Origin of the sequence: Burkholderia sp. BCC1638, assembly GCF_902833195.1 — a bacterium.
GTDB lineage: Bacteria > Pseudomonadota > Gammaproteobacteria > Burkholderiales > Burkholderiaceae > Burkholderia > Burkholderia diffusa.
The window spans coordinates 114,439-206,632 of sequence record NZ_CADFEC010000011.1 but is presented as its reverse complement, the minus strand read 5'-3'; the positions used below and the strand labels follow the sequence as shown (position 1 = coordinate 206,632).

General features: G+C 66.5%; 92 protein-coding genes and 1 tRNA gene (1 of these 93 cut by a window edge). 41 read left to right on the top strand and 52 right to left on the bottom strand.

The annotated features are described in order from the left end of the window. Positions 1-125: 125 nt before the first annotated feature. Complete coding sequence (locus tag HWX22_RS16035; RefSeq protein WP_244135230.1) at positions 126-1,118, bottom strand: dienelactone hydrolase family protein; 993 nt, start codon at positions 1,116-1,118, stop codon at positions 126-128. A gap of 258 nt (positions 1,119-1,376) precedes the next feature. Then, entirely contained in the window at positions 1,377-2,426 is a 1,050-nt protein-coding gene (locus HWX22_RS16030) for an acetyl-CoA C-acyltransferase (RefSeq protein WP_175915987.1), read from the bottom strand. A 532-nt stretch (positions 2,427-2,958) separates the two neighbouring features. Between HWX22_RS16030 and HWX22_RS16025 the strand changes: the two genes are divergently transcribed. The 6 genes from HWX22_RS16025 (at position 2,959) to HWX22_RS16000 (ending at position 8,319) form a co-directional block, all read left to right on the top strand. Next, positions 2,959-3,504, top strand: coding sequence for an aspartate carbamoyltransferase (locus HWX22_RS16025; protein ID WP_175915990.1), 546 nt, complete (start codon positions 2,959-2,961; stop codon positions 3,502-3,504). A gap of 18 nt (positions 3,505-3,522) precedes the next feature. Beyond that, the gene (locus tag HWX22_RS16020) at positions 3,523-4,002 is read left to right on the top strand and encodes a GNAT family N-acetyltransferase (RefSeq protein WP_175915986.1); all 480 of its coding nucleotides are present in this window, start codon (positions 3,523-3,525) and stop codon (positions 4,000-4,002) included. Continuing rightward, positions 3,999-4,367, top strand: coding sequence for an arsenite efflux transporter metallochaperone ArsD (gene arsD / locus HWX22_RS16015; protein ID WP_175908851.1), 369 nt, complete (start codon positions 3,999-4,001; stop codon positions 4,365-4,367). Before HWX22_RS16020 ends, arsD begins: the two co-directional genes overlap by 4 nt. A 9-nt stretch (positions 4,368-4,376) precedes the next feature. After that, on the top strand, positions 4,377-6,140 hold the full coding sequence (arsA, locus tag HWX22_RS16010) for an arsenical pump-driving ATPase (protein WP_175908850.1): 1,764 nt from the start codon (positions 4,377-4,379) through the stop codon (positions 6,138-6,140). A gap of 81 nt (positions 6,141-6,221) precedes the next feature. Beyond that, positions 6,222-7,304, top strand: a complete 1,083-nt coding sequence (locus tag HWX22_RS16005) for an ArsO family NAD(P)H-dependent flavin-containing monooxygenase (protein WP_175915985.1) — start codon at positions 6,222-6,224, stop codon at positions 7,302-7,304. Between the two features lie 379 nt (positions 7,305-7,683). Continuing rightward, on the top strand, positions 7,684-8,319 hold the full coding sequence (locus tag HWX22_RS16000; protein ID WP_175915984.1) for an isochorismatase family cysteine hydrolase: 636 nt from the start codon (positions 7,684-7,686) through the stop codon (positions 8,317-8,319). A 67-nt stretch (positions 8,320-8,386) separates the two neighbouring features. Here the strand turns inward: HWX22_RS16000 and HWX22_RS15995 are convergent, their stop codons facing one another. Next, a complete protein-coding gene (locus HWX22_RS15995) occupies positions 8,387-9,118 on the bottom strand; it encodes a ribonuclease T2 (RefSeq protein ID WP_175915983.1) in 732 nt (243 codons plus the stop codon). Between the two features lie 303 nt (positions 9,119-9,421). Then, positions 9,422-10,825 carry a DUF308 domain-containing protein gene (locus HWX22_RS15990; protein WP_175908847.1) on the bottom strand — a complete coding sequence of 468 codons (1,404 nt, stop codon included), beginning with the start codon at positions 10,823-10,825 and terminating at the stop codon, positions 9,422-9,424. A gap of 282 nt (positions 10,826-11,107) precedes the next feature. Here HWX22_RS15990 and HWX22_RS15985 point away from each other — a divergent pair, with 282 nt between their 5' ends. Beyond that, the gene (locus HWX22_RS15985) at positions 11,108-11,665 is read left to right on the top strand and encodes a helix-turn-helix transcriptional regulator (RefSeq protein ID WP_175908846.1); all 558 of its coding nucleotides are present in this window, start codon (positions 11,108-11,110) and stop codon (positions 11,663-11,665) included. Positions 11,666-11,750: 85 nt separating this feature from the next. Then, positions 11,751-12,332, top strand: a complete 582-nt coding sequence (locus HWX22_RS15980; protein WP_175908845.1) for an HD domain-containing protein — start codon at positions 11,751-11,753, stop codon at positions 12,330-12,332. A 35-nt stretch (positions 12,333-12,367) separates the two neighbouring features. Here HWX22_RS15980 and HWX22_RS15975 read toward each other — a convergent pair whose 3' ends face one another. Beyond that, positions 12,368-13,906 carry an MFS transporter gene (locus HWX22_RS15975; RefSeq protein WP_175908844.1) on the bottom strand — a complete coding sequence of 513 codons (1,539 nt, stop codon included), beginning with the start codon at positions 13,904-13,906 and terminating at the stop codon, positions 12,368-12,370. Positions 13,907-14,083: 177 nt separating this feature from the next. Here HWX22_RS15975 and HWX22_RS15970 point away from each other — a divergent pair, with 177 nt between their 5' ends. Further along, positions 14,084-14,989, top strand: coding sequence for a LysR family transcriptional regulator (locus tag HWX22_RS15970; RefSeq protein ID WP_059526999.1), 906 nt, complete (start codon positions 14,084-14,086; stop codon positions 14,987-14,989). A gap of 72 nt (positions 14,990-15,061) precedes the next feature. Here the strand turns inward: HWX22_RS15970 and HWX22_RS15965 are convergent, their stop codons facing one another. From HWX22_RS15965 to HWX22_RS15940, 6 genes are all read right to left on the bottom strand, one after another. Then, a complete protein-coding gene (locus tag HWX22_RS15965) occupies positions 15,062-16,201 on the bottom strand; it encodes an enoyl-CoA hydratase/isomerase family protein (RefSeq protein ID WP_175908843.1) in 1,140 nt (379 codons plus the stop codon). Next, positions 16,198-16,989, bottom strand: coding sequence for an enoyl-CoA hydratase (locus HWX22_RS15960; protein ID WP_175908842.1), 792 nt, complete (start codon positions 16,987-16,989; stop codon positions 16,198-16,200). The genes HWX22_RS15965 and HWX22_RS15960 overlap by 4 nt, the downstream gene beginning before the upstream one ends. Further along, entirely contained in the window at positions 16,986-17,888 is a 903-nt protein-coding gene (mmsB, locus tag HWX22_RS15955) for a 3-hydroxyisobutyrate dehydrogenase (RefSeq protein ID WP_059527008.1), read from the bottom strand. Before mmsB ends, HWX22_RS15960 begins: the two co-directional genes overlap by 4 nt. Before the next feature lie 18 nt (positions 17,889-17,906). Beyond that, positions 17,907-19,436, bottom strand: a complete 1,530-nt coding sequence (locus HWX22_RS15950) for a CoA-acylating methylmalonate-semialdehyde dehydrogenase (RefSeq protein ID WP_175915982.1) — start codon at positions 19,434-19,436, stop codon at positions 17,907-17,909. 109 nt (positions 19,437-19,545) lie between these two features. Next, positions 19,546-21,252 (bottom strand): AMP-binding protein, encoded by a 1,707-nt coding sequence (locus HWX22_RS15945; protein WP_175908840.1) that lies wholly within the window; start codon positions 21,250-21,252, stop codon positions 19,546-19,548. Positions 21,253-21,441: 189 nt separating this feature from the next. Continuing rightward, positions 21,442-22,575, bottom strand: coding sequence for an acyl-CoA dehydrogenase family protein (locus tag HWX22_RS15940; RefSeq protein WP_175908839.1), 1,134 nt, complete (start codon positions 22,573-22,575; stop codon positions 21,442-21,444). 137 nt (positions 22,576-22,712) lie between these two features. Between HWX22_RS15940 and HWX22_RS15935 the strand changes: the two genes are divergently transcribed. The 3 genes from HWX22_RS15935 to HWX22_RS15925 all read left to right on the top strand — a co-directional run bounded on the left by HWX22_RS15935 (position 22,713) and on the right by HWX22_RS15925 (position 26,213). Further along, the gene (locus tag HWX22_RS15935) at positions 22,713-23,747 is read left to right on the top strand and encodes an AraC family transcriptional regulator (protein WP_059692086.1); all 1,035 of its coding nucleotides are present in this window, start codon (positions 22,713-22,715) and stop codon (positions 23,745-23,747) included. Positions 23,748-23,868: 121 nt separating this feature from the next. Beyond that, positions 23,869-25,443 carry a nodulation protein NfeD gene (locus HWX22_RS15930; protein WP_175908838.1) on the top strand — a complete coding sequence of 525 codons (1,575 nt, stop codon included), beginning with the start codon at positions 23,869-23,871 and terminating at the stop codon, positions 25,441-25,443. Beyond that, on the top strand, positions 25,440-26,213 hold the full coding sequence (locus HWX22_RS15925; protein WP_175915981.1) for a slipin family protein: 774 nt from the start codon (positions 25,440-25,442) through the stop codon (positions 26,211-26,213). The genes HWX22_RS15930 and HWX22_RS15925 overlap by 4 nt, the downstream gene beginning before the upstream one ends. A gap of 81 nt (positions 26,214-26,294) precedes the next feature. On the opposite strand, the gene HWX22_RS15920 is transcribed toward HWX22_RS15925, so the two are convergent. Continuing rightward, on the bottom strand, positions 26,295-27,572 hold the full coding sequence (locus HWX22_RS15920) for a haloacid dehalogenase-like hydrolase (protein WP_059527026.1): 1,278 nt from the start codon (positions 27,570-27,572) through the stop codon (positions 26,295-26,297). Positions 27,573-28,005: 433 nt separating this feature from the next. On the opposite strand from HWX22_RS15920, the gene HWX22_RS15915 reads away from it, so the two are divergent. The 5 genes from HWX22_RS15915 (at position 28,006) to HWX22_RS15895 (ending at position 32,678) form a co-directional block, all read left to right on the top strand. Continuing rightward, positions 28,006-28,902, top strand: coding sequence for a M24 family metallopeptidase (locus tag HWX22_RS15915; RefSeq protein WP_175915980.1), 897 nt, complete (start codon positions 28,006-28,008; stop codon positions 28,900-28,902). 44 nt (positions 28,903-28,946) lie between these two features. Next, on the top strand, positions 28,947-30,734 hold the full coding sequence (locus tag HWX22_RS15910) for an SDR family oxidoreductase (protein WP_175908835.1): 1,788 nt from the start codon (positions 28,947-28,949) through the stop codon (positions 30,732-30,734). A gap of 34 nt (positions 30,735-30,768) precedes the next feature. Then, positions 30,769-31,674, top strand: a complete 906-nt coding sequence (locus HWX22_RS15905) for a metal-dependent hydrolase (protein ID WP_059692079.1) — start codon at positions 30,769-30,771, stop codon at positions 31,672-31,674. Between the two features lie 90 nt (positions 31,675-31,764). Beyond that, a complete protein-coding gene (locus HWX22_RS15900) occupies positions 31,765-32,052 on the top strand; it encodes a hypothetical protein (protein ID WP_059819486.1) in 288 nt (95 codons plus the stop codon). Positions 32,053-32,303: 251 nt separating this feature from the next. Continuing rightward, positions 32,304-32,678 (top strand): DUF2917 domain-containing protein, encoded by a 375-nt coding sequence (locus HWX22_RS15895; protein ID WP_175915979.1) that lies wholly within the window; start codon positions 32,304-32,306, stop codon positions 32,676-32,678. A 172-nt stretch (positions 32,679-32,850) separates the two neighbouring features. Here HWX22_RS15895 and HWX22_RS15890 read toward each other — a convergent pair whose 3' ends face one another. Continuing rightward, entirely contained in the window at positions 32,851-33,129 is a 279-nt protein-coding gene (locus HWX22_RS15890; protein ID WP_006480752.1) for a hypothetical protein, read from the bottom strand. A gap of 755 nt (positions 33,130-33,884) precedes the next feature. On the opposite strand from HWX22_RS15890, the gene HWX22_RS15885 reads away from it, so the two are divergent. Then, positions 33,885-35,186: an NCS2 family permease gene (locus tag HWX22_RS15885; RefSeq protein WP_059527038.1), complete on the top strand. Its 1,302-nt coding sequence runs from the start codon at positions 33,885-33,887 to the stop codon at positions 35,184-35,186. Between the two features lie 108 nt (positions 35,187-35,294). Here HWX22_RS15885 and HWX22_RS15880 read toward each other — a convergent pair whose 3' ends face one another. Then, positions 35,295-36,146: a LysR substrate-binding domain-containing protein gene (locus tag HWX22_RS15880; RefSeq protein WP_059819487.1), complete on the bottom strand. Its 852-nt coding sequence runs from the start codon at positions 36,144-36,146 to the stop codon at positions 35,295-35,297. A gap of 202 nt (positions 36,147-36,348) precedes the next feature. On the opposite strand from HWX22_RS15880, the gene HWX22_RS15875 reads away from it, so the two are divergent. The 3 genes from HWX22_RS15875 to HWX22_RS15865 are packed head-to-tail and all read left to right on the top strand — an operon-like array spanning position 36,349 to position 38,089. After that, positions 36,349-36,879: a sugar ABC transporter gene (locus HWX22_RS15875; RefSeq protein WP_175915978.1), complete on the top strand. Its 531-nt coding sequence runs from the start codon at positions 36,349-36,351 to the stop codon at positions 36,877-36,879. Positions 36,880-36,892: 13 nt separating this feature from the next. Further along, positions 36,893-37,219 carry a hypothetical protein gene (locus tag HWX22_RS15870; RefSeq protein ID WP_175915977.1) on the top strand — a complete coding sequence of 109 codons (327 nt, stop codon included), beginning with the start codon at positions 36,893-36,895 and terminating at the stop codon, positions 37,217-37,219. Between the two features lie 3 nt (positions 37,220-37,222). Then, positions 37,223-38,089, top strand: coding sequence for an MBL fold metallo-hydrolase (locus tag HWX22_RS15865; RefSeq protein WP_175915976.1), 867 nt, complete (start codon positions 37,223-37,225; stop codon positions 38,087-38,089). A gap of 160 nt (positions 38,090-38,249) precedes the next feature. Here HWX22_RS15865 and HWX22_RS15860 read toward each other — a convergent pair whose 3' ends face one another. Together HWX22_RS15860 and HWX22_RS15855 are read right to left on the bottom strand one after the other, a co-directional pair. Continuing rightward, entirely contained in the window at positions 38,250-38,537 is a 288-nt protein-coding gene (locus tag HWX22_RS15860; RefSeq protein WP_014898618.1) for a DUF1488 domain-containing protein, read from the bottom strand. Positions 38,538-38,779: 242 nt separating this feature from the next. After that, positions 38,780-38,971 carry a DUF2964 family protein gene (locus tag HWX22_RS15855; protein ID WP_059527249.1) on the bottom strand — a complete coding sequence of 64 codons (192 nt, stop codon included), beginning with the start codon at positions 38,969-38,971 and terminating at the stop codon, positions 38,780-38,782. A 379-nt stretch (positions 38,972-39,350) separates the two neighbouring features. On the opposite strand from HWX22_RS15855, the gene HWX22_RS15850 reads away from it, so the two are divergent. The 8 genes from HWX22_RS15850 to HWX22_RS15815 all read left to right on the top strand — a co-directional run bounded on the left by HWX22_RS15850 (position 39,351) and on the right by HWX22_RS15815 (position 44,697). Further along, positions 39,351-41,240, top strand: a complete 1,890-nt coding sequence (locus HWX22_RS15850) for a sigma-54-dependent Fis family transcriptional regulator (RefSeq protein WP_059819491.1) — start codon at positions 39,351-39,353, stop codon at positions 41,238-41,240. 99 nt (positions 41,241-41,339) lie between these two features. Further along, positions 41,340-41,642, top strand: coding sequence for a 2Fe-2S iron-sulfur cluster-binding protein (locus HWX22_RS15845; protein WP_059527056.1), 303 nt, complete (start codon positions 41,340-41,342; stop codon positions 41,640-41,642). Between the two features lie 56 nt (positions 41,643-41,698). Next, complete coding sequence (locus tag HWX22_RS15840; protein ID WP_175915975.1) at positions 41,699-42,193, top strand: SRPBCC family protein; 495 nt, start codon at positions 41,699-41,701, stop codon at positions 42,191-42,193. A 104-nt stretch (positions 42,194-42,297) separates the two neighbouring features. After that, on the top strand, positions 42,298-42,675 hold the full coding sequence (locus HWX22_RS15835; protein WP_175915974.1) for a DUF2946 domain-containing protein: 378 nt from the start codon (positions 42,298-42,300) through the stop codon (positions 42,673-42,675). 226 nt (positions 42,676-42,901) lie between these two features. Beyond that, on the top strand, positions 42,902-43,267 hold the full coding sequence (copC, locus tag HWX22_RS15830; protein WP_059699197.1) for a copper homeostasis periplasmic binding protein CopC: 366 nt from the start codon (positions 42,902-42,904) through the stop codon (positions 43,265-43,267). 52 nt (positions 43,268-43,319) lie between these two features. After that, complete coding sequence (locus HWX22_RS15825) at positions 43,320-43,766, top strand: copper chaperone PCu(A)C (protein WP_175915973.1); 447 nt, start codon at positions 43,320-43,322, stop codon at positions 43,764-43,766. Between the two features lie 32 nt (positions 43,767-43,798). Further along, positions 43,799-43,975 (top strand): hypothetical protein, encoded by a 177-nt coding sequence (locus tag HWX22_RS15820; protein WP_175908825.1) that lies wholly within the window; start codon positions 43,799-43,801, stop codon positions 43,973-43,975. A 92-nt stretch (positions 43,976-44,067) separates the two neighbouring features. Then, entirely contained in the window at positions 44,068-44,697 is a 630-nt protein-coding gene (locus HWX22_RS15815) for a LysE family translocator (RefSeq protein WP_175915972.1), read from the top strand. Positions 44,698-44,741: 44 nt separating this feature from the next. Here HWX22_RS15815 and HWX22_RS15810 read toward each other — a convergent pair whose 3' ends face one another. Next, positions 44,742-46,067: a leucine-rich repeat-containing protein kinase family protein gene (locus HWX22_RS15810; RefSeq protein WP_175915971.1), complete on the bottom strand. Its 1,326-nt coding sequence runs from the start codon at positions 46,065-46,067 to the stop codon at positions 44,742-44,744. A 140-nt stretch (positions 46,068-46,207) separates the two neighbouring features. On the opposite strand from HWX22_RS15810, the gene HWX22_RS15805 reads away from it, so the two are divergent. Then, a tRNA-Leu gene (locus tag HWX22_RS15805) sits at positions 46,208-46,292 on the top strand. 231 nt (positions 46,293-46,523) lie between these two features. Here the strand turns inward: HWX22_RS15805 and HWX22_RS15800 are convergent. Further along, on the bottom strand, positions 46,524-47,408 hold the full coding sequence (locus tag HWX22_RS15800; protein WP_175915970.1) for a LysR family transcriptional regulator: 885 nt from the start codon (positions 47,406-47,408) through the stop codon (positions 46,524-46,526). 77 nt (positions 47,409-47,485) lie between these two features. Here HWX22_RS15800 and HWX22_RS15795 point away from each other — a divergent pair, with 77 nt between their 5' ends. After that, positions 47,486-48,787 (top strand): aspartate aminotransferase family protein, encoded by a 1,302-nt coding sequence (locus HWX22_RS15795; RefSeq protein WP_175915969.1) that lies wholly within the window; start codon positions 47,486-47,488, stop codon positions 48,785-48,787. A 68-nt stretch (positions 48,788-48,855) separates the two neighbouring features. Here HWX22_RS15795 and HWX22_RS15790 read toward each other — a convergent pair whose 3' ends face one another. From HWX22_RS15790 to HWX22_RS15765, 6 genes are all read right to left on the bottom strand, one after another. After that, positions 48,856-49,557: an ABC transporter ATP-binding protein gene (locus HWX22_RS15790; protein WP_006484776.1), complete on the bottom strand. Its 702-nt coding sequence runs from the start codon at positions 49,555-49,557 to the stop codon at positions 48,856-48,858. Beyond that, the gene (gene livG / locus HWX22_RS15785; RefSeq protein ID WP_175908821.1) at positions 49,557-50,330 is read right to left on the bottom strand and encodes a high-affinity branched-chain amino acid ABC transporter ATP-binding protein LivG; all 774 of its coding nucleotides are present in this window, start codon (positions 50,328-50,330) and stop codon (positions 49,557-49,559) included. The genes HWX22_RS15790 and livG overlap by 1 nt, the downstream gene beginning before the upstream one ends. Continuing rightward, on the bottom strand, positions 50,327-51,598 hold the full coding sequence (locus HWX22_RS15780) for a high-affinity branched-chain amino acid ABC transporter permease LivM (protein ID WP_175915968.1): 1,272 nt from the start codon (positions 51,596-51,598) through the stop codon (positions 50,327-50,329). Before HWX22_RS15780 ends, livG begins: the two co-directional genes overlap by 4 nt. An 11-nt stretch (positions 51,599-51,609) precedes the next feature. After that, entirely contained in the window at positions 51,610-52,536 is a 927-nt protein-coding gene (gene livH / locus HWX22_RS15775) for a high-affinity branched-chain amino acid ABC transporter permease LivH (RefSeq protein ID WP_006484734.1), read from the bottom strand. Positions 52,537-52,720: 184 nt separating this feature from the next. Next, on the bottom strand, positions 52,721-53,839 hold the full coding sequence (locus tag HWX22_RS15770; protein WP_059534285.1) for a branched-chain amino acid ABC transporter substrate-binding protein: 1,119 nt from the start codon (positions 53,837-53,839) through the stop codon (positions 52,721-52,723). A gap of 285 nt (positions 53,840-54,124) precedes the next feature. After that, positions 54,125-54,661, bottom strand: a complete 537-nt coding sequence (locus HWX22_RS15765) for a hypothetical protein (protein ID WP_175915967.1) — start codon at positions 54,659-54,661, stop codon at positions 54,125-54,127. On the opposite strand from HWX22_RS15765, the gene HWX22_RS15760 reads away from it, so the two are divergent. Next, positions 54,653-55,273: a hypothetical protein gene (locus HWX22_RS15760; RefSeq protein WP_175915966.1), complete on the top strand. Its 621-nt coding sequence runs from the start codon at positions 54,653-54,655 to the stop codon at positions 55,271-55,273. The two genes, HWX22_RS15765 and HWX22_RS15760, sit on opposite strands and share 9 nt — an antisense overlap. 56 nt (positions 55,274-55,329) lie before the next feature. Here the strand turns inward: HWX22_RS15760 and HWX22_RS15755 are convergent, their stop codons facing one another. The 3 genes from HWX22_RS15755 to HWX22_RS15745 form a co-directional block, all read right to left on the bottom strand. Further along, entirely contained in the window at positions 55,330-55,839 is a 510-nt protein-coding gene (locus HWX22_RS15755; protein WP_059819512.1) for an OmpA family protein, read from the bottom strand. Between the two features lie 84 nt (positions 55,840-55,923). Further along, positions 55,924-57,192, bottom strand: a complete 1,269-nt coding sequence (locus HWX22_RS15750) for a diguanylate cyclase (protein WP_175915965.1) — start codon at positions 57,190-57,192, stop codon at positions 55,924-55,926. Continuing rightward, entirely contained in the window at positions 57,189-57,896 is a 708-nt protein-coding gene (locus HWX22_RS15745) for a YfiR family protein (RefSeq protein WP_175915964.1), read from the bottom strand. Before HWX22_RS15745 ends, HWX22_RS15750 begins: the two co-directional genes overlap by 4 nt. 428 nt (positions 57,897-58,324) lie before the next feature. On the opposite strand from HWX22_RS15745, the gene HWX22_RS15740 reads away from it, so the two are divergent. Beyond that, positions 58,325-59,566, top strand: coding sequence for an FAD-binding oxidoreductase (locus tag HWX22_RS15740; protein WP_059819514.1), 1,242 nt, complete (start codon positions 58,325-58,327; stop codon positions 59,564-59,566). A 16-nt stretch (positions 59,567-59,582) separates the two neighbouring features. On the opposite strand, the gene HWX22_RS15735 is transcribed toward HWX22_RS15740, so the two are convergent. From HWX22_RS15735 to HWX22_RS15695, 9 genes are all read right to left on the bottom strand, one after another. Continuing rightward, positions 59,583-60,344, bottom strand: coding sequence for a FadR/GntR family transcriptional regulator (locus HWX22_RS15735; protein WP_059534261.1), 762 nt, complete (start codon positions 60,342-60,344; stop codon positions 59,583-59,585). 74 nt (positions 60,345-60,418) lie between these two features. Next, entirely contained in the window at positions 60,419-61,309 is an 891-nt protein-coding gene (locus HWX22_RS15730; protein ID WP_059534358.1) for an amidohydrolase family protein, read from the bottom strand. Between the two features lie 43 nt (positions 61,310-61,352). Further along, entirely contained in the window at positions 61,353-62,294 is a 942-nt protein-coding gene (locus HWX22_RS15725; protein ID WP_059534259.1) for an ABC transporter substrate-binding protein, read from the bottom strand. Positions 62,295-62,370: 76 nt separating this feature from the next. After that, positions 62,371-63,408: an ABC transporter permease gene (locus HWX22_RS15720; protein ID WP_059534257.1), complete on the bottom strand. Its 1,038-nt coding sequence runs from the start codon at positions 63,406-63,408 to the stop codon at positions 62,371-62,373. 30 nt (positions 63,409-63,438) lie between these two features. Beyond that, positions 63,439-64,980: a sugar ABC transporter ATP-binding protein gene (locus tag HWX22_RS15715; RefSeq protein WP_059702311.1), complete on the bottom strand. Its 1,542-nt coding sequence runs from the start codon at positions 64,978-64,980 to the stop codon at positions 63,439-63,441. 12 nt (positions 64,981-64,992) lie between these two features. Beyond that, positions 64,993-65,769, bottom strand: coding sequence for an SDR family oxidoreductase (locus HWX22_RS15710; protein ID WP_175908808.1), 777 nt, complete (start codon positions 65,767-65,769; stop codon positions 64,993-64,995). 88 nt (positions 65,770-65,857) lie between these two features. Beyond that, complete coding sequence (locus tag HWX22_RS15705) at positions 65,858-67,135, bottom strand: L-fuconate dehydratase (protein WP_175908807.1); 1,278 nt, start codon at positions 67,133-67,135, stop codon at positions 65,858-65,860. A gap of 23 nt (positions 67,136-67,158) precedes the next feature. Further along, complete coding sequence (locus HWX22_RS15700; protein ID WP_175915963.1) at positions 67,159-68,001, bottom strand: ureidoglycolate lyase; 843 nt, start codon at positions 67,999-68,001, stop codon at positions 67,159-67,161. 52 nt (positions 68,002-68,053) lie between these two features. Next, complete coding sequence (locus HWX22_RS15695; protein WP_175915962.1) at positions 68,054-68,818, bottom strand: SDR family oxidoreductase; 765 nt, start codon at positions 68,816-68,818, stop codon at positions 68,054-68,056. 676 nt (positions 68,819-69,494) lie between these two features. Between HWX22_RS15695 and HWX22_RS15690 the strand changes: the two genes are divergently transcribed. The 3 genes from HWX22_RS15690 to HWX22_RS15680 all read left to right on the top strand — a co-directional run bounded on the left by HWX22_RS15690 (position 69,495) and on the right by HWX22_RS15680 (position 71,433). Then, complete coding sequence (locus tag HWX22_RS15690) at positions 69,495-69,785, top strand: DUF3331 domain-containing protein (RefSeq protein ID WP_044847789.1); 291 nt, start codon at positions 69,495-69,497, stop codon at positions 69,783-69,785. Positions 69,786-69,929: 144 nt separating this feature from the next. Next, complete coding sequence (locus tag HWX22_RS15685; protein WP_175908806.1) at positions 69,930-70,916, top strand: oxidoreductase; 987 nt, start codon at positions 69,930-69,932, stop codon at positions 70,914-70,916. A gap of 214 nt (positions 70,917-71,130) precedes the next feature. Next, entirely contained in the window at positions 71,131-71,433 is a 303-nt protein-coding gene (locus tag HWX22_RS15680; protein ID WP_059534248.1) for a DUF4148 domain-containing protein, read from the top strand. A gap of 193 nt (positions 71,434-71,626) precedes the next feature. Here HWX22_RS15680 and HWX22_RS15675 read toward each other — a convergent pair whose 3' ends face one another. The 7 genes from HWX22_RS15675 to HWX22_RS15645 form a co-directional block, all read right to left on the bottom strand. Next, positions 71,627-72,823 carry a TauD/TfdA family dioxygenase gene (locus tag HWX22_RS15675; RefSeq protein WP_175915961.1) on the bottom strand — a complete coding sequence of 399 codons (1,197 nt, stop codon included), beginning with the start codon at positions 72,821-72,823 and terminating at the stop codon, positions 71,627-71,629. Between the two features lie 22 nt (positions 72,824-72,845). Further along, the gene (locus HWX22_RS15670; RefSeq protein WP_175915960.1) at positions 72,846-73,802 is read right to left on the bottom strand and encodes an alpha/beta hydrolase; all 957 of its coding nucleotides are present in this window, start codon (positions 73,800-73,802) and stop codon (positions 72,846-72,848) included. 57 nt (positions 73,803-73,859) lie between these two features. Next, on the bottom strand, positions 73,860-74,348 hold the full coding sequence (locus tag HWX22_RS15665) for a thioesterase family protein (protein ID WP_175915959.1): 489 nt from the start codon (positions 74,346-74,348) through the stop codon (positions 73,860-73,862). A 6-nt stretch (positions 74,349-74,354) separates the two neighbouring features. Next, positions 74,355-75,320 carry an L-carnitine dehydrogenase gene (locus HWX22_RS15660; RefSeq protein WP_175915958.1) on the bottom strand — a complete coding sequence of 322 codons (966 nt, stop codon included), beginning with the start codon at positions 75,318-75,320 and terminating at the stop codon, positions 74,355-74,357. Positions 75,321-75,406: 86 nt separating this feature from the next. Then, complete coding sequence (locus HWX22_RS15655; protein WP_059534240.1) at positions 75,407-76,336, bottom strand: 3-keto-5-aminohexanoate cleavage protein; 930 nt, start codon at positions 76,334-76,336, stop codon at positions 75,407-75,409. Positions 76,337-76,436: 100 nt separating this feature from the next. Then, positions 76,437-77,390, bottom strand: coding sequence for a choline ABC transporter substrate-binding protein (locus HWX22_RS15650; protein WP_175915957.1), 954 nt, complete (start codon positions 77,388-77,390; stop codon positions 76,437-76,439). A gap of 317 nt (positions 77,391-77,707) precedes the next feature. Beyond that, positions 77,708-78,679 carry a LysR substrate-binding domain-containing protein gene (locus tag HWX22_RS15645; protein WP_175908800.1) on the bottom strand — a complete coding sequence of 324 codons (972 nt, stop codon included), beginning with the start codon at positions 78,677-78,679 and terminating at the stop codon, positions 77,708-77,710. Positions 78,680-78,814: 135 nt separating this feature from the next. On the opposite strand from HWX22_RS15645, the gene HWX22_RS15640 reads away from it, so the two are divergent. After that, positions 78,815-81,115 (top strand): NADP-dependent malic enzyme, encoded by a 2,301-nt coding sequence (locus HWX22_RS15640; RefSeq protein ID WP_175908799.1) that lies wholly within the window; start codon positions 78,815-78,817, stop codon positions 81,113-81,115. Between the two features lie 263 nt (positions 81,116-81,378). On the opposite strand, the gene HWX22_RS15635 is transcribed toward HWX22_RS15640, so the two are convergent. The 3 genes from HWX22_RS15635 to HWX22_RS15625 form a co-directional block, all read right to left on the bottom strand. Beyond that, the gene (locus HWX22_RS15635; protein WP_175908798.1) at positions 81,379-81,948 is read right to left on the bottom strand and encodes a YdeI/OmpD-associated family protein; all 570 of its coding nucleotides are present in this window, start codon (positions 81,946-81,948) and stop codon (positions 81,379-81,381) included. 146 nt (positions 81,949-82,094) lie between these two features. Next, positions 82,095-83,222, bottom strand: coding sequence for an aminotransferase class V-fold PLP-dependent enzyme (locus tag HWX22_RS15630; protein ID WP_175908797.1), 1,128 nt, complete (start codon positions 83,220-83,222; stop codon positions 82,095-82,097). A 172-nt stretch (positions 83,223-83,394) separates the two neighbouring features. Beyond that, entirely contained in the window at positions 83,395-84,312 is a 918-nt protein-coding gene (locus tag HWX22_RS15625) for a LysR family transcriptional regulator (protein WP_175908796.1), read from the bottom strand. 142 nt (positions 84,313-84,454) lie between these two features. Between HWX22_RS15625 and HWX22_RS15620 the strand changes: the two genes are divergently transcribed. Beyond that, on the top strand, positions 84,455-85,219 hold the full coding sequence (locus tag HWX22_RS15620; protein WP_175908795.1) for an SDR family oxidoreductase: 765 nt from the start codon (positions 84,455-84,457) through the stop codon (positions 85,217-85,219). Positions 85,220-85,327: 108 nt separating this feature from the next. Here HWX22_RS15620 and HWX22_RS15615 read toward each other — a convergent pair whose 3' ends face one another. Genes HWX22_RS15615 through HWX22_RS15590 form a run of 6 tightly spaced genes read right to left on the bottom strand, consistent with a single transcriptional unit; the run spans position 85,328 to position 89,282 of the window. Then, complete coding sequence (locus HWX22_RS15615) at positions 85,328-85,837, bottom strand: cytochrome c (protein WP_175908794.1); 510 nt, start codon at positions 85,835-85,837, stop codon at positions 85,328-85,330. An 11-nt stretch (positions 85,838-85,848) separates the two neighbouring features. After that, complete coding sequence (locus HWX22_RS15610; protein ID WP_175908793.1) at positions 85,849-86,349, bottom strand: cytochrome c; 501 nt, start codon at positions 86,347-86,349, stop codon at positions 85,849-85,851. Then, a complete protein-coding gene (locus tag HWX22_RS15605) occupies positions 86,346-86,891 on the bottom strand; it encodes a methylamine dehydrogenase light chain (RefSeq protein WP_059534225.1) in 546 nt (181 codons plus the stop codon). The genes HWX22_RS15610 and HWX22_RS15605 overlap by 4 nt, the downstream gene beginning before the upstream one ends. Positions 86,892-86,930: 39 nt before the next feature. Then, entirely contained in the window at positions 86,931-87,566 is a 636-nt protein-coding gene (gene mauD, locus HWX22_RS15600) for a methylamine dehydrogenase accessory protein MauD (protein ID WP_175908792.1), read from the bottom strand. After that, positions 87,563-88,117: a MauE/DoxX family redox-associated membrane protein gene (locus tag HWX22_RS15595; RefSeq protein WP_175908791.1), complete on the bottom strand. Its 555-nt coding sequence runs from the start codon at positions 88,115-88,117 to the stop codon at positions 87,563-87,565. Before HWX22_RS15595 ends, mauD begins: the two co-directional genes overlap by 4 nt. A 7-nt stretch (positions 88,118-88,124) precedes the next feature. Then, on the bottom strand, positions 88,125-89,282 hold the full coding sequence (locus HWX22_RS15590) for an amine dehydrogenase large subunit (protein WP_175908790.1): 1,158 nt from the start codon (positions 89,280-89,282) through the stop codon (positions 88,125-88,127). Positions 89,283-89,522: 240 nt separating this feature from the next. Here HWX22_RS15590 and HWX22_RS15585 point away from each other — a divergent pair, with 240 nt between their 5' ends. The 3 genes from HWX22_RS15585 to HWX22_RS15575 form a co-directional block, all read left to right on the top strand. Then, complete coding sequence (locus HWX22_RS15585) at positions 89,523-90,485, top strand: helix-turn-helix domain-containing protein (protein WP_175915956.1); 963 nt, start codon at positions 89,523-89,525, stop codon at positions 90,483-90,485. A 133-nt stretch (positions 90,486-90,618) separates the two neighbouring features. Next, positions 90,619-91,563 carry a GlxA family transcriptional regulator gene (locus HWX22_RS15580; RefSeq protein ID WP_059819533.1) on the top strand — a complete coding sequence of 315 codons (945 nt, stop codon included), beginning with the start codon at positions 90,619-90,621 and terminating at the stop codon, positions 91,561-91,563. A 479-nt stretch (positions 91,564-92,042) separates the two neighbouring features. Next, positions 92,043-92,194: the 5' portion of a M36 family metallopeptidase gene (locus tag HWX22_RS15575; RefSeq protein ID WP_175915955.1), read on the top strand. Its footprint extends 1,561 nt past the window's final position; 152 of the gene's 1,713 nt are visible here — the first part of the coding sequence; it begins with the start codon at positions 92,043-92,045; its stop codon lies off the right edge, out of view.

Sequence of the window (92,194 nt, the reverse complement as noted above, 5' to 3'; positions counted from 1 at the left end):
GCGAGAAATAAGGTGCATCCTCGGGGCAAACTTCTCCGAATGGGCGGCGCTTCGCTTCGGTATCCGGCCATTCCCCGCCCACATCGCCGACCACCTCGCGCGATCGCCTATTAATCAGTGTTTCCCTAGTGTGGCTTCAGGACCTCGATGACCAACGATCGGACCGCATTTCTAGCCTCGAAAGATGCCTTCTCGTTGTAGGACAGGGTATATCCACGTTCGACACACGGGTCACTGTACGTAAAGGGTTGTTTTGTTTTCGCGTTGATGATCTGGCCTCCATCTACTTCTTCTAACTGGCAGTTTCGGGTCGACTGGGCTTGCGGAAGCGTCATGGGCTGCTTCAGTGCTCGCCAATCAAACAAATGGCCTGCGCCAGGGTATTCGGTAAACTGAATATCTTTCCCGCTTGCCTTGACTCGGGCGACATATGCGCGACAAGCAGCGACATAGTCATCCGCGCCCCCCTGAAAGACGCGAATCGGCCTGTCAGCGACATTTGCCTCGTCAAGATAAGTCCAACTGCAATTCGGATAAAGCGCCACATACGCGACGAATTCGCTGCTGGATAGAGCAGCATGAGCCCTCTGAATTCGCTTAAGACCGGCAACAAGCGCGGCTTGTGCCCCCCTGGAAAAACCCATGAGCATGATCCTGTCCGGGTCGATCCGTGGGTGTTTTGAAAGTAGCGCCAGTGCACGATAGGCGTCCTCGGTTTCCACCAGTCGGCCCAGTTGTGATTCGTCATTGTTCGTATTGACGATGCCACGCCCGGAATAGCTGTCGATCACAAAAGTGGCAACACCCATCGCAAGAAATTCCTGCTCCCAATCTGTCACGTATCCGGACACACCTCCAGAACCATGAAGCAGGATTACCGCCGGAAAGCGATCGCTTCCGCCGCGAGGAAGCCGGAGTTCGCCAGCAACTGTCACAGGCTTTCCTGAGTCGTAGCCGCTCAGAAACTCCTCGTCTGGCATCGTGGTGGACTGAAACGGAATCACTTCCATTCGCGCGACCTGCGCGAACACTACCCCAGGCAAGCCGACAACAAGAAACATGCTCGCAATTGATAGGAGGTGACAAAACCATGTGTTGCGCTTTCCGACGACGAGCATACGAGCCTCCTGTCAATCGTTCGCGCACGTCGCACGCTATGCAATCAGCTTAGTCTACTTTCGGATGATCACAGTGATCGCATATCCCTGATCGCCTTGGCGGCCGGGAGTGCGAACGACCGCTGACAGGAGTCTATCCGGCACTCAGATGCCCCCGTTGCGGTAAGGACGAACGGCGCCCCATGGCCGGATGGCAAACTTCGTGCGGCCCCGTCCGGCCCACTGTTAAACTCGGGCGGCCAAAGCAGCTTTTCCCGGTCACATGAGCACGCAACCCACCGCAGCACCTGCAACCGTCACTTCCGCGAAGCCGAGTTCACGCGAGCAAGCCAAGGCGATCGCCGCGAACGCCTCGTTGATTTCCACGCAATCCACGTCGGCGACAGACCAGCCAGCGCGTGCGATGGCCTGTCGCACTGCCGGAATGGGGCCGAGTCCGAACAAACTCGGCTCCACCGCTCCCACGCCATAACTGACCAGCCGTGCCATCGGTGTCAGGCCATTGCTTTCGGCCCAGGCGCGCCCGGCGACAAGCATCGCAGCCGCCCCACTGTTCAAGCCGGGCGCATTGCCCGCGGTAATCGTCCCGTCCTTGCGAAAAGCCGGCTTGAGCTTGGCAAGCGATTCGGCGCTGGTGTCTGGCCGGTTGTGCTCATCGCGGTCAAAGACCGTCGCTCCCTTGCGACCTGGAATCTCCAGCGGCGCGATCTCGGCATCGAAGAGACCTGCGGCCTGGGCCTTCGCGAAACGCTGCTGGGAGCGAAGCGCCCATCGATCCTGGTCTTCTCGCGAGATGCCGCACTTCATGACGAGATCCTCGGTGTGCCAACCGGAATGCTGACCGCTGAAAGCATCGTTGAGTCCATCGAGCAGCATGCTGTCGAACAGTGTCACATCGCCCATCCGCGCGCCCCAGCGTCCCTGCGGCAGCAGGTAAGGGGCGCAGTCCATGTTTTCCATACCCCCTGCGACCGCGCAGTCGATCATGCCGGCCCAGATTTCGTTGGCCGCGCTGGCAATTGCCTGCGCGCCTGACTCACACACGCGGTTAACCGTGAGCGCGGGAACTTCGACCGGCAAGCCTCCAGCGATGCCAGCCTGCCGTGCCGGGTTCATTTTCACACCCGCCTGAATGACGTTGCCCATGACCAGCGATTGAATCTTGGCAGGCGGGAATCCGGCGCGCTTGAGGCTTTCGCGGATAACGGCAGCGCCAAGCGTTGGTGCCGCTACGTCCTTGAGCGTCCCACCATAAGTTCCTATCGCGGTGCGTACCGGGCTGCACAAGACGACGTCAACGTTGCTCATGGCATTACTCCTCAAAGGAATCGTACGAACTCAGGGTGGTACGGCAGATCGTGCCCGCAATGCGGTTGCGGGGGGATGCTGTCAAAGACAGTGCCGTATTTCTTCAAGTTTGGATGCCGCAATCCTGTACGGAGGCGTGGTCATCGGGACAGGTCTGTTCGCGGACGAAATGTGCCTTTCATGATGTCCAGGGGCGGTCCTAGCCATCTTGACGTGTATCAACGCGCCCACCATCATCGCCCGGCAACCTGAATCACGGTGATGATCGAGCCACCATCAGCGACAGATCAGGGAGGTTGCCTTGAAAGACATCGATCGGGATTACGGGGCCGTCGCGTGGACGGTGCGGCTCCTCTCCATCGTGTCTGCGGTCGCAGTCGCTGCGATTGCCATGAATTCACGTAGTCGCGATCGCGTCATGCCGGTATCCACCCGGTAGAGCGAAGAAGCGCGTGCCCGCCGTATGATTTCACTCAACCGTCGAACAGGATGCCGGCGCCAGGCTCCGGCACGATTCCAGGTGGGATATTCCATGAAACGCCGTTCAGCAACAGTCGTCGCTGCATCGATTCTGGTCCTGCTCGGCATGGCGGTTGTTTCGCCGTTCGCCCTTGCCGATGCCACCGCACGCCAGAAGGAGGTCGCCCAACACGGCGCGGACGTGATGCTGTTCTCGCTCGCGGCCACCACCCACATCTTCACGAAGACGGCCGACGGCGGCATCCAGCGGGTCGTCACGAAGCGCCCCGACGCGCGGCAGACCGCGCTGATCCGCGGACATCTCGCCGCGATCGCCCGTCGCTTCTCGGCGGGAGACTTTGGCGCGCCTGAGCAGATCCACGGCAACGACATGCCGGGCCTCGCTGTATTGCGTGCGGCCCGACGCGGTGAGCTGACTATCGACTATCACGACGTGCGCCGCGGCGGCGAAATCGTGTATCGCAGCGAGCAGCCTCGTCTTGTCGCCGCGCTGCACGACTGGTTCGATGCCCAACTGTCCGACCACGGACACGACGCGATGGCCGGGCACGATCCGGGCGCGATGCATCACCATCCGGCAGACGCTTCGACGCCATGAACGCAGCGGAGGATTGAAATGAGTACGCCGGTTGAGGACATTCGCCGGGCAACCGCCACGGACTTCGACCGTATCCGCGCGTTGCTGGATACCTGCGGGCTACCGGCGAGCGACCTCACGGCACGGAGCCTCGACGGCTTCCACGTCGCCGTGCGCGACGCCGGGATCGTCGGGGTGGCGGGACTGGAACAAGCCGGCGACGCGGCCCTGTTGCGTTCGATCGCCGTTCACCCGCGCCTGCGCGCATCCGGTCTGGGTACCCGTCTTATCGACGCTTCCGTTACGCTAGCGCAAACGCGATCGCTGCGCGCGCTTTACCTTATTCCGAATGATGAGGCCGCCCGCACCTTCTTTGCGCGGCGCGGCTTCACGCAGATCGAGCGAACCCAAGTTCCCGAGCTGATTCGCGGTCTGCCCGAATTCACGCACCTTTGCCCGCAGACGCATCCGTGCTTGTGGAAACCGCTGAATCCCGATTGTTCCGAGGCCCTGCCATGAAGAAACTCGAAGTGTTCGATCCCGCGATGTGTTGCTCGACGGGTGTTTGCGGTGTCGATGTGGACCCCGTGCTGGCGCAATTCGCCGCGGACCTGAAATGGGTCGAGGCACACGGCGTCACCGTGTCCCGCTACAACCTGGGCCAGGAACCGCAGGCGTTCGCCGCCAACTCCGCGGTGGTCAAGGAAATGGAAGCCGGCATGGAACGACTGCCGATCCTCGTGATCGATGGTCACATCGTATCGACGGGCATGTATCCGTCGCGCCAGCAGCTTGTGCGGAAACTCGGCATCGCGCTGACCACGGCGGAAAAACCGCACATCAAGGCCGGCAGCTGCCGCGCGCCGGGCTCAGGCTGTTGCTAGAGAGCGACCATGTCCCTGCCTGAAACGCAAACCCGATATCTCTTTTTCACCGGAAAAGGCGGCGTCGGCAAGACTTCGCTTTCCTGTGCCACCGGTCTCGCCATGGCACATGCCGGCAAGCGGGTGCTCATCGTCAGCACGGACCCGGCCTCCAATCTCGACGAGGTACTCGGCGTCAGCTTGAGTCAGTTGCCGACGCCGGTGCCTGGCGCGCCGGGCCTGTTCGCGTTGAATATCGACCCCGAAGCGGCCGCGCATGCCTACCGTGAAAGAATGGTCGGACCCTATCGCGGCGTCTTGCCCACGACGGCGATCCGCAATATGGAAGAGCAGTTTTCCGGCGCCTGCACGGTCGAGATTGCGGCCTTTGATGAATTCTCCAAACTGCTCGGCGACCCGGCCGCGACGGCCGATTTCGATCACGTAATTTTCGATACGGCGCCGACGGGGCACACGCTGCGCCTCCTGACCTTGCCTTCAGCGTGGAACGAGTTCATCTCGTCGTCGACGGGCGGTGCCTCCTGCCTCGGGCCGTTAGCCGGACTGGAAAAGCAGAAGGCGCTGTACGCGGCGACCGTCGAACGCCTGTCGAGCGCAGCGCAAACGACCGTCGTCCTGGTGAGCCGGCCCGAAGTCGCCGCACTGCGCGAAGCGAATCGCACGCGGCACGAGCTGGCCGAACTCGGCATTCGCAACCTGGTGCTGGCGATCAACGGCCTCTTCGCCACAGACCGCACCGACGACGCGATTGCGACCGCCATGGCGCAACGCGCGCAACAGGCACTGGCCGACATGCCGTGCGAGTTGGCTGGCTTACCGCAGACGCGCATTCCGTTTCTGCCGCGCGGCACGGTCGGGCTGGACGCGCTGTGCGACATGGCGCATCCCGAGCGCGTGCGCATGCCGACCGAACGCCGGATGCCCGAAACCATCTTGCCGCCGGGCCTGGGCGGCCTCGTCGATGAGCTGTCAGCGGCGGGCCACGGCGTGATCATGACGATGGGCAAAGGCGGCGTGGGCAAGACCACGGTAGCGGCGGCAATCGCAGTCGCGCTGGCGGGCCGCGGACACGACGTGATCCTCTCGACCACCGACCCGGCCTCGCATGTGGCCGCGACCGTCGATGGCGTCGTGCCTCGGCTAAGCGTCACGCGCATCGACCCGGTGCGCGAAGTGCAGCAGTACACCGAAGAAGTGCTGGGCAAAGCGGCATCCCATCTCGATGCGGGCGGCCGGGCGATGCTCGAAGAAGATCTGCGCTCGCCCTGCACGGAGGAAATCGCCGTCTTCAGGGCTTTCGCGCGCACGGTCGATCAAGGCAAGTCAGGCTTTGTGGTGCTGGACACCGCGCCGACCGGGCACACCATTCTGCTGCTGGACGCAGCAGAGGCCTATCACCGCGAAGTGATGCGCACCCAGGGCGACATGCCGGAGTCGGTCCGCCAGCTGCTGCCGCGCTTGCGCGACCCGAACTACAGCCGGATTCTCATCGTCACGTTGCCGGAAGCGACGCCCGTTCACGAAGCGGAACGGCTGAGCGCCGACCTCGCGCGCGCGGGAATTACGCCGTACGCGTGGGTCATCAACCAGTCGTTGCTGGCGAGCGGTACGACCGACCCGATGCTGTGCCAGCGGGGCACTTACGAGGTGCCGTTCGTGCGCCGCGTGGCGGACGATCTGGCGCAGCGCACCGCGCTCATTCCGTGGCTCGCCGAGGCACCGGTCGGGCCAGCTGGCCTCGAGCACGTGATTACGTCGCGGGCCACCAAGTAGTGCAGTGCACCGTCCACCGCCTTTAAGCTCAATGGGCCGCGTGACCGCCGGAATTCGTATCAGGAGATGGGACGAAAGCGCATGCCTGCAGACCTTGATGTTGTAGTCATCGGCGGTGGCCAGGCCGGGCTTGCCACCGCCTACTTCCTGCGTCGTGCGGGGCTCGACTATCTCGTGCTGGATAACCAGAGCGCCCCAGGAGGCGCATGGCGACATACCTGGGACTCGCTACATCTGTTTTCGCCGGCGCAATGGAGTTCGCTGCCAGGCTGGCAGATGCCCGTATCGCGCGACACGTACCCGTCGCGCAACGAGGTCATCGACTATCTGGCGCGATATGAGGAGCGTTATCACATACCTGTCCGGCGCACAGTTCATGTCGAATCCGTTTCACGGATTCAGGGTGGCTTGCTGGTCGGTACCGATCACGGGGAATGGCTCGCCAGGGCGGTCGTGAGTGCAACCGGTACCTGGAGCGCACCGTATGTACCCGACTATCCTGGACGCGAGATCTTTCGTGGTCGTCAGATGCATTCGGCGCAGTATCGCAATCCGGACGACCTGCGCGGACGATCCGTGCTGGTAGTGGGTGGCGGCAACTCGGGCGCACAGATCTTGGCGGAGGTATCAACGGTCTGCAACGCTACGTGGGTGACGCTGCAGGAACCTGATTTTCTTCCGGACGACGTGGATGGCCGGGTCTTGTTCGAACGCGCGACCGCCAAATGGCAGGCTCTACGCGATGGGCACACGATCACGGCACCAGTAGGTGGTTTGGGCGACATCGTCATGGTGCCTCCTGTACGGGAGGCGCGTGTGCGAGGCGTGCTGCATGCAATACGTCCGTTCAGCCGATTCGACACGGATGGCGTCGTCTGGAGCGACGGCAGGCATTCCCGCATCGATGTCGTGATCTGGTGCACCGGGTTCCGCCCCGCACTCAAACATCTTGACCCGCTACGGATCCGTGACGTCGAGGGCTTGCCGGGGACAGATGGGACGCACGCCAGAGACGAAAAACGCTTGTGGCTGGTCGGCTACGGCGAGTGGTGCGGGGCCGCCTCGGCTACGCTCATCGGTGTAATGCGTGGCGCGCGGGAAGCGGCGTATGGCATAGCCCAATATCTGCATCCCATACAACCGAGCAACGGGTCGGCACCGTAGCCGACGAGGCATCGCAAATCAGGCATCGTCCCTTTTACCTGCCACGCCACATCTCGGTCATGTGGCAGGCGCTTGGGGAATCGATGCCGAGCCGCGGTTTCCGAGGTGCCTCGCGCAGGGCATGATGAAGACAAATTTAAAAAAAAAATGGGGCCGTTCCTTTGCTTTGATCGGACACTCGCATCGTCATCTGGTGTTGCTGGCGACTGACCGGCCTCAGCCGAAAACAGTCGTCAACGCCCTCTCCACTCGCCCGACGAGATTGCATGTCCGGCCATGTTGACCGAGTTCCGACACGCTTGCACTGAAATGGTTGACGACGTATAACGAGCGATCGATTTTCTGAGACACCGAAATGACTCATGGGAGAGCATCAGTCATGCAACCGGAACACGCTTCAGATCTCGCAACGACTCATAACGCCAACGCGGAAAGCCGGACGCACACACCGATTCCCCCGATCGTGCCCGCGCAAACCGCACTGATCGTCATGCACTACCAGACCGACATCCTCGGTCTCTTCCCATCGGTCGCCCCCACCCTGCTCGCCAACACGCGCAAGCTGTGCGATGCAGCCCGGGCGGGCGGCGTCCATGTCTGTTTCGCGAATCTCCACTTCAGCCCCGGCTATCCGGAGGTCAGTCCACGCAACAAGAACGGCCAAGGAATCAAGCAACTCGGCCTGTTCGTCGACGACGGCCCGTGCCCGGAACTCGGGCGGCTGGACAACGAGCCGCTGACCATCGCACATCGCGCGAGCGTGTTCTTTCGCACCGACTTGCAGGCACGGCTCGTCGCGCAGGGCATCGACACGCTGATCCTCGTCGGGATCGCGTCGACCGGCGTCGTGCTGTCGTCGGTTGCGCACGCAAGCGATGCGGATTTCCGGCTGTATACGGTGAAGGACTGCTGCTACGACCCGGATGAGGTCGTGCACGAGCATCTGTTCGCGACGGCGTTCGAGACGCGCACGACGGTGCTGTCGCTCACAGACGCACTCCGACTGCTCGCATAAACACGCAACACCCGCACCATGCCGGCCGGAACGCACCCGACCGGCGCACCCCGCGCAACTTCGCGCGCTACTTCGCGATATACACGCCCGACGTCGGACACGTGCCCTGCGTATTCCCGTCCGTCACGAGCGACGCCGCACTCGGAAACTGGGTAGTCGCATTCGTCTTGACCGCGATCCACGCTTCCGTGAAATAGCTGACGCCGTTCGTCTTCGTGCACTTCAGCGACACCGCGCTGCGCGTATTGCTGCCGAACGCGCCTTCGAACGCGGACAGCAGCTGATTGCGTGTCACGGTCTTACCCGCGTTCGCCTGCAGGAACGCGTTGAACGACGTGTTGCCGAGCCGGCTGATCATGCCTGCCGCCTCGTTCCAGTATGCGTCCGGCGACGCCGAATTCGAGCAGGTGCCGTGCTTGAACCATTCGTGCTTGTCGAGGCACGACGCCACGCCCGGCATGTAGGTCGACAGCGTGTTGCGGGTCGCGGTGCTGATCGGATATGCATCCATGTTGCACCACTGGTGCGCATTGTCGAGATCGACGTCGCTCTGCGGCACGCCGCAGTAGAACGGCTGGTTGCCGTCGTACCTGTTCGGCCACAGGCCATGCAGCGACAGGCTCGTCGCCGCGTACGTGCCGGCAAGGTTCGTACATTCCGGCGTGTCGTGCGACGCGCAGAAGCCGGGCTCCCACGAAGCCGCGAGCAATAGGTAGTCGTAGCTGGTCTGCGCGACGGCGTGCAGCGAGGCGGATGCGACGGCGAGTGCGGCCGCGGCGCGGGCGAGCGTCTTGAGCATGGCGTTTCCTCGGAAAAGGCTTGCGGTCGCGGAATGCGCCGCAAGATTGTCGAATGTCTGCCCGCGATTGTTGCCTGCGCAACGTTGCATCAATATGAAGGTGGACGAAGGAATTCGTAGTGCAACGCCGAACCTCTTGTTTCCTGCAACGGATCCTCCCCACGATGACGGCCACGCGGCCGGGCAAGCCATACCGCGTCGAGATCGGAAACGGGCGAAGCCATGTGCTCACCGACGACACCCCCGCGCTGACGACCCGCTACCGAGCTGCGTGCACGCACGCGCGAGACAGGCGCCACGCGATTATTTCACCGACGCGGCTTCCGAGCCACCCGGCGACAGCGCCGCACTGTCCTGCTCGCGCCACGCGCGGCGCGACGCCATGATCGCCTTCACGGCCGAGCGCGCGACCTTCCACCACGCGAACGGCCGCGGATCGGCGAGCATGCTGAGCGCGCGCGCATAGTCGAGCGTGAGCCCGGGCGTCCAGGCCATCGTCACCGCACGCTTGCGGATCTGCGCGGCGACCCACAGCTCGGGCGTGAGCAGCAGCCGGATGAATGCGCCCCACCCGGCCCGCGTGCCCCTGAGCCGCCACACCGCGCCGTCCAGCGCCGCTTCGAGCGCATTCGACACGGTGCTCGAGCAGTTGCGGTGCGTGAGGTTGTACGTGACGGTCTGCCGATACGACGACCAGAATGCGGCCAGCTTCGCCGGATCGTAATTGCGGATCCGCACGCGCACGGTCGACGGACACCACGCTTTCGACTCGGTCGCATAGTCGGGCTGGAATAGGCCCGGCACGTCGTTCTCGCGCGTCGCACGGAGGATCCGCGTGAATTCATCCGGAGAACGATCGATCTCGACGGCCGGATAGAGGCTGATGTAGATGCCCTCGGGCGACTCCAGCGCCGCATGACCCGTGGAGATCACGCCGTTGACGTCCACCGCCGCGATGTAGCGGTCGATCACCGGATAGCGCTGGGCTTCGGCTTTCGACGTGCCGGTCGGCGTCCACACGTGCACGGTCAGCGCGTGCTCGTGGTCGGCCGGCGGGCCGTCCCATTCGGCTTGCGTGAAGCGCGGGATGTCGGGCGCCGCGTCGATGTCCGGCACGATCGACGGCGCCGGCGACGTCACGAACGCGGGGTTGCGCGTCAGCCGCCGCACGCGCGCGGCAAGGCTCAGCATGTGCATCCCGCCGAACATCAGCAGCAGGCCGAGGCAGTACGGCACGGTGCCCACATAATGGGTCGGATACGGCTGATAGAAGAAGACCGCGAGCAGGATCTCGACGACGCCCCACGCGAATGCGACGTTCCAGCGCCGATAACGCACCATCCACGCGGACGTGCACTGCAGCAGCCCGTCGACGAGGAACAGCGTGCCGAAGATCATCGACAACAGGAAGTGGCCGTGATGATGGCCCGCGAACACGAGCCCGGCAGCCACCACGACCGCGATGCCCTTCACGTAGCGCAGGATGCGCTGCCCGCCGACGCCGCTGCCGGCCACCGCGAGCGTCGCGAGCCCCTCGATCAGGAACAGCCACGCGAACAGTTCGATCGGAAAATGCAGCGCACCATCGAGCGCGTCGACGAAGATGCCGACGCCCGCGACGACCCACAGCCAGCCCAGCACGGTCAGCCCGCGCCAGCGCGTTCGCAGATATTCGATGCCCAGCAGCAGCAAGACCAGTCGTACCATGGCGCCCTCGTATGTATTTTCGGGATACGCGCTGGCACGCATCTCCTGTCATGCCGACCGCCGCATCATGCCTCGACATGCACAATGGCAGCCGGCGCGCTCCGCTTTCGCCGAATAATAAGATATGGAGGAGCTGGTTGAAAGCCTGGCGAAAACAATTCCGGCGAGTCAGAGCGCCCGACGTCACGCTCTTCGTGATCCAGGCACCCTTGGAATAACGGCCGATTCATCCATTTCGCAACGCGGCGCCAGCACGGCCCGCATCCCGAACGGAACACGAACATGCCCGCCTCACCGCTTCACACCCCGCCGCTCGGCCCGCAACTCAAGCGTTGGCGCACGCTGCATCGCATGAAGCAGAGCCACGCGGCCGAGTTGTTCGGCGTCGCGCAATCGACGATTTCGCGCTGGGAAGCCGGCATCCAGCAGATGTCGCCCGACGAGCGCGCGATGGCCGAGCGGCTGCTTGCCGCGCGTCTCGATTCGGCCGGCGACCACGCGCTCGCCCGGCTTATCGCGAGCAGCACGGTCCGTATGCATCTAGTGTGCGACCTTACGCATCGTCTACTCGCGTGCTCGCCGTCGCGCGCGGCCGAGTTTTCGCGGCCGCTGCCGATGCTGCTCGGCACATCGCTGTGGCGCTACGCGACGCCGGAAATCGTCCGCATGGAAGCCGCGCTCGACCCGTTCGGCTGGCACGATCGCGCGGGGCCGCCGAGCGTCGAGTTCGCGACCGGCGCCAATGCGTCGCGCATCGTGCCGATCCGCGGCAGCACCTGCCGATGGACGCGGATGACGCTGTCGGACGGCTCCGCCGCGCGGCTCGTCGAAACGCTGTAGCAAGCGCGGCACGCATATTTCATGCGTGGACGCATCGCGTCCGCGCGACGTACGCTTGAAGGCTCGATTCAAGCACTTCACTGCCATGAACCTCGACACGATCCACGCGCGGCTCGATTTCCTGCGCGAAGCCGAACGCCTGAAAGACGTGCTGCGCAGCGGCCATACGTCGACCGGGCGCGCCGAAAGCACGGCCGAACACAGCTGGCGGCTGTGCCTGATGGCGCTCGTGTTCGCCGATGCGCTGCCGGACGTCGACACGACAAAGCTGCTGAAGCTGTGCGTCGTCCACGATCTCGGCGAAGCGCTGCACGGCGACATCCCCGCGATCGAGCAGGCCGCGCATCCGGACAAGAGCACGCATGAACGCGACGACCTGCTGACGCTGACGGCCGGGCTCGATCGCGCGCTGCGCGACGAGATCGTCGCACTGTGGGACGAATACGAGGCGGCGGCCTCATCGGAAGCGCGCGCCGCGAAGGCACTCGACAAGCTCGAAACGATCCTCCAGCACAACCAAGGTAGCAATCCGCCGGATTTCGACTACGCGTTCAACCTCGGCTACGGCCGGCGCTACACCGACGCGGCGCCGCTATTCGGTGCGATCCGCGCGATCGTCGACGCGGACACGCAACGCCGGATCGACGCTCGCGGCGACGGCGCGTAAGCGCGCGGAACCGGCCGCGCGCGACACTGCGCGCATCATTCGCACACCGCCGCCCTGCGCCTTGCCGGCGCGAACGCCACCGCGCTCGCGGTCGCGAGCACGGCCACGCCGGCCGCCCCGTACACCATCACCCAGCCGAACCCGTGCACGAGCGCCGCGTGCAGCGCCGTGCCGGTCGGGTCGGCCTTTGCGAGCGCCGGCGCGATCGCCTGCAGCCCGTCGGTGCGGCCCGACGCGATCTGCTGCGCCAGCATGCGCAGCGTTCCCGCATCGACCGCCCCCGCGACGCCCGCCTTCAGGCTCGCGACGATCCCCGCGACCAGCACGAAGCCCATCGCCGCGATGTTCAGCGCGAGCGAGATCATCCGCGCGCTCATGTCGATGCCCGACGCCATCCCGGCCCGCGAACTCGGCACCGCGCCCGTCGTCGTGTTCGTGACGGGCGTATTGGTGAGCCCGAGCCCGATGCCGGCGATCACGCAGCCTGGCAGCATCGTGAGCCAGCTGGCATGCTCGATGCCGCTGCCGATCCGCATCAGCGCGAACCCGGCCGCGATCGTGAACAGGCCGCCCGGAATCACGACACCGGGCCCGTAGCGCAGCGCGAGCCGCTCACCGACCGGCGGCGCGACGAGCGTCGGCAGCGTGTACGCGAGCAGCGCGAGGCCGGCCGTCACGCTGTCGTAGCCGAGCGCGACCTGGAACCAGATCGGCAGGTAGATCATGAATGGCCAGAAACTGAAGTTCATCCCCATCGAGCCGAAGATCGCACCGGTGAACGCGCGAATCCGGAACACGGAGAAGTCGAACATCGGCCGCGCGCTTATGCGCTCCGCGATGAAGAAGCCGGCCAGCGCGAGCACGGTCGCGCCGAGCACGCCGAGCCCGGCCGCGCTCGTGAGCCCCAGCTCCGCGCTCTGCGTGATATAGAACGCGAGACCGAGCACGGCCAGCGACAGCGTGACGATGCCCGCGACGTCGAGCGTGCCCGCATGCGGATCGCGCGACTCCTGCACCGCGCCGCCGATCAGCACGAGCGCGACGGCCGCGAGCGGCGCATGCACGAGGAACACCCACGGCCAGCTCGCCAGCGCGACGATCGCGCCGCCGACGATCGGCCCGAAGCCGAGACCGATCCCGAACACGATCCCCCAGATTCCGAACGCGCGACCGCGCTCGCGCCCTTCGCGGAACTGGTGCGACAGCACCGCAATCTGGCAGATCAGCATCGCGCCGCCGCTCGCGCCCTGCAGCAGCCGGCCCGCGACGAGCACCGGCACGTTCGGCGCGAGCCCGCACAGCAACGACGTCGCGCCGAACAGCACGGTGCCGATCACGTACACGCGCTTGCGGCCGAACCGGTCGGCGAGCGTGCCGGCCGCCATCAGCACCGTCGTGCACGCGATCGTGTACGCGTTCATGATCCACTGCATGCCGTTGAAGTCGCCGTGCAGCACGTGTTCGAGCGTCGGCAGGATCACCGGCACGCTCGAGATCTCGAGGCCGAACATCAGCGACGTGAGACAGACGGCCGCGAGCGCGACCGCATTCCTGCGGGAGTCGGATAGCGTCATGCGTATTGCGCGACGGCCCGCGACAGGCCGCGCGCCTCCAGATAAGAAAGATGCGCCGCGTGCGGCCGGCAACGCACGCTGAACGGGAATCGGTACTATAGTGAGAATTTCCCTCCCCATTGACGCGACCGTTTCTCCAGACTGGGGAATCACAGGACGCAATCAACCCATCCTGCCATGACGGACAGACTCGACGGCGTCACGACCTTCGTCCAGGTCGTGGAATCCGGCAGCTTCGCGCTCGCCGCGGAACGGCTCGACATGACGCGCTCGGCGGTCGGCAAGGCGATCGCGCGGCTCGAGAAGCGGCTCGGCGCGCGGCTGCTGCAGCGCACGACCCGCAGCCAGAGCCTGACGGACGACGGCCAGGCGTACTACGACCGCTGCGTGCGCGCGCTGGCGGAGCTGGAAGCGGCCGAAGCCGATCTCGATAGCGGCCGCAACGAAGCGCGCGGCAAGCTGCGGCTGAGCGTGCCGCTCGCATTCGGGCATCACTGCGTGACGCCGATCGTGCTCGACCTCGCGCGCACCTATCCGCATCTGCGGATCGACGTGTCGATCACGGACCGTTTCGTCGATCTGATCGAGGAAGGGATCGACCTCGCGGTGCGGATCGGCACGCTCGCGGACAGCACGAGCCTCGCGGTGCGGCGGCTCGGCACGCAATACGGCAGTCTCGGCGCGGCGCCGTCGTATCTCGCGCGCTACGGGATACCGCAATCGCTCGACGACCTCAGGCACCACCGGACGATCGCGTATTCACGTTCGGGCGTCGTGCAGCCGTGGGACCTGCGCGCGCCGGACGGCTCGACGGTGCGCATCGACATGCCGCACCAGCTCAGTTTCGACGACGTGCAGGCGATCGCAGCGGCAGGCGCCTCGGGGTTCGGAATCGCGTGGCTGCCGAGCTGGCTGCTCGATCATTACGTGAAGCGCGGCGAGATGGTTGTCGTGCTCGATCGCTGCTTCGTGTGCGAAGGCGACATCCACGCGATCTGGCCGAAAACGCGCTACCTGCCGCGCAAGACGCGCTGCGTGATCGACGCGCTCGTGCAGGCTGTGCCGCCGATGATCGAGCGCTGAGCGCGAAAGCGCGGAAAGAAAAACGGGGTGAAGCCGACGCGCCGCACGGGCGCGTCGGCACATCGCGTCACTTCACGCCGCGCCGAGATCGGCGAGCGGATGCGCGAACAGTTTCCACGGCGACGTCAGGAAATGCCGCACGCGCTCGGCACGCAGCTCGACGAGCGACGCCGGCGCCCAGCGCGGCTTGCGATCCTTGTCGACGAGATGCGCGCGCACGCCTTCGCAGAAGTCGCCCTCCTCGATCGCGCGCGCCACGATGCCGAGCTCCATCCGGAACGACTCGGCCAGCGTCATCTGACGGCCACGCAGCAGCGCTTCGCGCGTCACGCACAGCATCGTCGGCGAATGGCCGGTGAGTGCGTCGAGCGTCGCCTGCAGCCATTGACGGTGTTCGCGCGCCAGCTCGTCGCGTTCAAGATCCTGCTTCAGCGTCGCGACGATCCGTTCGACTGTCGAGCGCTTGTCGAAGTGACGAACGATCCACGCCATCTGGCTGTCGAGCGCCGAATGCGGCACGACGTTGCACGGCGGCTCGAACACCTTGCGCAGCGCCGGCAGCACGTCGCCGTCCCACTTGACGCTCTCGATGCGCGTCTCGAACGTATCGAGCCACGACGACGGCACGCACAGGTCCGCGAGCTTCGCGGTCAGCGCATCGGCGCCCGACAGCATTGCGCCCGTCAACCCCACGTACAGTTCGAGTTCGACCGGCATGCGCGACAGGAAATGCGTCGCGCCGACGTCGGGCACGAGGCCGATGCGCGTCTCCGGCATCGCGATCTTGCTGCGCTCGGTCGCGACGCGCAGCGCCGCGCCTTGCGCAAGGCCCATTCCGCCGCCCATCGTCACGCCGTCCATCAGCGCGACGATCGGCTTCGGGAACGTGTGGATCGCATGATCGAGCCGGTACTCGTCGACGAAGAACGGCAGCCAGGTCTCGCGCTGCGCGACCATCCGGTGCAGCGCGCGCACGTCGCCGCCCGCGCAGAAACCCTTCTCGCCCGCGCCGCGCAGCACGACCGCGACGATCTGGTCGTCGGTGCGGCAGCGTTCGAGACGCGCGGCCAGCTCGCCGATCATCGGATAGGACAACGCATTGAGCGCGGCCGGCCGGTTCAGCGTGATGAGCGCCACGCGGTTCACCACGCGGAACAGTACCTCCGGCGCGGGTTGCGCGAAACTGCCATGAGTCGTGACCGGCGTGCTCATCGTTGCGGCTCTCCATCGGTATGCCATTGCGGCGCGCGCTTGCCGAGAAACGCGGCCACGCCTTCGCGCGGATCGTTCGTGTCGAACAGGTCGACGAAGCGTTCGCGCTCGACCGCGAGCGCCGCGCCGCGCGGCACGCCGCGACGCGCGAGGCCGATCAGTTCCTTGCTGTATGCAACCGCGTGCGGGCTCTGCCGCGCGACGTTGCGCGCGAGCGCCAGCGCCGCATCGCGCGCCGCGCCGCTTTCGACCACGTCCTCGACGAGGCCGATCCTGAGCGCCGTTGCCGCGTCGACGCGCGTGCCGGCCAGGATGATCTTCTTCGCCCAACCTTCGCCGACGAGCCAGGGCAGCGTCTGCGTGCCGAGCCCGCACGGCAGCAGGCCGACCGACGGTTCGGGCAGCGCCATCTGCGCGTGTGTCTCGGCGATCCGCAGGTCGCACGCGAGCGCGCATTCGAGGCCGCCGCCCATCGCGTAGCCGTTGATCGCCGCGATCGTCACGACGCGCGCGTCATGCAGCGTCTCGAACGCCGCGCCGAAGCGCGCGGCCATCGCGCGTGCGACCGCGCGGTCGCCGTCGGCGAACGTGTTGAGATCGGCGCCCGCGCTGAAGAACTTCGGGCCGTCGCCGGTGATCACCAACGCGCGCACGCGCGGGTTCGCGTTCAATTCGGCGACGGTGTCCTGCAGTTGCCGCAGCCCGTCGGCGGTAAAGGCGTTCGCGGGCGGACGCTTGAGCGTCGCGCACGCGATCGCGCCGTCGTCGACGTAGTCCAGTTCGATCATGAGGCGTCCTTCTTCGTAGCCGGTTGGTACAGGCGGATCACCGCCGAGAAATCGAGTTGCCCGTCGCCGCGGCTGCTCATCGTCTGGTAAAGCTGCTGCGCGAGCGCGCCGAGATAGACGGGCTGGCGCGCCTGCTTCGCGGCGTCGTTCGCGAGGCCGAGATCCTTCAGCATCAGGTCGGTGCCGAAGCCGCCGCTGTAGCCGCGCGACGACGGCGCGGTGTCGATCACGCCCGGATACGGGTTGTAGGTGTCCGAGCTCCAGCAGCGGCCCGTCGACGTGTTGACGATGCCCGCCAGCACCTTCGGGTCGATGCCGAGCGCGACGCCGAGCGACATCGCCTCCGACACGGCCGCCATCGAGATGCCGAGCACGAGGTTGTTGCAGACCTTCGCGACCTGCCCCATGCCCGTCGCGCCGCAATGGACGATGTTCTTGCCCATGCCGGCGAGCACGGGCTTCACGCGCTCGAAATCGGCATCGCTACCGCCGACCATGAAGGTCAGAGTGCCGGCCGCCGCGCCGCCGGTGCCGCCCGACACGGGCGCATCGACGAACGCGCCGCCGTGCTCGCGCACGAGCGCGCCGAACGCCTGCGCGCTCGCCGGGTCGATCGTGCTCGAATCGATCACGGTCGCGCCGGCGCCGAGGCCGGCCAGCACGCCGTTCTCGCCGGCGAGCACCGAGCGCACGTGCGGCGCGGCCGGTAGCATCGTGATCACGAACGCCGCGCCCGATGCCGCATCGCGCGGCGACGCGGCCACCTGCGCGCCGGCGTCCTGCAGCGCACGCAATGCGTCGGCGCTCAGGTCGAACGCGTGCACTTCATGGCCGGCCTTCAGCAGGTTCAGCGCCATCGGCGCACCCATGTGACCCAGCCCGATAAATCCGATCTTCATGTTCGTGTCCTCCCCGGCTCAATGCAGCCGGATCGTCGTGTTCACGGGGCCGGCCGTCGTGTCGTCGTCGAACCAGCGCGCGGTGACCGTCTTCGTCTGCGTATAGAACTGCACGACCTGCTTGCCGTACGGGCCGAGATCGCCGAGCTTCGAGCCGCGCGAGCCGGTGAAGCTGAAGAACGGCACGGGCACCGGAATCGGAATGTTGATGCCGACCTGGCCGACGTCGATCTCGCTCTGGAACTTGCGCGCGGCCGCGCCGCTCTGCGTGAAGATGCCCACGCCGTTGCCCATCGGGTTCGCATTGACGAGCGCGATCGCGTCGTCGAGCGTGTCGACTTCCATCACGACCAGCACCGGCCCGAAGATTTCATGCGTGTAGACCGTCATGTCGGTCTTCACGCCGGAGAAGATCGTCGGCCCGATGAAGTTGCCTTCCTCGAAGCCGGCGACCTTCACGTCGCGGCCGTCGAGTTCGAGCTTCGCGCCTTCCTTGATGCCCGTGTCGATCAGCGACAGGATGCGCGCCTTCGCGCCGCGCGATACCACCGGGCCGACGTCGGTGCCCGCTTCCGAGCCCGCATTGACCTTCAGCAGCTTCGCCTTCGCGACGATGTCCGGCAGCCAGTCGCGCGCGTTGCCGACGAGCACGGCGACGGAGGTCGCCATGCAGCGCTGGCCGGCCGCGCCGAAGCCGGCGCCGACCAGCGCGTTGATCGCCTGCTCTCGGTTCGCGTCGGGCAGCAGGATCGCGTGGTTCTTCGCGCCCATCATCGACTGCACGCGCTTGCCGTGCTGGCTGCCGAGGTTGTACACGTGCGTACCGACGGCCGTCGAGCCGACGAACGAGATCGCCTTCACGAGCGGATGCGTGCAGATCGCGTCGACCACTTCCTTGCCGCCGTGCACGACGTTCAGCACGCCCTTCGGCACACCGGCCTCGATCGCGAGTTCGACGAGCTCCATCGTCGACATCGGATCCTGCTCCGATGGCTTCAGCACGAACGTGTTGCCGCACACGATCGCCATCGGGAACATCCACAGCGGAATCATCGCGGGGAAGTTGAACGGCGTGATGCCGGCGCACACGCCGAGCGGCTGGCGCAGCGTGTAGGTGTCGACGCCGCCCGCGACGTTCTCCGCGAATTCGCCGAGCTGCAGCGTGCCGACCGAGCACGCGTGCTCGACCACTTCGAGGCCGCGGAAGATGTCGCCTTCGGCGTCGGGCAGCGTCTTGCCCTGCTCGGCCGTCAGCGTCTTCGCGATGCGCTGCAGGTTCGCGCGCACGAGATCCTGGAACTTCAGCATGATGCGCATGCGCGCGGAAACCGGCGTGTTCTTCCACGTCGCATACGCGGCGTGCGCGGCCTGCACGGCCGCGTCGACTTCCGCGACGGTCGCGAACGGCACGCGCGCGAGGACCTGCTGCGTCGCCGGATTGACGATGTCGCGCCACTCGCTCGTGGTGGACTCGACGAAGGCGCCGTCGATCAGCAGCTTGACCGTCGGCACGTCTTGCCCCGTGCGGGGCGTCGGATTCGCGTTCATCGATGCACTCTCCTTGCAGTGGGCCGTGTAGCGTCATGCCACGCGCGGCCGGTTCAATCGGTGTTGCGGGCGACGGCCGCGACATGCGGCGCGCATGGCCCGCGACAGGTCATTTCAGTTCCGCGGCGAAATCTTCTTCCCAGTATTCGCCGGGCATCCGCGTGGCCGCATCGTCGCCGCGCTCGATCTCGCGGCGGCGCAGCTCGACGCGGCGAATCTTCCCCGAGATGGTCTTCGGCAGCTCCGCGAACTGCAGGCGGCGGATGCGCTTGTACGGCGCGAGCTTCTCGCGCGAGAAGCGGAAAATCTCCAGCGCGAGCGCGGGGCTTTCCTCGTAGCCCTGGCGCAGCGTGATGAAGGTTTTCGGCACCGACAGCCGCACCGGGTCCGGGCTCGGCACGACGGCCGCTTCCGCGATCGCCGGATGCTCGATCAGCACGCTTTCCAGTTCGAACGGGCTCAGCCGGTAGTCGGACGACTTGAACACGTCGTCCGCGCGGCCGATGTAGACGTAGTAGCCGTCGTCGCCGCGCATCGCGATGTCCGACGTGCGGTAATGGCCATCGCGCATCGCGTGGGCGGTCGCGTCGGGATTGTTCGCATAGCCGGTCATCAGCCCGACCGGACGCATCACGCCCGCACCGATCGGCAGCGCGACCTCACCTTCGCTGACGGGCGCGCCGTCCGGGTCGAGCAGCGCGATCCGGTAACCGGGCAGCGGGCGGCCCATCGAACCGGCGACGACCGGCTGGCCTGGTGTGTTGCCGATCAGGCAGGTCGTCTCGGTCTGGCCGTAGCCGTCGCGAATCGTGATGCCCCACGCCTTCTTCACGCGCTCGATGATCTCGGGATTCAGCGGCTCGCCCGCGCCGACGATCTCGCGCAGCTTCACGTCGAACGACGCGAGCGGCTGCTGCACGAGCATGCGCCACACGGTCGGCGGCGCGCATAGCGTGGTCACCTGGTATTTGACGAGCGCGTCGAGCACCACCTTCGGCTCGAAGCGCGCGTAGTTGAACGCGAACACGCACGCCTGCGCGTTCCACGGCGCGAAGAAGCAGCTCCACGCATGCTTCGCCCAGCCCGGCGAGCTGATGTTCCAGTGGATGTCGCCCGGCTGCAGGCCGACCCAGTACATCGTCGACAGGTGCCCGACGGGATAGGTGCGGTGCGTATGCTCGACGAGCTTCGGCTTCGACGTCGTGCCCGACGTGAAGTACAGCAGCATCGGATCGTTCGCATGCGTGACGGCGTCCGGCTCGAATGCGGCGCTCGCCGCGTAGCCGTCGTTCATCGCGAGCCAGCCCGCGCGCGGCGCGCCGGCGACGATTTTCTGCTCGAGGCCGAGATCGGCCTGTTCGAATTTCGCGGTTTCGCTCTCGTCGACGATCGCGTATTTCGCGCCGCCGATCTGCACGCGATCGCGCACGTCGTCGGCCGACAGCTGCGTGGTCGCGGGCAGCACGATCGCGCCGAGCTTCATCGCGGCGAGCATCGCGTCCCACAGCTCGACACGGTTCGGCAGCATCAGCAGGATCCGGTCGCCGCGCACGACGCCGATGCCGCGCAGCCAGTTCGCGATCCGCGACGAGCGCTCGGACATCTGCGCGAACGAATACGGGTCGCCCGTGCCGGTTGCCGCGTCGACGATCCACAGCGCGGGCTTGTCGTTGCCGCGCGCCATCGGGTCGAAGTAGTCGAGCGCCCAGTTGAACGCATCGAGCACCGGCCATTCGAAATCGCGGTACGCGGTTTCGTAGTCGGTGCGATGACGCAGCAGAAAGTCGCGTGCGTCCAGGAATGCCTGTACCGTCATCGTGTCGTCTCCGTCTCGAGTCTCCATGCCCAGCGGTCAACCGTGCACGCGCCGCGGCGCATGCACGGTTCCGTGTCGCGCGGCGCACGGTCACGTCGTTGCGTGCCGCGTTTGCCGCGCTGCCTTCGTGCCCTGCCTGCCTTATTTGTTTGTGTGATTGCCGGTGCGGCGCGCGTCGCGATTCAGGACTCAAAGCTGTCGCGCGATCACCATCCGCTGCACTTCGCTGGTGCCCTCGTAAATCTGCGTGATGCGCGCGTCGCGATAGTGACGCTCGACTTCGTAATCGGCGAGATAGCCGTAACCGCCGTGAATCTGGATCGCATCCGAACACACGCGCTCGGCCATTTCGGACGCGAACAGCTTCGCCTGCGATGCTTCGGACAGGCACGGAAGCCCGGCTGTGCGCAGCTTCGCCGCGTGATGCACGAGCAGGCGCGCCGCGTTGATCTGCGTGGCCATGTCGGCGAGCTTCTGCTGGATCGCCTGATGCTCGGCGATCGGCTTGCCGAACTGCACGCGCTCGCCCGCATAGCGGCGCGCCTTGTCGAACGCGGCGCGCGCGATGCCGAGCGCCTGCGCGGCGATGCCGATGCGCCCGCCTTCCAGGTTCGACAGCGCGATCTTCAATCCTTCGCCGCGATTGCCGAGCAGGTTTTCTTCCGGAATCGCGCAGTTCTCGAACGTGATCGGGCAGGTGTCGGATGCGCGGATGCCCATCTTCTTTTCCGGCTTGCCGACGATGAAGCCCGGCGTGTCGGTCGGCACCAGGAACGCGGAAATGCCGCGCTTGCCGGCTTCCGGGTCGGTCATGGCAAAAACGATCGCGACCCCGGCACGCTGGCCGTTGGTCACGAACTGCTTCGCGCCGTTCAGCACCCACTTGCCGTCGCGCAGTTCCGCGCGCGTGCGCAGGTTGTTGGCCTCGGAGCCGGCCTGCGGCTCGGTCAGGCAGAACGCGCCGATGATGCGGCCTGCCGCCATCTCGGCCAGCCAGCGATCCTTCTGCGCGGGCGTACCGAAGCCGAGGATCGGCCCGCAGCCGACGGAGTTGTGCACGCTCATCATCGTCGCGCATGCGGCGTCGCCGGCGGCGATTTCCTCCATCGCCAGCGCGTAGGCGACGTAATCCGTATACGCGCCGCCCAGCTCCTGCGGCACGATCATCCCGAGCAGGCCGAGTTCGCCGAGCTGCGCGACGACGGCGTCGGGCAGGTGCGCGTCGTGGTCCCACTGCGCGGCGTTCGGTGCCAGCACCTCGGTGGCAAAAGCGCGCGCGGCGTCGCGGATCATCCGCTGGTCTTCGGTGTAAAGCTCGTCCATGGCGCTGCTGTCTCCCGCGGCCGCGTGCCGCGACCGACCTTTCGTTTCGATGCAACAAGTGTAGGCAAGCGCGCGCGACTGTTCGATGCTCGCGGCGCTCATTTACACTGAGCGTTTTTGCCATACCGGCGGCTTCGATGAAGCAGGAAGACAAGGGAACCGTTGCGATCAGCCTCGTCGCCTACAGCGTCGCGCTCGCCACCCGGCGCGGCGTCGCGGCCGAGCCGCTGCTCGCGCAGGCCGGCATCGCGCCCGCGCTGCTCGCGCAGCCGCGTGCGCGGGTGTCCGCGCAGCAATACGGCGCGCTGTGGAACGCCATTGCGCGCGCGCTCGACGACGAGTTTTTCGGGCAGGATCGCCATCCGATGCGCAGCGGCAGCTTCATCGCGATGAGCCAGGCGGCGCTGTCCGCGCAGGACGGGCTGCACGCGATGGCGCGCGCGGTGAATTTCATGCACTGCGTGCTCGACGACCTGCACGCGGAGCTCGACGCCAACCCGCAGCGCGTGCGGCTGCGTTTCGTGCACCGCAACAGCACCGCGACGCCCGCGATGTTCACGTACGCGACCTATTTCATCATCGTGTACGGGCTGACCTGCTGGCTGATCGGGCGGCGCATCCCGCTGCTGCACGCGAGCTTCCGCTGCGACACGCCGCCGGCCGACCACGAATATCCGTCGATGCTGTGCGACGACATGCGGTTCAACCAGCCCGATTCGTATGTCGATTTCGATCCCGAATTCGCGACGCTGCCGGTCGTGCAGAACGCCAGGACGCTGAAAACGTTTCTGCGCAACGCGCCGGCCAGCTTCATCGTCAAGTACCGCAACCCGAACGCGCTCGCGCAACGCGTGCGCACCGTGCTGCGCGGCATGCCGCCCGCCGCGTGGCCCGGCGCCGACGGGATGGCCGCGCGACTGCACGTCGCCGAGGCGACGCTGCGCCGCAAGCTGCACCAGGAAGGCCATGCGTACCAGGCGATCAAGGACACGCTGCGGCGCGACCTCGCGTTCGAGGCGCTGGCCGATCCGTCGCGGACCATCGCCGACGTCGCGGCGGCCACCGGTTTCGCGGAACCGAGCGCGTTCTACCGCGCGTTTCGCAAATGGAGCGGGCGCAGCCCGGCCGAATATCGGGAAGAAGCGCTCGCGCGCGGCGGCGGCGCCGGCTGAATCCGCGGCCTGCCGCGTCGCCTTCGCGCTTTCCGCCGAAACCGCCTAATCTTCAAATATCGGGCCAACGCCCTTTCCGCGAGCCGGACGGCGTGCGGCCGCGCGCCGCCCGGACGCCCCGATGCGCATTCACCGTCATGGGCCGTCGCCGGCACCTGCATCGCCCGGCGCCCGCCCCCGTCACCCGCTGTCCGCGCGGGTCGCGCGCGCCGCGCTGTTCGCGGCGCTGCTCGTCGTGTGCGCGGCCGTTGCCGCCCCATCTCCCGCCGCCGCACCCGCGGCCGCGCCGCCGGTGTTCGTGATTCCGGTCAACGGCGCGATCGGGCCGGCCAGCGCCGACTTCATCGTCCGCTCGCTCGAGCGCGCGGCGCGCGAGCACGCGCCGCTCGCGATCCTGCAACTCGATACGCCGGGCGGCCTCGACACGTCGATGCGGCAGATCATCAAGGCAATCCTCGGCTCGCCCGTGCCGGTCGCCGCGTTCGTCGCGCCGGGCGGCGCACGGGCCGCAAGCGCGGGCACCTATATCGTCTATGCGAGCCACATCGCCGCGATGGCGCCCGGCACCAATCTCGGCGCGGCGTCGCCGGTGCAGTTCGGCATCGGCGGTGGCGCGCCGGGCGCGCCAGGGACCCCGGGCGCGCCCCGATCGTCGCCGTCCGGCGCATCGGGTGCGACCGGTGCATCCGGCGCATCCGCGACGCCGGCCGAGTTGCCGAACGATACGCAGTCGACCGAGATCCGCAAGGCGACCCAGGACGCCGCCGCGTACATCCGCGGCCTCGCGCAGTTGCGCGGACGCAATGCCGGATGGGCCGAGCGCGCGGTGCGCGAGGCCTTGAGCCTGTCGGCGACCGAGGCGCGCGCGCAGCATGTCGTCGACCTGATCGCGCAGGACCCGGCCGATCTCGCGCGCCAGCTCGACGGCCGCACCGTGACGACGACCGCCGGCACGGTGCACGTCGCGACCGCGCATGCGCCGCTCGTCGTGCTCGCGCCCGACTGGCGAAGCCGCTTCCTGTCGATCATCGCCGATCCGAACGTCGCGCTGATCCTGCTGACGATCGGCATCTACGGTCTGTTCTTCGAATTCGCGAATCCCGGCTTCGTGCTGCCGGGCGTCGCCGGCACCATCTGCCTGCTGATCGGGCTGTTCGCGATGCAATTGCTGCCGATCAGCTATGCGGGCCTCGGGCTCGTGCTGCTCGGTCTCGGCTGCCTCGTCGCCGAGGCGTTCCTGCCGACCTTCGGCGTGCTCGGGTTTGGCGGAATCGTGTCGTTCACGATCGGCGCATTGATGCTGATCGATACCGACGTGCCCGGCTACGGCATTCCGTGGCAGGTGATCGCGGGCCTCGCGGTCGGCGGCGGGCTGCTTGTCGCCGGCGTATCGAGCGTCGCGCTGCGCGCGCGGCGGCGGCCGGTCGTGACGGGCGCCGAGGCGATAGTCGGCAGCATCGGCGAAGTGCTCGACGACGGCCTGCGCGCCGACCAGCCGCAGGACGCGGCCGGCCCCGCCCCGTCGGCGGCGGGCTGGGCGCGCGTGCACGGCGAGCGCTGGCGCGTCGCGAGCAGCACGCCGCTGGCCGCCGGCTGCCGCGTGCGCGTCACCGGCCGCCACGGGCTGACGCTCACCGTCGCGCCGCTCTACGACGTGCCGGCACACGAACAACAACACCAGGGAGCACCGTCATGATGGGCTACACGTTCGGCTTCAGCGGCGTCCTGATCGTCTTCGTCGTGGTGCTGGTCGCATCGTCGATCCGCATCTTCCGCGAGTACGAACGCGGCGTCGTGTTCATGCTCGGCCGGTTCTGGAAGGTGAAGGGGCCGGGGCTCGTGCTGATCATCCCGATCGTCCAGCAGGTCGTGCGGATCGACCTGCGCACCGTCGTGTTCGACGTGCCCGCGCAGGACGTGATCACGCGCGACAACGTGTCGGTGAAGGTCAATGCGGTCGTGTATTTCCGCGTCGTCGATCCGGAGAAGGCCGTGATCCAGGTCGCGCGTTTCTTCGATGCGACGAGCCAGCTCGCGCAGACGACGCTGCGCGCGGTGCTCGGCAAGCACGAGCTCGACGCGTTGCTCGCCGAGCGCGAGCAGTTGAATGCCGACATCCAGAAGACGCTCGATGCGCAGACCGATGCGTGGGGAATCAAGGTGTCGACGGTCGAGATCAAGCACGTGGACCTGAACGAAACGATGATCCGGGCGATCGCGCGGCAGGCCGAGGCCGAACGCGAACGGCGCGCGAAGGTGATTCACGCGGAAGGCGAATTGCAGGCGTCGGAGAAGCTGCTGCAGGCGGCGCAGCGGCTTGCGCAGCAGCCGCAGGCGATGCAGCTGCGCTATCTGCAGACGCTGACGACGATCGCGGCGGACAAGAATTCGACGATCGTGTTTCCGCTGCCGGTGGATCTGCTGAGCGCGTTGCTGGAGCGGCTGGGCCCGCCGCGCGAGCGTTGAGACGCGCGTGTGGCGGCCCGCACGACGCCGCGGCCGATGCCGACGGGCGCAGGGCCGCGGCGGCCCGGCGCCCGGCCCGCGTCAGGCCAGCAGCTTGCGGTCGGTCTTGCCGTACTTGATCGACTTCTCGTCCGGGATCATCAGGCCCGTGTGCTCGTCGCGGCCCTGCAGCAGGAAGCGGGCGTCCGGGTTGCCGATCTGTTCGGCCGCGAGCTTGCTGTCCGCGCCGATCTCGCCCTTCTTCATCCGGTTGACGATCACGCCGGCCGCGGTGTCCTTGAAGTCGCGCAACATCCACGCGTCGCCGTCGCTGTCGCCGAACACCAGCAGCGGGCCGTAGCCCTTCTTCGACGCGAGCACGTTGCGGATGCCCACCGTCTTGCCGGGCCCCCAGTTGAAATGCCAGCCGGCCGGATAAGTGCTCGTGTACTTGCCGTCCTGCATGTCGAGCCGCAGGCCGATCACGTTCTCGGGCGGCACGCCGTAGCCATAGTTCGGATTGCCGGCGAATACGCGCACGACATCGTCGAGCGACGCGGTGCTCACGTACACGTCGATGCCGTTCGCACGCAGCGTGTGCATCACCGCGCGGATTTCCTCGTGAATGCGGATGCCGTGGAAATGCGTGTCGGCCACCACGCCGGCCTTGCCCGGCAGCGTTTTCGGGCTTTCGTAGCGGACCTTGCGCAGCGCGTCGCCGATACCGTAGTTGTTCGACGCTTCCGCCATCGCCTGCAGCTCGGCGGTCGTCATGTTCTTGTAGAAATAGATGATCCACTTGTAGCCGACTTCGAGCGGATGCGTGTCGCAGATCGCGTCGTACATGAAGTACAGCTTCGCGCGAAAATCCTTGAACTGGTCGGTCTCGCGAATCTCGTCGAGGCTCTTGTCGCCGCCGAGGCCCTTGTAGTTCGCATGGAGCCAGCGGTAGTCGGACTCGACGTCGGCGGCGAGATCCTCCATCGTCACCGGCTTGCCGTCGACGGTCGTGTAGTCCTTCATGAACGCGCCCTTCGGCACGTCCTTCCACATCACGCCGACGAACTCGTCCGGCGTCAGCTTGTACTGCAGATGGTTGATCTGGTACATCAGCAACGCCTCTTCGCAGTCGTTCATGATGCACGTGTTGTCCCAGTCGAACACCGCGTACGGGCGGCGCTTTCCGTCGTAGCGCGCGCTCGCGACGCCGTGCCGGTCGAGCACCGCCTGCAGGCGCGCGGCGTTGAACGGCGACCACCGGCCCGGGTCCAGCGCGTCCGGCGCGGTCGCGCTCTTCGCGCCGGCCATGCCGGCCTTGAGCATCAGCGGCGTCGCAGCGGTCGCAGCGGCAAGGGTGTTCATGAACTTGCGGCGTTGCATGGTCTCTCTCCGTGGAATTGTCGAATCGGCTTGGGTCGCTGCCCCGCGCAACGCGCGGCACACCCGCTCCGCGAAGCCGGAAAGGCTTCGAATCGGGGGCGAATGATGTGACGAAATTATTTCGGCAATTTGACAGCGTCTCGCCACGACACGACGGGGAATTGATCCGGCGCGACATACCGGGCCGGCGCCGCCACCGCGCACGCGCTCCGGCCGGCCCTCCCGCACCGGCCACGTGCACGGCGACGGCCATCCGGCCCCGACCGCCGGAAACCTAGAGCGTCCCCTCCATTTCGGCCTTCATTAGGAGAAGCCCTCACCTCCGCGCCACGTCGAACCGGCTATGATCTTTACATCGATCAATGACACATTAAATGCTGACTGAATAATTCGCCCGCGTCGCCGAACGCAGGCCGATACATGGAGACGCAACATGCCCGATCATCCGCTGCCGGAAGTCCATCTCGACGAGCTGCCGCAATTCCGCGCGGTCCAGCAGCTTGCCTATCGCTGCGTCGAGACCGTCGGCGCGATGCTCTACCCCGGCATCACCGAGAAGGAGGCCGCGCGCCTGCTGACCGAATGGCTGCAGGACAACGGCGTGCACGACTGGCTGCACAAGCCGTTCGCGTGGTTCGGCGACCGCACCGCGTTCGAAGGCTTCTCGGGCCTGAAGCACATGGGCGGCTTCAACCTCGCGTTCTTCCCGAGCAACCGCCAGCTCGAGACCGACATGCCCGTGATCCTCGACGTCGCGCCCGTGCTCGACGGGATCGTCGCGGACGTCGGCTACGCGCACTGTCTCGGCCAGAACCCGATCCTCGAACAGCTGCAGGACGACCTGATGGACCATCGCGACATGATCGTGCGGCTGGTGAAGGAGCGTCGCCCGATGGCCGAGGTCGCACAGGCGGTCGACGCGCTGTGCCGCCGCCAGGGCGTCGAGCCGCGCCACAAGGCCTATCCGTTCAAGGTGCTCGCGCATCGCGTCGCGAAGATCCACAAACTGTCGACACCGCGCTTCGTCGCGCGCTTCGGGCTGAACGCGACGCGCAACCTGCTGCTCGACCAGGGCCGCGCGGCGAAGCAGCAGGGCTGGTCGCCGCTGTGGTCGATCGACCGCCGCTCCGAACACGCGCCGGTGCCGGGCCTGTGGGCCGTGGAGCCGCATCTCGGCTTCGCCGGCGTCGGCGCGAAATTCGAGGAACTGCTGGTGATCACCGACGACGACGCGTACTGGCTTGACGACGACCTGCCGCACGTGCGCCGCTGGCAGCGCCGCCAGGCCGAACGCGCGCAGGCCGTCGCGAGCGTGCCGGCGGCCGCCTGACACGAACGCCGCCTTCCACCGAATCCCTGAACGACGGACTCACGATGCAGCCTCTTTCCGATGAAGCGCCGCTGGCCCTGTTCGAATCGGTTCACAGCGAGACGGCCGTCGCCTCCGGCGACCTGACGCTCGCGGTCAGGACCTGGGGCGACCCGGCCCGCTCGCCGGTCGTGCTCGTGCACGGCTACCCCGACGACAGCAGCGTCTGGCAGCACGTCGCGCCGCTGCTCGCGCGCAAGCACTACGTGATCGCCTACGACGTGCGCGGCGCGGGCCTGTCAGGCGCGCCGAAGCGCACGGCCGATTACCACCTCGCGAAGCTGACCGACGACTTCATCGCGGTGATCGACGCGCTCTGCCCCGGCCGCGCGGTGCACCTGATCGCGCACGACTGGGGCTCGATCCAGGGCTGGGAGTTCGTCACGGATCCGCGGCTCGCCGGCCGCATCGCATCGTATACGTCGTGCTCGGGGCCGTGCCTCGACCACGTCGGCTTCTGGCTGCGCGAACGCGTGCTGCATCCGACGCCCGCGTCGTTGGCCAGGCTCGGCGGGCAGCTCGTGCGCTCGTGGTACGTGTATCTGTTCCATCTGCCGTTTATCCCCGAGCTCGGCTGGCGGCTGTGGCTCGGCCGCGCATGGCCGGGCCTGTTGCGACGGGTCGAGAAGACCCCCGCCACGCCGCGCCCGACGCAGGCCGACGACGGCGCGCGCGGCGTGCGCCTCTATCGCGCGAACTTCATCCGCTGCCTGTTCGCGCCGCGCGAGCGCTACGCGCACGCGCCGGTGCAGACGATCGTGCCGCTCGGCGACAAATATGTGAGCCCGGCGCTGTCAGAGAACCTGTCGCGCTGGGTGCCGCAGTATTACCGCCGCGAAGTCGCGGCCGGCCACTGGCTGCCGCTCGCCGATCCCGCGCGCTTCGCGGGCCTCGCCGAACAGTTGATCGACGCAGTCGAATCGGGCGACGAGCCGCCCGCGCTCGCAAACGCACGCCGACGCGCGACCAGCGGCCGCTTCAGCGGCAAGGTCGCGGTCGTCACCGGCGCGGGCAGCGGCATCGGCCGCTGCGCGGCGCTCGCATTCGCCCGCGAAGGCGCGACCGTCGTCGCGTGCGACATCGATCTCGCGAGCGCCGAGCGCACCGCGCTGCTGCTCGGGCTGACCGGCGCGCAGGCGCATGCGAAACGCGTGGACGTCGGCTCCGCCGACGAGATGGAAGCGCTCGCGGCATGGGTCGGCAGCGAACTCGGCGGCGCCGACGTCGTGATCAACAACGCGGGCATCGGCATGGCCGGCGGCATTCTCGACACGAGCGAACGGCACTGGGAGCGCATCCTGCACGTGAACCTGTGGGGCGTGATCCACGGCTCGCGGCTGTTCGCGCAGCAGATGGCCGCACGCGGCACGGGCGGCCACATCGTCAACACCGCGTCGGCCGCCGCGTTCGGGCCGTCGCGCGACCTGCCTGCGTACGCGACGACGAAGGCCGCCGTGCTGATGCTCAGCGAATGCATGCGCGCGGAACTCGCGGAAAAAGGCATCGGCGTGACGGCCGTCTGCCCCGGCTTCGCGGAAACCGGAATCATGGCGTCGACGCAATACGCGGGCGCCAACGCACAGGACGAAGCGCGGCTGCGCAAACGCGCGACGAAGCTGTACCAGATGCGCGGCCTGAAGCCGGAAACCGTCGCGCAGGCGATGGTCGACGGCGTGCTGCGTAACCGGCCGGTCGTGGCCGTGGGCACCGAGGCGCACGCGCTGCGCTTCGTCGGCCGCTTCATGCCGTGGCTCGGCCGGATGCTCGCCCGCGTCAGCATGGCATCGCATTGACGGCGCGGCGCGCCGCACAGGAACGGAGACACAGATGACCGCTACCGCCGACTATCACAAGATCAAGGCCCGGCACGTGAAGTTCGACTTCAGCGACACGCCGATCACCTGGGTGCCCAACGACCCGGGCAGCACGCACATCATCAACACGCTGAACCTGCTGTTCCCGGAAGGCGAACTGTGGTTCTGCCGCGTATACAACAAGGCGCTGCCGAACATCACCGATGCGCGCCTGCGCGACGAAGCCGAAGGCTTCCTGCGCCAGGAAGCCGTGCATTCGCGCTCGCACGGGGGCGTGCTCAAGCATTACTACGACCGGCACGGGATCGACACGAAGCCGTTCACGCAGAAGCTGAACTGGCTGTTCACGCGCGTGCTGGGCGAAGCGCCGTTCGGGCTGAAGATCGGCCACACGCGCTTCTGGCTGCGTCAGCAGCTCGCGGTGATCGCGTCGCTCGAACATTTCTTCGGCTATCTCGGCAACTGGGTGCTCAACGCGCACGGGCTCGACGAAGGCCGCGCCGACCCAACGATGGTCGACCTGCTGCGCTGGCACGGCGCGGAGGAAGTCGAACACCGGACCGTCGCGTTCGACATCTACAACCACATGGGCGGCAACTATCCGGAACGCTGCGTGCACATGGCGTTCGTGATCGTGCTGCTGCTCTACTTCATCACGAGCGGCGCGAAATTCATGTACCGGCGAGATCCCGCCGCCGGCCGTTATCCGGGTTTCGTGCTGTCGTGGTGGAAGGGTTCGCGACGCGGGCACCTGCCGTCGTTCTGGAAGGTGATCGGCGCGGCGCTGCGCTATTTCAGGCCGGGCTATACGCCGCACCACGAAGGCTCGACCGAGCAGGCGCTCGCGTATCTGGCGCGCTCGCCGGCCGCGCAGGCGGCCGCGCACGGCGGCAACTGGGGCACGACGAAGGGCGCGTGACCGGGTCCGCAAGCGGTGTTCGCGGCGGTTTCGGCGGGGGTGCCGGCCGAAATGCGTACAATCGCGGCTTCATTTCCCGGAGGTGCCGCGATGGCCATGAAGAAAACCGATCTAGAAAAGAACAAGGCGCTCAAGCTGACGCACGCGATGAAGCAGTCCGGCTCCGCCCGCTTCGGCAAGGGCGCCGAGGACGCGGCGAAGCTCGACCGCCGCGCGCAGCGCAAGCTCGACCAGGAGCAGGGCCTCGTGCCGTTCGCGTGCAAGCTCAACGCCGACCTCGTCGAACAGCTGAAGGCACGCGCCGCCACGCATCCGAACGGGATGACGGGCCTGCTGTCCGAACTGCTCGTCAACGGCCTCGCCCAGCGCGACGCGTGATCGCCACATATCTCGAAAATTGTCGTTGACAACGCCGTACGACATCGACAAACTCGTTCGCATGCCTACGTTCAAGCTCATCGCCATCGCGAATCATTGCCCGGTGAACATTCGAAAGAATGGATCACGGGAGGCGCTTGTGCGTTAGCATCCGAGCAGTACCGCATGTCACACAAGGCCTCACCGGAAACGGATGAGGCCTTTTTGTTCTGGTGCGCGTCATCCGTCCGGCTCAACGAATGGAGAAGACGATGGACCAGGCAAGCCCGTTGTTCGACCGTCCCGATTCGCGCCGCGTCGGCGCGATCGCGTTACCGACCGTCGTGATCCGTTTCGCGGTCTCGCCGCGCACGACGCTGACCTGGCGCGCGCCGAGCGATGCGGAAATCCGCGCGCACGGCGCGCCGCTGTGGATCACGCGGCCGCCGAGCGTCGACGACTACTGGGTACAACCCGGCGACGTGCTGCGCATCGCGCGCGGCGATCGCATCTGGCTCGGCACCGATGACGACCGGCCGGCCGAGGCATCGATCACGACGGCGTACGTGAAGCGCGGCGAACGGCTGAGACGCACGCTCACGCGAATGCAACGTTTGCTCGTCGGACGATGGCGAAGACGGGATTGACGATGCGCGCTCACGCGCGTGACGGGATGCCGGGACGCGCGGAATCAGCGCATCCGGAAACGGACGCACCCGCGACGCGACGCGTCGCAGGTGCGCATCGAATGACGCGGCACGCACGTGCGTGCCGCGAGCGATCGCGCGCCGTGCGCAACCCTGACATGCATCACGTGCATCAGGTGCTGGCGGCGAGACGCGGGCCCGTGCTGCGAGGCGTGGAATCGAGGTCGGGGCGTTGCGCCGCCTGCGAGGTCACCCACGGGTCGATGCCTTGCTTTTGCACCTCCTCGAGAAATGACACCCGCGTACGCCAGTAATCCGCCTGTAATTTCGCATCGATGACGCGCTGTTCGGCTGCGAACAGTTCCATGCGCGCCGTCACGAGCATCGACGCAGCGGTTTTTTCCGGCGTGGGGGCGTGCCGCATCGCCCAACGGCTGATCCAGTTCAACATGCTGACCTCCGTGATGACGGACGAACCCGCATCGGGCAATCGCAACCGGTCGCGCCTGCCCGAATGCGCAACGACCGTCACCGCGCTTCACCGCCTGGCCTGCACGGACTGCGACTCCCCCGCGTCGGCAACAACTGGCGCGACGTGTGTGCGCGGTGTATCTATCCTAGAAAGACTTGCCGGTTAACGCGATGACGTCTTGCAATCTTTTACACAGAAACCACAGTCCGGCTCGCACCGCGAAATGACAGTTGCGGACGCGACGGCTTCGGAGCAGGATAGCCCGATATCTGCAACCGCCTGGACTGACGAATGGCCGCTGCACGCCGCCGCGCACCCGCGCCGGTCATGCGCGCGCGCGTTGCGTCCGTCCTGTGTTGGCCCCTCTTGCGGGCGTGCCGTTGCAGTCGCATACCGTCGCGTGGCGGCCATGCACCGCATGTCGATCATGCCGTTGCGCCCGCATCGGCCCACACGTCCCGCCCGCCATCGAATCGTTTCCATCGTTTCTACCTGCCCGCCTCGTCCGAACCGGTAAAATGCGCGCCTTCGTCGCGCGGCCGACCTGTCCGACCGTTCGCGCGAACGCTGCCGATCGTACCCCGCAACTATATCGTCCGAGCTATCCGCGCTATTACAATCCGCCGATAGCGTCGCAATAGTGGCTGGTTACAGTAGGCCGGCCTCGCCGCTGCCTTACAACAATTCGGCATAAACAACAAGCAACACGACAACCCGACCGGAGAAACGCCTTCATGGAATCCATCAAGCGGTATTTCGGCTTCGACGAAGCCGGCACCGACTTCCGCACCGAAATACTCGCGGGCGTCACCACGTTCCTGACGATGGCCTACATCATCTTCGTCAACCCCGCGATCCTCGGCGATGCCGGCATGCCCAAGGAATCCGTGTTCGTCGCGACCTGCCTCGTCGCGGCGCTGGCGTCGATCATCATGGGGCTGTACGCGAACTACCCGATCGCCTGCGCGCCCGGCATGGGCCTGAACGCGTATTTCGCGTATACGGTCGTCAAGGGGATGGGCTTCACGTGGCAGGCCGCGCTCGGCGCCGTGTTCATCTCCGGCTGCCTGTTCCTGCTCGTCACGCTGTTCCGCGTGCGCGAGGCGATCGTCAACGGCATTCCGAAATCGCTGCGCATCTCGATCACCGCCGGCATCGGCCTGTTCCTCGGCATCATCTCGCTGAAAACCTCGGGCGTGATCGTCGGCAGCCCGGCCACGCTCGTCACGCTCGGCGACCTGCACAAGCACGACACGATCCTCGCGATCATCGGCTTCTTCACCATCGTCACGCTCGACCACCTGCGCGTGCGCGGCGCGATCCTGATCGGCATCATCGGCGTCACGATCCTGTCGTTCTTCTTCGGCGACAACCAGTTCCACGGCGTGTTCTCCGCGCCGCCGTCGATCGACGCGACGCTGTTCAAGCTCGACATCGGTGCCGCGCTGTCGACCGGCATCATCAACGTGATCCTCGTGTTCTTCCTCGTCGAACTGTTCGACGCGACCGGCACGCTGATGGGCGTCGCGAACCGCGCGGGCCTGCTCGTCGAAGGCAAGATGAACCGCCTGAACAAGGCGCTGCTCGCCGACAGCACCGCGATCGTCGCGGGCTCGGTGCTCGGCACGTCGTCGACCACCGCGTATATCGAAAGCGCGTCGGGTGTGCAGGCCGGCGGCCGCACGGGCGTGACGGCGATCACCGTCGCCGTGCTGTTCCTCGCGTGCCTGTTCATCGCGCCGCTCGCCGGCGTCGTGCCGGCCTACGCCACGGCACCGGCACTGCTGTACGTGTCGTGCCTGATGCTGCGCGAGATGGTCGACGTGCCGTGGGACGACGCGACCGAAGCCGTGCCGGCCGCACTGACCGCGCTGCTGATGCCGTTCACTTACTCGATCGCGAACGGCGTCGCGTTCGGCTTCATCGCGTACGGCGGCCTGAAACTGCTGACGGGCCAGGCCCGCACGGTCAAGCCGATCGTGTGGATCATCGCGGCCGTGTTCCTGTTCCGCTTCTTCTATCTCGGCAGCGAGTGACGCACGCGCGCCCCCGTGAGCTGCAAGATGAAATGAAAACGCCACCTTCGGGTGGCGTTTTTGTTGTGTTCTCGATTTGGCTACGCGCGTGGAGCGAGTGAGCGCCGGTCAAGCTTCCGCCTGCCGGAGCACCCAGCGCGCGAAGGTCTGCAGCGGCCCTTCGCCCAGTTCCAGCGCATCGGGCAACACGAGACAGAAGCGCTTGACCACGCCCCGCCCGTCGGGCCACGGCGCCGCGAGCAACCCTTGCGCGATCTCGGCGTCGACATAGAGACGCGGCACCAGCGCGACGCCGAGCCCGGCCAGCGCCGCCGCGATCAGCATCGAGTAAAGGTCGTAGCGTGCGCCGGCGGCCGGATTGCTCACCGGCAACCCCGTTTCCTGCACGTACGCCGACCACGCATCGGGCGTCTGGCGCTTGTGCAGGCGCGGCAGCGTGCCCAGCAACATGTCCGGCTGCCCGCCCGCGAGCAGCGACGGATGGCAGACCGGCACCAGCACCTCCTCGCACAACCGGTACGTGTGCATGCCGGCCCAGGCCGGATGTTCGAAGTGAATCGCCGCATCGAAACCGCTGCCGGCCAGCACGAACGGCTCCGCGCGATCGGCGAAGTGCACCGTGATGTTCGGATGCTGCGTCTGGAATTCCTTGAGCCGCGGAATCAGCCAGCGCGTCGCGAATGTCGGCGTCACGGCGATATCGACGCTGCCGCCGTCGCCGGGCTGCCCCATCATGTACTGGCTGTCGCGCTCGAGCCGGTCCAGCACTTCGCGAACCTGCGCCGCGTAGCGCACGCCGTTCGGCGCCAACCGCACGCGGTTGCCGACCCGCTCGAACAGCGCGACGCCCAGGAACGTCTCCAGCCGGCCGATCTGCCGGCTGATCGCGCCTTCCGTCAACGCCAGTTCGTCGGCGGCGCGCGCAAAGCTTCCATGCCGCGCCGCGGCCTCGAATGCCATCAATGCCGAATTGCTCGGAATCCTGCGTCGCGTCACGATTGCTCCCGGTCCGACCGCCGTCGGTCATGGCTTGATCAAATGTCATTGAACGGTGACGAATCATCGTTTTTCGCCCGTCGTGCCGCTCATTATCATGACAAAAACTCAACCCGTCGAGCCAGCCGTTCGATTCCGAAGGCCGCTCGCCCCACGTGGAGAAGTCATGATCTATGCCGTTGAATGCAGCATCGCCGAGCCCGCCGTCGAAGCCGAATGGAACGACTTCTACAGCCGGATCAAACTGCCGGCGCTGATTTCCGTATCCGGCTTTCGCACGTCGCAACGCTTTCGCGCGCTCGGCGACGACGGCCCCGTCTACCTCGCGCTGCATACGATCGACGGCCCGGACGTGCTGACGTCGGCCGAGTATCGCGACAAGGGCGGCGGCAATTTCGCGCGCTGGCAGCCGCACATCGTCGAGTGGCGCCGCAACGTATACGACTGCGCGGCACCCGCGCCGGCCGTCTCCGGCCATCAATGGCTGGCCGTTTGCGACGACCTCGCCCCGTTCGCGCGAGCAGGTATCGCAGCCACGGCCATGCATGCAGTCGCGCTGGATCGCCGACCGGCGGCGCGCTGGCTGGCCGTCCTCGCGCACGATCAGGCTCGGCTCGCGTCCGATGCCGCGATCCGGCTCTATGCGCCGATGGGTGACCGACTCGTCAGCGCGCCGACGTCGGCAACTGCACGCTGACCGGAGTCCGACCATGCCCAGCGTCACGATTTTGATCCCCGAGGCGAGCATGCCGACCAGCGCGGCGCTCGACGCGTTGTCGTCGGCCTGCGAGAGGCTTTGTACCGATGTGTTGAGCGCCGCACCCGGCACGGTCCATGTCGTATACATGCCGGTCCGGCACGGCTGCGGACGTCCGATCAGCGCGGAGATCCGCTTTCGCATCACATCATTTCGCACCACTGAACTGATGGACCGGTTCATGACGGAACTGGATCACGAGATTCTTAGCCACACCGGATTCGTCGCACGGATCCGCTGCTTCGGCTACGACACCACCCACCTTCACGCCCGACATTGATCCATGAGCGCCCCCGTTCCCCGCCCTTCTTTCCCGCGTCGCCAGGTCGGCGATTTCACGGTGACCGCGATCAGCGACGGCACGCTGACGGCCGGCCTCGACCTGCTGTCGAACATCGACGTCGACGACGCGATCGGCATCATGCACAGGGCCGGCATACACGCGCCGTCCGACGTCAACATCAACTGCTATGTCATACGCGGGAACGGGCGCACCGTGCTCGTCGACACCGGCGCCGGCGGCATCCGGAACTGGGGCGGCTTGCTGCGTCCGTCGCTGTCGCGAGCCGGCATCGATGCACGCGATATCGACACGGTCCTGCTGACGCACGCACATCCGGACCACATCGGCGGCCTGCTCGACACGGACGGACAGCCGGCCTTTCCGCAAGCGGAGGTGTTCATTCACGAACGGGAACGCGCGTTCTGGCTGGACGACGGCATGTACGAGCGGGCAAGCGAGCGCGCACGCGGCAATTTCCGGATCGCGCGGCGCACGTTCGACGTGTATCGCGCGCAGCTACGCACCATCGAAGCGGCAGGCGACGTGCTGCCCGGCATCGTCGCAGTGCCGCTGCCGGGGCACACGCCCGGCCACACCGGCTATCGCGTCGAATCGCTCGGCGAGCGCCTGCTGATCTGGGGCGATCTCGTGCATTTCGCGCCGATTCAAGTTGCTCGCCCCGACGTGTCGATCGCGTTCGATCACGATCCGTCGCAGGCATCGTCGACGCGCGCGGCCACGCTCGCCGAAGTCGCTTCGGATAACTTGCTGATTGCGGGAATGCACCTCGCCGACACGGGCTTCGCACGCATCGCGCGCGCGAACGGCGCAACCGGCGACGCGTACGTGCTGAGCGGCGCGGATTGAGCGAAACGGAACGTGGGAACGCGCGCACGCCAGCGCGCGGCAAGACGCTCGAATCGTGCCGGGCATCGTCCCGCGCGGGTGCACTACAGGACGAGCATGCGCCGATATGACACGGGCGCCGGTATCCGACGCCCGCTCCGTCGCTGCCCGGTCGTCCGGTTCAGCGCCAGTTCGCCTCGTAGAAGCGCACGTAGCCGCTGCGCAGCGTCACGCATTGCGCGCGCGTCTCGGACAGCAACCGCCGTGCGGCCGCCTCGATACGCTCGCGGTGCTGATCGTACGCACCGACCATGTCCTCGAAGCGCGGCGATGCCGCACCGAAATGATCCTCCAGCGCCTCGGCGGTGATCTGACATTGGACGCGCTCGCCATTGACCAGCGCCGTGAAACCAAGCATCAGGTCGCGCCCCGAATATTCGGGCTTCTCATTCGTGAAATGGATCTGCATGGGAGCCGCCTTGTCCGGTAGAAAGCAAATGACCGCGTCCGTCGTCCGCTACCGGCCGGACGAAAATTTACGCGGGCTCGCCGGCAGAGGCAGATCCACGGGGGTATGGCGCGGACAACGCGTGCCGGTTGCATTCCACTGTAGACGGTTTCGCGCAGGAGGCAAAATTTACGATGTGCGTCGTTCCGACGCGCTTTTTCATCAGACCAGCGCGACATCCGGCACCGTTTTTCCGAGCGGCGTCAGTGGGGATCGGTGGGCCAGATGTTCAGTGCGATCGCGGCGGTCGTGGCACCTACCGCGATCGCGGCGGCCCCGTATTGCACCGCATCGCTCAGGTCGAACAGCAGACCGTGGATCGCGACGGCGATGCCGCCCAGCATGATGAAAGTGGCGATGGCCGCCAACACGACTCTCAGTTCCGTCCGAACCATGATGGGTCTCCCGAACGGATGCATGTCACGTCGCATGCATGTTGCGATGCGGAACACGGCGCGTGCGTGCTCCACTTTCATCATTGCAGGCGGACGCTTAAAAGCAAGGGGGTTTTGTACGCAGTCGCACAACGCGCGCGGCGCTTGTATGATGAGGCGATATCGATGGCGGCGGCCCGAGTGGCGGATGGTGCGGTGCAAAGCGTGAGCTGGGGTCGACCGCGAAGCATGCGGCTTCAGTAAGCGCTAAAGCGCTAACTCCGGCCGACCGCGAAGCATGGGGCCCCAGTAAGCGCTAAAGCGCTAACTGGGGCCGACCGCGAAGCATGGGACCAGAGTAAGCGCTAAAGCGCTAACTCTGGTCGACAGGAGACAAGACATGCCTCAACCTTTCGTGCTGCCCGCCACCGCGGGCCGCAACGACCTGCTCGCGCAGGCGCATGCCCGTTCGACCGCGGTCGGCCTGCGCGCAAACGAGCGCCCCGATTTCTCGCCGCTGTCGCGGCTCGCGCTGCGCGAACTGCTCGACACGAACCACGCATTGTTCGCGCACGCGCGCCCGGTGATGGAGAACCTCCACGCGCAGATCGCCGACACGCAAAGCCTCGTGCTGCTCACCGACGCCGACGGCGTGATCCTGCACAGCATCGGCGACGCGGACTTCATCGAAAAAGCGAACCGCGTCGCGCTGTGCACCGGCGTGTCGTGGGCCGAAGGCGCACGCGGCACCAACGCGATCGGCACCGCGCTCGCATCGGGCCAGGCGGTCGCCGTGCACGGGTCCGAACACTTCCTGCGCGCGAACCATATCCTCACCTGCTCGTGCGCGCCGATCATCGACCCGTTCGGCCGCACGCTCGGCACGCTCGACGTGAGCGGCGACCCGCGCGGCTTCAGCCCCCATACGCTCGCGCTCGTGCGGATGTCCGCGCAGTTGATCGAGAACCATCTGTTCGCGAACCAGTGCGCGGAAGCATTGCGGCTGCGCTTCCACGCCCACGAGGATTGCGTCGACTCGCTGTTCGCCGGGCTCGTCGCATTCGGCCCCGACGGCGGGCTGATCGCCGCGAACCGCAGCGCGCAATTCCAGCTCGGCGCGACCTTCGATGCGTTGCAGCATCAAGGCTGCGATGCGCTGTTCGGCATGCATTTCGGACAGCTCGCGCAGCAGGCGGCCCGCGCACCCGGCGCACCGTTCCGCCTCACGCTGTCGACCGGCGTGCGCGTGCTCGCGCGCTGCGAATTCGCGGAAGCGCACAAGACGGCCGTCGCCGTCACGCCACCCGCGCCCGCCGCGCGCACACGGGCGCCGGACCCCGACGCGATCACGTTCGCGACGCTCGACACCGGCGATGCGCGGATGGCCGCCGTGCTCGAACGCGTCGCGAAGATTCGTGGGCGCGACCTGCCGTTGCTGATCCTCGGCCAGACCGGCACCGGCAAGGAATGGCTCGCGCGTGCGCTGCACCAGGCCTCGCCGCGCGCGGACGGCCCGTTCGTCGCGGTCAACTGCGCGGCGCTGCCGGATTCGCTGATCGAGGCCGAATTGTTCGGCTACGAGGACGGCGCCTTCACCGGTGCGCGCAAGCGCGGCAGCCCCGGCAAGATCGCGCAGGCCGACGGCGGCACGCTGTTTCTCGACGAAATCGGCGACATGCCGCTCGCGCAGCAGGTCAGGCTGATGCGCGTGCTGCAGGAGCGCGCGGTGATGCCGCTTGGCGGCGCACGCGCGGTGCCGGTCGACGTGCGCGTGGTCTGCGCGACCCACCGCGACCTGCGTGCGATGATCGCCGAAGGCACGTTCCGCGAAGACCTGTTCTACCGGATCAACGGCCTTGCCGTCACGCTGCCGCCGCTCGCCGCGCGCACCGACCTGCCGGCACTGGTCGAGCGGATCCTCGCGCGGCTCGGTCGCAGCGAGCCGATGCCGAGCCGCCTCGCGACCGACGTGCTCGACGCGTTCATGCGGCACCGCTGGCCCGGCAACCTGCGGCAAATGACCAACGTGCTGCGCACGGCCGGCATGCTCGCCGAAGATGAAGCCGAAATCACGCTCGCGCACCTGCCCGACGATTTCTGGCTCGACTGCGACGACGCGCCCGCGGCGGAGGCCGCGCCGTCCGACACGCGCGAAGCAACCACACTGCAGAGCCACCAGGCCGCGGTGATCGACGCGGTGCTCGCGCGGCACGGCGGCAACGTGTCGGCCGCCGCACGGGAGCTCGGACTCGCGCGCAATACCGTTTACCGCTACCTGCGCCGACACTGACGTCCCGTGCCGGCTGCCCGACGGGCGCCGGCCGCACCGCCTTCGGGTATGCTTGGCGCTTGCCTTGTGTTACCGCCGCGCCGCCGCCCGCTTCGCCCCATGACCGATCCCGACCACCCGCCTCTCGTACGCATCGAGCCGCTCGGCGCGACGTTCGACGCGCCCGATTCGCTGACGCTCCTCGAGGCCGCCGCGTTCGCGCACGTCCGGCTGCCGCGCTCGTGCCGTAACGGCACGTGCCGAAGCTGCCTGTGCAGGATCGTCAGCGGCAGCGTACGCTATACGATCGAATGGCCGGGCCTGAGCCGCGAGGAAAAGGCCGACGGCTATACGCTGCCGTGCGTGGCCGTCGCGACCTCGGATGTCGTGCTCGACGTGCCCGACGCGGTGATGATCGACTGAACGCGGCGCGCGGCCGTGCGCCGTCCCGCATCAAGCATGCCCGCCAGGAGAACGCGATGACCCAGTCCACCGATCGCATCGAGAAACAAGCCTTGCTCGCCGCGCCGCTGGCGCGCGTCTGGGAAGCCGTCAGCAATGCCGGGGAATTCGGCACCTGGTTCGGCGTGACGTTCGACGGACCGTTCGTCGCCGACCGGCCGCTGTTCGGCCGCATCACGCCGACGCGCGTCGATGACGACGTCGCCAAGGCACAGGAGCCGTATGCCGGCACCGTGTTCGAAATCGTCGTCGATCGCGTCGAGCCGAAGCAACGGTTTTCCTTTCGCTGGCACCCGTTCGCGATCGATCCGAACGTCGATTACGCGTCCGAGCCGATGACGCTCGTCACGTTCGCACTCGCCGAAGCGAACGGCGGCACGCTGCTGACGATCACCGAAACGGGTTTCGACCAGTTGATCGCAACGCGTCGCGCGAAGGCGCGCGAGATGAACGATCAGGGCTGGGCCGCGCAGATGATGCTGATCACGAAATATCTCGCGAAGCACGCGTAAGCGTGCCGCGCATCATTCCCGGCATCCGCGTGCCCGCATGCCCTCGCGGCGGGTGCGTGGCATAATCCGCTCCATCGTCGTTCATACGCCGCCCCGCGCATCGCATGCTGAGTCGTCGTTTCCGGAAGATCGTCAGTCTGATCGGGATGCTCGCCATCCTGATGACGGCGCTCGCGCCGACGATCTCGCAAGCGCTGACGACGCAAGACCGCGTCGATTCGCTGCTTGCCGGCTACTGCACGGCCGGGCCGGCGGGCGGCAACCATGCCGGCGATGCGTCGTCGAAAAGCCTGCAGGCCCATCTGCAGGCATGCGGCTATTGCAGCCTGCTCGCCCATACACCCGCCCTGCCCGCGCCCGAACTGACGTTCGCGGCCAACTTCCAACCGCTCCGGCATCGCGAAGCAACCCGCTTCGAAAGCCTGCGCCGCACGCAGCCGCTTACGGCCGCGCAACCGCGCGCACCGCCGCTCGCGTCCTGATTCGTCGTCACCGCGCGTGATGCCGTCGCGCATCACGCCGTCCGCACGCGCGCTGCGCGTGCATGCCGTGTCACGTTTCGCAGGACGATCTCATGTTCGACCGTATCGCTCGCGGCGTCGCGCCGTGCGTGCGCTCACCCGCCTCCGGCGGTTGCGCGTGCACGGACGCGTGGCCGTTCGTCGAATGCATCGTTCTCCTTGTCATTTCCAACCGGATCATCCCGTCATGAAAACCACTGCTTTCGTCCGCGGCGCACTCGTCGCACTCGGCTTCGTCGTCGCCCAGGCCGCTCACGCGCACGCACACCCGAAAAACCTCGAACCGGCCGCCGACGCCGCGCTGTCGAGCGCGCCGCACGCGGTCACGATCGACTTCAGCGAAACGCTCGAACCCGCATTCAGTTCGATCGCCGTCACCGACAGCCACGGACAATCGGTCGCCGACGGGAAATCCGCCATCGACGCCGGCAACCGGAAGCGGATGCATGTAGCGCTGGCGAACCTGACGCCTGGTACGTACACGGTCGCATGGGTTGCGGTAGCGAGCGACGGGCACCGCACGCAGGGCCGCTACACGTTCACGGTGAAATAACGCGCACGATGCCCGCGCGGCGACTTTCCCTACCCGATCAGGAACACACTCGATGAAACGCTCGATTCCGACCAGCCTGCTGTTTGCACTGCTGGCGCTGCAGGCGCCCGCCACGTTCGCCGCATCGGCCGTCCAGGCCAATGCATGCTGGATCCGCACGATGCCGGCGACGGTGCCGTCGTCCGGTTATTTCACGCTGAAGAACGACGGCGACAAGCCCGTCACGCTCACGGGCGTCGATACGCCCGCGTTCGGGATGGCGATGATGCACGAAACGCAGACGGCCGGCAGCACCGCGAAGATGGTTCACGTCGAAGCGGTCGACGTGCCCGCGCACGGCTCGGTGACGTTCAGGCCGAAGGGCTATCACGTGATGCTGGAGGAACCGCGCCAGCCCGTCGCGCCCGGCGCGAAGGTGCCGTTCCGGCTGCATTTCGCCGACGGCGCGACGGTGTCCGTGACCTGCGACGCGAAAGCGCCTTCCTACACCGGCCAGTAACGCCGCATCCGCAACGACCGAAGGAGATGCACATGAGCAAGGAACGCGTGCCGCTGGCCAGCCTGATCGTCCGCTACCGGACGCCGCTGAACGTCGCCGTGCTGATCGCCTGCGGGTTATGGGCGGCGTGGATCGCGTGGATGACGCGACCGTCCGCGATCGATTCGCCGTCGTCGATCGCCGCATACTGCGTGCGCGACGCACGCTGACGCGCCGCGCCGGTTCCGGCGGCGCGCCACGTCATTTTGGCGTGGCATCATCGCTTCATCCCGACCGCCGGAACCGCCTCTCGGAGCAACGCATGTCGATTCAGACCTGGATGCTGTTTGCCGCTGCCTATCTCGCGACGACGCTGTCGCCGGGCCCCAACGTGCTGCTCGTCATCCGCAACACGGTGCGCTACGGCTCGCGCGGCACCGCCGCGACGATCGCGGGCAACCTCGTCGCGCAAGGCGCGGTGGTCATGCTCGTCGCGTTCGGTGTCGGCGCGGTGCTGGCCGCGATGCCGCCGCTGTTCATCGCGATGAAGGTCGTCGGCGCCGCGTACCTGATCTTGTTGGGCATCCGGCAACTGCGCGGCGACCGCAACGCGCGCTCGCCCGACGGCCGGGCCGCGATCGTCGAGCCCGACCGCAGGAAGCTGTTCCGCGAGGCGCTGTTCGTGTCGGGCAGCAACCCGAAGACGATGATCTTCCTGTCGGCGTTCATGCCGCAGTTCATTGCACATGGTCGCCCGCTCGCGATGCAGTTCGTCGTGATGTACGTGACGATCGCATGCACCGTCGTCGTCGTGCACAGCGTCTATTCGTTCGGTGTGCGCCGGCTCCATCGCGGCATCGGCGTCGGCCCGTGGGTACGCGCGGCCAAGCGTGCCAGCGGGCTGCTGTTCGTCGGCCTCGGGATCAAGCTGCTGACTGCGCGGCAGGCGTAAGCATTCCTGCGGTGACGGCCGGTGCCACGGCACCGGCGGAACCGTCAGCCCTTCGATGCGGCCAGCACGGCCGCAATCTCGCGGAACGACGGCCGCGCGTCGATCTCCTCGTTCAAGCAGGCGGCCGCCAGCGCATCGAGCGCATGCGAACCTTCCCACGCACGCGGCTCGCATCGCGCCATCAACTCGCCGAGCAGATAGCCGAACGCCCTGACTTCCAGCCGTTCGAGCCGCGCCGCGCGCACGCGGTCGTTCACGTCGTAGACCGACGCCGCGCCGAAATCACCGAGCAGCGCGCCGCCCTTGCCGTCGTGCAGGATGTTGTGCGCGTACAGGTCGCCGTGCATGATGCCGCGCGCGTGCAGATGCGCCGCAACCGACGCGATGCCGAGCGCGATCCGCGATGCCTCGGCTGGCGCGAATCGCGCATCGGCCCCATATACATCGCGCGTGCAGGACGCGAAGCTCGGCGGCCCGGCGAGGTTCGTCAGTGCCGGATCGACCAATTGCATCACGAGGCCGTGCGTGCCCTCCGGATGGCCGTGCACCTTGCCGATCACCGGAATCATGTTCGGATGACGCCCGGCGTGCAGGCACGCGGCCATTTCGCAATCGGGCAAGCCGTCGCTCGTCACGGCCCCCTTGAACAGCTTGACCGCGACCGCGCGCGGCACCTGGCCGTCCCCCCGCCACTGCGCACGATAAATGACACCCGATGCGCCTTCGCCGAGCTTCTGTTCGAACGCGAGCGACGTCCAGTCGATGTTCGCGACGCCCGGCTCGGCCGACGCCGCTGCTTCCGGCGCGGCGCCGAACGGATTGCCCGCGGACGCGAGCCACGCGAGGCGCGGCAGGCGCAACAGCCAATCCGGCAGCGCGTCGAGCCGGTTCGCCGACAGCCGCACCAGTTCGAGCGCACGGCACGCGGACATTTCGGGCGGCAACGCGCGCAGCCGGTTGCCCGCGAGCATCAGCTTCTGCAAGCGCGAACAATCGCCGATTCCGGCGGGCAGTTCGTCGATTTCGTTGTCGGTCAGGATCAGCCAGCGCAGCGCGCGCGGCAGCGACCCGCGCGGCACCGTGCGGATCCGGTTCGCCTTGAAGCCGATCATGTCGAGCTGGGCGCACGTGCCGAGCACGTCGGGAAATTCGGTAAAGCGATTGCCCGACGCGAACAGGATGCGCAGGCGATGCAGCCGCGACAGGTCGTCCGGCAGCGCAGACAGCGCATTGCCGGACAGATCGAGCACTTCTAGCGTGTCGGCCAGATCGAATATCTCGCGCGGAAATTCGGTCAGCCCGCACGCGAGCTTGAGTTGCCGGGTGCCCGACAGCTGGCCGGCCTGCAGTTGTTCGAGGGTGGTGGTCACGGTGGAAAACGGGTAGCCATGGCGATGGTCGTCGGACCGATCGCCCGAATTCTACCGGGATCGCTTTCGCGTATCCGCTCGCCGTGTCACACCCCCTTCACAAACGCGCAATGTAACGCTACAATTCGGCCCCTTGCAGTGCCGACGTGGTGAAATTGGTAGACACGCTATCTTGAGGGGGTAGTGGCGAAAGCTGTGCGAGTTCGAGTCTCGCCGTCGGCACCAAATGCGGTTTTTCCGTGTTTCGTGCATCTGTAAAAACCCGCGACAGCGCATGGCTTCGCGGGTTTTTTTATTGCTTCGGCGATCCGCGACGAAGCGCTCGGTCAGATGGATGACAAACGTCGGCGCCTCGAACAACGCGACATCACCGTCGGACAGAGTCGGCATGGTTGCCGGACGCGCGTCTGTGAAAGATCGCGTCGATGCCGGCGTTGCCGGCGCGACGACTTCGCGTCACAGCACCGGCAACACCGCCCGGATATGCTCCGCAAATGTCGCCGTCAGATGCGACGGCCGCTTCCTGTCGAACCGCAGCGTAATACCCACCGCCGGCAACGGCGGCAGCCCGCGATCGCCGGCGAGAATCGCCAGATCGGCCGGCACCGCTGTCTGCGTCATCACCGCGAACGCCTGCCCTGAACGCACCAGTGCAGTCAGCCCCGCAAGACTGCTGCTCGCATACGCGACGCGATAATCGCGGCCCGCTCGCTGCAACGCCTCACAGGCCGCGATGTGATCGAGCGTATCGGGATCGGACAGTGCGAGCGGCAACGGATCGAACTGCGCGGCATCGAGCCCCGGATAACCGATCCAGACGAGTTGCTCGCGGCGGATGAAATCGTCGCTCGAATCGTCGTCCGGCATCGAGATCATCGCGAGGTCGACCGCCCGCTTGTCGAGTTGTTCGAGCAGCCGCGGCGTCGGCCCGCACACGACTTCAACGATCGCCTGCGGATGCTGGCTCGAAAACTGTCGCAGCAGCGATGGCAGGAACACGGCTGCGTAATCGTCCGGACAGCCGAACCGGATCGTGCCCGACAACCCGGTGCCGCACAGGTCGGCCATCGCCTCGTCGTGCTGCCGCAGGATGCGCTGCGCATGCACGAGCAGCCGCTCGCCGGGATGCGTCAGCACCACGCCGCGGCCGGTGCGCTGGAACAACGGCTGGTCGACGCTCTCCTCGAGCCGCCGCATCTGCTGGCTGAGCGCGGATTGCGTGCGGCCGACCCGCGCCGCCGCGCGGCTCAGCGAGCGCACCTCCGCGATGACGACGAACGAGCGTAGCAGGTCTATGTCGAGCGAACGTCCCAAGGTATTAGCTCCCTTTCTACCTTGCATAAGCACTATTCGTTTCCATAAAACCAGACCGGCGCCTAGACTGCAAGCGTTCCCTGGCCCTTGTCCGGAGAAGCCCGATGTCCCTGAACGACGACGCAATCTTCTGGCACAACGCCAGGCAGCACCTGATCCGCTACGGCGGCACGTTCGAGCCGATGATCATCGAGCGCGCACAAGGCAGTTTCGTCTACGACGCCGACGGCCGCGCGATCCTCGATTTCACGTCGGGGCAGATGAGTGCCGTGCTCGGGCACAGCCATCCGGAGATCGTCTCCGTCATCGTCGAATACGCGGGCAAGCTCGATCACCTGTTCAGTGGAATGCTGTCGCGCCCCGTCGTCGACCTCGCGACGCGCCTCGCCAACATCACGCCGCCCGGGCTCGATCGCGCGCTGCTGCTGAGCACCGGTGCGGAATCGAACGAAGCGGCGATCCGAATGGCGAAGCTCGTCACCGGCAAGCACGAGATCGTCGCCTTCGCGCAGTCGTGGCACGGGATGACGGGCGCGGCGGCGTCCGCCACGTACAGCGCCGGCCGCAAGGGCGTCGGCCCCGCCACTGTCGGTTCGTTCGCGATTCCGGCGCCGTTCACGTATCGGCCGCGCTTCGAGCGCAACGGCACCTACGATCCGCTCGCCGAACTCGATTACGCATTCGACCTGATCGATCGCCAGTCGAGCGGCAACCTCGCCGCGTTCATCGCGGAGCCGATCCTGAGCTCGGGCGGCATCATCGAATTGCCGGAAGGCTACATGGCGGCGCTCAAGCGCAAGTGCGAGGAGCGCGGGATGCTGCTGATCCTCGACGAAGCGCAAACCGGTGTCGGGCGCACCGGAACGATGTTCGCGTGCCAGCGCGACGGCGTGACGCCCGACATCCTCACGCTGTCGAAGACGCTCGGCGCGGGGCTGCCGCTCGCGGCCGTCGTCACGTCCGCGCGGATCGAGGAACGCGCGCACGAACTCGGCTACCTGTTCTACACGACGCACGTGTCGGACCCGCTGCCGGCGGCGGTCGGCCTGCGCGTGCTCGACGTGGTGCAGCGCGACGGCCTCGTCCAGCGGGCGAACGTGATGGGCAACCGGCTCCGGCGCGGGCTGCTCGATCTGATGGAACGCTTCGACTGCATCGGCGACGTGCGCGGACGCGGGTTGCTGCTCGGCGTCGAGATCGTCAAGGATAGGAAGACAAAAGAACCGGCGGACGGGCTCGGCGCGAAGATCACGCGCGAGTGCATGAACCTCGGGCTCAGCATGAACATCGTGCAGTTGCCCGGCATGGGCGGCGTGTTCCGGATCGCGCCGCCGCTGACGGTCAGCGAAGCGGAAATCGATCTCGGGCTGTCGCTACTGGAACAGGCGATCACGCGCGCGCAGTAAGCGGGCCGCCCGTCGGCGTCAGCGGAACCACGTGCCGCCGGCCCGTTGCAGGCCGGCGGCATCCAGCATCAACCGCCGAGATACGCCTGCTTGATCCGGTCGTTCGCGAGCAGGTTCGCGCCCGTATCGGCGAGCACCACGCGCCCCGTTTCGAGCACGTAGCCGCGATCGGCCACGCCGAGCGCCTTGTTCGCGTTCTGCTCGACGAGAAACACCGTGACGCCCTCGTCGCGAATCGTCCGGATGATGTCGAAGATCTGCGCGATCACGAGCGGCGCGAGACCGAGCGTCGGCTCATCGAGCAGCAGCAAGCGCGGCTTGCTCATCAGCGCGCGGCCGATCGCGAGCATCTGCTGCTCGCCGCCCGACATCGTGCCAGCCCGCTGCGCCGCGCGCTCCTTCAGGCGCGGAAACAGCTTGAAGACGTGCTCGATGCCGTCGTCGATCTCGTGACGGCTCGCGAAAAACCCGCCCATCTTCAGGTTTTCGAGCACCGTCAGGCTCGGGAACACGCGCCGCCCTTCCGGCGAGATCGCCATCCCCTGCCGCATGATCTGGTGCGTCGACATCGCGGTGATGTCGTTGCCCTCGAACAGCACGCGGCCCGACGATGCGCGCGGCGTGCCGCACACGGTCATCATCAGTGTCGTCTTGCCGGCGCCGTTGCTGCCGATCAGCGTGACGATCTCGCCCTTGTTCACCTCGATCGACACGCCCGCGAGCGCCTCGACCGCGCCGTAGTGCGTATGGACCTGTTCCAGCTTCAGCATCACTCTTCCCCCAGATACGCCTTGATCACGCGCGGGTCGTTGCGAACCGCTTCCGGCGTGCCGATCACGATCGGCCGGCCGTGCTCCATCACGAGGATGCGGTCCGACACGCCCATCACGAGGCTCATGTCGTGTTCGATCAGCAGCACCGACACGCCGAACTCGTGGCGCAGCTTGTCGATCAGGTGCTGCAGTTCGATCTTCTCCTGCGGGTTGAGACCGGCCGCCGGCTCGTCGAGCATCAACAGGCGCGGCTCGGTGATCATGCAGCGCGCGATCTCCAGGCGCCGCTGGTGCCCGTACGACAGCGTGCCGGCCTGCCGGTTGGCGACCGCCGTCAGCCCCATCCGGTCGAGCCATACGGCCGCGCGTTCGAGCGCTTCCTTCTCCGCGCGGCGATACGCGGGCGTCGCGAACAGGCCGTGCAGCATCCCCGACTTCACCTTGCGATGCTGCGCGACGAGCAGGTTCTCGACGACCGTCAGCGACTTGAACAGGCGGATGTTCTGGAACGTGCGCACGAGACCCTTCAACGCGATCTTGTGGCTCGGCAACCCGGCGATCGCGTGGCCGTCGAGCACGACGTCGCCGCCGGTCGGCTTGTAGAAGCCGCCGACGCAGTTGAACACCGTGGTCTTGCCCGCGCCGTTCGGCCCGATGATCGCGAACACCTCGTTGCGGCGCACGTCGAAATCGATACCGTCCACCGCGAGCAACCCGCCGAAGCGCATCTGCAGCCCGGCGACCTTCAACAGTTCCGTATTCGCGCTCATTGCGGCAGCTCCACGTGGGGACGGCTCGCGGGCAGCAGGCCCTGCGGACGCCACATCATCATCAACACCATCACCAGACCGAAGATCAGCATCCGGTACTCGGCGAAGCCGCGCGCGACTTCCGGCAGCACGGTCAGCAGGATCGCCGCGAGAATCACGCCGAGCTGCGAACCCATCCCGCCGAGCACGACGATCGCGAGGATCAGCGCCGATTCGATGAAGGTGAACGATTCAGGATTCACGAGGCCCTGACGCGCGGCGAAGAACGCGCCGCCGATGCCCGCGAACGCCGCGCCGAGCGTGAACGCCGACAGCTTGATGCGCGTCGGGTTCAGGCCCAGCGAACGGCATGCGATCTCGTCGTCGCGCAGCGCTTCCCACGCACGACCCATCGGCATGCGGATCAGGCGGCTCGTCACGAACAGCGTGAAGCCGACCAGCACCAGCGCGATCAGGTACAGGAAGATCACCATGTGCTCGCCGCTGTATTCCAGCCCGATCAGTTCATGGAAGGTCTTCGCGCCTTCGACGCTCGCCGAGCGCGCCATCTCGAAGCCGAACACCGTCGGCTTCGGAATGCTCGAGATGCCGTCCGGGCCACCCGTGAGGCTCGTCAGGTTGTTGGCGAGCAGGCGGATGATTTCGCCGAAGCCGAGCGTGACGATCGCGAGATAGTCGCCGCGCAGACGCAACACCGGGAAGCCGAGCAGGAAGCCGAACGTCGCCGAGGCGATCGCCGCGATCGGCAGGCACTCCCAGAACGACAGCCCGAAATACTGGTTCAGCATCGCGTACGTATAGCCGCCGACCGCGTAGAACCCGACATAGCCGAGATCGAGCAGCCCCGCGAAACCGACCACGATGTTCAGCCCGAGGCCGAGGATCACGTAGATCAGCGCGAGCGTCGCGACGTCCACGGCACCGCGCGAACCGAAGAACGGCCACACGAGGCCGACCGCGAGCAGCCCCCAGATGATCGCGCGCTGCTGCTGCGCGCCCATCGCGGGCATCGCCGGCAGCTTCACTGCGGATTTCGCGCGCACGAGCCACGGCTTGAACAACTGGAACAGGAACACGGCCGCGACCGCGATCCACACCGGACGCCAGTGCGGCGTCAGCACGACCTGATAGCCGTCGAGCTTCAGCTGCAGCCCGAGCACCGGAATCGTGAGGATCGCCGTCAGCAGCGCGGCGGCCGCGGCATTCTTCAGCGCCTGGCCGACCGAAGCGTCGGCGGCCGGGCGACGAACGGAAATGACTTGACTCATCTGCGTCTCCCTCAAACCTTTTCGATGTCCGACTTGCCGAGCAGGCCGGTCGGGCGGAAGAGCAGGATCAGCACGAGCAGGCCGAACGCGACGACGTCCTTGTACTCGGCCGGCATGTAGCCTGCGGCGAAGGTTTCGGCGAGGCCCAGCAGCACGCCGCCGAGCATCGCGCCCGGGATGCTGCCGATCCCGCCCAGCACCGCGGCGGTGAACGCCTTGATGCCCGCGACGAAGCCGATGTACGGATTCAGCTTGCCGATCGTCAGCCCGATCAGCACGCCGCCGACGGCCGCCAGCATCGCGCCGAGCACGAACGTGAACGAGATCACGCGGTTCGTGTCGATGCCGAGCAGGTTCGCCATCTTCATGTCTTCAGCGCACGCACGGCAGGCACGGCCCATCCGCGAATGCGAGATGAACAGCGTCAGCGCGATCATCAGCACGATCGTCACGCAGACGATCAACAGACGCGCATACGGAATCGTCACGTCGTAGTCGCCGCCGAGGTGGATGTCGAATGCGCCGGAGATCAGCACCGGCACGGACACGTCGCGCGCGCCCTGGCCAATCTGCACGTAGTTCTGCAGGAAGATCGACATGCCGATCGCGGAGATCAGCGGCACGAGGCGCGGGCCGCCGCGCAGCGGGCGATACGCGACGCGCTCGACCGCGAAGCCGTACAGGCCGGTGACGATCACCGACACGATCAGCGCGGCGCCGAGCACGAGCGGCAGCGGATAGCCGGCGGAGATGCCGATGGCGGTGAGGGTCACGAGGCCCACGTAGGCGCCGATCATGTAGATCTCGCCGTGGGCGAAGTTGATCATGCCGATGATGCCGTAGACCATCGAATAGCCGATGGCGATCAGCGCATAGATCGCACCCAGCGTCAGGCCGTTGACCAGCTGCTGGGCGAATTGAGGAAAGAAGTCAGTCATGTGCGGGAAGCTCCCGTTGGCGCTGGGTCGCATGCCGTCGCCGGATCACGGCGTTCGGCCGCGCGCAACGCACGGTGTCGTCTCGGGCCGCCCGTCGGCCGCGCAATGCGGTCATGCGCGGCGCGAATGCACGCCCGCCCGTCCGGGTCTCGGACAGGGCGGGCGCGCGGGCGGATACTCCGTATTACTTGGCGGCGGTCTTCGTCGCGTCCTTGTGCCACGTGTAGACGACGAACTTGAACGCCTTCAGGTCGCCCTGAGCGTCATACGCGACCTTGCCGATCGGCGTGTCGAACGTCGTCTTGTGCATGTACGCGGCGACCTTCGTCGGGTCGGTCGTCTTCGCGCCGGCGATCGCGTCGGCGATGATCTTCACCGCTGCGTACGACGGCATCTGGAACGGGCCGTTCGGGTCGCGCTTCTTGTCGGCGAACGCCTTCACGAGCGCCGCGTTGGCCGGGTCGGCCGAGAAGTCGGCCGGCAGCGTGACCAGCATGCCTTCCGAAGCCGGGCCGGCGATTGCCGTCACGTCCTTGTTGCCCACGCCTTCAGGCCCCATGAACGTGGCCTTCACGCCCTGCTCGCGCGCCTGGCGCATCAGCAGACCCATTTCCGGGTGGTAGCCGCCGAAGTAGACGAAATCGACGCCTTGCGACTTCAGCTTCGTGATGATCGCCGAGTAGTCCGAATCGCCGGCGTTGATGCCTTCGAACAGCACGACCGGGATCTTCGCGGCTTCGAGGTCCTTCTTCACCGACGACGCGATGCCCTGGCCGTACGACTGCTTGTCGTGCAGGACCGCGACCTTCTTCGGCTTCACGTTGTTGATGATGTAGTGCGCGGCGGCCGGGCCTTGCTGGTCGTCGCGGCCGATCGTGCGGAAGATGAAGTGGCGCTTCTTGCCTTCCGTCAGCTGCGGCGCGGTGGCCGACGGCGTGACCATCACGATGCCTTCGTTTTCGTAGATGTCGGATGCGGGGATCGTCGAACCCGAGCACACGTGACCGATCACGTACTTGATCTTCTGGCTGACGATCTTGTTGGCGACGGCGACGGCCTGCTTCGGTTCGCATGCGTCGTCCATCTGCACGACTTCGAACTTGTTGCCGCCCGCACCGCCGGCCGCGTTGATCTGTTCGATCGCGGTCAGCGCGCCGGCCTTCACCATGTCGCCGTATTGGGCGACCGAGCCGCTCATCGGACCAGCGATGGCGATCTTCACGGTTTCCGCTTGCGCGGCGGCGGCGCCGGCGGCGAACAGCACGGCGGCGGCGGAAATGGACGTAAGACGGGACAGCGTCATCTGGGAGCTCCTCGATGTTGTTTAGTCATACGGGCAAAGGCGGCATGACTTGCGCAATCGAACAGCACCCGGGGCGAGGACATGGGACACGCCCGAGACACATGAAGACGGACCTGCGGATGGATGTTGCGTAGCGGGGCCCGGCTCTTGCAGTCCCCCAAGGGGGACGTCTGGTTCGGAAAGACATCGTGATGCGTCTTGCATTGCGCAAGCGTTTCGCCTGCCCCGCTTGCCAACTGCTCGTCCGGAGGGATGGTCCGACAGCCGTTGGCAAGGCAGTCGAAATTATATGGGGGTTTTTAAATCGTCTGTCAAAAATGCCGCTTCTATGAGGGAAAACACGGAGAAACTTGGCTCGCGCGAGGTGGCGATGGGGGAGCAACTGGCGCGGGTGGCGAACGTTTGCGGCGGGTGCAATTGGGTTGCGATTTTGGGTGGGCTTGTCGACAAAATCCTTGCTGGGTTTAGGTTTCGGCGATTTGTCGTCGTGCGTCGTGTGCACTTTTGGATGCTTAGGGTCCGATCGCCGAAGATCAATCGACTGATGATTGTATCGGCGTGCACCGTGTCGGGGCGATGCGACTGCGCCGCCAATCCTTCTGTTTGCCGACATTCATCCGTCATGCGAAAGCGGTTTGTTATTTTTATGAAATAATGCGACCTCGCTTCTGCAATCCAGCCAGCCTTCCTGTGAGTCGCCCCTTCCGCGATTCGCAGTCGCTTCAGGGCCGCTTCGACGCCCACCCGTCGCCGAGCCGCCAGCCAGTGATCTGCCGTTTTTTTTTCATTGCACATCACCTGGTTCGGATCCCGATGAATCATCCTCTCCGTTTTTCTTCCGCCGCCGCGCTTGCTTGTGCGATTTCTGTTTCGACTGCTGACGCCTCGGGCCGCGATTCGCTGGTCGATCGTTCTGGCGGGGCCAATGTGTTTCGTTCGGAACGCCGGGCTGTGGCCAGGGATGACGCGCGTGCCGCGCTAACGACGCGGCGCGTGAAGTACGCGGCGCCGCCTGAACGTAGTCCGTTCGATACGCCTGATACGCGGCCGTTGCGGGTTTCGGGCGATACGCTCGAGCCGCAGCCTTCGGTTGAACACGAGGCCGGCAATTCTGCATGGCCTTCGAAGCGCGTTGCGCTCGGCGCGGGCGGCAGCGATAGCTTCGGTCGCGCATTGCCCCGATACGAACAACGCGCGCAGAACTGGACTGATTATCTGAGGGCCAACGGGTCGCAAGCGCCTGGCGGCAGGAATTCATATGCGCCCACGCGACCTTTCGATCCCGCGCGCGGTCCGCACGGTGCGCCGAATCCGTACGACCCATCGATGCCGCAGCCGGTGACGCGGACGTTCTACGACAACGGCGCGGGTTCGCATTGCACGGCTACCGGCGGTGCGGGAGCGTCGCGGTCGTCTTGCAATATCGCTTGGTGATGTTTGGTGGCGGGTCGTGACTGCTGACGTCGCTGATCATCCAGACGTGACGCACCTCACCTCGGCGAAACCACGATCGCCGCCCGCCGATTCTGCATTCTCCCGGCTGGCGTCCGGTTATCCCCCACCGGATCGCTCTTCCCCTTCCCGACAACCGCAATCCGCTTTCCGTCCAGCCCGACATCCACAAGCTCGATCGCCACCACCTCCGCCCGCCGCCGTGACAACTCGAGATCGTAAGCAGCCTCCCCTTCCTCGTCGGAATATCCATAAACCCGCACTCCGTTGATCCCCGCCGACCTCAACGTCCTGCCGATCCGCTCGACGATCCGCCTGACATCCGGCTTGAGGTTGTACCGATCGAAATCGAACAGAATCGGCCCCGTCGACCCGAACTCGAACCCCTGCTCGGTTTCCTGGAAGCCGGCCGACTTCAGCGCCGTGACCTGCGTCTGCGTGAGCCCACGATGAAGCGGCGGCGTCTTGCATCCGCCGAGCAGCAGGCACAGAAGCACCGCGCTCGCGACGCACATCCTCCCAATGCTCACAGGCAACGAGTCATCCATGATCGACCCCTTCGTACGCGCCCGCTTCGCGCGCGCTTATTATCCCGCCGCCGCGGCCTCGCCCGCGGCGCGAAACGATAGACATCAAACCCGTCCCGCTATGCCCTCCGCCAGTTGCCACGACCCCGGCCGCGCACGCTTGGCGCGGTACATCGCGGCATCCGACGCGCGCAGCAGGCCGCTCGCGTCGGACGCATGATCGGGATACAGCGCAATACCGGCACTCATCATGGTGGCCACCATGCGTCCGTCGGGCAGTTCGATCGACGGCACCATGCCGGACAAGATCTCGTCGGCGATCCGGCACACGCTGTCCGTATCGCGCACAGCGGTCAGCATCACCGCGAATTCATCGCCGCCCAGCCGAGCGACGAGATCGGTCTCGCGCACCTGCGCGCGCAACCGCGCCGCCACGCCGATCAGCACCGCGTCGCCGGCATCGTGGCCGAGGCCGTCGTTGATTTCCTTGAAGCGGTCGCAGTCGAGATACAGGATGGCGACCCGCTGCCCCGTCACGACGGCGTCGCAGAGTGCAAGCGACAGACGCGACTCGAACTGCACGCGGTTGGGCAGCCCCGTGAGCGCATCGTGCGTGGCCTTGTGTTCGAGCGACGCGTTTTCGTCGCGCAACGTGTTCTGCCAGTCTTCGAATTCGTCGAGCAATGCATTGAAGTCGTCGCCGAGCTGATTCAGTTCGGCGATCGCCACCGGCTCGACGCGGCGCGCGAACGCACGCTCGCGCCGCACGGCGTGCGCGACGCCGGCCAGCGCGCGCAGCGGCGCGACGATGTTGCGCAGCAAACGCTTCGAGCTGACATATGCGCCGAGCACGCTGACGGCCAGGCCGCCGAGAATGCCGCCGATGCTGCCGAGCAGGAATCCGAAGAACTGATGCCCGCGACCGCGCACGATGACCTGGCCGACGACGATGCCGTCGTGCATCACCGGGGCGCTCACGGGCCCGGGCAGCGCCAGCGCGGCGACGCCGCGCTCGAGCCGGGCGATCCGGCCTTCGGCGGGCAGCTTCCACGTCGCGAACAACTGGCCTTTGCCATCGGTGACCACCACCTGCGCGACGTCCTCGTCGGTGGCGATCATCGCGATCGCCTCGTTCGCCGCGACGTGGTCGCCGAACACGAGCGCCGCCTCGACCGTGTAACCGAGCGAGCGCGCCAGCAGGTTCAGGTTGTTGCCGGCGTATGCGCGCAGCGCGATCACGGCGACGACGATCAGCGACACGGCGGCCATCGCGACCGCGACGAACGCGAGGCGCAAATGCGCGCGGCGCAACACGCTTTGCAGCGTCGGGCGCGACACACGCGAAGGCGAAATGGAGGGTGCGGAACGTGTCATGGCGTCAGCGTCCGCCGCGCGAGATTGAGCACGTTCGGATGCACGCGCACGCCACTGCGCGCGACGGCGTCGAGATTGATGTCGAACGTGACGTGTTCGCCTTCGACCGCGAGACAGAACATGCTGCCCGCGGTGCACGACGGATCGTGTTCGGCGATGGTCAGCACCGGACGGCCGACCAGCGCGGTTCGTACCCGCTTTCGCTCGTCGCTTCCGAGCGCGCCGAGATACACGACGTCGCATGCGACGCCGAGCGCGGGGTCGTCGACGCGGACGCGCTGCACGTCGAGCACGGTGGAGCCGGCCTGCATCGTGTCGGTCAGGTCGCCCGCGTAGTCGGGCCTGCCCGTCACGCACAGATGCAGGCGAACGGGCGTCGTCGGCCAGCGCGTGAAACTGACGATGCCGAGCACGACCTGGCGTACGGCGGAGTCGTGTGACGAAAAGGCGGGACTCGTGGGATTAACGGGTGTCGTGGTGCCGACGAGCCGCACCGTGTCGTTCGGCTCGTCGGCATCGCCAGGCGCCCCGGCAAGAACGGCCGGGGCAACGCTCAGAACGCAAACGATTGCGATGAACGCGTGGCGCAATCCGGCGACTCGGCCCGACCGGCCGGACGCCATCCGCGCGGCGATTGCCGCCGCGCCCGCTGGCGTCGATGCGGCCGCATGACTCGCGGCCGTCGCGCACACACTCGCATCCATGATGGAAACATCTGCTGCAGTCGTTCCCGGCCCTGCCTCCTGCCTGCCGTGCGCGCGCAGGCACCGTGTCGCGCGCACGAGTGCTTCCATCTTAGGTAAAAATTCGTATCCCAAACCAGTGGGATACACCCGCGATTCATGTCGGAAAGTATGCGGAATCGGCGCCGTTCGTGGCGATGCGATGCCGGAGATTGATCAGCTGACGGGACGACAGCGCGACGCAAACTTCATACGTTCCGCAGTGGCGCGCCGGACCGGTTTCCCCCCATGCACCGATGCGAAGCCGGCGGAAGTCGCAGCGCAATTCGCACATCACCGCGTTCCCGAGTATCCTTGCTGATCATTCGATTACAGTTCCGCGCACCGGACCGTCGCGCGCGTCGCCGACGCCGAGTGTCGATCATCAACCGTCTATCTCGTCTTCCCTCATGGACTTCGACGTAATCGTTCTAGGCGCGGGCATCGTCGGCGTCTCCGCCGCGCTGCACCTGCAGGATCGCGGCCGCAAGGTCGCTCTCGTCGACCGCGGCGCGCCCGGCGAAGGCACGAGCTTCGGCAACGCGGGGCTGATCGAGCGCTCGTCGATCGAACCGTATCCGTTCCCGCGCAGCCCGTTCACGCTGATGCGCTATGCGCTCAACCGCTCCACCGATCTCTATTGGCACAGCGCGTCGCTGCCTGCGTTCGCGCCGTGGCTCGCGCGCTTCTGGTGGGAATCGGCGCCGCTGCGTCACGCGGCAGCCTCGCGTGACATGCTGCCGCTGATCGAGCGCTGCATCGTCGAGCACGACGCGCTGATCGCGCGCGCCGGCGCCGGCGAACTGGTGCGCGCCAGCGGCTGGATGGAAGCGTTCCGCACGCCGGCCGCGTTCGACCGCGCGGTCGCCGATGCGGGACTCACCGCGCGCCGCCACGGGCTCGGCATCACGCCGCTCGATGCCGCGGCACTTCGCGCACAAGAACCGAGCCTCGCCGCGGGCTTCTGCGGCGCGCTGCACTGGCTCGATCCGAAAAGCGTCGTCGATCCGTCCGCGCTCGTCAAAACCTATGCGCAACTCTTCGTGCAAGGCGGCGGCACGCTGCTCACCGGCGATGCCGCGAGCCTCGACGCGCTGTCGCCCGGCTGGCAGGTCACGACGCACGACGGCAGGATCGCTGCGCCGGCCGTCGTCGTCGCGCTCGGCCCGTGGTCCGACACGGTGTTCGGCAAGTTCGGCTACAAGATTCCGCTGCGCGAGAAGCGCGGCTATCACATGCACTACGCGCCGTCCGAACGCGGCGCGCCATCGGCGCCGATCGTCGATCGCGAATACGGCTACGTGATCGCGCCGATGCGGCGCGGATTGCGGTTGACCACCGGCGTCGAGATCGCCCGACGCGGCCTGCCGCCGACGGGCGTGCAGCTCGATCGCGCGGAACGCGTCGCGCGCCCGGTGTTCGGCTTCGGCGAGCGGCTCGACCCGCACCCGTGGCTCGGCTTCCGGCCGTGCACGCCCGACATGCGGCCGGTGATCGGCCCCGCGCCCGCGCATCGCGGGCTGTGGTTCTCGTTCGGGCACAACCATCACGGGTTGACGCTCGGCCCCGTCTCCGGCCGCCTGCTGGCCGAGATGATGACCGGCGAGACGCCGTTCACCGATCCGACGCCCTACCGCGCCGACCGCTTCTGATGCCGATCGCCCGCGCTCAGTCGAGCGCGCGGCCGAAGATCCGGATCACTTCGTCGAGATGCTCGGCCATCGCGCGGCGCGCGGCCTCCGGGTCGCGCGCGCGGATCGCGTCGAGGATCGCGCGGTGTTCGAGCTCCGACCGATGCGGCATGTCGTTCGGCATGTACAGCGACTGCAGCCGCTGGAACATCAGGTCGTACTTGTGCGCGAGCAGCTGCTTGATCATCAGCGCATACGCGGGGTTGTCGCTCGCTTCCGCGATACGGATATGGAACAGCCGGTCGCCCGGATGCGTGAGCGAGCCGCTGCGGTTGTCTTCCTGGTTGCGCAGGAACGCCTCGTGAATCCCTTCGATCTGCGCGTCCGAGCCATGTTTCGCGGCGAGCGACGCGGCTTCTGGCTCGATCAGCCGGCGCGCCTGCAGCAGCGCGAACGGCGGGATTTCGGTATCGAGGTCGATCGCGATGCCGAGCTCCGGATCGATTTCGACGATCGAGAACGGCGCGACCGTCGTGTCGATCTGCGGTTGCGGTGCGGTGGCCGCCTCGGGCTGGCGCACCTTCACGCCGTCGCCGACACGCACGCTCACGAGACCGTTCACCTCGAGCGCGATCAGCGCCTCGCGCACCGACGTGCGCGACACGCCGAACTGCTCGGCCAGTTCGCGCTCGGGCGGCAGGTAGCTGCCCGGCGGGAAGTCGCCTGACTCGATCATCGCGCTGAGCTTGTCGGCGATCTGCTGGTAGAGGCGGCGGTTCTGAATCGGCTGGATGGACATACGTTGATACAGGTAAGCGGTTGCGTGGCGGACGGTCTGACGAATGCGGGATCGTCAGGCCGTTCGCGCCTATTCTATATGCCGGGCTTCGTATCGCCCGGCACCGCATAGCACCGCGCGGCCGTACCGCCCCACAACGCGTCGCGCTCGGCCGCCGACAACCGCGCTTCGGCCCAGCGCTCGACCAGCGACGCCACTTCGTCGTACGACGCCGCGAGCAGGCACACGGGCCAGTCCGAACCGAACATCAGCCGCTGCGGGCCGAACGCGTCGAGCGCCGCATCGAGGCATTGCTCGATATGGCGGATGTCCTGCCCGCGCAGGCCGCGCCGCCAGTCCGTCTCGGTCACGAGCCCCGACAGCTTGCACACGACGTGCGGCAGCGCGCCAAGCTCGCGCAGCCCGGCGCGCCAGCGGGCGAGCGCGGTGTCGTCGCGGTCGAACTCGGCGAGCGCGGGCTTGCCCGCGTGATCGAGCACGAGCCAGTGCGCATCGTGCCGCGCGCAGAACGCGCGCACGTCGCGCAACTGACGTTCGAACACGAGTACGTCGTACACGTAGCCGTTCGCCTGCAGCCAGGCGACGCCGCGATTGAACGCGGGATCCGCGACAAACGCGCCGACGTCGGCTTCGTCCTGCAGCAGGTGACGAAAGCCGCGCAGCTTCGGGCTGCGCCATTCAGCGATACGGTCGGCGAGCGCCGGCGCACCGAGGTCCTCCCAGCCGACCACGGCCGCGATGCGCGCTTCGTCGCGGGCGAGATCGAGCAGGAACGCCGTCTCGTCGCGTCCGACGCGCGCCTGCACCGCGATCGATGCACCGAGCGCCTGCGCATGCATCTGCGGCCACAGCGCGTCGGGCATGTAATCGCGGGCGAGCACGCCCATGCCGGCGCCGATCCACGGAAAGTCGGCCGCGCGATAACGCCAGAAGTGCTGATGAGAATCGATGCGCACTGCGCCCATGGTGTCCTCGCGTTTCGCCGTCGTTCGCCGTGTCACGTCACGTTCAGTCGTACAACACCGCCGTGATCTTCGGGTCGTCGATGTTGGTCTTGTCGTACCAGTAGAAACCGGTATCGATGACCTTCGGCAGCTTCTCGCCCTTGATCGCCTTCACGGCCGCCTCGACGGTCTTGTAGCCGATCCCGACCGGATTCTGCGTGATCGCGCCGGCCATCATCCCGCTGCGGATCGCGTCCTTCTGCTGCTTGCCGGAATCGTAACCGATGATCACGACCTTGCGCTTCATCTCGCGCACGCCGTTCACCACGCCGATCGCCGAGCCTTCGTTGGTGCCGAACAAGCCCTTGAGCTTCGGGTATGCCTGCAGGATCGACTTCGTCACTTCGGTCGACTTCAGCTGGTCGCCTTCGCCGTACTGCACGGTCACGATCCGCACCTTCGGGTGCGCCGATTTCATCCGTTCGAGAAAGCCGTCGCGGCGATCGATGCCGGTGCGGCTCGTCTGGTCGTGCGCGACCACGGCCACCTCGCCCTCGTCGCCGATCAGCGCGGCGAGCTTGTCGGCGGCGAGCGCGGCGGCGGCCTTGTTGTTGGTCGCGGCGGTCGTCACCGGGATGTCGCTGTCGACGCCCGAGTCGAACGCGATCACCGGGATCTTCTCGGCCTGCGCCTTCTTCAGGAGCGGCAGCGCGGCCTTGCTGTCGAGCGCCGCGAAGCCCAGCGCCGCCGGCTTCTTCGCGATCGCGGCGGACAGCATGTCGATCTGCTTGTCGACCATCGCCTCGGTTTCGGGGCCTTCGAACGTCACCTTCACCTTGTAGTCCTTCGCCGCCTGCATCGCGCCCGCCTTCACAGCCTGCCAGAACTGATGCTGGAAGCCCTTCGAAATCAGCGGGATGTAGGTTTCCTGCGCCTGCGCGCCGGCCGTCACGCCCACGGCGAACGTCAGTCCGACGATCGCGTTCAACACCTTGCTCCTGATCACTTCGCGTCTCCTTGGTTGGTATCGACTGAAATGCCGGACGGGCCGGCGGTGAAGCACATGTGTGTTCGTGCGTGCGTCAGCGGCGGCGCCGGCGCAGGATGTCCACGTAGACGGCGAGGATGATGATCACGCCCGTGACGACCGTCTGCCATTCCTGCGCGACCGACATGATGCGCAGGCCGTTGGTCAGCACGCTCATGATGAACGCGCCGATGATGGTGCCGACGATGCTGCCCGCGCCGCCCGACAGCGATGTGCCGCCGATCACGACGGCCGCGATCGCATCGAGCTCGTAGCCCTGCCCGAGCGCGGGCTGCGCGGAATTCAGCCGCGACGCGATCAGGAGCCCGGCGATCCCGCACACCGCGCCGCTGAACGTGTAGACGGCGATCTTCCACGCGTCGACGTTCACGCCGGACAGGCGCAGCGCTTCCTCGTTGCTGCCGAGCGCGAACGTGTAGCGGCCGAAGATGGTCCGGTTCAGCACGATCGACGCGCCGACCGCAACGAGGAACAGGATCAGCACCGCGTTCGGAATCGGCAGCGCGGGAATCAGGCTGCCGATCAGCGAATCCTGCGCGATCGACGTGAAGCCCGGCGTGTCGTTGAAGTAGATCGGCCGCGTGCCCGAGATCACGAGCGACAACCCCTTGAGCAGCATCATCATCCCGAGCGTCGCGATGAACGGCGGCACCTTCATCTTCGCGATCACGAAGCCCGACACGCTGCCCGACAGCGCGCCGAAGCACAGCGCGGCCAGGATGCCGAGCGGCAGCGGCATGCCCCAGTTCGTCAGCACGACGCCGGCCATCACCGCGCAGAACGTCATCAGCGTGCCGACCGACAGGTCGATGCCCGACGTGATGATCACGTAGGTACACGCGACGGCCAGCACGCCGTTCACGGCGGTGGCCTGCAGGATCGCCACGAGGTTGTCGACTTCGAGGAAGTTCGACGACGCGAAGCTGAAGAACACGATCAGCAGCACGAGGCTCGCGAACGCGAGCAGCTTCTGCCGCGCGGCCGGGTTGAAGAAGCGCGACTTCAGGCTCGATGCGGCGGCCGGCGTGTCGCCGGAAGCAAGGGGCGGGACGGGATGCGTATCGTTGGACATGGTCTGTAAGCCTAAGGATCGGCGTCTGAATCAGGACAATACGGTCGACTCGCGCTGCGTCGCGAGCTGCATGATCTTTTCCTGCGTGGCGTCGGCCGCGCGCAACTCGCCGGTCACGCGCCCTTCGCACATCACGAGAATCCGGTGGCTCATGCGCAGCACCTCGGGCAACTCCGACGAGATCATCACGATCGCCTTGCCGTCGGCGGCGAGCGCGTCGAGCAGCTTGTAGATCTCGCTTTTCGCGCCGACGTCGATGCCGCGCGTCGGCTCGTCGAAGAACAGGATGTCGCAGTCGCGCAGCAGCCACTTCGCGATCACGATCTTCTGCTGGTTGCCGCCCGACAGGAGGCGCGCCGGCTGCGCGACCGACGGCGTGCGGATCGCGAGCTGCCGCACGTACGACTGCGCGGTGTCGCGCATCCCGCGCGCATCGAGGAACATGCCGCGGCGCACGAAGCGCTGCATGCTCGACAGCGCGATGTTGTTCTGCACGTCCATCCCGACCGCGAGCCCGAAGTGCTTGCGGTCCTCCGACAGATAACCGATCCCGTGCGCGACCGCGTCGGCCGGCGTGCGGATCGTCACGGTCTTGCCGTGCACGCGAATCTCGCCCGCGTCGACCGGATCCGCGCCGAACACCGCGCGCGCGACCTCGGTGCGGCCCGCGCCCATCAACCCCGCGAAGCCGAGAATCTCGCCGCGCCGCACCGTGAAGCCGACGTCGCGGATCGCGCGGCCGCGCGACAGCCCGCGCACTTCGAGCGCGACCTCGTTGGCCGACGTATCGGGCGGCGTGCGGAACGTCGTATCGAGCTGGCGGCCGACCATCATCGCGATGATCGCGTCCATCGACGTGTCCGCCATCGGCATGGTCGCGACGTACTTGCCGTCGCGCATCACCGTCACGCGATCGGCGATCTGGCGCAGTTCGTCCATCTTGTGCGAGATGTAGACGATACCGACACCGTGCGCGCGCAGGTCGCCGATGATGCGGAACAGCTCGGCGATCTCCGCGTTGTTCAGCGCGGCGGTCGGCTCGTCCATGATCAGCACGCGCGAGTCGAACGACAGCGCCTTCGCGATCTCGACCATCTGCTGCTTCGCGACCGTCAGCCGGCCGACCGGCGTGCGCGGATCGAGATCGAGCCGCATCCGCGCGAAGATCGCGGCCGCGTCGCGGTTGAGCTGGTCCTCGTCGACGAACACGCCGAAGCGGCCGCGCGGCTCGCGCCCGATGAAAATGTTCTGCGCGACGCTCAGGTGGTTCATCAGGTTCAGTTCCTGATGGATGATGCCGATGCCGAGCGCCTGCGCGGCGCGCGGATCGTCGATCTCCACCGCGCGGCCGTCCATCCGGATCTCGCCTTCGTCCTTCTGATAGACACCGGCGAGAATCTTCATCAGCGTCGACTTGCCGGCGCCGTTCTCGCCCATCAGCGCGTGGACTTCGCCGGCATGCAGGTCGAACCGGCAATCGTCGAGCGCCTGCACGCCCGGAAAGCGCTTGCCGATGCCGGTCAGCGCAATCAGCGCGGCGGGTGCGGCGGTCGGGTTCAGATCGGGTTGCATGACTCGATGCCCTCAGCCGATCGCGCGATCGAGATGCGTATAGCCGCCGTCGACGAACAGCCACTGGCCCGTCGTGTGCGACGCGCGGTCCGACAGCAGGAACACGGCCGTGTCGGCGATCTCGTCGGCAGTCGTGAAGCGCTTGCCGAGCGGCACCTTGCCGGCGATTTCCGCGAGCTTCGCTTCGGGATCGTCGAAACCGGCGATCCAGGTCTGGTAGAGCGGCGTCATCACCTCGGCCGGAATCACGGCGTTCACGCGCACGCCGTCGTCGCGCAATGCGACGGCCCATTCGCGCGTCAGCGCGAGTTGCGCGCCCTTCGATGCGCAATAGCCGCTCGTGTTGCCCTGCCCGGTGACGGCCGTCTTCGACGAGATGTTGACGATCGCGCCGCGCGTCGCCTTCAGGTGCGGCACGCAGTAATGCGCCATCACGTAGTAGTGGACCAGGTTGCGTTCGAGCGATGCGACGAACGCGTCGCGCCCGGCATCGAGCCCGACGCTGTCGTTGATGCCCGCGTTGTTGACGAGGCCGTCGATGCAGCCAAAGCGCGCGATGGTTTGCGCGACCGCGTCGCGGCACTGCGCGTCGTCCTGCAGTTCGACGGACATGCACGCGGCACGCGGCTGCTTGCGCGTGAGTTCGCGCCAGAAGCCGTCGTCCGGCGTGTGGCGCGCGAATACCACCGGAATCGCACCTTCGCCGGCCAGCCGCATCGAGATCGCAGCGCCGATGCCCGACGCGCCGCCCGTCACGATCACGATCTTGTCTTGCAGATTCAAATCCACTTCGCGTCTCCGTCGTTCATGTTGTCGCCGCGCGGGCCGCGCGCGGTGCATCGTGCGTTCTCGTGCCGCATGCCGCATGCCACGCGCTTCAGCCGCGGAATCGATACCGTTCCAGCGATTCGGGCTTCATCTCGATCGAAAAGCCGGGCGCCGTCGGCGGCATGTACGCCGCGCCGCGCACGACGCACGGTTCGACGAAATGCTCGTGCAGATGATCGACGTATTCGGTCACGCGCCCTTCCTTCGTGCCGGAAATGCACACGTAGTCGATCATCGACAGATGTTGCACGTATTCGCACAGCCCGACGCCGCCCGCATGCGGACACACCGCCAGCCCGTACTTCGCGGCCAGCAGCATCACCGCGAGAATCTCGTTCACGCCGCCGAGCCGACATGCGTCGATCTGCACGACGTCGATCGCGCCGCGCGCGATGAACTGCTTGAACAGCACGCGGTTCTGGCACATCTCGCCGGTCGCAACCTGCACCGGCGCGATCGCCTCGCGGATCTTGCGATGCCCTTCGACGTCGTCGGGGCTCGTCGGCTCCTCGATGAACCACGGTTTCGCGAAGGCCAGCTCGCGCACCCAGTCGATCGCCTCGTCGACTTCCCACACCTGGTTCGCGTCGATCATCAGCTTGCGGTCCGGGCCGATCACCTCGCGCGCGATCGTCACGCGACGGATGTCGTCCTCCAGGTTCGCGCCCACCTTCAGCTTCACGTAGTCGAAACCGGCGTCCACCGCCTCACGGCACAGCCGGCGCAACTTGTCGTCGCTGTAGCCGAGCCAGCCCGCCGACGTTGTGTAGCACGGGTAGCCTTCACGCTCGAGCGTCGCGATCCGCGCGGCCTTGCCCGGCGCCTGCCGACGCAGCAGCTCGAGCGCCTCGTCCTGCGTCAGGCAGTCGGTCAGGTAGCGGAAATCGATCGCACGCACGATTTCCTCGGGGCTCATGTCCGCGACGAGCCGCCACAGCGGCTTGCCGACCGCCTTCGCCCACAGGTCCCACACCGCGTTGACGACGGCGCCCGTCGCCAGATGGATCGCGCCCTTGTCGGGGCCGATCCAGCGCAACTGGCTGTCCGACGTCACGTGCCGCCAGAAGCGGCCCATGTCCTCGCGGATCCAGTCGAGGTCGAGGCCGACGACGAGGTGACGCATCGCGTCGATCGCCGCGCAGCAGATTTCGTTGCCGCGCCCGATGGTGAACGTGAGCCCGTGGCCTTCGAGCCCGTCGTGGTCGGTTTCCAGCACGACGTACGCGGCCGAATAGTCGGGGTCCGGGTTCATCGCATCGGAGCCGTCGAGCTGCTGCGAGGTCGGGAAGCGCACGTCGAGGACGCGCATCGATCGAATGATAGGCATGACGAACGGTCCGTAAAAGGAAATCAGGCCTGCACGGTGCGCTGGCGCTGCTCGCCGAGCCCGTCGATGCCGAGCGTGATCACCTGCCCGGCGCGCAGATAGACCGGCGGCTTCTGCCCGAGGCCGACGCCCGGCGGCGTGCCGGTCGAGATCACGTCGCCCGGCTGCAGGCTCATGAAGCGGCTCAGATAGCTGATCAGATGCGGCACACGGAACACCATCGTCGCGGTCGTGCCGTTCTGGTAGCGGTGGCCGTCCACCTCGAGCCACAGCCGCAGCGCGTGCGGATCGGGCACTTCATCGGCCGTCACGAGCCACGGGCCGAGCGGGCCGAACGTGTCGTTGCCCTTGCCCTTGTCCCACGTGCCGCCGCGCTCGAGCTGGTACTCGCGCTCCGACACGTCGTTCACCACGCAGTAGCCGGCGACGTGCGACAGCGCGTCGGCCTCGTCGATGTAGCGGCCGCCCTGGCCGATCACCACACCGAGCTCGACTTCCCAGTCGGTCTTCTCCGAGCCGCGCGGAATCTCGACGTCGTCGTTCGGGCCCGAGATCGCGCTCGTCCATTTGCCGAACACGACCGGCTCCTTCGGGACTTCCATGCCCGATTCGGCCGCGTGGTCGGAATAGTTGAGCCCGATGCAGATGAACTTGCCGACGCGGCCGACGCACGCGCCGAGTCGCGGCGTGCCTTCGACGAGCGGCAGCGACGACGGGTCGATGTCACGCAGCCGTGCGAGCGACGCGGGCGAGAGCGCATCGCCGGCGATGTCGTCGATCACGCCCGACAGGTCGCGAATCTTTCCCTGCGCATCGAGCAGGCCGGGCTTTTCGTGGTGTTTGTCGCCAAATCTCAGCAGTTTCATGTTGTGTGAGGAAACGGAAAGTGGATGGAACGGCGCGGTTCGCTAGACGCGGTCAGTTCGACCAGCCGCCGTCGATCAGATGAATCGCGCCGGTCGTGAACGACGCTTCGTCCGACGCGAGATACAACGCGAGCGCGGCCACTTCGTCCGCGGTGCCGATGCGGCCCATCGGCTGGCGCGCGACGAACGCCTCGCGCACGGTGTCGGTCGACACCTGGCGCGTACGCGCCTGCTCGGCGATCCGCTGTTCCAGCGACGGCGACTCGATCGTGCCCGGGCAAATCGCGTTGCAGCGGATGCGCTGCTCGACGAAATCGGCGGCGACGGACTTGGTCAGGCCGATCACGGCCGCCTTGGTGGTGCCGTAGACGAAGCGGTTCGGCACGCCCTTCACGCTCGACGCGGCCGACGCCATGTTGATGATCGACGCGCCGCCCGCTGCCAGCATCGCCGGCAGCAGCGCGCGGATCAGCCGGTACATCGACGTGACGTTGAGGTTCAGCGAGAACGCCCACGCGGCATCGTCGCAATCGAGGATCGAGCCGTGGTGCACGAACCCCGCGCAGTTGAACAGCACGTCGAACGCACGCTCCTGCGCGGCGAGTGCCGACACGTCGCCCGCATTGGTCACGTCGAGCCGCCGCGTGGCCAGCCTGCCGCCTGCGCGTTCGGCGTCGGCCGCGAGTTGCGCGAGCGCGGCTTCGTTGATGTCGGTCGCCAGCACGTCGGCCCCCTCGCTTGCGAACCGCAGCGCGGTCGCGCGGCCGATACCCTGCCCGGCCGCCGTCACCAGCGCGCGCTTGCCCTGCAATCTCATGAGCACCACTCCTGTAGAAGCCGGCGAGCCGACTAATTGGCACAAAGGACTAAAGGTCCAACCAATCATAGGAACAGATTCCGGATTTGTCACGATCGCGTGATTCAGTATTTTCCCGAACGGCAAAATCGGGCCGGCAGGCGGTGCGAGGTACTTCGGTTACCGTCTTTTTCCGATTCCGCAGAGCAATCACTTGCCCCGCAAAGCCAATGCCGGCGCGGGTTTGCGCCGGCCTCGGGCGCCTGTGTCGCGCCGCCGTCGCGGCGAAACTGACAAAAAAGTCATGTTCCCGTCAGGGTGTCAACGGGGGACGCGCGCGATCATGGCGTTGCCGGACCGCGCTGCCCGGACCACCGCACCCCGCCCGTCGCAGATCCCTGACGGGCACCTCCGTCCCCCGCGGTGTCCACGTGACTGAGCGAGCAGACATGGTGGCGCGGGCCGATTTTCCGCCCCGGGCGTTCGCGTCCGGGGCGCTTTTGTCGTTGGTTTTTCAAGAAAATGCGCGTCGATTGTTTCTAAATCGGCAAAAGGTAATTTGAGCCAGACAGGATGTTTTTTCCGGTCACAGACGCTTACATTTAGCGCACCACTCATGGAAACCGCTACGGAATCGCCGTTGGGTAGTGACATCCACTGCCACGAGCGAAACCGCACGAGCTTTAGGAAACGGCAAATGAAGGCCTCCAAATCCCTGCCTGTGCTCGATCCCGCCGACGTCCACGTCGAAATTCTGGAACGCTCCGATACGCTGCTCGTCGTCCGCTGGGTCGAACCCGGCCGCTGTCACTACGGCGAACAGCGCTGGCGCCGCCGCTTCGCGCAGCGCACCGGCACCTGCGCGCTGTCGCGTCAGGTCATCCAGCGCGGCGACGAAGTCTTTCGCCCGGCCGAGCGCCCGGCACCGGCAAACGCGGCCGCGATGATCTCCGCCGCCGAAGTGCTCGCCCTGGCCGGCAGCCGGTAACGTCCGTCGCGCGACACGCAAGCCGGCCTAGAACCGCCGGTCTAGTTCCCCCGCTTGTCTGCCCCGCCCGCGCGGACTATCGTTACAGCATTCAATGTAACGATTACACGTCGTGGCGCACCGGCCACGCCGATGGAGGCAGACATGCATGCATGGAGCGCGCGCCACGTCCCGGCGCAAGGTGGCAAAGTCGCGGTCGTGACCGGCGCCAACAGCGGGCTCGGCTGGCAGATCGCGGAAACGCTGGCCGCCAAGGGCGCGACGGTCGTGATGGGCTGCCGCGATGCCACGCGCGGCGCGCAGGCTGCCGATGCGATCCGCCGATTCCATCCCGCCGCCCGGGTCGAAGTCGATCCGCTCGACCTCGCCGATCTCGCGTCGATCCAGCGCTTCGCCGCCGACGTCTCCGACCGCCACGGCCGCGTCGACATCCTCTGCAACAACGCCGGCGTGATGTTCCTGCCGCTGCGACACACGCAGGACGGCTTCGAGATGCAGTTCGGCACCAATCACCTCGGCCATTTCGCGTTGACCGGGCATCTGCTGCCCGCGCTGCGCGCCGCGCGGCGCGCGCGGGTCGTGACGATGTCGAGCGGCTTCAACCGCGGCGGCCGGATCCGCGTCGACGACCTGCGGGCCGAGCGCGGTTACAACCGTTATCTCGCCTACTGCGACAGCAAGCTCGCGAACCTCGTGTTCGCGATCGAACTGCAGCGCCGCTTCCAGCGCGCGGCGTTCGCGGGCATCAGCGTCGCCGCGCACCCCGGCTACGCGGCGACCAATCTGCAGTTCGCGGGCCCCGCGATGGACAGTTCGCCCACGCGCGCCGCGTTGATGCGCGCGGCGAACCGTTATCTCGCGCAACCGGCCGATCAAGGTGCGCTTCCCGCGATTCACGCGGCGACGTCGCCCGACCTCACCGGCGGCTCGTACATCGGACCGTCCGGCTGGTTCGAGTCGCGCGGCCTGCCGGCGCCCGCGAGCGTGCCGCGCGCGGCGCGCGATGTGGCGACCGCCGCGCTGCTGTGGGAGGCATCCGAAGCCGCGACGGGCGTGCATTTCCTGAGCTCGGGCGTGGCCGCGGGTCGCCCGCCCGCCACGCCGTTCGACCCGGCGACCGAGGTGCGTTGAATCACGCGCCACTCGCCTCAACATTTGTCATGCTTATTGCACTTGCAGAAATGAAAGCTTGGTGAAAGCCTGATCGAGCGGCCCACTGTTACCAGTCCGGAAACAATCTATCGTCAAAATCAGCGTTTACCCTGCACGACCCGGTGACTAAGATTTAGTCAATCGCTGCAGACATGGTGTCGAAAGCGAACCCAATAAAGCACCGGAGGTCATCATGAAATCGCTCGTTTCCGCAGTCGTTGCCGCTGTCGCCCTGTCCGCTTCGTTCGGCGCTTTCGCGCAAAGCACCGTGACCCGCGCGCAAGTCCGCAACGAACTGGTCCAGCTCGAACAAGCCGGCTACAAGCCGGGCGTGTCGAGCCCGTACTACCCGAACGACATCCAGTCGGCGGAAGCGCGTGTTCATGGTGCCGACGCCAGCGGCTACGGCGCGCAACCGGTTCCGGTCGTCCACTCGGGCGCCCCGGTCGCCGCAGCGTCGTCGAACGCGCGCGACTCGATCTTCTTCGGCCAGTAAGCCGACGCGCCCCTGGCGGGCGCACCGCGCATCGCGCGACGAAGCTGTACCCGGACGAGCCCCTGATGCGGGCTCGTCTTGTTTTGTGAAACGCATACCTCCGCCGCCCGGCAGCGGGTGGCTTCGCCCGGGCGCACTGCGTCCGGGCGCTTTTTCCACGGCGAGGTATGCGTGGCGTTGCCGTAAGCGTCGGTCAACGCCCAGCGGTTGCAGCAGGCGCCGCACGCGACAGCACACGCCAGCGCGACAGCAGTTCGTCGCGATCGACGTAGCAGCCCTGCAGATGCCGGCGGCCCGTCGACGGATCGAACTCGGTGCGCGCATGCAGCACGCGCCGGTTGTCGAACGCCCACATGTCGCCCGCCCGCAGGCGACGCTGCACCCGGAAACGCGGCTCGCGCGCGAGCGCGAGAAACCGCCGGTACGCGCGATAGACGGCCGCGACCGATCCGGCCGGCGCATCGAGCGGCCCGCGCAGGAAGTTCGCGACGCGCACTTCCGTCACGTTGCCGCGTGCATCGAGGCCGATCACCGGCGCCGAGCAGCGGTAGTCGCTGTTCGCACTCTTGTTCCAGAACTCGAACGGCGTCGAGGCAAGGTATTCGAAATCGGCCGGGTAGTCGCGCCGCAACGCTTGCGCGAGCGCAAAGCCGTCGAGGAAGATGCTGTCTCCGCCCGTTGCGTCGTTCGCGAGGCAATGCAGGAACTGCACGCCCGGCTGCAATTCACGCGTCGGCAGGTCGGTGTGCGGCGGCAGGTTGAGCGACGTATAGGCATTGCTGTCCGGTCGCGGCTTCGATTCGACATCGAACAGCACGCCGAAATTGCTTTCGCGGATCAGGCCGACACGACGCGCGATCTCGTCGACCCGGCCGCGTTCGGCCGGCACGCCCTCGACGAGCGTCAATCCCGTGCGCTGCAACGCGGCAAGCCACGCGCGCAACGCGCCGTCGTCCTCCATCACGTCACGCCACGCGAACACGCCGATCGCCGTCGCATCGTCGCCGGCCCATACGTGCCGCCCGTGCGCGGCTTGGCGTTCCGCGCGCGACGCATCGTCGTATGCATGCGCACGCAACCATCCCGGCGACCAGGTGCTGCGATGTCCGTCGTTCCACTCGACGTGCAGCGCGCCGTCGGTTTCGACATGCACGGCGAGCGCAGACAGATCCTCGCGTGCGTCGGCGATCTCGAACACCTGTTCGCGCGTGAGCGCGTGCACGCACGCGGAACACGCGCAGTTGTCGCGCAGCCAGTCGAAGTGAAACGGCGATCGTCGCGTGTCGCTCCACTCGACGTCCACCGCTCCATCGCCGATCGTCGCCGCCGCAATGGCCGCGTCGGCGGAAAAGGTCCGCCAGTCCTCGATACGGTGTTGCGCTGCCTGCATCGTTGCCTCCCGGAAACGCCCGCTACGCGTGTGGTGCGAGCAGAAACCCGCCGATCATCCGGTGCATCCGCGCCGCCTGCGGGCTCGTTCCGAGCGCGCGCCAGCAGCCGTGCACCAGCCCCTCTCCCCTCCAGTAACGCGCGGCGCCGCCGGCCGCAAGGATCCGTTCGACGTAGACGCGCGCATCGTCGCGCAGCGGATCGTGTTCCGCGCCGATCGCGAGCACGGGCGGCAGCCCGTCGAAGCGTGTCGCCGCAAGCGGCACGGATGCGCGCAGCAGCGGATCGTCGTTCAACGCGGTTTCATCCGCATCGCCCCAATACAGCGCGCGATAGCAATGGACGTCGTCAAGCGTCAGCATCGGCGCGTGCGCTTCCGTCTCGCGCGCCGGCGATTGTGGTTCGATGCCGAGCATCGGATACACGAGTGCGACCCCGTCGATACCGCCTTCGCCCGCGTCGCGCAGCGCGGTCGCGACGGCCGCCGCGAGATTGCCGCCCGCACTGTCGCCCGCGAGCGTCAGCGGTCGTGCGCACGAGCCGAATGGCCAGCGGGTTGCGTCGCGTGCGGCGCGCGTGACGGCCAGGCAATCCTGAAGCGCGGCCGGCGCACGATGCTCGGGCGCGAGCCGGTAGTCGACCGCGATCACGGCCAGCCCCGTGTCGGCGGCCAGTTGCGCGGTGATCAGCGCGTGACTGTCGAGCGAGCCGACGACGAAGCCGCCGCCATGAAAGAACAGCACGGTGCCGCGCGGCTCGCCGTGCGCAGGCGCGTAGCGCCGGAGTGCGATGGCGCGGCCGTCCGGCGCGTGCCACGCGGCGTCCTGCTGCACGATGCCGGGCGGCAGTTCGTCGGGCGTCCATGCGGCCGCGAAGCGATCGTAGACGCGGCGTTGCTCGACGGGCGAGCGCGCCGCCGCGTCGGCCGGATACCACGTGTCGACGGCTGCAACGAACGCCGCGATTTCCGGTTCGAGCATCGTGTGCGCTCCGCGGTCGAAGATTGAACGTTGAAACTTGAACGTTGAACGTCGCCCCTAGCGACGCGGCGGCAGTCCGATCACACGCCCCGCATACGCGGGCGCCGCGCAATCGCGCTGCAACGCATGCAGGTCGGCCACGCGCGCGGCGACGTCGTCGTCGAACGGCGCCGATTTCGCGCCGTCGCGCGTATCGACGTGCAGCAGCATCTGCTCGCTCGCCGACACCGCGCCGTCATGGCCGTCCGCGAACAACTCGAGATACAGGTGCAGCCGCTTCGCGTCATGCGCGAACACCCGCGCATCGACGCGCACGCGCGTGCCTTCCTTGATCTCCTGCAGATAGTTCACGTGCGCTTCGAGCGTGTAGACCGAGCGGCCCCGCTCGCGACGCGCGGCATCGTCGAGACCGATGCGGTCGAGCAGCGCATCGGTCGCGAAGCTGAAGATCAGCAGATAGAACGCGTCACGCAGATGGCCGTTGTAGTCGACCCACTCGGGCCGCACGACGTCGTGATAAATCGTCAGCGGGGTATCGCCGGTCATGTTCGTTCAGTCCTCGAATCGCATCCCGTGCCGCGCCTTCACCGCGGCGATCGCCTTCAGCACCTCGGTGATGCACTCGTCGCGGTAACGTTCGAGTTCCTTGATGCTGCGCGTGCCCTGCTGCTCGCTCGTGCCTTCGACGACGCTGTCGATCAGTTCGTCGGTCAGCTTCGGCGCGACCAGCTTCGTCCATGGCAGTTCGAGCGCGGGGCCGAACTGCTGCATGAAGTGTCGCATGCCGGCATCGCCGCCGGCCAGCGTGTAGGTCAGGAACGTGCCCATGAACGACCAGCGGATGCCCGCGCCGAAGCGGATCGCATCGTCGATCTCGCCGGTCGTCGCGACGCCTTCGTTGACGAGATGCAACGCCTCGCGCCACAGCGCTTCGAGCAGCCGGTCCGCGATGAAGCCCGGCACCTCCTTGCGCACGTGCAGCGGCCGCATGCCGAGCTTGCGATAGATCGCCATCGCGGCCTCGACCGCTTCCGGCGACGTGCATGCGCCGCCGAGCACCTCGACGAGCGGCAGCAGGTAGACCGGATTGAACGGATGGCCGACCACGCAGCGCTCCGGGTGCGTCGCACGCGCGTAGAAGTCGGTCGGCAGCAGCCCCGACGTCGACGACGCGATGATCGCGTCGTGCTTCGCCGCGCGGCTGATCTGCTCGTGCAGTTCGAGCTTCAGCGTCTCGCGCTCGGGCGCGCTTTCCTGGATGAAGTCCGCGTCGGCGACGCAGGCCTCGATCGTCGACTCGAAGCGCAGCCGCGCGGGATCGGCGCCCGGCGCGAGGCCGACGCGTTCGAGCGCGGGCCACGCATTCGCGACGTTCGCGCGCAACCGCTCCTCGGCGCCCGGCGCGGGGTCCCACACGACCACGTCGAGACCGTGCGCGAGCGCACGGCAAATCCATCCGCTGCCGATCACGCCGGTGCCGATCGCGGCGAACGTCTTGATGTCGGTCTTCACTGCCATGTCACGCATCCTTCAAATCTGGGGAAATCGGACGGCGACCGCGCCCGTGCGCGCCGCCGCATTGAATCGGAATCAGCCTTGCAAACTCACGCGAACTCGGTCACCGCGCGGCGTTCGAGCGGACGCTCGCCGCGCGCCGGCAGGCCGAGCTTGCGACGCCCTTCGGCCGGCGTCAGCACGCGGCCGCCGAGGCGTTCGACGATTTCCCGCGCACGCTCGACGAGCGTGCCGTTGGTCGCATGCACGCCGCGATCGAGCCAGATGTTGTCTTCGAGGCCGACGCGCACGTGACCGCCGAGCAGCATCGCCTGCGCGACCATCGGCATCTGCATGCGGCCGATCCCGAAGCCAGCCCAGTGCGCGCCCGGCGGCAGGTTGTCGACCATCGCCTTCATCGTGCCGGTGTCGGCCGGCGCGCCCCACGGAATGCCGAGACACAGCTGGAACAGCGGCGGATCGTCGAGCAGCCCTTCCTTCAGCAACTGCTTCGCGAACCACAGATGGCCCGTATCGAAGATTTCCAGTTCCGGCTTCACGCCGAGTTCCTGGATGCGTTTCGCGCCGGCGCGCAGTTGCGCGGGCGTCGATACGTAGATGTAGTCGCCGTCGCCGAAATTCAGCGTGCCGCAGTCGAGCGTGCAGATTTCCGGCAGCAGTTCCTCGACGTGCGCGAGGCGCGTGAGGCCGCCGACGAGATCGGTGCCCTTGCCGAAGCGCATCGGGTCCTCGCCCGGGCCGATCTCCAGATCGCCGCCCATGCCGGCCGTCAGGTTGATGATCACGTCGACGTCCGCCGAGCGGATCCGGTCGACCACTTCGCGGTACAGGTTCGGGTCGCGGCTGCCGCGGCCCGTCTGCGGGTCGCGCACGTGGCAGTGCGCAACCGTCGCGCCGGCCTTCGCCGCTTCGATCGCGGCGGCCGCGATTTCCTTCGGCGTGACCGGAATCGCCGGATGCTTGCCGACCGTGTCGCCCGCGCCGGTGACCGCGCAGGTGATGATGACTTCGTGGTTCATGCTGAATGCCCTCGCTTGATGCTGTTCGTGTCGCTCGTTTTCCGTCGTACTGCAGATTATTTGTCGCTGCGCGCCGCCCGCTTGCGGCGCGCACGGGCCGTTACAGGCCGAGATACGCCTTCACGGCAGGCAGGCCGTCCTTGCCGTCGAACGTCTTGACGCCGGCGAGCCAGGCATCGAGCACCTGCGGATTCTTCTTCAGGTATGCTTTTGCGGCGTCGGCCGGTTTCGTCTTGTTCATCACCGACTGCATCAGCTGGTTCTCGAGCTGCGTCGTGAAGCGCAGGTTCTCGACGAGCTTGCCCGCGTTCGGGCAGCGCGCGATGAAGTCGGGCGCCGTCAGCGTGTACACGCGCGCTTCGCCGTAGTTCGGGCCGAAACTCGCATCGCCGCCGGACAGGTAGTTCATGCTGATCTGGATGTTCATCGGATGCGGTTCCCAGCCAAGGAACACGACCCACTTCTTCTCGCGGATCGCGCGCTCGACCGTCACGAGCATCCCCGCTTCGCTCGATTCGACCAGCTTGAAGCCGCCCAGACCGTACTGGTTCGTGTCGATCATCTTCTGGATCGTCGCGTTCGCGCTGCTGCCCGGCTCGATCCCGTAGATCTTGCCGTCGAGTTCCGCGCGGTGTTTCGCGATGTCCTCGAAGGTCTTCAGGCCGGCCTGGTATTCATAGCTCGGCACCGCGAGCGTCGCCTTCGCGCCCGACAAATTCGGCGGCTCGACCACGTTGATCGACTTGCTGTCGAGGAACGGCTGGAGCTGCTTTTGCTGCACCGGCCACCAATAGCCGAGCGAGATGTCGAGCTGCTTGCTCTTCAGGCCGGCGAACGAGATCGGCACCGATGCGATCGTCGTCGTCGGCTTGTAGCCGAGCCCTTCGAACACCGTCGACGCGAGCGCCGTGGTGGACGTGATGTCGGTCCAGCCGATGTCCGCGAAGCGTACGTTGCGGCAGGTCGCTGCTTCCGTTTCGGCGTGCGCCGCGGTCGCGAATGCGCCGGTCGCCAGCACGGCCGCGACGAACGCGGCGATCTTTGTCGACTTCATGGTTTCTCTCCCGATTGGACCGATGTCCGACGGGTTCGCGGAGTGCGTCCCGGCCTGCATCGTGGGAGTAAAAGTAACGAGCCATATTGGTCGAAAGACGACCGGCGGCGACCTTTTCTTGACTATTTGCGACTATGAGTGGAAACCACTATGCGCGTGCAATGGCTTGTACGGCGGGGGTTTGAGGCGAATTTCGGCGAAGCGTGGGTTGTCCGGATGCGGCGTGATGGATACCGATGGAGCGTGCTTCGGCGGTGGCTCCGGAACGCGCGTGATGTCGATTCCGGCCGGCCCGGTGCGGGCCGGCGCCCAACACGTTATCGCGGTACCTCGACGTAGGTTTCCCTACAGATCTCGCGCAGCGCCTGGACCAGCAGATCCCGCGTCGGCGCATGCGAATCGGCGGCGCGCGTAAACAGCGCGATGGGCGGCAGCGTCCAGACCAGCGAGTAAGGCACGATCGCCACGCCGGCGATGCGCACCATTTCTTCGGCGATATCGGCCGGCACGATCGATACGGCGTCGTCGCTCGACGCGATCATTTCGCCGATCAGCTTCGACGAGTAGCTTTCGACGATCGGCACGGGCGGCGCGATGCCGGCCGACAGGAACAGGTCCGTCACCTGCTCACGCATCGGCGTATGCGGCGCGCCGAGAATCCAGTCCAGTTCGCGCAGCTTCTCCCAGTCGAGCTTCATGCGCGCCAGTTTCGCGGCGAGGCGCCGGCTCGCGATCATCCGCGGCTGCTGCTGGTACAGAACTTCGAAGGAAACCTGCCCCAGATCGACCGCCGACGACGCCCGCCCGATCACGAGATCGACGCTGTGGTCCTTGAGCTGAAGCAGCAACTGGTCGCTGGTGCCTTCATGAATCGTCACGGTCAGGCGGCGCTCCATCCGGGATTGCAGCCGCTTGAGCGCCGCCGACAGCATCTGGCCCGAAATAAACGGAATCACGCCGATATGCAGGTGGGCCGCGTGGCCGGCGGCGACCGCCTCCATCTCGCGAGCGAGATGGTCGAGGTCCTTCAGCATCGCCTTGGCGCGCTCGAGAACGACCGAGCCGAGCGCGGTCGGCCGCATCCCGCGCGACGAGCGCTCGAACAGTGGCGTGCCGAACATGCTTTCCAGCTCGGACAGCGCGTTCGTCACGGCAGGCTGGCTGCTGGCCATGTGCTCCGCGACGCGCGTCAGCGACCCGTGCTGCTGGATCTGCAGCAACAGCATCAGGTGCCGCATCTTCAGGCGCGCACCGAGCCGCCGGACCACGTCGTTCGCGTCGAATGTCATTGCCGAACCGCCATACCATCATGAAAAAGTGATGGACCGATATTAAAACAGAATCATCTCCTTATGGCTGATCCCTAGAATCACCTCATGGATCGCGTCGGGACTGGCCTGGCGCGCACGCCCGGACCCAAAAACATGAAACAGACAGAGACTCAGCAGCAGGCCGCGTACGACTATCACGAGTTTCCGACCCCGGGGAAGATCTCCGTCGTCGCCAGCAAGCCGCTCGTGACGCAGCGCGATCTCGCGCTCGCCTACACGCCGGGCGTCGCCAGCGTGTGCGAGTCGATCGCCGCCGAGCCGCTGAACGCGCATCGCTTCACGAGTCGCGGGAATCTGGTGGGCGTCATCACCAACGGCACCGCCGTGCTGGGTCTGGGCAACATCGGCGCGCTCGCGTCGAAGCCGGTCATGGAAGGCAAGGCCGTGCTGTTCAAGAAGTTCGCGGGGATCGACGTGTTCGACATCGAGATCAACGAGACCGATCCGGACAAGCTCGTCGACATCATCGCCGGCCTCGAGCCCACCTTCGGCGGCATCAATCTCGAGGACATCAAGGCGCCGGAGTGCTTCACCGTCGAGCGCAAGCTGCGCGAGCGCATGAAGATTCCGGTCTTCCACGACGACCAGCACGGCACCGCCATTACCGTGGCCGCCGCATTCATCAACGGGCTGAAGGTGGTCGGGAAGTCGATTTCCGAGGTGAAGGTCGTGACGTCGGGCGCCGGTGCCGCGGCGCTGGCCTGCCTGGACCTGCTCGTCGACCTCGGGCTGCCGGTCGCGAACATCTGGGCGACGGATATCGAAGGCGTCGTCTACCGCGGCCGCACCACGCTGATGGATCCCGCCAAGGAACGCTTCGCGCAGGAAACCGACGCGCGCACGCTGTCCGAAGTGATCGGCGACGCCGACGTATTCCTTGGGCTGTCGGTCGGCGGCATTCTGAAGCCGGAGATGCTGAAGGCGATGGCCGCGCGCCCGCTGATTCTCGCGCTCGCCAATCCGACGCCGGAAATCTTCCCGGAACTCGCGCATGCGACGCGCGACGACGTCGTGATCGCGACGGGCCGCTCGGATTTCCCGAACCAGGTCAACAACGTTCTCTGCTTCCCGTACATTTTCCGCGGCGCACTGGATGTGGGCGCAACGACGATCACCCGCGAAATGGAAATCGCCGCGGTTCACGCGATTGCCGGCCTCGCGCAGGAAGAGCAGAACGACATCGTCGCGGCGGCCTATGGCGGCGATGAAGTGTCCTTCGGTCCGCAATACCTGATTCCGAAGCCGTTCGATCCGCGCCTGATCGTTCGCATCGCGCCGGCCGTGGCCAAGGCCGCGATCGAAGGCGGCGTGGCGACGCGCCCGCTCGCGGATCTCGACGCGTACGTCGAGCAGCTGCAGCAGTTCGTCTACCACTCGGGCGCGTTCATGAAGCCGCTGTTCGCGACCGCGCGTCAGCTCGTGCGTGACGGCGGCAAGGCACGCATCGTGTTCACCGAGGGCGAGGACGAGCGCGTGCTGCGCGCGGTGCAGGTCATCGTCGACGAGAAGCTCGCGCGTCCGATCCTGGTCGGGCGCCCGGAGGTGCTGCTCGCGCGTATCGAGCGGTTCGGCCTGCGCCTGCGTCTCGGTCAGGATGTCGAAGTGACCAATCCGGAATATGACGAGCGTTTCCCGCAATACTGGACGACGTATTGGGAATTGCGCTGCCGCGACGGCATCTCGAAGGAAATGGCGCGCGTCGAAATGCGGCGCCGCCTGACGCTGATCGGCGCGATGATGGTGCGGCTCGGCGATGCGGACGGGATGATCTGCGGGACGGTCGGCGAGTACCACAATCACCTGCGATTCGTGGACGAAGTGATCGGCAGGAAGCCCGATGCGTCGACCTATGCCGCGATGAACATCCTGCTGCTGAATCAGCGGACGGTCGCGCTGGTCGATACGCACGTCAACGACAACCCGGATGCGGAGCAGATCGCGGAATTCACGATCGCGGCCGCGCGGCAGATGGAGTGGCTGAATCTCTCGCCGAAGGTTGCGCTGCTGTCGCGGTCGAACTTCGGGTCGGGGAGCGCGGCTTCGGGCGTGAAGATGCGCCGGGCGCTGGAAATCATTCGCGCGCATGCGCCGGATATCGAGGCGGATGGCGAGATGCACGGCGACTGCGCGCTCGACGAGGCGCTGCGTGCGCGGCTGCTGCCGATGTCGCCGCTGAAGGGTGCGGCGAACCTGCTCGTGTGTCCGAACGTCGATGCAGGGAATATCGCCTATAACCTGCTCAAGACCGAGGCCGGCAGTAACGTTGCGGTCGGGCCGTTCCTGCTGGGCGTCAACGGGCCGGTGAACATCCTCACGTCCAGTGCGACCGTGCGACGGATCGTGAACATGACGGCGTTGACGGTGATCGAGGCGAATCGCAACGCGGCCGTGTAATTGCGGTTGACGCGGGGTCGGCTACGGCCGACCCCGTCGGTCGGCGGATTGAGGTCTGCATTGCAACCGGTGCGGACATCGCGCTGGCCGACGAGATTCTTCGGACGATCAACGAATCGCCGAATGAAGCGCACGCGAGCAGACACAACTTTCGACATTTGTTGCGGACACAACCTTTCCCGCGCATGACGGCTGCCGGAACGAAACGGCCATCACGGATTCGATGCCCGCGTTTTGCAAGATCTCCATCAGAAGCACAAGATTCACGGATGGAAGGTTTCACCGCGGTTCAGCATGTCGACGAATTCCGCGATTTTACGCGCCCGTGTTTCCGGCTTTTTCGCATTCTGTATCCGGTACAGGATGGCGTAGCGGTTGCGGCTATTCAGCGTTGCAAAGAACGCCTTGGCTTTCGAATTTGCGTCCAACGCCACCTGCAGGTCGTCCGGCACGGTCGAGTTGCTGGCCGACGTATAAGCAGCCTTCCAGCGGCCGTCCCGCCGCGCCTTCTCGATCTCGCGCATGCCGGACGCGCGCATCCTGCCTGCGGCGATCAGCGCTTCGGCCCGGTCCTTGTTGAGTTTGGACCAGATGCTTTTTTCGGAGCGCGGCGTGAAGCGTTGTAACCAGTACGTCTCGCTCTCAGCCCGTTTTTGGCCGTCGATCCAGCCATGACAGAGCGCGCTTTCCAACGCTTGGTCGTAGGTGACGGTTCGCTGCGTGGCACCTTTTTTCGCCAGACGCAGCCATACTCCGCTCGAAGTGCCGCCGTTTTGCGCCAACCAGCTTTCCCATTCGGTTTGACTGGCAAATGTCAGAGCGCATTCGGTCATGTCACTGTCCAAAATGGTCGAGTACGGGCATGGGAATCCGTCCGCAGTCCAACAGTGCTTACACGAACGGCAACGTCTGGCTTGTTTGGGTCGGAAGTCATCGCCGGATTTGGCGGCTTCCGACCTCGGCCGATCGAAAACGCGCGCTACAGAACGCGTTCCAACGCGTCAGCAAATCGCCCGACCGCCGCATCGACATCATGCAGCTTGTCGAGCCCGAACAAGCCGATCCGGAACGTCTTGAAATCCGCCGGCTCATCGCATTGCAACGGCACGCCGGCCGCGATCTGCATGCCGACGTCGACGAATTTCTTGCCGGACCGGATGTCGTCATCGTCCGTGTAGCTCACGACGACGCCCGGCGCCTCGAAGCCTTCCGCCGCCACGCTCCGGAACCCTTTCTCCGCCAGCAACGCACGAATCCGCGTGCCGAGCTCGAGCTGTTCCGCCCTCACCTTGTCGAAGCCGTACGCTTCCGTTTCCTTGATCACGTCGCGCAGCGTCGCGAGGCTGTCCGTCGGCATCGTCGCGTGGTACGCGAACCCGCCGTTCTCGTACGCTTCCATGATCTGCAGCCACTTGCGCAGATCGCATGCAAAACTGGTGCTGGTCGTCGCATCGATTCGCTCGCGCGCAAGCGGACTCATCATCACCAGCGCACAGCCTGGCGACGCGCTCCAACCCTTCTGCGGCGCACTGATCAGCACGTCGACGCCGCTCGCCTCCATGTCGACCCAGATCGTCCCGGACGCAATGCAATCGAGCACGAACATGCCGCCGACCGCGTGCACGGCGTCGGCCACCGCGCGCAGATACGCGTCGGGCAACATCATCCCGGAGGCGGTTTCGACATGCGGAGCAAAGACCAGATCCGGCTTGTGTTCGCGAATCGCGGCGACGACCTCCTCGATCGGAGCCGGCGCGAACGCCGCCTGCCTGCCCGGCTCGATCGGACGCGCCTTCAACACGATCGACTCGGACGGAATGCGGCCCATGTCGAAAATCTGCGACCAGCGGAAGCTGAACCAGCCGTTGCGGATGACCAGACACTTCTTGTCCGTCGCGAACTGGCGCGCAACGGCTTCCATGCCGAACGTCCCGCTGCCCGGAACGATCGCCACCGCCTTCGCGTTGTAGACCTTCTTCAGCGCCGCGGAAATATCGCGCATGACGCCCTGAAAGCGCTGCGACATGTGATTGATCGACCGGTCGGTGTACACCACCGAATATTCGAGAAGCCCGTCGCGGTCGACATCGGGAAGTAAGCCTGGCACGTTCGCCTCCGGTAAAGGATGAACCATGGGATGAGCGCGAGCGGCATTCGCGTAGTGGATACCGCCGCACCGATGCATTTCTGCGCTTGTACCTGAACGATGATCGATTCTAGCGAAAGCCGTCTGACGTCAGGGGATTTTGGTGTGCCGCATGGCGCACTGCGGCAATCGATCACTTCGGCCATCGCCAGGACGGATCCGACAGATGTTCGGCGAAGTAGTCGGACAGCGCGGCGACCTTCGCGGGCCGTGCGCGCGCGGACGGCGTGACGAAGTAGAGGCCGCCTCTCGTCAACGACCACTCGGTCAGGATCGCTTCGAGGCGGCCATCGGCCAGATATTCGCCGGCGATGAACTCGGGCAGCTCCGCAATCGCGAGACCGGCGAGCAACGTCGGCAACAGCGCATCGGCATTCGTCACGCGCAGCGGACCGTTCGGCATGACCGCCTCCTCGTCACCCGCGTCGTTCGTGAAACGCCACACATCGCTGTGCGCCCGATACGCGTACGAGAGACATGGCCGCCCCGTCAGTTCGCGCGGATGCGCGGGCCGTCCTTCGCGCTTCAAGTACTCAGGCGATGCCACCACGTATTGCGTCACTGCACACAACCGCCGGGCCACCAGCGACGAATCCGGCAGCGCGGCGATACGCAATGCGGCATCGAAACCGTCGGCGATCAGGTCGACCGACGCATCCGACAGATGCAAGTCGATCGACACGTCCGGATATGCACGAAAGAAACCGGGCAGCAGCGGCGCGACCCAGCGCAACCCGAACGACATCGGCACCGCGAGGCGCACCAGCCCGCGCGGCTGCACGGCCATCTCGCGCGCGGCACTTTCCGCTTCTTCGGCATGGCGATACACCTCGCCGGCCTTTTCGCAGATCGTCCGGCCGAACTCGGTGAGCGCCAGTTGACGGGACGTCCGGTTGAAAAGTCGTCCGCCCAAACGGTCTTCCAGACGGGCGACGCCGCGCGAAACGGTCGCCACGGATACCCCCATCGCGCGCGCCGCCGCCGCGAACGATCCTTCCTCGGCGACCTTGGCGAACATCGCGAGCCCTTCGAAGTCAGGCAGCCTGGCCATTTCCCCTCATCTTTTCATTTCTGCAACGTTGACTTGCGATCAATTCTATTTCGAAACGAATGGCGCGTCGATATTCTCCTTACATCGCAGCACGCAACACCGAAACGCAGTCACCCACTCACTGAACGAAAGGAGAAACACCATGGCACGCAAGCTCGACAACAAGATCGCACTCGTCACCGGCGGCACCAGCGGCATCGGCCTCGCCACCGCGCAGCGCTTCGCGGCGGAAGGCGCGCACGTCTACCTGACCGGCCGCCGGCAGGCCGAACTCGATGCCGCGGTCAACGCGATCCGCGAAGGCCGCGGCAACGCGACGGGCGTACGCGTCGACTCCACGAAGCTCGACGAACTCGACGCGCTCTATGCGCAAATCAACGAAGAACACGGGCGACTCGACGTGCTGTTCGCGAACGCCGGCGGCGGTTCGATGCTGCCGTTCGGCAGCATCACGGAAGAACACTTCGACGACACCTTCAATCGCAACGTGAAAGGCGTGCTGTTCACGGTGCAAAAGGCGTTGCCGCTGCTCGCCGACGGCGCATCGGTGATCCTCACCGGCTCGACGGCCGGCAGCGCGGGCACCGCTGCATTCAGCGTGTATTCGGCTTCGAAGGCAGCGGTGCGCGCGTTTGCTCGCAGCTGGATTCTCGATCTGAAGGAGCGCCGCATCCGCGTGAACACGATCAGCCCGGGCGCAACCCGCACGCCGGGCCTGCTCGACCTCGCCGGCCAGGACGCCGCGCAACGGCAAGGTCTCGCCGATTACCTGGCCGCGCAGATTCCGATGGGGCGCCTGGGCGAGCCGGAAGAGATCGCGGGCGCCGCACTGTTCCTCGCGTCGGACGACGCGAGCTTCGTGAACGGCATCGAGCTGTTCGTCGATGGCGGCCAGCAGCAGATCTGAGCGTGGCGCAGGCGCACCGCCGCCATCTCGACGAAGCGCCCCCGCGAGTCGCGCCGCAGCAGGGGCAACCGGACGATGCCTGCGCCCAAGCGCCATCGGCAAAGCCGATCAGTACCGCTCGGACACACCCGCGATTCCGCGCTCATGCAGTGCGCGGACCAGCCCGGCGCGTACCGTCGCGACGTCCGAAAACGCCGGACGCCGATGCGCGGCGACTTCGGCGGCGGTATAAGGCTTGAAGTCGTGCGGCAGCGCATCGCGGTTCATCGTCGTGAGCACCCAATTCAGCACGTCGGCGAGATCCTCGTCCGACAGCGCCGAATTCGACGCGCCGGGCACGCGCATCACGTACTCGCGTCCCGCCGGTAGATGTGTGAAATAACCGAGCGAATTCGCGAGCGGCGGCACCTTGCCCGGAATGCCGCCGCCCGTCGCCGTGTGGCAGCCCATGCAGTTGAGCACCCAGTGCTGTCGCGCGAGCGTCGCGTCGATCACGCCGTCGGCATGCGCGGGTACGGCAATCGCGAATGCGGCAGTGACCAGCATCGAAGACAGGCACCGTGCCATGAACGAACCGTTCGGGCACGCCGCCGCGCGCCGGCCGCCACGCAAGCCCATGCGCACGGCATTCAAAGCCCCAGCCCCTTCGTCACGACCGCACGCTGCGCATGAACGGCCGTGCCGTCCATCTCGTTCGCGCGCGCCGCGCGAATGTCGGCCGCCGTGAACGGCTTCGCGTCGCCGTGCTTGTCGTTGAGATCGAACACGACATAGTTCAGCACGTTCGCGATATCGTCATCGCTCGCACTCGCGAATGACGGCATCTTGAAGTTGTAGCGCTTGTCGTGCACCGTGATCTCGCCGAACATCCCGTGCAGCAACGTCGCGACGAGCTGCACGCGGCCCGCGTCGGCCGTTGCATACCTGCCCGGATACTCGGTCAGCGGCGGCGCGAGGCCGTCCTGCCCCTTGCCGCCCGCCTGGTGACACACCGCGCACTGCGCATCGAACAGGCTCTTGCCGGCCGGGTAGTGAACGGCCTGCTGCGCATCGGCGAAGCCCGGCAACGCAAAACCCGCGACAGCCGCCACACACGCGACAACGAACTTTCCACCATGCTTCGTTTTCATTGCTTCGCCGCTCCTAGCAGGACCGAAACCGAACAGTGGTAGTTCGAATTTCCGTTCGCCATGCACCAGTTGATGTCGTTGTTCAGCGACAGCTTGTACAGCGGCTTCTCGCGCTCGTTGCGATTGCAGAAGCACTTTCCGCACGATGTCTTGCCGCAGCAATCGTTGTACGACACGATGTAGTCCGACCCGTCGTGCGGGTTGCGGCACGTACCGATCCACGTGATCGGCGATGGCGTCGTGCCCGGCGGGCAACTGCTCGACGTACCGCCGCAGCAGCTGCACAGCCAGCCGTCGATCGCGCAGTATTTCCAGTAATCGCAGCTCATCGGATCGTCGCTCGCACCCGGCGCGGCAGCACCCGAAGCCGCCGATGCGCCCGACGCCGCATCAGCTGCATACGCGGTGCGATCGACGGGCAAGAGCGGCAGCATCGCCGATCCGACCAGCACCTTGCCGAGCTTCGCCATCGCGCTACGCCGCGAACTATGCTGCGCGACGCCGCGCGCCGACCGCTCGAACCATGAATCAAACAGGCCCATGTGGTTGTTCTCCGTTGACGTTGAAAGAGGGTCGGCCGGTCACGCGTGCTGCGCGTGCCCTTCGTGACCGCCATGGTCGTGATCGCCGTGCACGAACTGCTGCAGCGATGCAACGCCACGCTCCTTCGCTTCGAACAGGCTCTCGAGATGCTCGCGGGTGTTGACGAGCCCCTTTGCGCGCACGGCACCGGTGTCGTCGAGCAGCACCGCGTACGGCAGCTTGCCGATCTGATACGCAAGGCCCAGCTCCTGCGACAGCACGTACGGGAAACGTGCGAGGTCGTGCTTCTGTGCGAAGCGCGTGTGTTCGTCGAGATCTCCGTCGCTCGCGAGCACGATGTTCACTGGCGTCGATTCACTCGCCTGCAACGACGGCAACAGCGGCAGCAGTTTCTTGCAGACCGGGCACGTCGGCGACAGGAAGAACAGCAGCGTCGCCTTGCCCGATGCATCAATACCGCCGACCTTCACCTGCGAGCCGCGAATGTCGGTCAGTTCGAACGTCGGCGCGATCGCGCCGACCGCCGGCCCCTTGTCGATCATCAATGCGCCGGCCGGCATGATGCGTTCGTACAGGATGCCGATCTGGCGCACGAGCGCGAGGCAGATTGCGCCGAGCGCGAGAACGGTGACCCACAGCAAGGCTGTGGAAACGGTGAGAGCGGTTTGCATCATGAATTCCTCAGGTGGGAAAGGCGTGGTACGTTGGCGAGCAGCACGTCGACGGTGAGCAGCGCGCAGACGATCAGTAGCACGGAAGAGAACAGCGTCAGGTAGTCGAACCACACGACCGCGCGGCTGCCCGGTTCGACGAACGCGGTCGCAGTCAGCACGATGAGCAGCAGCACGCGCGCGACATGCAGCCAGCCGATGCCGCGCGGCGCGTCCGCGCGCGCGGCGGCGAAACCGGAGCAGCCGCAGTCGATATCGGTATGGCCGCGCACGAGGTTGATCGCGATGCCGGCCGCGAATACGAGCAGCAATGCGATCAAGCCGAGCGCGCCGGTCATGCGCGTATCCGGAAACAGCAGCGCCGTGGCGCAGACGGCTTCCGCAAGCGGAATCGCGAATGCGACGGGCGCGGTGAGCGCGTCGGGCAGCAGGCGATAGCCGGCGAGCGCCTGCCGGAACGTCGCAGGCCGTCGCATCTTGGCGAAGGCGCCGAGCAGCACGACGACGGCCGCGCCTGCCTGTGCGCTGGTGGCGAGTACGGGATCGAGCATCATTGCGGCCTCACGGGTTCACGAGCAGCGTCGACGTGCTGCCGATCTGCTTCTCGACGTGCCGCGGCTTGCCCGTTTGCGCGTCCATCACGACGAGATCGGACGTGCCCGTCAGTCCGTAGAACAGCGGCTTCTCGTCCTCGCTGACCTGGATCGACACCAGCGGATCGACATTCAGCTGCGCGAGGTCCCAGCGCGCGACACGCTGTTTCGACTTCAGGTCGTACACCCAGACCTGCGTGCCGGGATCCTTGTGTGTGCCGTCGCCGCCCTTGTGCATCAGCACGTAGTAGCGGTTCTGCCCGACCTGCACGGCCGTCTGCTGCATGCCGCCCGGGCGCCAGCCTTCGGCGCGCTCGGCGTCGCTCAGCAACGACCACGACTTGCCGAACGTCGGCTTGTCGCCGCTGAAGTCGGCGCTGCGCACGTTGCCGTGGTACGTCGTGAATAGATAACCGCCGTGGTAGCGCGAAGCGTTGATGAAGGCCGGATCATTTTCGACGTCAATGAATGCGTCGGACATCGTGCGCTTCACCTCCTTGCCGTTGGCGTCGAGTGTGACGGTGAGCGCCTTGCCGCTCTCACACAGCGCGGTGAAGCGATTGTTCCCCGACGGATAGGCGAGCACGCATGCCGCGGTGTCGATCTCCGACAGCACCTTCCTCGACACCGCATCGATCACCGTCACCGACGCGGCCGGCGTGATGTTCGCGATGTACAGCAGCTTGCCGTCCGCGCTGAACGCCGTGTTGTACGGTGACGGCACGTGCTGCCCATGCTTCGCCGGAATCACGATCTCGCCTGCGTGGTCGAGCGTCGTGTTGTCGGTTATCTCGACGACGTCGGTGCGCGTGCCGTGCGAGCCGCGCGAGAAATAGGTCGTCGCAACGAAGCTCGTCTTGCGGTCGGGCGAGATCGCGAAGCCGGGCGCGAAACCGCCGTCAATCTGGCCGAGCAGCTTCTTCGCATCGGCGTCGTACACGAAGATGCGCCCGTCGGTCATCGTCGGCATTGCGATATCGACGACGTACACCTCGTGCGGATGCCAAGGCGGCATCTTCTGCACGACCAGTTCCTCGGGCTTTTCCGTCGCGTATGCGCTGCCGGCCCACGCCGCCGCGAACGCCAGCGTCGCCGCGAAAGCCGCGGTGCGTCGCCTTGTTCTCATGTCGCCTCCAGTTGGGATTCACGTTATGTGGGGCGACTGTAGTTCGACAATAAATCCGCTCAGCACCCGTACCGGCAACGCGTGCGTGCCGATTCGGGATATTGGAAAACCGCCTGAAAGGCACCCGAGGTCGACATCTTCCGCCCCCTCCAAAACCCCACGGAAATAGCGCTCATCCGTATTGCACCGACCGTGCGGTCGGTTTAATCTTGCGCGGTCCGAACGACCGCCGGAGGCGCCATGCTCGTGTTTCATCAGATGTTCGACGACGCGGACCGGCATGCCGAGGCGCTGCGCGGTTGGGACCAGCGCTACGACCAGATCGGCTCCGGCTCGTATCGCAGCGCGGTCAAGCAAGTGGAGCTCGACGGCGTGCAGCTGTTCCAGGAAGCGGCGAACGTGCGGGTCATCCAGCGCGGGCGCCTGCCGCACGGCCATACGGTGTTCGGCATGCCGCTCACCGGCTCGGGCACCTTCGCATTCGGCGATGCGCGCATCGAGGGTGGCACGATCGTATTGGCGCGCGGCGGCTCGCCTTTCGAACTCCATTCGCCCAACGACATGTCGCTGATCGGCGTGGTCGTCGATTCCGAGCTGATGCAGCAAATCGAGGATGCTGCCGATCTCCGGCTCGACGAGCGCGCGCTGCGGCGCGGCGTCGCCGACGTGCCGGTCGCCGCGCGCGAACGCGCGAGCGTGCAGCTCGCGACGCTGCTCGAACGCGTGCTGTCGGCGCCCGATACGTTCGACACGGCGCGTGCGCAGTCCGTGCTGCGCAGCGATGTCGCGAACGTGCTCGTCGATCTGCTCACGTATCGAATGCCCGAGCCTTTGAATCGTCTGACGCATGCGTGCCATGCCGACATCGTGCGGCGCGTGCACGACTACGTGATCGAGCACCCGGAGGCGCCCGTCGACATCCTGAGCCTGTGCACGCAGTTGCGCGTGAGCCGGCGCACGATGCAGAACAGCTTCCAGTCGGTCGCGCAGACCGGTCCGCTGAACTACACGCGCTCGCTGCGCCTCGCGCAAGTGCGGCGCCTGCTGCTCGATACACGGCAATCCGACCTGCCGATCAGCGAAGCGGCCGCGCGCTGGGGGTTCATCCACCTCGGGCATTTCGCGAAAGCGTACAAGGCCCAGTTCGGCGAGCTGCCTTCGACGACGGCGCGCCGGACGGTGCGCGGCGCAAAAACGCGCTGAGCACCCGCAAAACCCGCGATAATCGTGTGTTGAACGTCCGGCTTGCGCGAGCCGGGCGCGGCGTGCGTATGTCCGGTCGCACGCCGCGCCGCGTCGCGTCCGTGACGACCACCCGATTCCACCCCACGCCCCGATGCCCGAGGATTTCCACTTCCTGTTGCTGCCCGGCTTCTCCGCGCTCGGCTTCATGTCGGCGGTCGAGCCGCTGCGCGTCGCGAACCGTTTTCGCACCGAGCTGTACCGCTGGCACGTGATCAGCGCGGACGGCGCGCCCGTCGCCGCGAGCAACGGCATCCCGGTCGCCGCCGAAGCCGCGTATGCGGACGTCGCGCAGGTCGAGACGGTGTTCGTCGTCGCCGGCTTCGATCCGCTCGTGTGCTACGACCGCGCGCTCGGCGACTGGCTGCGCCGCCAGAACCGGCACGGCGCGACGCTCGGCGGCATCGACACCGGCAGCTTCGTGCTGGCGGAAGCCGGGCTGTTCGACGCATCGCAAACGCTCACGCTGCACTGGGAAGCGCTCGCCGCGTTCCGCGAACGCTACCCGGGCCTGAATGCGACGCAGGAACTGTTCGAGATCGACGACCGGCGCATCACCTGCGCGGGCGGCACCGCGTCGATCGACATGATGCTCGACCTGATCGGCAGGCGGCACGGCGCCGACCTCGCGGCGGCGATCTCCGAGCAGTTCGTCGTCAGCCGCATCCGGCAACGCTCGGACAGCCAGCGGCTCGAGATCGCCGCGCGCTACGGCGTGCACAACCGCAAGCTGATCCACGTGATCGACACGATGCAGCGGCACATGGAAAGCCCCCTCGGCTCCGACGCGCTCGCGCAGGACGTGTCGATCACGCGGCGCCAGCTCGAACGGCTGTTCAGCGCGACGCTGAACGACACGCCGACGCGCTTCTACCTGAACCTGCGCCTCGATCGCGCCCGCGAGCTGCTTCAGCAGACCGACATGAGCATCACGTCGGTGTGCGTCGCATGCGGCTTCGAATCGCCGTCGCATTTCTCGCGCACCTATCGCGCGCGTTTCGGCGTGAGCCCGCGCAGCGACCGCCGCGCGACGCGCTGAGCAGCGCCGCTTTTACGTACAATCCGGCGCGCTATTGCACGCTTCGGCAGCGTTTCCCGTCATTCGATGAACAATGCCGCCGATTGATCGACGGACCGAAGCGGCCTTCGAAAATAAATTGCAATGTCGCCGAAAATATTCTGTAACATACCTCGCAATTAGATAGGCAGCCCTAAGGAGATGAGAGCCCGGGCCTGACGCACGTCGCGCCACGCGGGCTGCCAAACCGCCATCAATGCCGATCCGAGGGGTATGACATGACGATGCTCGCTTCGCCGTCGCCGCACCTGCCTGCCGTTCGCTTCCCCGCCGCCGTTCCGTCCCGATTCCTTTCGACCTGACGCTTAGTCCTCCTCAGTCAGTCGAATCTCCCTGCACCGCTTCGCCGCACCGGTTCCATCGAGCCGGCGCGCGAGCCGTGTCGTGCCTGCTCGCCACAAGCGCGCGGGCGTGTCCAACCGTTGAGATGAGGATCACGTATGCAGACATCACGCAAAGCATTACCGCTCGCCCTGGGTCTCGCGCTCGGTTTCGGCATCGTCGGCGGCAGCGCGGCCGATACCAAGGTCGCGAATCCGCAGGCGTCGAACCTGCGCGAAAGCCTGACGCGCGGCGTGGCACCGGCCGCGGC

What these genes read in the sequence shown, in the direction of transcription:
- HWX22_RS15970 (WP_059526999.1), top strand. Translation starts at nt 14,084, where the DNA reads ATGACGGACAGACTCGACGGCGTCACGACCTTCGTCCAGGTCGTGGAA.
- livG (WP_175908821.1), bottom strand. Translation starts at nt 50,330, where the DNA reads ATGAGCGCGAATACGGAACTGTTGAAGGTCGCCGGGCTGCAGATGCGC.
- HWX22_RS15940 (WP_175908839.1), bottom strand. Translation starts at nt 22,575, where the DNA reads ATGGACGAGCTTTACACCGAAGACCAGCGGATGATCCGCGACGCCGCG.
- HWX22_RS15615 (WP_175908794.1), bottom strand. Translation starts at nt 85,837, where the DNA reads ATGGGCTTGCGTGGCGGCCGGCGCGCGGCGGCGTGCCCGAACGGTTCG.
- HWX22_RS15950 (WP_175915982.1), bottom strand. Translation starts at nt 19,436, where the DNA reads ATGAACGCGAATCCGACGCCCCGCACGGGGCAAGACGTGCCGACGGTC.
- HWX22_RS15800 (WP_175915970.1), bottom strand. Translation starts at nt 47,408, where the DNA reads ATGCAAGGTAGAAAGGGAGCTAATACCTTGGGACGTTCGCTCGACATA.
- mmsB (WP_059527008.1), bottom strand. Translation starts at nt 17,888, where the DNA reads ATGAAGATCGGATTTATCGGGCTGGGTCACATGGGTGCGCCGATGGCG.
- HWX22_RS15845 (WP_059527056.1), top strand. Translation starts at nt 41,340, where the DNA reads ATGACCGATCCCGACCACCCGCCTCTCGTACGCATCGAGCCGCTCGGC.
- HWX22_RS15870 (WP_175915977.1), top strand. Translation starts at nt 36,893, where the DNA reads ATGCCCAGCGTCACGATTTTGATCCCCGAGGCGAGCATGCCGACCAGC.
- HWX22_RS15695 (WP_175915962.1), bottom strand. Translation starts at nt 68,818, where the DNA reads ATGAGATTGCAGGGCAAGCGCGCGCTGGTGACGGCGGCCGGGCAGGGT.
- HWX22_RS15660 (WP_175915958.1), bottom strand. Translation starts at nt 75,320, where the DNA reads ATGGCAGTGAAGACCGACATCAAGACGTTCGCCGCGATCGGCACCGGC.
- HWX22_RS15835 (WP_175915974.1), top strand. Translation starts at nt 42,298, where the DNA reads ATGCTGAGTCGTCGTTTCCGGAAGATCGTCAGTCTGATCGGGATGCTC.
- HWX22_RS15995 (WP_175915983.1), bottom strand. Translation starts at nt 9,118, where the DNA reads ATGCTCAAGACGCTCGCCCGCGCCGCGGCCGCACTCGCCGTCGCATCC.
- HWX22_RS15745 (WP_175915964.1), bottom strand. Translation starts at nt 57,896, where the DNA reads ATGGATGCGAGTGTGTGCGCGACGGCCGCGAGTCATGCGGCCGCATCG.
- HWX22_RS15930 (WP_175908838.1), top strand. Translation starts at nt 23,869, where the DNA reads ATGCGCATTCACCGTCATGGGCCGTCGCCGGCACCTGCATCGCCCGGC.
- HWX22_RS15680 (WP_059534248.1), top strand. Translation starts at nt 71,131, where the DNA reads ATGAAATCGCTCGTTTCCGCAGTCGTTGCCGCTGTCGCCCTGTCCGCT.
- HWX22_RS15740 (WP_059819514.1), top strand. Translation starts at nt 58,325, where the DNA reads ATGGACTTCGACGTAATCGTTCTAGGCGCGGGCATCGTCGGCGTCTCC.
- HWX22_RS15765 (WP_175915967.1), bottom strand. Translation starts at nt 54,661, where the DNA reads ATGATTCATCGGGATCCGAACCAGGTGATGTGCAATGAAAAAAAAACG.
- HWX22_RS15965 (WP_175908843.1), bottom strand. Translation starts at nt 16,201, where the DNA reads ATGAGCACGCCGGTCACGACTCATGGCAGTTTCGCGCAACCCGCGCCG.
- arsA (WP_175908850.1), top strand. Translation starts at nt 4,377, where the DNA reads ATGTCCCTGCCTGAAACGCAAACCCGATATCTCTTTTTCACCGGAAAA.
- HWX22_RS15855 (WP_059527249.1), bottom strand. Translation starts at nt 38,971, where the DNA reads ATGGTTCGGACGGAACTGAGAGTCGTGTTGGCGGCCATCGCCACTTTC.
- HWX22_RS15890 (WP_006480752.1), bottom strand. Translation starts at nt 33,129, where the DNA reads ATGTTGAACTGGATCAGCCGTTGGGCGATGCGGCACGCCCCCACGCCG.
- HWX22_RS15880 (WP_059819487.1), bottom strand. Translation starts at nt 36,146, where the DNA reads ATGGCATTCGAGGCCGCGGCGCGGCATGGAAGCTTTGCGCGCGCCGCC.
- HWX22_RS16000 (WP_175915984.1), top strand. Translation starts at nt 7,684, where the DNA reads ATGCAACCGGAACACGCTTCAGATCTCGCAACGACTCATAACGCCAAC.
- HWX22_RS16020 (WP_175915986.1), top strand. Translation starts at nt 3,523, where the DNA reads ATGAGTACGCCGGTTGAGGACATTCGCCGGGCAACCGCCACGGACTTC.
- HWX22_RS15865 (WP_175915976.1), top strand. Translation starts at nt 37,223, where the DNA reads ATGAGCGCCCCCGTTCCCCGCCCTTCTTTCCCGCGTCGCCAGGTCGGC.
- HWX22_RS15665 (WP_175915959.1), bottom strand. Translation starts at nt 74,348, where the DNA reads ATGACCGGCGATACCCCGCTGACGATTTATCACGACGTCGTGCGGCCC.
- HWX22_RS15705 (WP_175908807.1), bottom strand. Translation starts at nt 67,135, where the DNA reads ATGCCTATCATTCGATCGATGCGCGTCCTCGACGTGCGCTTCCCGACC.
- HWX22_RS15610 (WP_175908793.1), bottom strand. Translation starts at nt 86,349, where the DNA reads ATGAAAACGAAGCATGGTGGAAAGTTCGTTGTCGCGTGTGTGGCGGCT.
- HWX22_RS15985 (WP_175908846.1), top strand. Translation starts at nt 11,108, where the DNA reads ATGCCCGCCTCACCGCTTCACACCCCGCCGCTCGGCCCGCAACTCAAG.
- HWX22_RS15925 (WP_175915981.1), top strand. Translation starts at nt 25,440, where the DNA reads ATGATGGGCTACACGTTCGGCTTCAGCGGCGTCCTGATCGTCTTCGTC.
- HWX22_RS15900 (WP_059819486.1), top strand. Translation starts at nt 31,765, where the DNA reads ATGGCCATGAAGAAAACCGATCTAGAAAAGAACAAGGCGCTCAAGCTG.
- HWX22_RS15730 (WP_059534358.1), bottom strand. Translation starts at nt 61,309, where the DNA reads ATGGGCGCAGTGCGCATCGATTCTCATCAGCACTTCTGGCGTTATCGC.
- HWX22_RS15620 (WP_175908795.1), top strand. Translation starts at nt 84,455, where the DNA reads ATGGCACGCAAGCTCGACAACAAGATCGCACTCGTCACCGGCGGCACC.
- HWX22_RS15860 (WP_014898618.1), bottom strand. Translation starts at nt 38,537, where the DNA reads ATGCAGATCCATTTCACGAATGAGAAGCCCGAATATTCGGGGCGCGAC.
- HWX22_RS15760 (WP_175915966.1), top strand. Translation starts at nt 54,653, where the DNA reads ATGAATCATCCTCTCCGTTTTTCTTCCGCCGCCGCGCTTGCTTGTGCG.
- HWX22_RS15640 (WP_175908799.1), top strand. Translation starts at nt 78,815, where the DNA reads ATGAAACAGACAGAGACTCAGCAGCAGGCCGCGTACGACTATCACGAG.
- livH (WP_006484734.1), bottom strand. Translation starts at nt 52,536, where the DNA reads ATGACTGACTTCTTTCCTCAATTCGCCCAGCAGCTGGTCAACGGCCTG.
- HWX22_RS15735 (WP_059534261.1), bottom strand. Translation starts at nt 60,344, where the DNA reads ATGTCCATCCAGCCGATTCAGAACCGCCGCCTCTACCAGCAGATCGCC.
- HWX22_RS15850 (WP_059819491.1), top strand. Translation starts at nt 39,351, where the DNA reads ATGCCTCAACCTTTCGTGCTGCCCGCCACCGCGGGCCGCAACGACCTG.
- HWX22_RS15625 (WP_175908796.1), bottom strand. Translation starts at nt 84,312, where the DNA reads ATGGCCAGGCTGCCTGACTTCGAAGGGCTCGCGATGTTCGCCAAGGTC.
- HWX22_RS15585 (WP_175915956.1), top strand. Translation starts at nt 89,523, where the DNA reads ATGCTCGTGTTTCATCAGATGTTCGACGACGCGGACCGGCATGCCGAG.
- HWX22_RS15645 (WP_175908800.1), bottom strand. Translation starts at nt 78,679, where the DNA reads ATGACATTCGACGCGAACGACGTGGTCCGGCGGCTCGGTGCGCGCCTG.
- HWX22_RS15910 (WP_175908835.1), top strand. Translation starts at nt 28,947, where the DNA reads ATGCAGCCTCTTTCCGATGAAGCGCCGCTGGCCCTGTTCGAATCGGTT.
- HWX22_RS15650 (WP_175915957.1), bottom strand. Translation starts at nt 77,390, where the DNA reads ATGAAGTCGACAAAGATCGCCGCGTTCGTCGCGGCCGTGCTGGCGACC.
- HWX22_RS15980 (WP_175908845.1), top strand. Translation starts at nt 11,751, where the DNA reads ATGAACCTCGACACGATCCACGCGCGGCTCGATTTCCTGCGCGAAGCC.
- HWX22_RS15885 (WP_059527038.1), top strand. Translation starts at nt 33,885, where the DNA reads ATGGAATCCATCAAGCGGTATTTCGGCTTCGACGAAGCCGGCACCGAC.
- HWX22_RS15990 (WP_175908847.1), bottom strand. Translation starts at nt 10,825, where the DNA reads ATGGTACGACTGGTCTTGCTGCTGCTGGGCATCGAATATCTGCGAACG.
- HWX22_RS15780 (WP_175915968.1), bottom strand. Translation starts at nt 51,598, where the DNA reads ATGAGTCAAGTCATTTCCGTTCGTCGCCCGGCCGCCGACGCTTCGGTC.
- HWX22_RS15670 (WP_175915960.1), bottom strand. Translation starts at nt 73,802, where the DNA reads ATGCTCGAACCGGAAATCGCGGCGTTCGTTGCAGCCGTCGACACGTGG.
- HWX22_RS15755 (WP_059819512.1), bottom strand. Translation starts at nt 55,839, where the DNA reads ATGGATGACTCGTTGCCTGTGAGCATTGGGAGGATGTGCGTCGCGAGC.
- HWX22_RS15795 (WP_175915969.1), top strand. Translation starts at nt 47,486, where the DNA reads ATGTCCCTGAACGACGACGCAATCTTCTGGCACAACGCCAGGCAGCAC.
- HWX22_RS15875 (WP_175915978.1), top strand. Translation starts at nt 36,349, where the DNA reads ATGATCTATGCCGTTGAATGCAGCATCGCCGAGCCCGCCGTCGAAGCC.
- HWX22_RS15685 (WP_175908806.1), top strand. Translation starts at nt 69,930, where the DNA reads ATGCATGCATGGAGCGCGCGCCACGTCCCGGCGCAAGGTGGCAAAGTC.
- arsD (WP_175908851.1), top strand. Translation starts at nt 3,999, where the DNA reads ATGAAGAAACTCGAAGTGTTCGATCCCGCGATGTGTTGCTCGACGGGT.
- HWX22_RS15595 (WP_175908791.1), bottom strand. Translation starts at nt 88,117, where the DNA reads ATGATGCTCGATCCCGTACTCGCCACCAGCGCACAGGCAGGCGCGGCC.
- HWX22_RS16035 (WP_244135230.1), bottom strand. Translation starts at nt 1,118, where the DNA reads ATGCTCGTCGTCGGAAAGCGCAACACATGGTTTTGTCACCTCCTATCA.
- HWX22_RS15720 (WP_059534257.1), bottom strand. Translation starts at nt 63,408, where the DNA reads ATGTCCAACGATACGCATCCCGTCCCGCCCCTTGCTTCCGGCGACACG.
- HWX22_RS15675 (WP_175915961.1), bottom strand. Translation starts at nt 72,823, where the DNA reads ATGCAGGCAGCGCAACACCGTATCGAGGACTGGCGGACCTTTTCCGCC.
- HWX22_RS16025 (WP_175915990.1), top strand. Translation starts at nt 2,959, where the DNA reads ATGAAACGCCGTTCAGCAACAGTCGTCGCTGCATCGATTCTGGTCCTG.
- HWX22_RS15975 (WP_175908844.1), bottom strand. Translation starts at nt 13,906, where the DNA reads ATGACGCTATCCGACTCCCGCAGGAATGCGGTCGCGCTCGCGGCCGTC.
- HWX22_RS15905 (WP_059692079.1), top strand. Translation starts at nt 30,769, where the DNA reads ATGACCGCTACCGCCGACTATCACAAGATCAAGGCCCGGCACGTGAAG.
- HWX22_RS15700 (WP_175915963.1), bottom strand. Translation starts at nt 68,001, where the DNA reads ATGAAACTGCTGAGATTTGGCGACAAACACCACGAAAAGCCCGGCCTG.
- HWX22_RS15750 (WP_175915965.1), bottom strand. Translation starts at nt 57,192, where the DNA reads ATGACACGTTCCGCACCCTCCATTTCGCCTTCGCGTGTGTCGCGCCCG.
- HWX22_RS16005 (WP_175915985.1), top strand. Translation starts at nt 6,222, where the DNA reads ATGCCTGCAGACCTTGATGTTGTAGTCATCGGCGGTGGCCAGGCCGGG.
- HWX22_RS15915 (WP_175915980.1), top strand. Translation starts at nt 28,006, where the DNA reads ATGCCCGATCATCCGCTGCCGGAAGTCCATCTCGACGAGCTGCCGCAA.
- HWX22_RS15815 (WP_175915972.1), top strand. Translation starts at nt 44,068, where the DNA reads ATGTCGATTCAGACCTGGATGCTGTTTGCCGCTGCCTATCTCGCGACG.
- HWX22_RS15945 (WP_175908840.1), bottom strand. Translation starts at nt 21,252, where the DNA reads ATGACGGTACAGGCATTCCTGGACGCACGCGACTTTCTGCTGCGTCAT.
- HWX22_RS15840 (WP_175915975.1), top strand. Translation starts at nt 41,699, where the DNA reads ATGACCCAGTCCACCGATCGCATCGAGAAACAAGCCTTGCTCGCCGCG.
- HWX22_RS15920 (WP_059527026.1), bottom strand. Translation starts at nt 27,572, where the DNA reads ATGCAACGCCGCAAGTTCATGAACACCCTTGCCGCTGCGACCGCTGCG.
- HWX22_RS15715 (WP_059702311.1), bottom strand. Translation starts at nt 64,980, where the DNA reads ATGCAACCCGATCTGAACCCGACCGCCGCACCCGCCGCGCTGATTGCG.
- HWX22_RS15605 (WP_059534225.1), bottom strand. Translation starts at nt 86,891, where the DNA reads ATGGGCCTGTTTGATTCATGGTTCGAGCGGTCGGCGCGCGGCGTCGCG.
- HWX22_RS15580 (WP_059819533.1), top strand. Translation starts at nt 90,619, where the DNA reads ATGCCCGAGGATTTCCACTTCCTGTTGCTGCCCGGCTTCTCCGCGCTC.
- copC (WP_059699197.1), top strand. Translation starts at nt 42,902, where the DNA reads ATGAAAACCACTGCTTTCGTCCGCGGCGCACTCGTCGCACTCGGCTTC.
- HWX22_RS15825 (WP_175915973.1), top strand. Translation starts at nt 43,320, where the DNA reads ATGAAACGCTCGATTCCGACCAGCCTGCTGTTTGCACTGCTGGCGCTG.
- HWX22_RS15960 (WP_175908842.1), bottom strand. Translation starts at nt 16,989, where the DNA reads ATGATCGAACTGGACTACGTCGACGACGGCGCGATCGCGTGCGCGACG.
- HWX22_RS15935 (WP_059692086.1), top strand. Translation starts at nt 22,713, where the DNA reads ATGAAGCAGGAAGACAAGGGAACCGTTGCGATCAGCCTCGTCGCCTAC.
- HWX22_RS15770 (WP_059534285.1), bottom strand. Translation starts at nt 53,839, where the DNA reads ATGACGCTGTCCCGTCTTACGTCCATTTCCGCCGCCGCCGTGCTGTTC.
- HWX22_RS15820 (WP_175908825.1), top strand. Translation starts at nt 43,799, where the DNA reads ATGAGCAAGGAACGCGTGCCGCTGGCCAGCCTGATCGTCCGCTACCGG.
- HWX22_RS15690 (WP_044847789.1), top strand. Translation starts at nt 69,495, where the DNA reads ATGAAGGCCTCCAAATCCCTGCCTGTGCTCGATCCCGCCGACGTCCAC.
- HWX22_RS15635 (WP_175908798.1), bottom strand. Translation starts at nt 81,948, where the DNA reads ATGACCGAATGCGCTCTGACATTTGCCAGTCAAACCGAATGGGAAAGC.
- HWX22_RS15655 (WP_059534240.1), bottom strand. Translation starts at nt 76,336, where the DNA reads ATGAACCACGAAGTCATCATCACCTGCGCGGTCACCGGCGCGGGCGAC.
- mauD (WP_175908792.1), bottom strand. Translation starts at nt 87,566, where the DNA reads ATGATGCAAACCGCTCTCACCGTTTCCACAGCCTTGCTGTGGGTCACC.
- HWX22_RS16030 (WP_175915987.1), bottom strand. Translation starts at nt 2,426, where the DNA reads ATGAGCAACGTTGACGTCGTCTTGTGCAGCCCGGTACGCACCGCGATA.
- HWX22_RS15790 (WP_006484776.1), bottom strand. Translation starts at nt 49,557, where the DNA reads ATGCTGAAGCTGGAACAGGTCCATACGCACTACGGCGCGGTCGAGGCG.
- HWX22_RS15590 (WP_175908790.1), bottom strand. Translation starts at nt 89,282, where the DNA reads ATGAGAACAAGGCGACGCACCGCGGCTTTCGCGGCGACGCTGGCGTTC.
- HWX22_RS15895 (WP_175915979.1), top strand. Translation starts at nt 32,304, where the DNA reads ATGGACCAGGCAAGCCCGTTGTTCGACCGTCCCGATTCGCGCCGCGTC.